120 protein-coding genes and 1 tRNA gene (1 of these 121 only partly in view) are annotated in these 110,336 nt (G+C 65.9%); 55 read left to right on the forward strand and 66 right to left on the reverse strand.

What is annotated here, in order from left to right; all coding sequences use genetic code 11:
- Positions 1–82 precede the first annotated feature (82 nt).
- The 3 genes from ppk1 to NO347_RS04830 form a co-directional block, all read right to left on the reverse strand.
- On the reverse strand, positions 83–2,281 hold the full coding sequence (ppk1, locus tag NO347_RS04820) for a polyphosphate kinase 1 (RefSeq protein ID WP_425492350.1): 2,199 nt from the start codon (positions 2,279–2,281) through the stop codon (positions 83–85).
- Positions 2,282–2,573: 292 nt separating this feature from the next.
- The gene (locus NO347_RS04825) at positions 2,574–3,275 is read right to left on the reverse strand and encodes a metallophosphoesterase family protein (RefSeq protein ID WP_256288527.1); all 702 of its coding nucleotides are present in this window, start codon (positions 3,273–3,275) and stop codon (positions 2,574–2,576) included.
- 141 nt (positions 3,276–3,416) lie between these two features.
- The gene (locus NO347_RS04830; protein WP_256288528.1) at positions 3,417–3,872 is read right to left on the reverse strand and encodes a DUF6789 family protein; all 456 of its coding nucleotides are present in this window, start codon (positions 3,870–3,872) and stop codon (positions 3,417–3,419) included.
- Between the two features lie 264 nt (positions 3,873–4,136).
- Between NO347_RS04830 and NO347_RS04835 the strand changes: the two genes are divergently transcribed.
- From NO347_RS04835 to NO347_RS04845, 3 genes are all read left to right on the forward strand, one after another.
- Positions 4,137–4,685, forward strand: a complete 549-nt coding sequence (locus NO347_RS04835; RefSeq protein WP_256288529.1) for an OsmC family protein — start codon at positions 4,137–4,139, stop codon at positions 4,683–4,685.
- 85 nt (positions 4,686–4,770) lie between these two features.
- Positions 4,771–6,948: an ATP-dependent DNA helicase gene (locus tag NO347_RS04840; protein WP_256288530.1), complete on the forward strand. Its 2,178-nt coding sequence runs from the start codon at positions 4,771–4,773 to the stop codon at positions 6,946–6,948.
- An 83-nt stretch (positions 6,949–7,031) separates the two neighbouring features.
- Positions 7,032–8,402: a cytochrome P450 gene (locus NO347_RS04845; RefSeq protein ID WP_256288531.1), complete on the forward strand. Its 1,371-nt coding sequence runs from the start codon at positions 7,032–7,034 to the stop codon at positions 8,400–8,402.
- Positions 8,403–8,426: 24 nt separating this feature from the next.
- Here the strand turns inward: NO347_RS04845 and NO347_RS04850 are convergent, their stop codons facing one another.
- Positions 8,427–8,954, reverse strand: a complete 528-nt coding sequence (locus tag NO347_RS04850) for a 2'-5' RNA ligase family protein (protein ID WP_256288532.1) — start codon at positions 8,952–8,954, stop codon at positions 8,427–8,429.
- Positions 8,955–9,042: 88 nt separating this feature from the next.
- Here NO347_RS04850 and NO347_RS04855 point away from each other — a divergent pair, with 88 nt between their 5' ends.
- Both NO347_RS04855 and NO347_RS04860 read left to right on the forward strand, forming a co-directional pair.
- Complete coding sequence (locus NO347_RS04855; RefSeq protein ID WP_256288533.1) at positions 9,043–9,510, forward strand: hypothetical protein; 468 nt, start codon at positions 9,043–9,045, stop codon at positions 9,508–9,510.
- Positions 9,507–9,650, forward strand: a complete 144-nt coding sequence (locus NO347_RS04860) for a hypothetical protein (protein WP_256288534.1) — start codon at positions 9,507–9,509, stop codon at positions 9,648–9,650. The genes NO347_RS04855 and NO347_RS04860 overlap by 4 nt, the downstream gene beginning before the upstream one ends.
- Before the next feature lie 20 nt (positions 9,651–9,670).
- Here NO347_RS04860 and NO347_RS04865 read toward each other — a convergent pair whose 3' ends face one another.
- On the reverse strand, positions 9,671–9,880 hold the full coding sequence (locus tag NO347_RS04865) for a DUF7554 family protein (RefSeq protein WP_256288535.1): 210 nt from the start codon (positions 9,878–9,880) through the stop codon (positions 9,671–9,673).
- A 143-nt stretch (positions 9,881–10,023) separates the two neighbouring features.
- Here NO347_RS04865 and NO347_RS04870 point away from each other — a divergent pair, with 143 nt between their 5' ends.
- The 3 genes from NO347_RS04870 (at position 10,024) to NO347_RS04880 (ending at position 11,676) form a co-directional block, all read left to right on the forward strand.
- Positions 10,024–11,199, forward strand: a complete 1,176-nt coding sequence (locus NO347_RS04870) for an SPFH domain-containing protein (protein ID WP_256288536.1) — start codon at positions 10,024–10,026, stop codon at positions 11,197–11,199.
- Positions 11,200–11,305: 106 nt separating this feature from the next.
- Positions 11,306–11,452, forward strand: coding sequence for a hypothetical protein (locus NO347_RS04875; protein WP_199723004.1), 147 nt, complete (start codon positions 11,306–11,308; stop codon positions 11,450–11,452).
- A gap of 71 nt (positions 11,453–11,523) precedes the next feature.
- Positions 11,524–11,676 (forward strand): hypothetical protein, encoded by a 153-nt coding sequence (locus tag NO347_RS04880; RefSeq protein ID WP_158547650.1) that lies wholly within the window; start codon positions 11,524–11,526, stop codon positions 11,674–11,676.
- 45 nt (positions 11,677–11,721) lie between these two features.
- On the opposite strand, the gene NO347_RS04885 is transcribed toward NO347_RS04880, so the two are convergent.
- The 8 genes from NO347_RS04885 to NO347_RS04920 all read right to left on the reverse strand — a co-directional run bounded on the left by NO347_RS04885 (position 11,722) and on the right by NO347_RS04920 (position 20,638).
- A complete protein-coding gene (locus tag NO347_RS04885) occupies positions 11,722–12,165 on the reverse strand; it encodes a universal stress protein (protein ID WP_256288537.1) in 444 nt (147 codons plus the stop codon).
- 1 nt (position 12,166) lies between these two features.
- On the reverse strand, positions 12,167–13,273 hold the full coding sequence (locus tag NO347_RS04890) for a sulfite exporter TauE/SafE family protein (RefSeq protein WP_256288538.1): 1,107 nt from the start codon (positions 13,271–13,273) through the stop codon (positions 12,167–12,169).
- A gap of 346 nt (positions 13,274–13,619) precedes the next feature.
- Entirely contained in the window at positions 13,620–15,794 is a 2,175-nt protein-coding gene (uvrB, locus tag NO347_RS04895; RefSeq protein WP_256288539.1) for an excinuclease ABC subunit UvrB, read from the reverse strand.
- 101 nt (positions 15,795–15,895) lie between these two features.
- The gene (locus NO347_RS04900; protein WP_256288540.1) at positions 15,896–16,600 is read right to left on the reverse strand and encodes an ABC transporter ATP-binding protein; all 705 of its coding nucleotides are present in this window, start codon (positions 16,598–16,600) and stop codon (positions 15,896–15,898) included.
- Complete coding sequence (locus NO347_RS04905) at positions 16,593–17,357, reverse strand: ABC transporter ATP-binding protein (RefSeq protein WP_256288541.1); 765 nt, start codon at positions 17,355–17,357, stop codon at positions 16,593–16,595. The genes NO347_RS04900 and NO347_RS04905 overlap by 8 nt, the downstream gene beginning before the upstream one ends.
- Positions 17,350–18,378: a branched-chain amino acid ABC transporter permease gene (locus NO347_RS04910; RefSeq protein WP_256288542.1), complete on the reverse strand. Its 1,029-nt coding sequence runs from the start codon at positions 18,376–18,378 to the stop codon at positions 17,350–17,352. Before NO347_RS04910 ends, NO347_RS04905 begins: the two co-directional genes overlap by 8 nt.
- A gap of 1 nt (position 18,379) precedes the next feature.
- Positions 18,380–19,276, reverse strand: a complete 897-nt coding sequence (locus tag NO347_RS04915) for a branched-chain amino acid ABC transporter permease (RefSeq protein ID WP_256288543.1) — start codon at positions 19,274–19,276, stop codon at positions 18,380–18,382.
- A gap of 24 nt (positions 19,277–19,300) precedes the next feature.
- A complete protein-coding gene (locus NO347_RS04920) occupies positions 19,301–20,638 on the reverse strand; it encodes a substrate-binding protein (RefSeq protein WP_256288544.1) in 1,338 nt (445 codons plus the stop codon).
- Positions 20,639–20,943: 305 nt separating this feature from the next.
- Here NO347_RS04920 and NO347_RS04925 point away from each other — a divergent pair, with 305 nt between their 5' ends.
- The 3 genes from NO347_RS04925 to NO347_RS04935 all read left to right on the forward strand — a co-directional run bounded on the left by NO347_RS04925 (position 20,944) and on the right by NO347_RS04935 (position 23,636).
- On the forward strand, positions 20,944–21,990 hold the full coding sequence (locus NO347_RS04925) for an aliphatic amidase (protein WP_256288545.1): 1,047 nt from the start codon (positions 20,944–20,946) through the stop codon (positions 21,988–21,990).
- A gap of 574 nt (positions 21,991–22,564) precedes the next feature.
- Complete coding sequence (locus NO347_RS04930) at positions 22,565–23,296, forward strand: fumarylacetoacetate hydrolase family protein (protein ID WP_256288546.1); 732 nt, start codon at positions 22,565–22,567, stop codon at positions 23,294–23,296.
- Between the two features lie 70 nt (positions 23,297–23,366).
- Positions 23,367–23,636, forward strand: coding sequence for a DUF7553 family protein (locus NO347_RS04935; protein ID WP_256288547.1), 270 nt, complete (start codon positions 23,367–23,369; stop codon positions 23,634–23,636).
- A gap of 174 nt (positions 23,637–23,810) precedes the next feature.
- Here the strand turns inward: NO347_RS04935 and NO347_RS04940 are convergent, their stop codons facing one another.
- Positions 23,811–24,431, reverse strand: a complete 621-nt coding sequence (locus tag NO347_RS04940) for a transcription antitermination protein (RefSeq protein ID WP_256288548.1) — start codon at positions 24,429–24,431, stop codon at positions 23,811–23,813.
- A gap of 116 nt (positions 24,432–24,547) precedes the next feature.
- Between NO347_RS04940 and NO347_RS04945 the strand changes: the two genes are divergently transcribed.
- A complete protein-coding gene (locus NO347_RS04945; RefSeq protein ID WP_256288549.1) occupies positions 24,548–26,155 on the forward strand; it encodes a stage II sporulation protein M in 1,608 nt (535 codons plus the stop codon).
- Between the two features lie 171 nt (positions 26,156–26,326).
- Here the strand turns inward: NO347_RS04945 and NO347_RS04950 are convergent, their stop codons facing one another.
- Positions 26,327–27,193, reverse strand: a complete 867-nt coding sequence (locus tag NO347_RS04950; RefSeq protein ID WP_256288550.1) for a sulfurtransferase — start codon at positions 27,191–27,193, stop codon at positions 26,327–26,329.
- Positions 27,194–27,446: 253 nt separating this feature from the next.
- Here NO347_RS04950 and NO347_RS04955 point away from each other — a divergent pair, with 253 nt between their 5' ends.
- Positions 27,447–28,229 carry a sulfurtransferase gene (locus NO347_RS04955; protein WP_256288551.1) on the forward strand — a complete coding sequence of 261 codons (783 nt, stop codon included), beginning with the start codon at positions 27,447–27,449 and terminating at the stop codon, positions 28,227–28,229.
- A gap of 39 nt (positions 28,230–28,268) precedes the next feature.
- Positions 28,269–29,114: an MSCRAMM family adhesin SdrC gene (locus NO347_RS04960; protein WP_256288552.1), complete on the forward strand. Its 846-nt coding sequence runs from the start codon at positions 28,269–28,271 to the stop codon at positions 29,112–29,114.
- 17 nt (positions 29,115–29,131) lie between these two features.
- On the opposite strand, the gene hisB is transcribed toward NO347_RS04960, so the two are convergent.
- A complete protein-coding gene (hisB, locus tag NO347_RS04965) occupies positions 29,132–29,734 on the reverse strand; it encodes an imidazoleglycerol-phosphate dehydratase HisB (RefSeq protein WP_256288553.1) in 603 nt (200 codons plus the stop codon).
- Between the two features lie 128 nt (positions 29,735–29,862).
- On the opposite strand from hisB, the gene hisG reads away from it, so the two are divergent.
- Positions 29,863–30,708, forward strand: a complete 846-nt coding sequence (gene hisG / locus NO347_RS04970; RefSeq protein ID WP_256288554.1) for an ATP phosphoribosyltransferase — start codon at positions 29,863–29,865, stop codon at positions 30,706–30,708.
- A 40-nt stretch (positions 30,709–30,748) separates the two neighbouring features.
- Here hisG and NO347_RS04975 read toward each other — a convergent pair whose 3' ends face one another.
- Together NO347_RS04975 and NO347_RS04980 are read right to left on the reverse strand one after the other, a co-directional pair.
- On the reverse strand, positions 30,749–31,123 hold the full coding sequence (locus NO347_RS04975) for a DUF7473 family protein (RefSeq protein WP_256288555.1): 375 nt from the start codon (positions 31,121–31,123) through the stop codon (positions 30,749–30,751).
- Positions 31,124–31,156: 33 nt separating this feature from the next.
- Positions 31,157–31,720: a TATA-box-binding protein gene (locus tag NO347_RS04980; RefSeq protein WP_121568755.1), complete on the reverse strand. Its 564-nt coding sequence runs from the start codon at positions 31,718–31,720 to the stop codon at positions 31,157–31,159.
- 175 nt (positions 31,721–31,895) lie between these two features.
- Between NO347_RS04980 and NO347_RS04985 the strand changes: the two genes are divergently transcribed.
- Complete coding sequence (locus NO347_RS04985; RefSeq protein ID WP_256288556.1) at positions 31,896–32,885, forward strand: methyltransferase domain-containing protein; 990 nt, start codon at positions 31,896–31,898, stop codon at positions 32,883–32,885.
- 26 nt (positions 32,886–32,911) lie between these two features.
- On the opposite strand, the gene NO347_RS04990 is transcribed toward NO347_RS04985, so the two are convergent.
- The 3 genes from NO347_RS04990 to NO347_RS05000 all read right to left on the reverse strand — a co-directional run bounded on the left by NO347_RS04990 (position 32,912) and on the right by NO347_RS05000 (position 35,228).
- The gene (locus NO347_RS04990) at positions 32,912–33,517 is read right to left on the reverse strand and encodes a protein sorting system archaetidylserine decarboxylase (protein WP_256288557.1); all 606 of its coding nucleotides are present in this window, start codon (positions 33,515–33,517) and stop codon (positions 32,912–32,914) included.
- A gap of 3 nt (positions 33,518–33,520) precedes the next feature.
- Entirely contained in the window at positions 33,521–34,615 is a 1,095-nt protein-coding gene (locus tag NO347_RS04995; RefSeq protein WP_256288558.1) for an AAA family ATPase, read from the reverse strand.
- Between the two features lie 67 nt (positions 34,616–34,682).
- Positions 34,683–35,228: an SHOCT domain-containing protein gene (locus NO347_RS05000; protein ID WP_256288559.1), complete on the reverse strand. Its 546-nt coding sequence runs from the start codon at positions 35,226–35,228 to the stop codon at positions 34,683–34,685.
- A gap of 94 nt (positions 35,229–35,322) precedes the next feature.
- On the opposite strand from NO347_RS05000, the gene rnz reads away from it, so the two are divergent.
- Entirely contained in the window at positions 35,323–36,252 is a 930-nt protein-coding gene (rnz, locus tag NO347_RS05005) for a ribonuclease Z (RefSeq protein WP_305148781.1), read from the forward strand.
- Positions 36,253–36,445: 193 nt separating this feature from the next.
- On the forward strand, positions 36,446–38,425 hold the full coding sequence (locus NO347_RS05010) for a DUF460 domain-containing protein (protein ID WP_256288560.1): 1,980 nt from the start codon (positions 36,446–36,448) through the stop codon (positions 38,423–38,425).
- Positions 38,426–38,439: 14 nt separating this feature from the next.
- Here the strand turns inward: NO347_RS05010 and NO347_RS05015 are convergent, their stop codons facing one another.
- Positions 38,440–38,757: a PLDc N-terminal domain-containing protein gene (locus tag NO347_RS05015; protein ID WP_256288561.1), complete on the reverse strand. Its 318-nt coding sequence runs from the start codon at positions 38,755–38,757 to the stop codon at positions 38,440–38,442.
- Positions 38,758–38,885: 128 nt separating this feature from the next.
- On the opposite strand from NO347_RS05015, the gene NO347_RS05020 reads away from it, so the two are divergent.
- The 3 genes from NO347_RS05020 to NO347_RS05030 all read left to right on the forward strand — a co-directional run bounded on the left by NO347_RS05020 (position 38,886) and on the right by NO347_RS05030 (position 41,141).
- A complete protein-coding gene (locus NO347_RS05020; protein WP_256288562.1) occupies positions 38,886–39,719 on the forward strand; it encodes an aldo/keto reductase in 834 nt (277 codons plus the stop codon).
- An 84-nt stretch (positions 39,720–39,803) separates the two neighbouring features.
- The gene (locus NO347_RS05025) at positions 39,804–40,799 is read left to right on the forward strand and encodes a tyrosine--tRNA ligase (protein WP_256288563.1); all 996 of its coding nucleotides are present in this window, start codon (positions 39,804–39,806) and stop codon (positions 40,797–40,799) included.
- Between the two features lie 189 nt (positions 40,800–40,988).
- Positions 40,989–41,141 (forward strand): hypothetical protein, encoded by a 153-nt coding sequence (locus NO347_RS05030; RefSeq protein ID WP_256288564.1) that lies wholly within the window; start codon positions 40,989–40,991, stop codon positions 41,139–41,141.
- A gap of 38 nt (positions 41,142–41,179) precedes the next feature.
- On the opposite strand, the gene hisA is transcribed toward NO347_RS05030, so the two are convergent.
- Together hisA and NO347_RS05040 are read right to left on the reverse strand one after the other, a co-directional pair.
- Positions 41,180–41,908, reverse strand: coding sequence for a 1-(5-phosphoribosyl)-5-[(5-phosphoribosylamino)methylideneamino]imidazole-4-carboxamide isomerase (gene hisA / locus NO347_RS05035; RefSeq protein WP_121568746.1), 729 nt, complete (start codon positions 41,906–41,908; stop codon positions 41,180–41,182).
- Positions 41,909–42,014: 106 nt separating this feature from the next.
- Positions 42,015–42,245, reverse strand: a complete 231-nt coding sequence (locus NO347_RS05040; protein ID WP_256288565.1) for a DUF7860 family protein — start codon at positions 42,243–42,245, stop codon at positions 42,015–42,017.
- Between the two features lie 83 nt (positions 42,246–42,328).
- On the opposite strand from NO347_RS05040, the gene NO347_RS05045 reads away from it, so the two are divergent.
- Positions 42,329–42,589, forward strand: coding sequence for a DUF8151 family protein (locus NO347_RS05045; RefSeq protein ID WP_256288566.1), 261 nt, complete (start codon positions 42,329–42,331; stop codon positions 42,587–42,589).
- A gap of 126 nt (positions 42,590–42,715) precedes the next feature.
- Positions 42,716–44,077 carry a phosphoglucosamine mutase gene (glmM, locus tag NO347_RS05050; protein WP_256288567.1) on the forward strand — a complete coding sequence of 454 codons (1,362 nt, stop codon included), beginning with the start codon at positions 42,716–42,718 and terminating at the stop codon, positions 44,075–44,077.
- A 108-nt stretch (positions 44,078–44,185) separates the two neighbouring features.
- Here glmM and NO347_RS05055 read toward each other — a convergent pair whose 3' ends face one another.
- Genes NO347_RS05055 through hisI form a run of 3 tightly spaced genes read right to left on the reverse strand, consistent with a single transcriptional unit; the run spans position 44,186 to position 46,062 of the window.
- Positions 44,186–44,503 carry a hypothetical protein gene (locus NO347_RS05055; protein ID WP_256288568.1) on the reverse strand — a complete coding sequence of 106 codons (318 nt, stop codon included), beginning with the start codon at positions 44,501–44,503 and terminating at the stop codon, positions 44,186–44,188.
- Positions 44,503–45,687 carry a DUF7118 family protein gene (locus NO347_RS05060; protein WP_256288569.1) on the reverse strand — a complete coding sequence of 395 codons (1,185 nt, stop codon included), beginning with the start codon at positions 45,685–45,687 and terminating at the stop codon, positions 44,503–44,505. Before NO347_RS05060 ends, NO347_RS05055 begins: the two co-directional genes overlap by 1 nt.
- A 6-nt stretch (positions 45,688–45,693) precedes the next feature.
- Positions 45,694–46,062, reverse strand: a complete 369-nt coding sequence (gene hisI, locus NO347_RS05065; RefSeq protein ID WP_256288570.1) for a phosphoribosyl-AMP cyclohydrolase — start codon at positions 46,060–46,062, stop codon at positions 45,694–45,696.
- Between the two features lie 134 nt (positions 46,063–46,196).
- Here hisI and NO347_RS05070 point away from each other — a divergent pair, with 134 nt between their 5' ends.
- Positions 46,197–46,466, forward strand: a complete 270-nt coding sequence (locus NO347_RS05070) for a HalOD1 output domain-containing protein (protein WP_256288571.1) — start codon at positions 46,197–46,199, stop codon at positions 46,464–46,466.
- 12 nt (positions 46,467–46,478) lie between these two features.
- Here NO347_RS05070 and NO347_RS05075 read toward each other — a convergent pair whose 3' ends face one another.
- The 5 genes from NO347_RS05075 to NO347_RS05095 all read right to left on the reverse strand — a co-directional run bounded on the left by NO347_RS05075 (position 46,479) and on the right by NO347_RS05095 (position 51,539).
- Positions 46,479–47,540, reverse strand: coding sequence for an A24 family peptidase (locus tag NO347_RS05075; protein ID WP_256288572.1), 1,062 nt, complete (start codon positions 47,538–47,540; stop codon positions 46,479–46,481).
- A gap of 122 nt (positions 47,541–47,662) precedes the next feature.
- Positions 47,663–48,085 (reverse strand): ester cyclase, encoded by a 423-nt coding sequence (locus NO347_RS05080; RefSeq protein ID WP_256288573.1) that lies wholly within the window; start codon positions 48,083–48,085, stop codon positions 47,663–47,665.
- Positions 48,086–48,359: 274 nt separating this feature from the next.
- Positions 48,360–48,749: a ferredoxin Fer gene (fer, locus tag NO347_RS05085; protein ID WP_256288574.1), complete on the reverse strand. Its 390-nt coding sequence runs from the start codon at positions 48,747–48,749 to the stop codon at positions 48,360–48,362.
- 138 nt (positions 48,750–48,887) lie between these two features.
- A complete protein-coding gene (locus NO347_RS05090) occupies positions 48,888–50,045 on the reverse strand; it encodes an inorganic phosphate transporter (RefSeq protein ID WP_256288575.1) in 1,158 nt (385 codons plus the stop codon).
- Between the two features lie 192 nt (positions 50,046–50,237).
- Entirely contained in the window at positions 50,238–51,539 is a 1,302-nt protein-coding gene (locus NO347_RS05095) for an O-acetylhomoserine aminocarboxypropyltransferase/cysteine synthase family protein (protein ID WP_256288576.1), read from the reverse strand.
- 367 nt (positions 51,540–51,906) lie between these two features.
- Here NO347_RS05095 and NO347_RS05100 point away from each other — a divergent pair, with 367 nt between their 5' ends.
- Positions 51,907–52,377 (forward strand): carboxymuconolactone decarboxylase family protein, encoded by a 471-nt coding sequence (locus NO347_RS05100; protein WP_256288577.1) that lies wholly within the window; start codon positions 51,907–51,909, stop codon positions 52,375–52,377.
- A 28-nt stretch (positions 52,378–52,405) separates the two neighbouring features.
- On the opposite strand, the gene NO347_RS05105 is transcribed toward NO347_RS05100, so the two are convergent.
- The 3 genes from NO347_RS05105 to NO347_RS05115 form a co-directional block, all read right to left on the reverse strand.
- A complete protein-coding gene (locus tag NO347_RS05105) occupies positions 52,406–52,777 on the reverse strand; it encodes a hypothetical protein (RefSeq protein ID WP_256288578.1) in 372 nt (123 codons plus the stop codon).
- 80 nt (positions 52,778–52,857) lie between these two features.
- Positions 52,858–54,063 carry a homoserine O-acetyltransferase MetX gene (gene metX / locus NO347_RS05110; RefSeq protein ID WP_121568734.1) on the reverse strand — a complete coding sequence of 402 codons (1,206 nt, stop codon included), beginning with the start codon at positions 54,061–54,063 and terminating at the stop codon, positions 52,858–52,860.
- The gene (locus NO347_RS05115) at positions 54,060–55,397 is read right to left on the reverse strand and encodes an O-acetylhomoserine aminocarboxypropyltransferase/cysteine synthase family protein (protein ID WP_256288579.1); all 1,338 of its coding nucleotides are present in this window, start codon (positions 55,395–55,397) and stop codon (positions 54,060–54,062) included. Before NO347_RS05115 ends, metX begins: the two co-directional genes overlap by 4 nt.
- A gap of 121 nt (positions 55,398–55,518) precedes the next feature.
- Here NO347_RS05115 and ligA point away from each other — a divergent pair, with 121 nt between their 5' ends.
- Positions 55,519–57,651, forward strand: a complete 2,133-nt coding sequence (gene ligA / locus NO347_RS05120) for an NAD-dependent DNA ligase LigA (RefSeq protein WP_256288580.1) — start codon at positions 55,519–55,521, stop codon at positions 57,649–57,651.
- Positions 57,652–57,688: 37 nt separating this feature from the next.
- Here ligA and NO347_RS05125 read toward each other — a convergent pair whose 3' ends face one another.
- From NO347_RS05125 to NO347_RS05135, 3 genes are all read right to left on the reverse strand, one after another.
- The gene (locus NO347_RS05125) at positions 57,689–58,606 is read right to left on the reverse strand and encodes an ABC transporter permease (RefSeq protein WP_256288581.1); all 918 of its coding nucleotides are present in this window, start codon (positions 58,604–58,606) and stop codon (positions 57,689–57,691) included.
- Positions 58,603–59,595, reverse strand: a complete 993-nt coding sequence (locus NO347_RS05130) for an ABC transporter ATP-binding protein (RefSeq protein WP_256288582.1) — start codon at positions 59,593–59,595, stop codon at positions 58,603–58,605. The genes NO347_RS05125 and NO347_RS05130 overlap by 4 nt, the downstream gene beginning before the upstream one ends.
- Positions 59,596–59,703: 108 nt before the next feature.
- Positions 59,704–59,994 (reverse strand): DUF7967 family protein, encoded by a 291-nt coding sequence (locus tag NO347_RS05135; RefSeq protein ID WP_256288583.1) that lies wholly within the window; start codon positions 59,992–59,994, stop codon positions 59,704–59,706.
- A gap of 98 nt (positions 59,995–60,092) precedes the next feature.
- Between NO347_RS05135 and NO347_RS05140 the strand changes: the two genes are divergently transcribed.
- The 4 genes from NO347_RS05140 to NO347_RS05155 all read left to right on the forward strand — a co-directional run bounded on the left by NO347_RS05140 (position 60,093) and on the right by NO347_RS05155 (position 64,285).
- Positions 60,093–60,488 carry a hypothetical protein gene (locus tag NO347_RS05140; protein ID WP_256288584.1) on the forward strand — a complete coding sequence of 132 codons (396 nt, stop codon included), beginning with the start codon at positions 60,093–60,095 and terminating at the stop codon, positions 60,486–60,488.
- A gap of 70 nt (positions 60,489–60,558) precedes the next feature.
- Entirely contained in the window at positions 60,559–62,292 is a 1,734-nt protein-coding gene (locus NO347_RS05145; RefSeq protein WP_256288585.1) for an excinuclease ABC subunit C, read from the forward strand.
- A gap of 262 nt (positions 62,293–62,554) precedes the next feature.
- Entirely contained in the window at positions 62,555–62,953 is a 399-nt protein-coding gene (locus tag NO347_RS05150; RefSeq protein ID WP_121568726.1) for a CBS domain-containing protein, read from the forward strand.
- Positions 62,954–63,016: 63 nt separating this feature from the next.
- Entirely contained in the window at positions 63,017–64,285 is a 1,269-nt protein-coding gene (locus NO347_RS05155) for a hypothetical protein (protein ID WP_256288586.1), read from the forward strand.
- 60 nt (positions 64,286–64,345) lie between these two features.
- Here the strand turns inward: NO347_RS05155 and mdh are convergent, their stop codons facing one another.
- From mdh to NO347_RS05170, 3 genes are all read right to left on the reverse strand, one after another.
- Positions 64,346–65,260 carry a malate dehydrogenase gene (gene mdh / locus NO347_RS05160; protein WP_256288587.1) on the reverse strand — a complete coding sequence of 305 codons (915 nt, stop codon included), beginning with the start codon at positions 65,258–65,260 and terminating at the stop codon, positions 64,346–64,348.
- Positions 65,261–65,348: 88 nt separating this feature from the next.
- On the reverse strand, positions 65,349–65,501 hold the full coding sequence (locus NO347_RS05165; protein WP_256288588.1) for a hypothetical protein: 153 nt from the start codon (positions 65,499–65,501) through the stop codon (positions 65,349–65,351).
- A 345-nt stretch (positions 65,502–65,846) separates the two neighbouring features.
- Positions 65,847–65,920, reverse strand: a tRNA-Arg gene (locus tag NO347_RS05170).
- A gap of 105 nt (positions 65,921–66,025) precedes the next feature.
- On the opposite strand from NO347_RS05170, the gene NO347_RS05175 reads away from it, so the two are divergent.
- Together NO347_RS05175 and NO347_RS05180 are read left to right on the forward strand one after the other, a co-directional pair.
- Positions 66,026–66,670 (forward strand): AAA family ATPase, encoded by a 645-nt coding sequence (locus tag NO347_RS05175; RefSeq protein WP_256288589.1) that lies wholly within the window; start codon positions 66,026–66,028, stop codon positions 66,668–66,670.
- On the forward strand, positions 66,667–67,086 hold the full coding sequence (locus tag NO347_RS05180) for an RNA-binding domain-containing protein (protein WP_256288590.1): 420 nt from the start codon (positions 66,667–66,669) through the stop codon (positions 67,084–67,086). The genes NO347_RS05175 and NO347_RS05180 overlap by 4 nt, the downstream gene beginning before the upstream one ends.
- Before the next feature lie 45 nt (positions 67,087–67,131).
- On the opposite strand, the gene NO347_RS05185 is transcribed toward NO347_RS05180, so the two are convergent.
- The 4 genes from NO347_RS05185 to NO347_RS05200 form a co-directional block, all read right to left on the reverse strand.
- Positions 67,132–68,175 carry a nucleoside recognition protein gene (locus NO347_RS05185; RefSeq protein ID WP_256288591.1) on the reverse strand — a complete coding sequence of 348 codons (1,044 nt, stop codon included), beginning with the start codon at positions 68,173–68,175 and terminating at the stop codon, positions 67,132–67,134.
- A gap of 76 nt (positions 68,176–68,251) precedes the next feature.
- On the reverse strand, positions 68,252–68,809 hold the full coding sequence (locus tag NO347_RS05190) for a magnesium transporter (RefSeq protein WP_256288592.1): 558 nt from the start codon (positions 68,807–68,809) through the stop codon (positions 68,252–68,254).
- On the reverse strand, positions 68,810–69,391 hold the full coding sequence (locus NO347_RS05195; protein ID WP_256288593.1) for a magnesium transporter: 582 nt from the start codon (positions 69,389–69,391) through the stop codon (positions 68,810–68,812).
- 83 nt (positions 69,392–69,474) lie between these two features.
- Positions 69,475–70,884: a signal recognition particle protein Srp54 gene (locus NO347_RS05200; RefSeq protein ID WP_256288594.1), complete on the reverse strand. Its 1,410-nt coding sequence runs from the start codon at positions 70,882–70,884 to the stop codon at positions 69,475–69,477.
- Between the two features lie 63 nt (positions 70,885–70,947).
- Here NO347_RS05200 and NO347_RS05205 point away from each other — a divergent pair, with 63 nt between their 5' ends.
- Both NO347_RS05205 and NO347_RS05210 read left to right on the forward strand, forming a co-directional pair.
- On the forward strand, positions 70,948–71,595 hold the full coding sequence (locus NO347_RS05205) for a LysE family translocator (protein WP_256288595.1): 648 nt from the start codon (positions 70,948–70,950) through the stop codon (positions 71,593–71,595).
- A 125-nt stretch (positions 71,596–71,720) separates the two neighbouring features.
- Positions 71,721–71,978, forward strand: a complete 258-nt coding sequence (locus NO347_RS05210; protein WP_256288596.1) for a DUF5789 family protein — start codon at positions 71,721–71,723, stop codon at positions 71,976–71,978.
- A gap of 50 nt (positions 71,979–72,028) precedes the next feature.
- Here the strand turns inward: NO347_RS05210 and ftsY are convergent, their stop codons facing one another.
- The 6 genes from ftsY to NO347_RS05240 form a co-directional block, all read right to left on the reverse strand.
- The gene (gene ftsY / locus NO347_RS05215; protein ID WP_256288597.1) at positions 72,029–73,366 is read right to left on the reverse strand and encodes a signal recognition particle-docking protein FtsY; all 1,338 of its coding nucleotides are present in this window, start codon (positions 73,364–73,366) and stop codon (positions 72,029–72,031) included.
- 85 nt (positions 73,367–73,451) lie between these two features.
- Complete coding sequence (pfdA, locus tag NO347_RS05220; protein WP_256288598.1) at positions 73,452–73,916, reverse strand: prefoldin subunit alpha; 465 nt, start codon at positions 73,914–73,916, stop codon at positions 73,452–73,454.
- Positions 73,913–74,098 carry a 50S ribosomal protein L18Ae gene (rpl18a, locus tag NO347_RS05225; RefSeq protein ID WP_256288599.1) on the reverse strand — a complete coding sequence of 62 codons (186 nt, stop codon included), beginning with the start codon at positions 74,096–74,098 and terminating at the stop codon, positions 73,913–73,915. The genes pfdA and rpl18a overlap by 4 nt, the downstream gene beginning before the upstream one ends.
- A 174-nt stretch (positions 74,099–74,272) precedes the next feature.
- The gene (locus NO347_RS05230; protein ID WP_256288600.1) at positions 74,273–74,938 is read right to left on the reverse strand and encodes a translation initiation factor IF-6; all 666 of its coding nucleotides are present in this window, start codon (positions 74,936–74,938) and stop codon (positions 74,273–74,275) included.
- Position 74,939: 1 nt separating this feature from the next.
- On the reverse strand, positions 74,940–75,218 hold the full coding sequence (locus NO347_RS05235; RefSeq protein ID WP_121568711.1) for a 50S ribosomal protein L31e: 279 nt from the start codon (positions 75,216–75,218) through the stop codon (positions 74,940–74,942).
- A gap of 2 nt (positions 75,219–75,220) precedes the next feature.
- Positions 75,221–75,373, reverse strand: coding sequence for a 50S ribosomal protein L39e (locus NO347_RS05240; protein ID WP_049985609.1), 153 nt, complete (start codon positions 75,371–75,373; stop codon positions 75,221–75,223).
- Positions 75,374–75,546: 173 nt separating this feature from the next.
- Here NO347_RS05240 and NO347_RS05245 point away from each other — a divergent pair, with 173 nt between their 5' ends.
- The gene (locus NO347_RS05245; RefSeq protein ID WP_256288601.1) at positions 75,547–76,482 is read left to right on the forward strand and encodes a DMT family transporter; all 936 of its coding nucleotides are present in this window, start codon (positions 75,547–75,549) and stop codon (positions 76,480–76,482) included.
- Between the two features lie 81 nt (positions 76,483–76,563).
- On the opposite strand, the gene thpR is transcribed toward NO347_RS05245, so the two are convergent.
- The gene (gene thpR, locus NO347_RS05250; protein ID WP_256288602.1) at positions 76,564–77,124 is read right to left on the reverse strand and encodes an RNA 2',3'-cyclic phosphodiesterase; all 561 of its coding nucleotides are present in this window, start codon (positions 77,122–77,124) and stop codon (positions 76,564–76,566) included.
- 163 nt (positions 77,125–77,287) lie between these two features.
- Between thpR and NO347_RS05255 the strand changes: the two genes are divergently transcribed.
- The 8 genes from NO347_RS05255 (at position 77,288) to NO347_RS05290 (ending at position 86,924) form a co-directional block, all read left to right on the forward strand.
- Positions 77,288–79,216, forward strand: coding sequence for an acetate--CoA ligase (locus NO347_RS05255; protein WP_256288603.1), 1,929 nt, complete (start codon positions 77,288–77,290; stop codon positions 79,214–79,216).
- A gap of 152 nt (positions 79,217–79,368) precedes the next feature.
- Entirely contained in the window at positions 79,369–81,036 is a 1,668-nt protein-coding gene (locus NO347_RS05260; RefSeq protein ID WP_256288604.1) for a bacterio-opsin activator domain-containing protein, read from the forward strand.
- A 99-nt stretch (positions 81,037–81,135) separates the two neighbouring features.
- Complete coding sequence (gene acs, locus NO347_RS05265) at positions 81,136–83,130, forward strand: acetate--CoA ligase (protein WP_256288605.1); 1,995 nt, start codon at positions 81,136–81,138, stop codon at positions 83,128–83,130.
- Between the two features lie 34 nt (positions 83,131–83,164).
- Entirely contained in the window at positions 83,165–83,623 is a 459-nt protein-coding gene (locus tag NO347_RS05270; protein WP_256288606.1) for a DUF4212 domain-containing protein, read from the forward strand.
- Entirely contained in the window at positions 83,620–85,272 is a 1,653-nt protein-coding gene (locus NO347_RS05275; protein WP_121568704.1) for a VC_2705 family sodium/solute symporter, read from the forward strand. Before NO347_RS05270 ends, NO347_RS05275 begins: the two co-directional genes overlap by 4 nt.
- Positions 85,272–85,733 carry a universal stress protein gene (locus tag NO347_RS05280; RefSeq protein WP_256288607.1) on the forward strand — a complete coding sequence of 154 codons (462 nt, stop codon included), beginning with the start codon at positions 85,272–85,274 and terminating at the stop codon, positions 85,731–85,733. The genes NO347_RS05275 and NO347_RS05280 overlap by 1 nt, the downstream gene beginning before the upstream one ends.
- A gap of 139 nt (positions 85,734–85,872) precedes the next feature.
- Positions 85,873–86,625, forward strand: coding sequence for a tetratricopeptide repeat protein (locus NO347_RS05285; RefSeq protein WP_256288608.1), 753 nt, complete (start codon positions 85,873–85,875; stop codon positions 86,623–86,625).
- Entirely contained in the window at positions 86,625–86,924 is a 300-nt protein-coding gene (locus NO347_RS05290; RefSeq protein WP_256288609.1) for a DUF424 domain-containing protein, read from the forward strand. Before NO347_RS05285 ends, NO347_RS05290 begins: the two co-directional genes overlap by 1 nt.
- A gap of 5 nt (positions 86,925–86,929) precedes the next feature.
- On the opposite strand, the gene NO347_RS05295 is transcribed toward NO347_RS05290, so the two are convergent.
- Positions 86,930–89,032, reverse strand: a complete 2,103-nt coding sequence (locus NO347_RS05295) for a PAS domain S-box protein (RefSeq protein WP_256288610.1) — start codon at positions 89,030–89,032, stop codon at positions 86,930–86,932.
- A gap of 216 nt (positions 89,033–89,248) precedes the next feature.
- Between NO347_RS05295 and NO347_RS05300 the strand changes: the two genes are divergently transcribed.
- Complete coding sequence (locus NO347_RS05300; protein WP_256288611.1) at positions 89,249–89,692, forward strand: universal stress protein; 444 nt, start codon at positions 89,249–89,251, stop codon at positions 89,690–89,692.
- Positions 89,693–89,859: 167 nt separating this feature from the next.
- On the opposite strand, the gene NO347_RS05305 is transcribed toward NO347_RS05300, so the two are convergent.
- Complete coding sequence (locus NO347_RS05305) at positions 89,860–90,063, reverse strand: hypothetical protein (protein ID WP_256288612.1); 204 nt, start codon at positions 90,061–90,063, stop codon at positions 89,860–89,862.
- A gap of 355 nt (positions 90,064–90,418) precedes the next feature.
- Here NO347_RS05305 and sufS point away from each other — a divergent pair, with 355 nt between their 5' ends.
- Entirely contained in the window at positions 90,419–91,696 is a 1,278-nt protein-coding gene (gene sufS, locus NO347_RS05310) for a bifunctional cysteine desulfurase/selenocysteine lyase SufS (RefSeq protein WP_256288613.1), read from the forward strand.
- A gap of 129 nt (positions 91,697–91,825) precedes the next feature.
- On the forward strand, positions 91,826–92,386 hold the full coding sequence (locus NO347_RS05315) for a mechanosensitive ion channel family protein (protein WP_256288614.1): 561 nt from the start codon (positions 91,826–91,828) through the stop codon (positions 92,384–92,386).
- Between the two features lie 36 nt (positions 92,387–92,422).
- On the opposite strand, the gene NO347_RS05320 is transcribed toward NO347_RS05315, so the two are convergent.
- The 3 genes from NO347_RS05320 to NO347_RS05330 form a co-directional block, all read right to left on the reverse strand.
- Positions 92,423–92,728: an AzlD family protein gene (locus tag NO347_RS05320; protein ID WP_256288615.1), complete on the reverse strand. Its 306-nt coding sequence runs from the start codon at positions 92,726–92,728 to the stop codon at positions 92,423–92,425.
- On the reverse strand, positions 92,721–93,446 hold the full coding sequence (locus NO347_RS05325; protein ID WP_256288616.1) for an AzlC family ABC transporter permease: 726 nt from the start codon (positions 93,444–93,446) through the stop codon (positions 92,721–92,723). Before NO347_RS05325 ends, NO347_RS05320 begins: the two co-directional genes overlap by 8 nt.
- 65 nt (positions 93,447–93,511) lie before the next feature.
- On the reverse strand, positions 93,512–93,841 hold the full coding sequence (locus tag NO347_RS05330; RefSeq protein WP_256288617.1) for a winged helix-turn-helix domain-containing protein: 330 nt from the start codon (positions 93,839–93,841) through the stop codon (positions 93,512–93,514).
- Between the two features lie 191 nt (positions 93,842–94,032).
- On the opposite strand from NO347_RS05330, the gene sufU reads away from it, so the two are divergent.
- Positions 94,033–94,455, forward strand: a complete 423-nt coding sequence (sufU, locus tag NO347_RS05335) for a Fe-S cluster assembly sulfur transfer protein SufU (RefSeq protein ID WP_256288618.1) — start codon at positions 94,033–94,035, stop codon at positions 94,453–94,455.
- A gap of 64 nt (positions 94,456–94,519) precedes the next feature.
- On the opposite strand, the gene radA is transcribed toward sufU, so the two are convergent.
- The 5 genes from radA to htpX form a co-directional block, all read right to left on the reverse strand.
- Positions 94,520–95,551 carry a DNA repair and recombination protein RadA gene (gene radA / locus NO347_RS05340; protein ID WP_256288619.1) on the reverse strand — a complete coding sequence of 344 codons (1,032 nt, stop codon included), beginning with the start codon at positions 95,549–95,551 and terminating at the stop codon, positions 94,520–94,522.
- Between the two features lie 174 nt (positions 95,552–95,725).
- The gene (locus NO347_RS05345) at positions 95,726–97,072 is read right to left on the reverse strand and encodes a hypothetical protein (protein WP_256288620.1); all 1,347 of its coding nucleotides are present in this window, start codon (positions 97,070–97,072) and stop codon (positions 95,726–95,728) included.
- Positions 97,069–97,716 (reverse strand): hypothetical protein, encoded by a 648-nt coding sequence (locus tag NO347_RS05350; protein WP_256288621.1) that lies wholly within the window; start codon positions 97,714–97,716, stop codon positions 97,069–97,071. The genes NO347_RS05345 and NO347_RS05350 overlap by 4 nt, the downstream gene beginning before the upstream one ends.
- Positions 97,717–97,779: 63 nt before the next feature.
- Positions 97,780–98,394 (reverse strand): PspA-associated protein PspAB, encoded by a 615-nt coding sequence (gene pspAB / locus NO347_RS05355; protein WP_256288622.1) that lies wholly within the window; start codon positions 98,392–98,394, stop codon positions 97,780–97,782.
- A gap of 51 nt (positions 98,395–98,445) precedes the next feature.
- On the reverse strand, positions 98,446–99,318 hold the full coding sequence (htpX, locus tag NO347_RS05360) for a zinc metalloprotease HtpX (RefSeq protein ID WP_256288623.1): 873 nt from the start codon (positions 99,316–99,318) through the stop codon (positions 98,446–98,448).
- Positions 99,319–99,458: 140 nt separating this feature from the next.
- Here htpX and NO347_RS05365 point away from each other — a divergent pair, with 140 nt between their 5' ends.
- Positions 99,459–100,583, forward strand: coding sequence for a 60S ribosomal export protein NMD3 (locus NO347_RS05365; protein WP_256288900.1), 1,125 nt, complete (start codon positions 99,459–99,461; stop codon positions 100,581–100,583).
- 300 nt (positions 100,584–100,883) lie between these two features.
- Here the strand turns inward: NO347_RS05365 and NO347_RS05370 are convergent, their stop codons facing one another.
- Entirely contained in the window at positions 100,884–101,072 is a 189-nt protein-coding gene (locus NO347_RS05370; protein ID WP_121568688.1) for a DUF7317 family protein, read from the reverse strand.
- 400 nt (positions 101,073–101,472) lie between these two features.
- A complete protein-coding gene (locus NO347_RS05375) occupies positions 101,473–103,323 on the reverse strand; it encodes a helicase C-terminal domain-containing protein (protein ID WP_256288624.1) in 1,851 nt (616 codons plus the stop codon).
- A gap of 218 nt (positions 103,324–103,541) precedes the next feature.
- On the opposite strand from NO347_RS05375, the gene NO347_RS05380 reads away from it, so the two are divergent.
- Entirely contained in the window at positions 103,542–103,964 is a 423-nt protein-coding gene (locus NO347_RS05380; RefSeq protein ID WP_256288625.1) for a CBS domain-containing protein, read from the forward strand.
- Positions 103,965–104,093: 129 nt separating this feature from the next.
- On the opposite strand, the gene NO347_RS05385 is transcribed toward NO347_RS05380, so the two are convergent.
- Positions 104,094–104,297: a DUF7561 family protein gene (locus tag NO347_RS05385; RefSeq protein ID WP_121568685.1), complete on the reverse strand. Its 204-nt coding sequence runs from the start codon at positions 104,295–104,297 to the stop codon at positions 104,094–104,096.
- A gap of 145 nt (positions 104,298–104,442) precedes the next feature.
- Here NO347_RS05385 and NO347_RS05390 point away from each other — a divergent pair, with 145 nt between their 5' ends.
- The 5 genes from NO347_RS05390 (at position 104,443) to NO347_RS05410 (ending at position 109,466) form a co-directional block, all read left to right on the forward strand.
- Positions 104,443–105,879, forward strand: a complete 1,437-nt coding sequence (locus NO347_RS05390) for an APC family permease (protein ID WP_256288626.1) — start codon at positions 104,443–104,445, stop codon at positions 105,877–105,879.
- Complete coding sequence (locus tag NO347_RS05395) at positions 105,880–106,773, forward strand: universal stress protein (protein ID WP_256288627.1); 894 nt, start codon at positions 105,880–105,882, stop codon at positions 106,771–106,773.
- A gap of 6 nt (positions 106,774–106,779) precedes the next feature.
- Entirely contained in the window at positions 106,780–107,661 is an 882-nt protein-coding gene (locus NO347_RS05400; RefSeq protein WP_256288628.1) for a YkgJ family cysteine cluster protein, read from the forward strand.
- A 72-nt stretch (positions 107,662–107,733) separates the two neighbouring features.
- Entirely contained in the window at positions 107,734–108,726 is a 993-nt protein-coding gene (locus NO347_RS05405) for an NAD(P)H-binding protein (protein WP_256288629.1), read from the forward strand.
- Complete coding sequence (locus tag NO347_RS05410) at positions 108,726–109,466, forward strand: DUF7530 family protein (RefSeq protein ID WP_256288630.1); 741 nt, start codon at positions 108,726–108,728, stop codon at positions 109,464–109,466. Before NO347_RS05405 ends, NO347_RS05410 begins: the two co-directional genes overlap by 1 nt.
- 64 nt (positions 109,467–109,530) lie before the next feature.
- On the opposite strand, the gene NO347_RS05415 is transcribed toward NO347_RS05410, so the two are convergent.
- Positions 109,531–109,704, reverse strand: a complete 174-nt coding sequence (locus NO347_RS05415) for a DUF5786 family protein (RefSeq protein WP_256288631.1) — start codon at positions 109,702–109,704, stop codon at positions 109,531–109,533.
- A 137-nt stretch (positions 109,705–109,841) separates the two neighbouring features.
- Between NO347_RS05415 and NO347_RS05420 the strand changes: the two genes are divergently transcribed.
- On the forward strand, positions 109,842–110,336 hold the beginning of the coding sequence (locus tag NO347_RS05420) for a DUF5784 family protein (RefSeq protein ID WP_256288632.1). The gene runs 495 nt beyond the window's last position; only the first 495 of its 990 coding nucleotides appear in the window; its start codon is at positions 109,842–109,844; its stop codon lies off the right edge, out of view.

A 110,336-nucleotide genomic window follows, 5' to 3' on the forward strand; every position in this document is an offset into this window, starting at 1 on the left:
CGCCGGACGGTACGGCGAGAATCTCCGAACAGTGACGATAATCCCTATCAGTTCCCCGTCTGTGAAGCGCTCGCGAAACCGATCAGAGTTCGCTCTCGTCGGTGTAGACCTCGTCGAGGTCGACGTTGGGTTCGCGACGCGGTTCGCGCTCGGGGTTGCGCGACTCTCCAGGGTCTCGCGCCCGTGCGCGCTCCATCAGGATCTCCTGTGTGTCGCGGACGGGTTCCTCACCGGGGTGCTGCTGTACGTAACTGCCATCCGATTGCATCACCCACCGCCGGCGGTTGTCCGAGAGCATCACCGAGAGAATCTCGTCGAGTTCGGCCTGTAGATCCGGATCTTCGACCGGCGCAACCGCTTCGATGCGGCGATCTAAGTTCCGCGTCATCCAGTCGGCCGAGCCGACGAAGTACGCGGGATCGCCGGCGTTCCCGAACTTGAAGATCCGCGAGTGTTCGAGGAACCGACCGACGATGCTGTGGACCTTGATCGACTCGGTCGCCCCGTCGACGCCCGGGCGGAGCCGACAGATGTCGCGGACGAACAGGTCGATGTCGACGCCCGCGTCGCCGGCCTCGTACAGTTTTTCGACGATGCCGGGGTCTTCCAGCGCGTTCATCTTCGCGATGATCCGGCCGCCGTCGCCCGCCTCGGCGTGTTCGATCTCGCGGTCGATGAGTTCACAGATGCGCGATCGAAGCGTCTCGGGGGCGACCAGCAGCTTTCGGTACTCCTGCTGTCGGGAGTGGCCAGTGAAGGAGTTGAACAGGCGGACGATGTCCTGTCCGACGTCCGGATCGGCCGTGAACAGGCCGAGATCGACGTATCCCTTCGCCGTCCCCGAGTGATAGTTCCCGGTCGCGACGTGGGAGTAGATGCGGACGTCGTCGCTCTCCTGTCTGACCGCCAGTGCGACCTTACTGTGGGTCTTCAGGTCGATCGAGCCGTAGGCGACGTGGATCCCCTCCTCCTCGAGGCGCTTGACCCAGCGGAGGTTGTTCTCCTCGTCGAAGCGGGCTTTCAGTTCGACCATCACGGCGACCTGCTTGCCGTTCTTCGCGGCGTCGATGAGGCTCCGGAGCACGCGCGAGTCGGGTGCGGTGCGGTAGATCGCGGCTTTGATCGCCAGCGTGTCCGAGTCGTGTGCGGCCGCGTCGAGGAACGCCTGGACGGTGTCGTCGAAGGTGTGATAGGGGTGATGCACGAGCGCGGGCTTCTCGCGGATCGCCTCGAACAGGTCGTCGGGGCGGTCCGGGTCCAATTTGGCGAACCGCGGGTGCTGCTGTGGCGTCCACGGCCGCAGCTTGAGCGAGGGTGCGTCGAGATCGACCAGACCGTCGAAGTCGCGCAACGCCAGCGGTGAGGAGACCTCGAACACCTCGTCCTCGGTGATATTGAGGTGTCTGACCAACAGCTCTCGGATGCGGTCGGCCGCACCGTCTGCGATCTCCAGGCGGACGATCGTCGCGAACCGCCGCTGTCGGAGGACGTCTTCGATCTGTTCGATCAGCCCCTCCGCGACGTCCTCGTTGCGCCGCACCTCCGCGTTCCGCGTCACGCGGAACGTCGTGTAGTGTGTGACCTCGACGTTCGGAAACAGGAGGTCGAGGTTCGCCGCGATGACCTCCTCGATCGGGATGTAGCGGCCACGCGGGTCGCCCTCGATCTCGTCGACGGGCGTCCCGACGTCGAAAAGGGGGATCAGCCGGGGCAGATTCGCGGGCACCTTGATCCGGGAGAAGCGCTCTTCGCCCTCGTCGTCGCGGGTGAGCACCGCGAGCGACAGCGACAGATTGGAGATGAACGGGAACGGATGCGCCGGATCGAACGTCAGCGGCGTCAGCGTCGGCAGGACCGAGGACTCGAAGTACGAGCGGAGTCGATCTGACTCCTCGTCGGTCAACCCCGCCGCTCCAATGATTTCGATGCCTGCGTCCTCGAGTTCGGGCTGAACTGCGTGCTGATAACACCGCGCCTGCGTCTCGACCAGGTCCGACGCCATTTCGAGAGACTCCCGCCACTGCTCTTTGGGCGAGCGGCCGTCGACCGTGGACGTGGTGACGCCGGCGTCGATCTGCTGTTTCAGCCCGCCGATCCGCTTCATAAAGAACTCGTCGAGGTTCCGCGTCAGAATCGAGAGGAATCGGAGTCGGTACAGCGGTGGCTGGCGCCCGTCTAACGCCTCGTAGAGCACCCGCCACTGGAAACTCAGCTCCGAGAGCTCCCGGTTGAGATACCAACTCTCGTCGTCGAAGGAGCCGGTCGGCTCCTCGTCGGCCAGCGGCGGCGTTCGTGCCGGCGCGTCGGTCGCCCACTCGGTCGGACCGAGCGTGACCGGATCGGGGATGTCCGACGCCGACGACGCCGCCTCGTCGTCGGTCGCGGTCGTCGTTGTGGCGTCCTCAGTCGCCGCTGTATCCCCGGTCCCTGCTGCGTCGTCCTCGATCCCTGAATCGATCCCGTCGTTCGCTTCGACGTCGCGAGCGGGGTCGGACTCGCTGTCGACGTCCGCGGCCGGGCTGGTTTCGTCTGCGCTTTTCGCCTTCGGATCGCCGTCTTCGGTGGAGTTGTGACTATCTGACATTCTTCTCGTGCGCCGTCGAGGCGACCTTCGAGTCGGATCGTTCGAGCCCTGTTTGTTGAGCCGGGACGCGGTGGATGGAGTCGTCGCCGAGGCGGTACGCCGTCAGCGACCCGCCGTAGACGCAGCCGGTATCGAGCCCGACGCTCCACGCCCTCACGAGCGGTTCCTCGAGTACGGTGTGACCGAAGAACACGCGCGGCGGTCCCTCGTAGGAGTCGTACCAGAACGGGCCGTCGTAGCCGCCGCCCGGGACGGTCGCTCGCGCGGTCTGGAGGTCACCGACCGTGTGTTCGGCCAGCGGCACGTCGGGATAGACGCCGCCGTGGACGACGAGTGCGCCGTCCCAACTGATCGCGACCGGGAGCGACCGGATCCACTCGCGCGCCGCTTCGTCGAGTTCCGGCAGCGTCGCCTCCCCGCGGAGGACCTGTTCCTCGTTGTTGCCGCGGACCGAGAGCATATTCTCGGCCGCCCGCACGCGCTCGACGACGCCGGCGCTGTCGGGGCCTTTCCGGACGAGGTCGCCGACGAAGACGAACAGGTCGTCCGCCGACAGACCAACCGCGCCGACGAGCTGATCGAGCGTCTCTCGGCACCCGTGGACGTCGCCGACGACGTAGACGTCGTCCCACTCCGTCGGATCTATCCGCCGGTGTTGATCGGCGACGTCGGGGGCGAATGATAGCGGCATCCCCTCGAATAGAGACGCTCGATCGACTTTAAGACGTGCTAAGATCGGTACGTACTGCTATTGAGAGATGGGTATTCGACGCTCTCGGAGCGCGGTCGACGCGTCCGAGCGGGGCCAACAGCGGTGACGGGGCGCGGCCGCTCACCGAAGCGCCGCGTAGACTCCGCCGAGCACGACGCCGTAGACCACGTGCCCGACGAGACTCATTACGCTCACGTTCGGGAGCGGCGGATTCGCGGGCGACCCGACCACGGAGAGCCAGATCGGCATCACGAGGACCGCGAGTACGATCCAGAGCACGACGCCGTACCCCACGCCGAGCGCGGTGCTCTTTGCGATCGTCAGATCTGCCTGCGTCGACGCGATCGCGGCGAAGGCGACGCCGAGGACCGCACCGTGGGCGACGTGGATCGTGAACCCCGCGAGCCCGCCCGTCAGGAAGTACATCGAGGGGATCGCGACTTCGAGCACGGGCCGCATCTGCATCGCCATCAGCCCGCCCATCACGATCGCGGCGACGACGCCGGCGACGACGCCGTACTGCCACTCGTTCGTTTCGGTCTGTGCTGTCGTCTGGGTGGCGGTGTCTGTCGCCATAGCAGAGACGACCGCATACTCCCGAATAATGGCATCCCGGCCGCGCGATCCGGACGCACTGGGCCGATAGAAATATGCGGTATGAAAACAAACAGCACAGAATTATCGAGCCTACAGATTTCTGTCGGTATCTGCGATCTTGTAGTACAACTACACTACAAGTGAGAAAAATCAATGTTTGCTACGAGTAATATCCGGCCACCGTTGAGAACCGTTTCCTTCCCGTTATAAGCTAGCCCGCAGATAGTATTGTGTAGAAAAAGAATGACTGTAGTAAATGGCTTAGACACCGACGAGCTCGAAAACCTGATTGAAGCGGCTGCGGAAGACCCTGATTCGGCGTCGTTCACGTTCCGGGCAGAAACGGAGTGGACTGGTGGATTTGCGAGTGAAACGCACATCAGCGACTTCGAGCAGGACGGGACGACGGTCGAGTCGCCGGAGTTCACGATTACTGGCGACGAACCCGAAGCGCTCCTCGGCGAGCGGGCCGGTCCCAACGCCGTCGAGCACCTCCTCGCCGCGATCGGTTCGTGTCTGGCCGTGACGTATGCGGGGCACGCGGCGGCGCACGGCATCCAGATCGAGGACCTCTCCTTCGAGTTCGAGGGCGACATCGACCTCCGTGGATTCCTCGGTCTGAGCGACGACGTCCGACCGGGCTACGACGAGATCCGCGCGACGACGCATATCGACGCCGACGCGTCGGAAGCGGAACTCCAGGAACTACACGACGAAGTCACGGCGACTTCCCCGCTGTACGACAACGTGACGAACGAGGTCGCACTCGACTTCGACCTCCAGTTCGAGTAAGCCGCCCGCGCCGCCACGCGAAGCACACGGACACGTCTCTTCCCCCGTCCGAGGCTTTTAATCTCAGGAAGGCGGAGAGACCCCTGTGTCGACGACCGGCGAGTACGAGCGGTTCTTCCCCTACGAGGAGCCGTATCCGAATCAGCGCTCTGCGATGGCCGAAATCGCCGAGGCGCTGGACGACGAACGCGACGTTCTGTTAGAGGGTGCTCCGGGGACGGGCAAGACGCTCTCGGCGCTCGTGCCGGCGCTTGAGTACGCCCGCCGGACGGACAAGACGGTGGTCATCACCACCAACGTCCACCAGCAGATGCGCCAGTTCGTCGAGGACGCCCGCGCAATCACGCGGGAGGAACCGCTCCGCGCGGTCGTGTTCAAGGGCAAATCGTCGATGTGTCACATCGACGTCGAGTACCAGGAGTGTCAGACGCTTCGCGACACTACGCGGACGCTCGTCGAGAAGGAAACCGAGCGCGCCGAACTGAACCAGCAGGCCGAGGCGCTCTTGGATCGGATCCGCGAGGGCGAAGACGGCGCTGGCGAGGCCAGAAACACGGTGACGGACGAACTCGACGCCGTCGAATCCGAACTCGAAGAGCTACGGGACGGCAACGTCTGTGAGCACTACTACAACAACCTCGTCGGCAACACCGACGAGTTCTTCGAGTGGCTCTTCGACGACGTTCGAACCCCAGAAGAGATCTACGAGTACGCGGACCAACGACAGCTCTGCGGCTACGAACTCCTCAAAGAGGGGATGGAGGCGGTCGATCTGGTGGTCTGCAACTACCACCACCTGCTGGACCCCGCGATCCGCGAGCAGTTCTTCCGGTGGCTCGGTCGCGAGCCAGAAGACGTCGTCACCGTCTTCGACGAGGCTCACAACATCGAGTCGGCCGCGCGCGACCACGCGAGTCGGACACTGACCGAAAACACGCTCGAAGAGGCGCTCTCGGAACTGGAAGACGCCGACGACTCGCGGGCGCAACCGGCCGAGAACGTCCTCTCGGCGTTCCTCGGCGCGCTCAGAGCGACCTACGACGACGCGCTCGGCTTCGGAGAGCGCGAGCAGGTCGGCGACGACTGGTACGATCTCACGATCGCCAACAGCGACCGCCGCGACGACCTGACGCTGGCGTTTCTCGACCGCTACGAGGGCCGCGGCATCGACGCAGAAGTGGATCTGGCGCTCCAACTCGGGCGAGCGCTCGACAGGGAGTACGAGGAAGCGTACAAGAACGGGCAGGCGACGACGCGCTCGGAATGTCAGACGCTGCAGGCCGCGGAGTTCATCGCGGCGTGGATGGCCGACGGCGGGAAACTCGGCCAGCACCCGATGTGTTCGGTGCGGCGCGACGCCGGGACCGAGGAGGTGTACGGGCGCGCGGAACTGTACACCTGCATCCCGCGGGAGGTGACCGAGACGCTGTTCGAGGAGGTCAACGCGAGCATCCTGATGTCGGCGACGCTGCGCCCCTTCGACGTGATCGAAGACGTGCTCGGCCTCTCGGATCCGGCGACGATGGCCTACGGCCTCGAATATCCCGAGGACCGCCGGCGGACGCTCGCGGTCGAAGCGCCGGCGCTTTTCAGTTCCGAGCGGAGCGACCCCAACACGCAGTCTGCGGTCGCGGACGTACTGGCCGACGCGACGCGCTTCACGCCGGGGAACGTGCTCCTGTTTTTCCCCTCCTACGCCGAGGCCGAGCGGTATCACGACCGCCTGCTGAACCGCGCCGACGTGACGAGTCGGCTCCTCCTCGACGAACCGGGCGTCGAGACCGAGTCGATGCGCCAATCGTTCGTCGGCGGGGACGACGCGATTCTCTGCACGTCGCTGTGGGGGACGCTCGCAGAGGGCGTGAGCTTCGACGGCGACGACGCCCGGACGGTCGCCGTCGTCGGCGTGCCGTATCCGCACCTCTCGGAACGAATGGAGGCGATACAGGACGCCTACGACCGCGCCTACGCCGACCGGCGCGAAGCGGGCTGGCGCTACGCGGTCGAGATCCCGACGATCCGGAAGACGAGACAGGCGCTCGGCCGGGTCATCCGCGCCCCCGACGACTACGGCGTCCGGCTGCTCGTCGACAAGCGCTACACCCGCGCGAGCGCCGATATGGGGAAGTACGGTGTCCGCGGGAGCTTTCCCCCAGAGGAGCGCGCCGAACTCGTCGACGTCGACCCCGAGAAGTTGAAATTCGCGATGTTGAACTTCTACGCCGACCTCGACGCCTACCCGGACGAACCACCGCGGCCGTAGCCCTAGCCTCACGCGAACCACCCACGCGCCCCGACGCCTGATCGGCCGAACGGCTGATATCGTTGGAGACCAACTAGACTCCGATGCGAACTCAGCCCCCTGGACCCGCGGGCGTACCGGTCTTCGGGAACAGCCGCCAGTACGCGCGGGACCCCTTCACGTTTCTCACGAGCGTCGCGGACGCCTACGGCGACGTGGCGCGCTTCGACCTCGGGCCGATCGAGACGTATATGGTCACGAATCCCGCGGACATCGAGCGGGTGCTGGTGACCGAGGACGCGAAGTACCACAAACCGGACTTCCAGGACGACGCCATCGGCACGCTGCTCGGCGATGGGCTGCTGCTCAGTGAGGGCGAGACGTGGCGCAAACAGCGCCAACTCGCCCAGCCCGCCTTCGGCCCGAAGCGCATTTCGGCACTCGGCGACGTGATCTCCCGTCACGCCCAGACGATGCTCGACGACTGGGAGGCGGGCGAGGTCCGCGACGTCCACCTCGAAATGGCCCGCGTGACCGTTCGGATCATCGTCGAGGCGATGTTCGGCTCGCAGCTGACCGACGAGCAGACCGAACTGGTCCAGGAGAACCTCGAACCGCTCGGGAAGCGCTTCGAGCCCGACCCGCTGCGATTCCTCGTCCCCGACTGGGTCCCGACACGAGAGAACCGCGAGTACCACGAGTCCGTCCGTATCTTAGAGGAGATTATCGACGACGTCGTCGCCGAGCGGCGCGGCACCGAACACGACCCCGACGTCGACCCCGCCTCCGACATCGTCGGCGACGCCGACGAGCCGATGGACCTGCTGTCGATCCTGCTGCGCGCGAAACAGCGCGGCGAGCAGTCCGACCAGCAACTCAGAGACGAACTGATGACGATGCTGCTCGCGGGCCACGACACGACGGCGCTGACGCTGACGTACACGTGGTATCTCCTCTCACAACACCCCGAGGCGGAGGCGCGGGTCCACGAGGAACTCGCCGCGGTCTGCGGCGACGCGCCGCCGACGGCCGCGGACGTGCGGCAACTCGACTACCTCGAACGCGTGTTACAGGAGGCGATGCGGCTCTATCCGCCGGTGTACGTCATTTTCCGAGAGCCGCAGGTCGACGTCGAACTCGGCGGGTATCGGATTCCGAGCGGCTCGGCTGTGATGCTGTCGCAGTGGGCGGTCCATCGATCCGAGCGGTGGTACGACGATCCCGAGACGTTCGATCCCGACCGCTGGCTGCCGGAGCGCCGGCGCGAGCGACCGCGATTCGCGTACTTCCCGTTCGGCGGCGGTCCGCGTCACTGCATCGGCAAGCACCTCTCGATGCTCGAGGCGAAACTCATTCTCGGCACCGTCGCCCAGGAGTACGAACTCGACTACGTCCGCGACCGGCCGTTCGAGCTCCGAGGGTCGCTGACGATGCACCCCGAGGAGCCGATGGGGATGCGGCTCACGCCCCGCTGAGGCGACCGCTGTAAGCCGACGCGGTCACCGTAACGGAATCCGCGCCGCGGGCTCCCGATAGCGCGAGTCCCAGATCTGGACCTCGTTCGCCGTCCACGCGACCGGCTCGATCTCCGTGCGATCGACGAGGTCGGCGGCGTCCGCGATGCGACCCCCGCGAGCGAGCGTCACGTGCGGGACGTACCCCTCGCCCTCCATCCCTTCGACGGTGCCGAACGACTCACAGAGTCGGCGATGCAGCGCGTGGAGGTCCGGGCTCTCGACGGTGAGATAGACGACCGGACCCGGACCTCGCGGCGGCGTCTCGAAGTAATCGAGCCCGGTCACTCGGAGGTCGATCCCGGAGCGCCCGCCCCTGCGTTCCCGAAGGATCGGCCGGAGTCGCTCGCGGAGCCGCGGGAGCGAGTCGGCGTCGTCGTCGAGTGCGGTGTCGAAGCGCTTCGCGAGCAGCGTGTGCCGCTCGCGGATCCGCTCGAACCGCGTGAGTTTCGGATGCAACTCCGAGGCGAGGCGGTCGACCTGCCCCGGGACCGGGACGTTCAGACTGAACACGGTCGAGCGTCGGCGCCAGCGGGCAAGAAGCCGTCGGGAGCGACCCGCCTACCGGAGCGTTTTGTTCCGGACCGATCAACAGAGTCGTATGAATCGCTGTCCAACGCTCGCCAGACGTCGCGTTCTCGCCGGGGCGGCGAGCGTGTTCGTCGGTGGAGTGCTGGCCGGATGTAGCGAGCAGTCGAACGGGGCCGACAGTGGCGACGGACCGACTAGCGTCACGGCCGGGGCGAACAGCACGACTGGGTCGACCACTGCCACCGACGGCCCGACCAGCGAGACTGGAACGACCGACGATGACGGCTCCGAGGCGACGGACGAGTCGCCCCTCGATCTCCGAGAGGCGAACGTCGTCGGTGTCAGTTTCGAGGGCCGGGCGGGGTCCTACACGTTCGACGTGACGCTCCATCACGACGACGCCGGCGAAGACGGCTACGCGAACTGGTGGCAGATCGAGCGTCTCGACGGGACCCGACTGGGCCCCGGGAACTGCTCCACGCACACTCCCAGCAACCGTTCACGCGCTCTGAAACCATCGAGATCCCCGAGGACGTGACCTGCGTCGTCGTCCGCGGCCACGACCAGACGCACGGCTACGGCGGGCGAGTGCTGCTCGTGAATCTCGATACAGCGGCGACACGAACCATCGACCAGGGTCCCGACCGCCAGGGCGTCGACGAGGCCGATTGCCCGTGAGAGTGCGGTTCTCGAGCGTATTAGATTCGATCGAGCAGCCACAGCACGATGAGCGCAACGACGGCGAGTCCCAGGAACGGTCGCAGCGGACCCAGAAGTTCAGCGAGAATCCCGAGGATGCCGCCGACGACTTCCAGCACGAGCCAGATCACGACGAGGACGAGCACGACCTTCAGCAGGTCTTCGACCTCCAGTTCCGCACGGTCGGGTCCGGGGCTCGGTAAGCGCATACTCTCCCTCTCTTGGCCATCCTGAAGTGCCTTCGGGCGCGGTGACGTCGCTCTCGACTTCCTCTCTCGACCGCGCTCTGTCGCTGCTGCTCCGTGCCCACTGGCCGGGACACCCTTAATGTGACTCCGTCACAATGTCTTCTATGGCGAACCTCTTCCGCGAACTCGGCCGGCTCTCCGCCCGCGGCCTTCCCGGCTGGGTGGTCCCCACTGTGGGCGTCGTCGCCGCCGTCCTCGTCGCCTTCGCCCTCTTCGGCGGGGATCCGGTGACGGTCGTCGGTCTCGTGGTCCTCGTACTCGCGATCGCGACGGTGTACAGCACGGTCGAGATCGTCAACGCCTACGAGCGCCGCGTGCTGACGGTGTTCGGAGAGTACCGACGACTGCTCGACCCCGGACTCAACGTGATCCCGCCGTTCATCTCGAAGACCTACCCCTTCGATCTCCGGACGCAGACGTTCGACGTCCCCAAGCAAGAGGCGATCACGCGCGACAACTCGCCGGTGACCGCCGACGCCGTCGTCTACATCCGCGTGATGGACGCGAAACGGGCCTTCCTGGAAGTCGACGACTACGAACGCGCGGTCTCGAACCTCGCGCAGACGACGTTGCGGGCGGTTCTGGGCGATATGGAACTCGACGAGACCCTCTCAGAAAGAGAGAAGATCAACCGTCGGATCAACGAGGAACTCGACGAACCGACCGACGAGTGGGGCATCCGCGTCGAGAGCGTCGAGGTGCGGACGGTCAAGCCGAGCGCGGACGTCGAGAACGCGATGGAACAGCAGACGTCCGCCGAGCGCCGCCGCCGCGCGATGATCCTGGAAGCGCAGGGTGAACGCCGCTCCGCCATCGAGACGGCGCAGGGTGCGAAGCAGGCGAACATCATCCGCGCCCAGGGTGAAAAACAGAGTCAGATCCTGGAAGCGCAGGGCGACGCGGTCGCGACGGTCCTCCGAGCGCGGGCCGCCGAGTCGATGGGCGAGCGCGCGATTATCGACCGCGGGCTGGAGACGCTCACGAACATCGGCACGTCGCCGTCGACGACGTACGTCATCCCGCAGGAACTCACGAGCCTCCTCGGCCGGTACGGGCGCGGGCTCACCGACTCCGATATGCAGGCGTCGGCCGCTCTGGAGAGCCTCGACTTCGACCCGGAGACTCGGGACCTCCTCGGCATCGACGACGTAGAAGAGATCGTCGCGGACGTCTCCGACATCGAAGCCGTCGAATCGGTCGGCGATCTCCCCGAGCGCGGCGACGGCGCGGCCGAGACCGAGGTCGACCTGAATCTCGACGGCGCGTACGAGAGCCAATAACGTAGAGCGAGGTTTCGTCGGCCCGCCGGGGTCGCGGTCGCGACTTCTTACCCAGGCAACACGAACAATCGTTATAATTATCCGGCGACCGAAAGTATGTGTTAGTATGAGCCACGAACGCGGTCCGGCAGTTCCCCGCGGCGAGGCAACGCCCCCGACGCCAGAGAACTCGCCTCTGAGTCGGCTGAAGCGGCATCTCCTCGAGTGGCCACGGCGCTATATCGAGATGCGCGTCGACGCCGTCGAACGATAGTTTCGCGCTCGCACTCGCGTGCTCTGCTCGAATAGAAGCAGTTAGGTGGCTTCTCCAGCCATATCTGTCCGATGGTAACTCCGCTACATCTGGGACTCGAACACCCCAGCGTACTGTGGCTGCTCGGCGCCGGCCTGCTCGCATTCGTAGCAGGGCTCGTCGTCAATCTGTACCGCTCACGCCGCGCCGACACGTCCGCGAACGCTGTCGGCGAGCAGAAATAGCGTCCGACAGTATCAGCACCGCATCGACTGAGAGCTGTTTTCCGCTTACGCGTCCGGGTCGTCGTCCCGAACGGTCAGCACCGGCACCGACGCGTGACGCATCACCCGCTCGGTGACGCTACCGATCAGGTAGCGGTCGATCCCCGACCGGCTGTGGGTCCCCATCACGACGACGTCGGCGTCCGCTCGCTGGATCTGATCGAGGATCTCGTCTTGCGGGATTCCCATCACGACCGACCGCTCGACGTCGACGTCGTCGGGGAGGTACTCGACGGTCTCGTCGATAGCTGCCTCGGCGCGGTCGCGCTCGGCTTCCTCCCACGCTTCGGGTGCGAGCCCGCTGCTCGGGCTCTCGAAGCGGTTTCGACTGTCGGCGACCGACACGACGCGGACAGTCGCCTCGTTGGTCTGTGCGAGCGATCCCGCGTGTGTCGCCGCCGCCAGCGACGCGTCGCTGCCGTCGGTCGGAAGCAGCACCGTCTCGTACATCTCAGGCCACCCCCGCCGCCATCAGGAACAGCGCAACCGAGATAATCGCGAACAGGCCGCCGACGAACGCCTTGATCGTCGACGTGCTGAGCGCGTTCGAGACGTAAGGCGCGATCTGGCCGCCGGTCACCGTCGCCGGGACGGTGAAGACGACCATATTCCACGGCGTCGAGGCGAGACTCAGGCTGTGCCCGCCGACGAGGCCGCCGCCGAACACGTGGACCAGCGAGGCCAGGATGGCCGTCAGCGCCACGACGATGTGGTTCGTCCCGATAGCGACGCGGACCGGGACCTTGGTGCCGAGCATCGAGATGATCCCGAGTTCGCCGACGCCGAAGCCGGCCAGCCCCTGGAACATACCCCCGATGCTGTAGTTGGCGAAGCGGCGGAGATAGCCGCCGCGCGTGTAGCGGTAGTCGTCGCCCTCGCGGTCGACGCGGGTCACGGTCCCTTCTTCGTCGGTGTGGACGCCGGCGGGGCCGAGCTTCCCGGCGTCGTCCGGCAGTTCAGCCTGGCCGCCGTCAGTCGCGGCGGCGTCGTTGTGGTCGGCGTCAGTGCCCTCGTGGTCGAGATCAGCCTTGAACAGCAGATACGACGCTGCGAGCAGCGCGAGTCCGAGCAGCCCGTGGAAGAGCGGTTCGGGGATGACGAACGACAGGAGCGCGCCGCCGACGACGAAGGGAACCGCGCCGCCGACGAGCGTAAGCGCCAGGCGTCGGTCGACGAGCCCGTACTGAATGAACGCGATCGCGGAACTCGACAGCCCGAACGCCTCGCTGATCAGTCCGACCTTCACGATCGTCTCCGGCTCCAGCGGGTTCGCGGCCAGCGGGAAGAGGAAGATGAGGAACGGGACGAAAAGCGCCGAACCGCTGATCCCGACCGTGTTCACGATAGTGGCCCCCAGCAGGAACGCCGGGAACAGCCACCAGTACTCGAGCCAGTAGTCCATCCACGGGCCCTCGAACATATTTCCGATGCCGGTCTCGGCCGGCGTCGGAGCGCTGAGCAGGACCCCGACGATGAACGCGAGGGGCGCGAGGAACACGAAGATGTGCTGATAGCGCAGGAACGACCGCTGGACACGACTGTAGGACACTGATGTCATTGGTTTCGTTTGGAGGTTAGTTGTCGACAGGAGATACGACCGGATCGACGGAAGAACGAGGGGCTATCGATCGGTGCGGTGCTGCGCTGACGGGGTCCGTGTGCTGACAGCGGTCGAACGTCGACTCGAGCGACGAACGGTCGAGCGCGCGGGACATCTACGTGATGCCCCCTCGCGTATCGCGGTGGAAGTTGTGATCGATTCGGGCAACCGCGTCGTCGAACATCATCGTAGCCGCCGGATAGCGACGACCGAGGAATAAATCTTGAGGTTCGAACTCGCCGTGGGGACGTGTGGCGTGCGGCGTTTCGCCCATCCTTGCCCCGTCGTCGCGACCCGCGTCAGGTCAGCGATCGTCAGTCGACGCGTCGTCCTGGCGGTCTCCGATCGCGTCCTCGCCGGGCGGCACGCCACCGAGTGCATCGTCGCCCACTGGCACTCCGTCGAGCGGGTCGTCGCCGGGGTCGACACCCTCTTCGCGACCGTCGCGTTCGTCGTCCTCGGCGATCCCGAACTCCTGTCTAAGTGTCCGGATCCGATCGCGGATGTCGGCTGCGAGCTCGAATTCGAGGTTGTCTGCGGCCTCCTGCATCCGGTCTTCCAGGTAGGCGATCCGTTCGCGCGCTTCCGACTCGTCGGCCGGCTCGTCGCTCGTCGATTCGCCGCTGCTCCCACCGCTCCCGGGGAGGCTCGTCTCGCCGATCGCTTTCTCGATCGTCTTCGGCTCGAAGCCGTGCTCCTCGTTGTACTCGCGCTGGATCTGCCGTCGGCGACGCGTCTCATCGATCGCAGACTGCATCGAGTCGGTCGTCTCGTCGGCGTAGAGGACGACCTCGCCCTCGACGTTTCGCGCGGCGCGGCCCATCGTCTGCACGAGCGTCGTCTCCGAGCGGAGGAATCCCTCCTGGTCGGCGTCGAGGATGGCGACGAGTGAGACCTCGGGGATGTCCAGGCCCTCCCGGAGGAGGTTGATCCCGACGAGTACGTCGATGTTCCCCAATCTGAGGTCCCGAACCAGCTCGTGGCGCTCCAGCGTGTCGGTCTCGTCGTGCATATACGCCACGTCGACGCCCGATTCTTCGAGGAACTCGGTGAGGTCTTCGGCCATCCGCTTCGTGAGCGTCGTGACCAGCACGCGCTCGTCGTTCTCGATGCGCTCGTCGACCCGATCCAAGAGGTCGTCGACTTGCCCGGTCGCGTCCGCGACCTCGATTTCGGGGTCGACCAGGTGCGTCGGGCGCACGATCTGTTCGACGATCTGCTCGGAGTGCTCCCGTTCGTAGTCGCCGGGCGTCGCCGACACGTAGAGCGTCCGGTCGGTCTTCTCCTCGAACTCCTCGAACGTCAGCGGCCGGTTGTCGTACGCCGTCGGGAGCCGGAAGCCGTTCTCGACGAGCGAGTCCTTTCGCGACTTGTCGCCGGCGAACTGCCCGCGGATCTGCGGGAGCGTCTGGTGGGACTCGTCGACGACGGTGAGAAAGTCGTCCGGGAAGTAATCGAGCAGCGTGTACGGCGGCTCCCCGGAGTCGCGGTCGGACATATGCACCGAGTAGTTCTCGATGCCCGAGCAGTAGCCCGTCTCCTGCAGCATCTCGATGTCGAAGGTGGTGCGCTCCTCGATCCGCTGGGCGGCGACGAGGTCGCCCTGTCGCTCGAAGTACCGGACGCGCTCGTCCATCAGCTCCTCGATCTCCGCGATCGCCTCCGCTAACTTCTCCTCGGGGATCGAGTAGTGCTCTGCGGGGTGCACGAGGACGGCCGGCTCCTCGGAGACGACCTCGCCGGTCAGGGGGTCCAGTTTCGTCAGGCGGTCGACCTCGTCGCCCCAGAACTCGATGCGGACGGCGTAGCGGCCGTACATCGGGTACACTTCGACGGTGTCGCCGCGGACGCGGAACGTCCCCTGCTGGAAGTCGACGTCGTTGCGCTCGTAGTTCAGGTCGACGAGGCGCGCCAGCAGGTCGTCGCGGTCGAGTCGGTCCCCGAGTTCGACCCGAAGCGCCATCTCGGTGTAGTTCGACGGGTCACCGAGGCCGTAGATCGCCGAGACGCTCGCGACGACGATGACGTCGTCGCGGGTGAGCAGCGACCGCGTCGCGGAGTGCCGGAGCCGGTCGATCTCCTCGTTGATCGACATATCCTTGTCGATGTAGGTGTCGGTCTGTTCGACGTAGGCCTCCGGCTGGTAGTAGTCGTAGTAGGAGACGAAGTACTCGACCGCGTTGTCCGGGAACAGATTGCGAAACTCCTCGTACAGTTGGGCGGCGAGCGTCTTGTTGTGGGCGATGACCAGCGTCGGCTGCTGGAGCTCCTCGATGGTCCACGAGACCGTGTTCGTCTTGCCCGAGCCAGTGACGCCGAGCAGCGTCTGTTTGTCCATTCCGGACTCGAAGCCCGACGCCAGTTGCTCGATGGCTTCGGGCTGGTCGCCTGCGGGATCGAACGGGGCGTCGACCCTGAACTCCCGATCCGCCGCCGGTCTGTCGGGCGAGAGCGGACTCGACCCGGAGGTATCGCTCATTGGGGCGCTATTAGGGGTTGAGTCACTTGAGACGGTCGGTCGGCGCAGTTCGTCGCGATCGCGATTACACAAGAAACGAGGGTGCGCCGTTTTGCCCCGGCCTATACGGAAAGGTACTCTTCGACGGCACCGGAGGCTTCGATCTCCTCGGGCGTCCCCTGCTCGACGACTCGTCCCGTTTCGAGGACGTAACAGTAATCGGCGACCGCCAACGCGAGGTTCAGGTTCTGTTCGACGATGAGCACCGAGATGCCGCGGTTGTCGCGGATCCGCTTGAGCTGTTCGCCGATCTCGTGGACGATCGAGGGCTGGATCCCCTCCGATGGCTCGTCGAGCAACAGATGACTCGGATCGGCGTTGAGCGCCCGGGCGATCGCCAGTTGCTGTTTCTGTCCACCGCTCAGCGTGCCCCCCTTGGCGTCGGCCTTCTCTTTGAGTGCCGGGAAGTACTCGTAGATGTACTCCGGAACCTCTCTCTTCAGGAGCAACTGATCGCCGCTGGCACTCCCGAGTCGGATGTTGTTCTCCACGGAAATCGCCCCGAAGATGTCTCGGGACTGCGGGACGTATCCGACGCCTTTCGCCGCCATCTCGAACGGCTTCAGCGTCGAGATGTTCTCGCCGTCGAGGAACACGTGGCCGCCCTGGAGATCGTTCAGTCCCATTATTCCCCGAAGCAACGTCGTCTTTCCGACCCCGTTGCGACCGAGGACGGCGACGATCTGGTCGGTCTCGACCTTGACATCGACGTTCCAGACCACCGTACTCTCGCCGTAGCCGATCTGCACGTCCGAGGTCCTAAGCATCGGCCGTCTCCCCGAGGTAGATCTGCTGGACGGTCTCGTTTCTCTCGATCTCGTCGATCGTGCCGCTGGCGATGATTTCGCCGCGATCGAGGACGGTGATGCTCTCGGAAACCTTTCTGATGAAATCCATATCGTGTTCGATGACGACGATCGCGACGTTCTCCGTCTCCCTGATCTCCTTGATGAGGTCGACGGTGTCGTTCGTCTCGCCGACGCTGATCCCGGACGTTGGCTCGTCGAGGAGCAGGAGTTCTGGCTCTGCGCCGACGGCCATAACGATCTCGAGCCACTGTTTCTCGCCGTGCGAGAGCGTTCCGACCATCGTGTCCTGTTTGTCGTTCAGGTTCGCGATCTCCAGCAGTTCCTCGATCCGCTCGCGGATGTCGCTGTCGTCGTGCGTCCGCAGCAGCTTCCACGGCGACGATGCCCGCGATCGGAACGCCAGTCGCATATTCTCGATTACGGTCTCGTCCTCGTAGACGCTCGTGATCTGGTACTTGCGAATAATTCCGCGCTGGGCGCGCTCGTGCGGCGGCACGGACGTGACGTCTTCCCCGTCGAACGTGATTGTCCCCTCGGTTGCCGAGAGCTTCCCGGTCAGAAGGTTCTGGAAGGTCGTCTTACCGGCTCCATTGGGTCCGATCAGTGCCTTCGTCTCGTTCGGCTGGACAGTGAAGTCGACGTCGTTGACCGCGGTGAACTCGCCGAAGCGCTTCGTCAGTCCCTCGGCCTGTAACAGCGGTTCGATCTCAGTCATCGACCTCACCTCCCGCGCCGATCTCGTTTCTGCTCGTGGACACGAGGGTCGCCTGGACTCCCTCGACAATATCGGAGAGGAGCCCGACGATTCCACGAGGCGCACCGATCACGACGGCGATGAACAGCAGTGCGAGGCCCATCTCCCAGTAGTTGATCAGCACGTCGCTCAGCGTGGAGTTGAGGTATTGGATCAACAGCGCCCCGAACACCGCCCCGATGAGGGTGCCACGGCCGCCGACAGCGATCCAGATGACCACCTGCGTCGAGAGCACGAAGCCCAAGAGCGGCGGCGAGACGAAGCCGTCGATGGTCGCGTACATACTGCCTGCGACGCCAGCCATAACACCGCTCAGAGTGAATATGATGAGCCGGTACTGCTGTGTGTCGTAGCCGAAGAACTCGGTCCGTTCCTGATTCCCACGAATCCCGCGCAGGACGCGGCCGAACGCCGAATCTACGAGGGTATTGAGAAACAGGTACGACCCCACGAGGACACCGAGTGCGAGGTAGTAACTCATCGTCGCGGTTAGCTCCACGCCGACGACCTGTATCGACGGAATCCCGTAGATCCCGTTGAAGCCGCCGAGGAAGCCCACGAACTCCCCGGCAATGCTTTCGAAGATTATCGAGACGATGAGCGTCGTGATCGCGAAGTACGACCCCTTCACGTCGGCGCTGAAGAGGAACCAGCCCAAAGCGAGCGTTAGCAGTGCCGCCACCACGGGGGCGACGATGAACACGACGGCGATGTCGGGGACCACGGGCACCTCTTTCAACAGTTTCGCGGTGACGTACGCGCCGACACCGAAGAACGCGGCGTGGCCGAGCGTCAACAGGCCGGTGTAGCCCCACACGAGGTCGATCGAGAGCGCAAGCAGGGCGAACGTGAGGTACGTCGACCACGTCGAAACCTGGTACTCCGAGACGAAAAGCGGGAGCGCGACGAGCGCGAGGAGTCCGACGATCTTCGCGACCGACGACGGCGTCTTCAGATTGACCGCAGCGTCTTTCGTCGCCATCTCACTCACCACCCCCCGTCGTGGGGACGAGCCCCTGCGGCCGGTAGCGGATGATGACCAGTGCGACCAACAGCACGGCAGCTTGCGCGATCGAAGTGTACCCGGAGATGACTGTCCGGAACAGGTTGTCGAGCCCGCCGAGGAGGACCCCGCCGGCGATGGTTCCTGTGAAGGTCCCGATCCCGCCGACGATAACGACGAGGAAGGAGTCGGCGAGCCAGGAAATTCCCATCGTCGAGTTGACACTCAGGAGTGGGGCCATAATCGCGCCGGACAGCCCCGCCAGCGCGGAGCCGAACGCGAACGTCGTCCGGTCAGAGACGCGCGTGTTGATGCCGACAGCCGCGGCCATCTCGCGGTCCTGAATCACGGCGAGCGCCATAATCCCGATGTCGGTGTAGGCGAACAGTCCGATCGTGATCGCCATCACCACGACGGCCACCACGATGATGAACGCCCAATGGATAGGGTAGGTCACGCCGAGCAGAGAGATCGAACCCTCCATCGGGGGCGCGACGCTCTTTTGTGACGTTCCGAACGCGATCGTCACGGCCTCCTGCAGCACGATCGCGACGCCCCACGTGGCCAAGAGGGTGTCGAGCGGCCGGTCGTAGAGCCGTCGGATGAGAGTGACCTCCATCGCGACGCCGACGAGCCCCACGACGAGGGGCGCGATCACGATGCTGAGCCACGGGGAGAAGCCGGCGCTCTGGACGGCGTATGCGGTGTACGCTCCAACCATCATCAGCGCGCCGTGTGCGAGGTTAAGCACCCCCATCAGGCCGAAGATGATCGTCAATCCGGAGGCGACGAGGATCAGCCCCGAGATCGACGTGAGCGATATCAGTACCCGATCGGCCAACTGTAACGGAATGGTTGTTGCTAATGTTGAGATCATGATGTGTCGAATGATGGGTGTGACTTAGACGTCTAGACAGCCCTCTGCGACGGTGATCCCGTACGGTTCGATCTGGCCGAACTCGGTCAGGACTTCGAACGCTCCGCTCTCGGCGTCGAACTCGCCGACGCGCGATTGCAGCGTCGCGTGGTGTGTTGCCGGATCCATCGAGACGGTTCCCTGCGGTGCGTCCATCGAAATAGGGTTCTCCAGCGCGGCTTTGACCTCCGCGCCGGACGAGGCGCTAGGTGCGTGTTCGGTCAACGCGTTGGCCATCAGGTGCGGCCCGAAGTACGACGCCTCCGCTACGAAATTCGGCGTCGTGTCAGTGCCGTACGCCTCCTCGTAGCTCGAAATGTATTCGTCGTTGGCTTCCCCGTCGAGGCTCGTGAAGTACGGTGCGGAGGTCAGGACACCGTCGGCGGCATCGCCGGCGGCGATAGCCTCCTGTTCGCTCATAATGTTGCCGGCCCAGACCATCTCGTCTATCAGTCCGACCGAGCCGGCCTGATTCAGCATCTCGACCATGCTCGTCCCGACCGTGGTGAAGTACACTGCGTCGGCGCCGGAGGACTGGATGTCGCTGAGTTTCGAGCCCCAGTCCGTGAAGCCGAGCGGTACGTAGTCCTCGGCGACAATCGAGCCGCCGTTCTCCTGAACAAAGTCGTCGACGACGGCGTTGGTTGTGTGCGGCCACACGTAATCGGAGCCGATCAGGTAGAACGAACTAATATCGTACTCCTCCATCAGCCACGGGATGTAGGGCTGAATCTGCTGCTTCGGTACGGCACCGTTGAAGAACACCCACTCGAGACTCTCTTCGGGGATGTTGATCTCGCCGCTGAAACCTTCCGCACCTTCGATCTCGCGACAGACACCGCCCTCATAGAGCGTCGGGTAGAAGAGCGGGACTTCGTTCTCCACGTAGATGTCGGTGATGGCGTTCCGCATCGCACTGGTGTACGCCCCGAACACGATGCTGCAACCGTCGCGGTTGATGAGCTGTCTCGACTTCTCGATCCCTGTCTGTGGCGCCGACGCCGTATCGGCCTTGACGAGTTCGATCTCGCGGCCGTTGATGCCGCCCGCGTCGTTGATCTGCTGGATCGCCAGTTCCGTGGAGTTCATCATCGGGCGGCCGATGACCTCCGTGCTCCCACTCAACGCGTACAGCGCGCCCACGGTCAGTGGTTCGTCGCTCGTGCCCGAGTCCTCGCTACTCTCACTATCGGAACTGCCACTCGAGGAGCTGCCACCGGAACACCCGGCGAGGCCGGTAATGCCGGCTCCCCCGGCCATCTTGAGTGCATTACGGCGACTGAGTTTGCGTCCGTGGTCTTCGATTGAACTTTCGTAGCCCATACCTAATCGAGTCCGGGTGATAAGTAAACAGATGTGTATTAGCGCAGTATTTGCAAACAAATGATTAAAATAAGTGAAAATTAGTATATAAACTTCCACTTAATATTGTTATAGGTGGTGGAATACGTGGCAAATGGGGCCTAAAGACAAACGGGACGTTGCTAGAGAGCTGCACAGCGGGGTCTGGATATTCTGGATTCCCAAACAGCACCTAAAGGAGTGAATATTAGTTCAATTGCTGGAACAATATGGCTGTGATTTAAGAAAGAGTTAATGAATAGTCTAATCTTTGGATGATTGTATCGATGAGACACGGTGACATTTCGTCGTCCGGAGACGCGGTCGGTGTAGCGGTCCATCAGACCTCGGCCCCGAGCCCGGAGTCGAAAGAAGAAGTGCTCGAACAGTGTGAAAATATCGCGAACAAGATTGAGGGGATCAAAACCGGCGCCCCGGGCGTCGATCTCGTCATCTTCCCGGAGTACTCGACGCAGGGGATCACCTACGACGAGGAGTTGATGAACGAGCTCGCGACGGAGGTCCCCGGCCCCGAGACGGAGATATTCTCGCGGGCGTGCAAGGAGAACGACGTCTGGGGCGTCTTCTCGATCACCGGCGAAAAACACGAGGACCACCCCGAGCGCAACCCGTACAACACGCTGCTGTTGATCGATAACGAAGGTGAGATTCAGCAGAAGTACCGCAAGGTCATCCCGTGGACCCCGATCGAGGGCTGGACGTGCGGCGATCAGACGTACGTGACCGAGGGCCCGAAGGGTCTGAAGATCAGCCTCATCATTTGCGACGACGGCAACTACCCCGAGATCTGGCGCGACTGCGCGTACAAGGGTGCAGAACTGATCGTCCGCTGCCAGGGGTACATGTACCCGGCCAACGATCAACAGGAGATCGTCGCGCGACACGCCGCGTGGGCGAACAACGCCTACGTAGCCGTCGCGAATCTTGCTGGCAGCGACGAGGTGTACTCGTTCTTCGGCAACTCGAATATCGTCGGATTCGATGGCCGCGTGCTCGGACAGTGCGGGGGCGAAGAGGACGTCTGGCAGTACGCCGAACTCTCCGTTCCGGAGATCCGCGACGCACGCGCGAACTGGCAGAGCCAGAATCACCTGTACAAACTGCTACACCGTGGTTACACCTCGACGGAGGCCGCCGGCCTCGGCGACGGCGAAGCAGCGAACCCGTTCCAGTTCTACGAGGACTGGGTGAACAACCCCGAAAAGGCCAAAGAACAGATGGAGAGCATCACGCGCTCGACCACAGGCACGCCCGATGCACCGATCGAAGGCCTGTCGATCCCCGAACCGGAGGACCTCCCCGCCGACGACTGATCGGTCCGTCCGTCGACGTCCGTTGTCCCGTGCAACGCGCGTCTGCGTCCCAGTATCGACGTCCGCCATTCCGCAGTTTTTCTATTCGAGTGAGGTCCTGCGGCAGGGTCGTTTCGTGGATGCGCCCCTTCCGGGGCCACCAGTCTGTCACTGCCCGCGAACGGCCGATCAACACCAGAGAGCGGAGCACCGACTCTACTCTCTCCTTGCGGTGGATCGGCCGAGTGAGAGCGGACGCCGTCCGAGAGGTCATACTGTCGGACAGAACTATGTGAAAATTATCGGCACCCCGTAGGTGCCAAAATGATTCACGAACTTCTGTCCGACAGTATCACTAGCTGCGGGTGTTCGACGGCGACCACACCCCTGTAGCAGGTTCCCGACCCGGCTGGAACCGGAGAACGAACTCACTGCCGATGAGCCGACGGTCGGCCCACTCGTGCTCGACAGACCGCACGTCTACGGGCGGCGCGAACGGCGACACCTCCCCGCGCTGCTGCTCCCAGGAGTCTCTGCTCGCAGTTCAACAGACCACAGACAGTAGACCTTTGCTCCCGGTCGTCGACGTCCGCGTATGCGACTCGCACGGCTGCAAACTCCGGACGGAATCGTTCGCGGACGGTACGACGACGGCGTCGTCGTCGCCGACGATGGCGAATACGTCGTCGGGCGCGACGGATCCCTCATCGCGCCCTGCACCCCGTCGGCGCTGTACTGCGTCGGCCGGAACTACGCGGAAACCCTCGATCAGATGGACTACGAACGGCCCGAGGAGCCGGATTTCTTCATCAAGCCGCCCGCGTCGCTGCTCGGTCACGAGACGTCGATCAGATACCCCGCGTGGACGGACGAACTCACCTACGCGGGCGAACTCGCCGCGGTCGTCGGCCGGCGGTGTCGCGACGTCGCGCCCGAGGACGTTTCGGACGTCGTTCGCGGATACACCATCCTGAACGACGTCGACGCGCTCGATCAGGCGGGCCGAACCGCGCGGAAGGCGTTCGACGGGTCGGGACCGCTCGGGCCGTGGATCGAGACTGACCTCGACCCGAGCGCGATCGAGATGGAGACGCAGATCAACGGCGAGGTCCGGCAGGACGCGAACACGGAGTTGATGCTGTTCGGCCCCGACGAGATCGTCTCGTTCCTCTCCGAACGGTTCACGCTCCGCCCCGGCGACGTCGTCGCGTTCGGCAGCCCGGCAAATCCCGGCCTCATCGAACCGGGCGACCGAATCGAGATCACCTACGAGGGCGTCGGAACGCTCCGAAACGACGTGATCGCGCCCGACGACGCATCGCGGTAGGCGTCGGTACGCCAACAGCTCTCGTGACAAGGGCTCAAAAGTAATGTGTCTGTGGCCGGAACCGTACGGTATGTCACGCGAACTCCTCCAGGAAGCGAGCGAGCGGCTCCGCGCCGCCGCCGAAGCCGCCGACAGCGACGTCCAGCGACGTATCTACGACCAGTCCGACGCGCTCGCGACGCTGGCCGCGCGCGAGGAGCAACCGGACCACGGCCGACTCGCTCGGCATATGAACGAACTCGCGGAACTGGCCGACGCGACCGACGGCGACGCCCACGACGCTGTCGTCGACGCTCGCTCGAAGGTCTCGACGTTCCGTGAGGGCGTCGAAGGCGTCTGACGCGCGGCAGACGAACGCGCTTATTATTGGCTGTCTCAGTCCCGAACCCCTCCGTTTCGGGTGGAGATTGACACCGAATCACAGGGTCAAGCTGGGACGTCGGCATCGGCGTTGGGACCAGCGGCTGCTGCGCGCTCCGCCACCGTGCGGTCGATCACAGACGCTTTGGTTGTCCTAGCAAACGTTCTTCGGCTTGATCCCCATCGATTCGAGCGTCTCGACGTAGTCGTCGTAGGCCGCGTCGATCACGGCGTCGCCAGCGTCGCGTGCGGCGTCCCAGTCGTCGTCGCTCTCACAGACGCCGTCGAGGGCGTCGGCGACACGGTCGCGTTCGGCTTCGAGATCCGAACGAAGGCCGCGGAAGTCGTCGGCGGCCATCGGATCCGCGTCGCCGACGAAGAAGCCGACCATCTGGCCGACGTGTTCGAGCGTGACGAGGTAGCGACCGAGGAGGCCGCCGAGGCGATCAGGCGTCGATTCCAGTCCCGAAAGCGTCTCGTAGCGCTCCGGTAGGTCGTCGAGTGACGGGTCACCGACCACCGACGCGGCGTGCTCGCGAGCCGCGTCCGCGAGTTCGGAGTAAAGTGCGCCGATGTCGCCGTTTTCGGCCGTACTCGCCGTCCATTCGTCGAGCACTGCCGCGAGTGCGAGCGCGTCGTCCGCGGCGGCCGCGCAGACCTGCTCGGCCGCCATCTCGCCGCCGGTGAGGGCGTACATCGCTTTCGAGGATCCCAGCCGGGAGAAGGCGGTCTCGTGGCCGTCGCGCAGTTCCGTCGCGAGGTCGCGTCCGTTCATACAGCACTGTTGGCCCGCAAATCGCTTGTAGCCATCGACACGTCGGGATAGCTGATACGCCTGCGCGCTGTCGGAGGCCCCGAACATCTATGTCTCGCGGCTGAGACGTTCGTGCCGTGAATCCCTCCTCAGCCCTCCGCACCGGCGGCCGGATGCTCTGGGAGCGTTCGGCGTCGGTCATCCCCGTGTACCTCCTGGTGAGCGGTCTGTACGGCGTCGCTCGCGTCCCGCTGCTCCTCGCTGCGCTTCTCGCTCTGTGGCTCGCCGCCAGCAGCGGACGGCTGCAGCCGTTCGTCGACGCGCTCCGCGACGCCGCCAGCGACTCGGCGCCGCCTGCGAGCGGTGACGGATCGGGGTCTGTCGACCTCGGTGCGGTCGATCCGGACCAACTCGGGCCGGGTCTCGACGACGCCGTCGCGAACCTCCTGACGCCCGATATCGTGGGGCTTGTCCTCCTCGGTGTGTTCCTCTCGGTGCTCCTTTCGGTCGTCGTTTCGGCCGTCGGCGGTGCGGCAGCGATTAGTACCGTCTTCGGCCTCCTGAAGGACGAGGACGGCGTCCTCGCCGCGGTCGAAGGCGCAGGGACGTACTGGCGCTCGTTCCTCGGCGTTCGCGTGCTCTTTTTGGCGGCGCTCGCGATCGTTCTCGTCCCGATCGGAGCCGCTATCGTGTGGGCCGTCGGCTCGGTCGTCGGCGCCTCGACGGGCGGTGTCGCGGCTTCCCCCTCTGCCTCGGCGGCCGCCGGTCCGTCTTCTGAGGCGTCAGTGCTCGCGCTCGCGGTCGTCGGGATCGGCTCGATCGTCGCGTTCGTCGCGGTTCTCGTCGTCTTCCTCCTCTTTGCGTTCGCCGAGCAAGCGGTCGTCGTCGACGACGTCGGCGCGGTCGCGGCCGTCCGACGCAGCGTTCGGTTCCCGTTCCGTCGCCCGGCGGCGTTCCTCGGCTACGTCGTCGTCGCGTTCGGCGCCCTCGTTGTCACTGGTTCGGTCGCGGGCGTCGCGTCGGTCGCCGGTGCGACCCGCGTCACCGGTCTCGTGAGCGCCATCGTCGTCCCGCCGGTCCTCGACGGCTTCAAGACGTCGCTGTACGCGGAACGGCCGCTCCCGCCGACGCTAGAGGTGGCTCCTCCCGGCGACCGACTCCGATCGGCGTTCGGCGGCGGGCTCAGAGCTGTCGGGGGGTTCGTCGCTGACCGCCCGCTCGCGAACGTCGCCTCGCTCGCTATCGTCCTCGCTGGCGGCGCAATCGGGTGGCGAGCGACGGCCTCCCTCGGCGTGTCGCTCCCCGTCGGCAGCGACGTGGGCAACGTCTTCGGCGCGTTCCCCGGCGGGACCTTCGTCAACCTGGCCGTGAACAACTGGCTGGTCGCCAGCGACGTGGCCTTCAGCGGCCTCGCAGCGGGCATTCCGGCGGTGGTGACGCTCGGGTTCAACGGGCTCATCGTCGGCGCTGTCGGCGGCGTTTTCGATCCGATCGCCTTCCTCGCGCTGGTCGCGCCGCACGGGGTCGTCGAGATCCCCGCACTCGTCGTCGGCGGCGGTCTCGGCCTGTGGCTCGGCGGCGTCGGCCTCGGTGCTGCTCGGGGGCGACTCGTCGCCGACGAGGTCGCATCGGCCATCCGTCGGACCTATCGGGTCCTCCTCGGCCTCGTGCCGCTTTTCGTCCTCGCGGCGTTCATCGAGGCGTTTCTCACGCCCGCGATCGCCAGCCTCGTGCTGACTGGGTGAACGCCGCCGCCCGCCGTCGCTCACGGGCGAGAAAGCGACGGGTGACTTTGGAGAGGCCAAATCGGAGGGCCGCAGTCAGCGGACGAGAAGAGAAGGTGTCAGAGGCACCGGGTCGCGTCGGTCTGTCGAGCGCAACGTGCTGCCGCCCATGACGCCCCGACCGCGACGCGATTATTGAGCGTCGCCGGTCTCGATCGGCGCGCCGACGAGGTTGCCCCACTCCGTCCAGGAGCCGTCGTAGTTGACGACGTCGTCGTAGCCGAGCAGTTCGTGGAGCGCGAACCACGCGATCGAGGAGCGCTCGCCGATCCGGCAGTAGGCGACGGTCGTCTTCGACCCGTCGATGCCTTCCTCGGCGTAGAGTTCACGGAGTTCCTCGGCGGACTTGAACGTCCCGTCGGAGTTGACGGTCGCCGCCCAGGAGATGTTGCTCGCGCCGGGGACGTGGCCGCCGCGCTGAGCCGTCTCCTGCAGTCCCGGCGGTGCGAGGATGTCGCCGCGGAACTCCTCGGGCGAGCGGACGTCGACCAGCGGAAGTCCCTCGTCGACGGCGTGCTGGACGTCGTCGCGGTACGCGCGGATGGACTCGAACGGTCCCTTCGCGGTGTACTCGACGGGGGAGAACTCGGGCACCTCGTCGGTGACCGGGTAGTCGTTGTCGATCCAGTAGTCGCGGCCACCGTTCAGGAGGCGAACGTCGTCGTGGCCGTAGTACTTGAACTGCCAGTAGGTGTAGGCGGCGAACCAATTGGAGTTGTCGCCGTACAGCACTACGGTGGAGTCCTCGGAGATGCCGTGGCTGCCGAGGAGGTCGGCGAAGTCTTCCTTGTCGAGGATGTCGCGCGTGGTCTGATCCTGCAGTTGGCTCTCCCAGTTGAAGCCGATCGCACCGGGGGCGTGGCTGTCGTCGTACGCTTCCGTGTCCACGTCGACTTCCACCAGTCGATACGCGGGGTCGTCGCTCTGGAACTCGTCGAGGTGCTCCTCTACCCACTCGGGGGAGACGAGCACGTCTTTGGCGTAACCGTCGTCTGTCATTGCGTCCTTCTATACACCCCCATCCGGTATAATCCTCACAGCTACGGCGTGTACTGCCCATCCTCGCATTATCCAGAGAATTTTGCCGCATTAATAGGGCGTGACAGGATTCGGGGGCGCGACGGCGTCCACACGACGACCTCCCTCGTCTCGACGCCCGAATTAATAGGTAATATAATCCCATTTCTCTGACAGCGGGCGAACCACGCCAACATCGGCCACGTTGAAGGGTGCTGCGCCGGTACTGGTAGCTATGTACGAGAACGTCGTCGTCTCGGCCGACTGGCTGGCGTCGCGACTCGACGAGGTGCGGGTGATAGACGTTCGGGACGCGTGGGAGTACGACGGCATCGGCCACGTTCCGGGCGCGGTGAGCGTGCCGTTCGAGACGTTCCGCAGCGAGGCGGGCGACGAGGGGATGCTTCCCGGCGCGGAGACGTGGGAGTCGCTGCTATCGGACGCCGGCGTCGGCCCGGACGACGACGTGGTCGCCTACGACGACACGCACGGCGTCTTCGCGGCGCGCTTTCTCGTGACTGCGGAACTGTACGGCCACCCGCCGGAGCGCCTCCACCTCCTCGACGGCGACTACAGCGCGTGGAACCGCGACCACGAGACGACCTCCGAGTCGCCGTCGCCGACGGCGACCTCGTATTCGGTTCGAGAACCCGAACACTCGCCGCTCGTCGACTACGAGACGGTTCGCGCGGCGCTCGACGAGCCGAATACCGTCGTCGTCGACACCCGCGACCCAGAGGAGTACGCCGAGGGCCACCTCCCCGGCGCGGTCAACCTCGACTGGCGCGAACTCGTCGACGACGAGACGCGCGGGCTCAAGCCCGGGTCGGAACTCACGGACTCCCTCGCGGACGTCGGCGTGACGCCCGACGCGCGCGTGATCCTCTACTGTAACACGGCCCGGCGAATCAGCCACACCTACGTCGTGTTGCGCTCGCTCGGCTACGCCGACGTGGGGTTCTACGAGGGCAGCCTGACCGAGTGGACCGAGCGCGGCGGTCCGCTGGAAACCGCGTAGGTCGAATGGTTTTATCAGCGCGCCCCGGGAGCATCAGGTATGCCGATGCGTCAGCTTCGCACCTGTGACTTCTGCGGCGACGACGCGGCGGGGGTCTACGAGGTCCTCCCGCCGGAACTGTCGCCGACCGAGGCCGAACAGCGACGGGTCGTCCTCTGTGCCGACTGTTTAGAGACGCTCGAAGGCGTGCTCGATCCGCTCCTCGCGCGTCTCGGCGTCGGCCGGAGCGACGAGGACGGCCCCGACCGCTCCGTGACTCCCGCGGCGTCGAGCGGCGCGCCCGACTCTCCGGAGTCGGCTCCGGCCCCGGATTCGCAGTCCCCTGCCGACGCCGCTGCTGCTGATACCGCCGCTGCCGATTCGAGTGAGTCGACCGATACCGACGCAGCGCCCGAGACGGAGGCGGGCACGGACACAGAGGCGGAGGCGGACACGGATATTGAGACGGATATGGACGAAGAGACGGACGCGGACGCGGACGCGGACACAGAATCAGCGACGGGGGCCGACCCCGATTCGGACGACGCTTCCTGGGAGGACGCCAGGTCGCCACCGCCGCTCGGCGAGAACGAGGAATCGGCGCCGTCGATGCCCGACGCCGCCAGCAACGGCACGGCAGAGGCTGACGCGTCATCCCCGCCGGAATCGTCGTCGGAGGCTCCCGAGCGCGCGTCGGAGTCGTCGACGACTGACGAGGAACCCGAGGAGTTCAGGACTGTGATGCGCCTGCTCGGCAATCGCGAGTTCCCGATCCCGCGGGCGGAGATCGTCGAACTGGCGGCGGGTGCGTACGATCTCGAGGAGTCGCACGTCGAACAGATTCTGGAGTACGCGGTCGACCGCGGCCTCCTCGTGGACGACAGCGGGACGCTCCGGAAGGCCTGAAGACGGGGCGCTACTGCCTAGAGTTCGCCTTTGGTGCTCGGGGTGTCGCTCCGGCGCGGGTCGACCCGCGTGGCGTCGTCGAGCGAGCGCGCGAGCGCCTTGAACAGCGCTTCGACCTCGTGGTGAGCGTTGACGCCCTCGACCTCGGTGTGCAGCGTCAGTCCGGCGTTCATCGCCAGCGAGTACGCGAAGTGCCGCGCCATATCGCTCGTGAAGTCGCCGATCTGTGCCTGGGAGAAGTCCCCGTCGAAAGCGAAGTGCGGCCGCCCGCTCACGTCGACGACGACGCCCGCGACTGCCTCGTCCAGCGGGACCTTCCGATCGGCGTAGCGGACGATGCCGCGCTTGTCGCCGAGCGCCTCCGCGAAGGCTTCGCCGAGGACGATCGCGACGTCCTCGACGGTGTGGTGGTCGTCGATGTCGAGATCGCCGTCGCAGTGGACGGTCAGATCGAACAAGCCGTGCTTCGCGAACGATTCGAGCATATGATCGAAGAAGCCGACGCCCGTGTCGACCGCGGCGTCGCCGTCGCCGTCGATCGTGAGCGTGAGGTCGATCGTCGTCTCCGAGGTCTCGCGGGAGACGGCCGCGGTGCGCTTCGTTCCGTCGTCGTCGCTCATACCGGCGAGTCGACGCGCGCGCCTATCACCGTTGTGCCTCGCTCGCTCCCGTGTCGCGCCCGCCGGGGTGCCGACTCGCCCCCGACAACGAGCGAAAGTGGTACGTCCCGGGCGCGCGACGCTCCGGTATGCGCATCGCCGTGCCCAACAAGGGCCGCCTGCACGAACCGAGCGTCGACCTCCTCGAACGCGCCGGCCTCCACATCGAGAGCGCCGCCGACCGGAAACTCTACGCCGACACCGTCGATCCCGACGTGAGCGTCCTGTTCGCCCGCGCGGCCGACATCCCGGAGTACGTCTCAGACGGGGCCGCCGCGGTCGGCATCACCGGCCGCGATCAGGCCGTCGAATCCGGGTGTGACCTCGTGGAACTCCTCGATCTCGAGTTCGGCCGCTGCCGACTCGTCCTCGCGGCGCCCGAGGACGGCGACATCTCCGATCCCGCCGACGTCGCGGGCAAGAGCGTCGCGACCGAGTTCCCGCGGATCACACAGCAGTACCTCGAGGAGGAGGGGATCGACGCCGACGTCGTCGAGGTGACGGGCGCGACGGAACTGACGCCGCACGTCGAGATGGCCGACGCCATCGTCGATATCACCTCGACGGGGACGACGCTGCGGATGAACCGCCTCGCGGTCGTCGACGAGGTGCTCGAATCGTCGGTGCGGCTGTACGCTCACCCGGACTACGCCGACGACTCGAAGGTCGAACAGCTCGTGACGGCCTTCGAATCCGTGCTCGCCGCGGAAGACAAGCGCTACGTGATGATGAACGCGCCGCGGGATCGCCTCGACGACGTCCGCGAGGTCATCCCGGGTCTCGGCGGTCCGACGGTGATGGACGTCGCGGGCGACGACACCGTCGCGGTCCACGTCGTCGTCGAGGAACACGACGTCTTCGAGGTCGTCAACGACCTGAAGGCCGTCGGGGCCTCGGGAATCCTCGTCACCGAGATTGAGCGACTCGTCGAGTGAGTTGAGAGCGGCGCGCGAGCGGACGGAAGGGGAGCCCAGCCTACCCCGGCGCGCTCGTCAGGAGCGCCAGCACGCCGAAGATGATGGTTCCGAGGATGACGCTGACGACGAAGTGGATGAGCGTGATGTACGCCGACAGCCGCCGCGTCTGCTCGTAGAGCAGCGCGATCGCGACCCCATCGAGGACGAGCGCAGCCGCGAGCCCCACGAAAGGATTCACCCCGAACGTCGTGACGAGGATGGCGACGACGGCGGGAACGGGACCGACGACGAACGCGTTGCGGACGGGGACGTCTCCGAGGACGTTGCGGGCGGCGATGTGTGCGGTGATCGACAGGAAGATCGCGAACGAGGCGAACGTTCCGGCGATCGCGATCGGACTCCCGGCAGCGGTGGATTGGATGGGCAGCAACATACAGAACGAATCGAGAGCGTCGAGAGCGCGACCTCAGTCCTCTAGCAGGCCGAGTTCGCTCAGCCGAGAGACGATGACGTCGACGGCCTCGCGGGCGTCGTCGGGCTCTTTGCCGCCGGTGATGACGAGCTTCCCCGATCCGAACAGCAGCGCGACTACCGCGGGCTCGTCGAGCCGGTAGACGAGCCCCGGGAACTGCTCGGGCTCGTATTCGATGTTCTCCAGCCCGAGCCCGATGGCGATGGCGTTGAGGTTGAGATTGCGACCGAGATCCGCGGAGGTGACGATGTTCTGAACGGTGATCTCGGGGTCGTCGTCGACGGGGATCTGCAGATCACGGAGCTTCTCGAAGACGATGTGGAGGCTCTCGTGAACGTCGTCGGTCGACTTCGCGCCGGTACAGACGATCTTGCCGGAACGGAAGATGAGCGCCGCAGACTTTGGCTCCTGGGTCCGGTACACGAGACCGGGAAACTGCTCGGGGTCGTAATCAGCACCTTCGAGGTCCATCGCCACGCTCTGGAGGTCGAGCTCCTGACCGATTCCGGTGGAGGCGACGACGTTCTCGATGTTGATGGTGTCCTTGGGGTCGCTCATTGACGACTTAAACGACGTATTTAAGGTTTAAAAAGGTTGGTGCGGGTGCCGACAGGCCGCAAGCACCGGACGGCGCGGCGTCTGGGGGGCGCGAACTGCCGGGACCGCGCTTTTGGAATTCCTGGATTCGACGTGCAATCGCTACTATCATTGGCGGGCAGAGCGAGGGACGAGCGTGTACTGTCTGGAACTCGCGGGCGAGGCGGACGACGAGGCGTTCGCCGCCCTGGAGGCCGACCGCGCCGCTGCGTCGGCCGTCACGCGCGTCGCCCCGGGACTCGCCACCGCCCGCGGCGTCCGTCTCGACCGCGTGCCGACGCTCGCGTACACGCGCCGCGTCTCCGAACTCCTCGGCCGGACCGACGCGTCGGTGTCGAGTGCGGTCGCGCTCCTCGAAGCGGCCTCGATCGAGCGGCGCGGCAGCGTCGCCGTGCGGGCGCGGAACGTCCGCGCGACGGCCGAGGTGAGCACCGCGACGGCCGAGCGCGAACTCGGTGGGGTGCTCGTCGACCGCGGCTTCTCGGTCGACCTCGACGACCCCGATCACGAGCTCCGCGTCTGTTTCGCCGACGACGTCTGTCTCGTCGGCTGGATCGCCGCCGAGCGCGACGCGGCCTTCGGTTCGCGCGCGCCGACGGATCGGCCGTTCTTCCAGCCCGGGAGTATGGCCCCGATGGACGCCCGCGCGTACGTCAACCTCGCGGCCGGCCCGGCGCTCCCGGATGCGACGGTGCTCGATCCGATGTGTGGCACTGGCGGCCTGCTCATCGAAGCGGGGCTCGTCGGCGCGCGCGCCGTCGGCTCGGACGCCCAGCCAAAGATGGCACACGGCGCGGCCGAGAACCTCGACTACTACCTCTCTGAGACCGACTGGGGCGTCGTCCGCGGCGACGCCACTGCACTCCCGTTCGCCGACGACGCGGTCGACGCCGTCGTCTTCGACGCGCCCTACGGTCGCCAGTCGAAGATCGCCGGGCACGAACTCGCGGACCTCGTCGGCGGCGCGCTCGCTGAAGCGGCTCGCGTGGCCCCCGCGTGCGTCCTCGTCGCCGACCGCTCCTGGGACGACGAGGCGCGCGAGGCTGGTTGGACCGTCGATGCGCACTTCGAGCGCCGCGTCCACCGGTCGCTGGTCCGACACGTCCACGTGTTACAGCGTGTGTGATCCGCCGCCGTCGGAGTCCGACCCGTCTACCGTTCTCGTGCTGCCAGAATAGACTCGCCGGCGCGGACGCTGTCGCCCTCCTCGATAAATAGATCTTCCCGGTCATAGGCGGGCGGGAGGAGAACGTCCGCGCGCGATCCGAAGTCGATGTGGCCGATCCGCTGTGCGCGCTCGAGGCCGTCGCCGGCGGCGACGTAGGGGTGGATGCGCCGCGCGAACGCACCGGCGATGAGCGAGAGTTCCGCAGGCCCCTCGTCGGTCGCGACGTCGACGTCGACGCGCTCGTTGCGCTCTGACTCCTTCGAGAACGCCGGTCGGTGTGCGCCCGGACGGTGGATGACGCGCTCGACGTGCCCGTCGAACGGCGCGCGGTTCACGTGCACGTCGGTGACGTTCATAAACACGCCCACGCGGAGCTGATCGCCCTCCTCGCGCACGACCGAGATGTAGCCATCGGCGGGCGAGACAACGCCCGGGCCCGTGGGCTGGCGATCGGGATCACGGAAGAACCACGCGACGAAGCCGCCGGCGGCGAGCGCGACGACGGCCAGCGGGAACGCGAACGGCGCGAGTACTGCGGCTGCGGCGAACGCGGGAACTGCAAATCGACGAGCGCCCGGAGCGAAGCGCATCGCTCAGGCCAGCGCCTCCTCGTCGAGTTCCGACTGGCCGCCGGCCCACGCCGCCAGGAGATGGGTGATGTGGAGGCGGCCGTCGTTGCCCTCTGCGAGGTCGAGGTCGACGCGTCCGGCGAGCCGGTGGAGTCGCACGAGGTTCGCCTCGCCGAACTCCTCGGGGTAGGTGTCGGCGACGCGAAGCAGTTCCGAGAGGAGTTCCTGGCCGCCGAAGCCCTCGTCGTCCAGCAGCGACGTCACTTGCTTGCGAGCGTCGGTGATCTCGCTCGTGGCTGCGGCGTCGAGGACGTCCTTCAGCGCGTCGTCGTGGCCGGCCTCCGAGAGCGCCGTCTGTGCCGCGTCGACGGTGATCTCGTCGTCGCCCTCGATCGCAGCGTGCTGGGCGGCGAGTACGGCGTAGCGGAGGTCGCCGTCGGCCTTCGAGGCGATGAGGTTCAGCGCCATCGGCTCGGCGTCGACCTCCTCGACGTCGGCGATATCGACGAGTACGGCTTCGATCTCGTCGGTGGTCGGCGCGCGTACGGGAACGGGGAAACACCGCGAGCGGATCGGCGGGATGAGCTTCGAGGGCTGCCGCGTCGTGATCACGAACTGGGTGCTCTCGTGGTACTGCTCCATCACGCGGCGTAAGGCCTGCTGGAAGTCCTCGCGGATGGTCTCGGCGTTGTCGAGGAGCACTGTCTTGTACGTTCCCGAGGCGGGCTTGTACGACGCGAGCTCCTGCATCACGTGCGAGATCATATCGCGCTTGGACCACTCGCGTTTGTACTTGTTCCCCTTGCCGCCGCGCCGGTACTGTTTCGAGAACGCCGTCTGTCCCTGCAGGAAGCGTTCGAAGCGCGGGTCCTCGCGGATCTCCTTTTTGCTTCGGCTGAAGAAGTCCGCGACGTTGATTTCGACGAGGTCGGCGTCGGGATCCTCGTGCGCCTCGCGGGCGAGCGCGCGGACGGCAGCGGTCTTCCCCACGCCCGGCGGGCCTTGCACGACGAGGTTCATCGGTTCGTCGACGGTGCGGGCGAGTCGCTCTCGGACCTCCTGCTGTGGCAGATCCGAGAGCGAGGGCGCGTGCTTCTCCGTCCACAGGGGCGCGTCCATCGACGGCGAGTAGTCGGCGGGGGGCTAAGAAACTCTCCCTCCGCGGCCGCGACACGCTCGGTAGCCGTTACGGGGCGCGCTCGGTTTCGGGGTCGTTGCGTTCCCGTTCGCGAGTGTCTCCGCGCTGGCCCTCATCGTACTCCTGTCCCCGCTCTTGCGCTCTCCCCTGCTCGATGCGTTCGCGGGCGTTCTCGGGGGTGTCCGTCTCCAAGAGGACTTCGAGCTTCCGCTCGAACTGATCCTCGGAGAGGTCACCACGCGCGTAGCGGTCACGAATCCGGTCGAGCGCGGCGTCGACGCCTCCGTCGGCGCCGTTCCACTGGTCACCACCCACTGTACCGTCTGACCGTTCGACCCGAGGAGTACGCGCCGTCGACGAATCGGTCTCTGCTTCGGCGCGTTGTCTCCTACGAGCGAGTGAGACCAGCGGAACGACGACCGCGTAGCCGACGACGAAGACGAGCCAGAAGTCGACCGCGGCGAGCAGCGGGACGCCGAAGAGCGATCCGAGCCCGGCTCCGAGGACCACGAGCGCGGTGGCGGCGACGACGGGGTCGTCCGAGTCGGCGGGACCGAAGCCCACTCGGTCCAGTCGGTCTCGGCGATCGTCCATACCCGTCGGTTCGGGAGGACGACCAAAAAGATACGCCGCACCGATATGATCCGACACGGGTTTACCCCGTCGCCTCCCAGAACCGGATATATCGATGCGCGTGACATTTCTCGGGACGGGTGGGGCCGTACCGACGACCGAGCGGGGGCCGAGTGCGTTCCTCCTCGAACGGGAGGGGGAACGGCTCCTGTTCGACTGCGGGGAGGGCACCCAGCGGCAGATGATGCGGTTCGGGACCGGATTCTCGGTCTCGCACGTGTTCGTCACGCACCTCCACGGCGATCACGTCCTCGGCATTCCGGGGCTGATCCAGACGCTCGACTTCAACGACCGCGAGGAGCCGATCGCAATCCACGGTCCACCGGGCTCGAAGGGCCACCTCGAACGCCTCGTCGAAGCCGGCGGCTATCGACCGAGTTTCCCCGTCACGGTCCACGAATCCCGTCCCGGCGGCGTCGCGCTCGACGCCGAGGACTACGAGGTTCGAACCTTCGCCACCGAACACCGGGGCGCGAGTTCGATCGGCTACGCGCTCGTCGAGGACGACCGCCGCGGTCGTTTCGACCGCGAGAAGGCCGAGGAACTGGGCGTTCCCGTCGGTCCGAAGTTCAGCCAACTCCACGACGGCGACTCCGTCGAACTCGACGACGGGACGGTCATCTCTCCCGAGCAGGTCGTCGGCGACCCCCGTCCTGGACGGAGCTTCGTCTACACGGGCGACACTCGCCCGGTCGACGCCACCGTCGAAGTCGTCGACGAGCCCGACCTGCTCGTCCACGACGCCACCTTCGCGACGGAGTGGGCCGACCGCGCGCGTCAGACGGGCCACTCGACCGCCCGCGAGGCCGCCGAGGTCGCCAACCGCACCGGTGCGAAGCGGCTCGCGCTCACGCACATCTCCTCGCGGTACGCCGGCGACGCCTCGCCGATCGAACGCGAGGCGAAACAGACGTTCTCCGGCGATCGAGCGTTCGTCCCCGACGACGGACAGAAAGTCGAGATTCCGTATCCAGACGACGAGTGAGCGACGGCTCGTCGTGATCGGATCTGGTTTGCGAACAGCCGGCCACGAGTGTTCCCGCGCGGGGAGGCCGGACAACCGCTGACCGGCGCGGGGTGAGCGTTACGTCACGGCGGCGATGGCCCCGGCCTCCGGTATAAACGCTCGTGATGCACTCCGGCGTGGCATATATATCCGCAGACGCCCAAACGACGGTGTGAACGACCGGACGAGCGCACTCGACACCCTCGTCTTCGGCGTGGACATCCAGAGTGGCGACGTCCGCGGGGACGCGCCCTCGTACGCCCTCGTCGCCTTCGATGGCGAGAACGTCGACCGCGACGTGGTCTCCCACCGAAAGCTCCGCCGCCTCCTCGACCGCGAGGAACCGGCGATGCTCGCGACCGACAATATGTACGAGCTGGCGGCCGACAAGGACGAACTCGTCCACTTTCTGCGGGCGCTTCCGGCGGAGACGAAACTCGTGCAGGTGACTGGCGCAGAGCGGCCGGAACCGCTCTCGCGCGTCGCCTCCAGACACGGCGTTCCCTACGGGAAGAAGCCGATGAAGGAGGCCGAAGCCGCGGCACGGCTCGCGGCGGCGAACGTCGGATACGAGGTGGCGGCGTTCGGCGACACCACGACGGTCAAGGTGTCTCGCGGGCGCTCGACCGGCAAGGGCGGGTGGAGCCAGGACCGCTACACGCGGCGGATTCACGGCTCCGTGAAGCGCCGCTCTCGTGAGGTCCAAGAGCGGCTCCGACAGGCCGACCTCGAATTCGAAAAAGAAGTCACAGAGAAGTACGGCGGCTACGCGAACGCCGTGTTCACGGTCGAAGCGCCGCCGGCCGACATTCCGGTCTCCCGCGGTCGCTCCGGCGACACGCGAATCGAGATCGAACGTGAGCGCCACGACGGCATCGAGTTCGAGCCGTTAGTCAAGCGGCGCGACCACGTCGTCGTCGGGATCGACCCCGGGACGACGACGGCCGCGGCGGTCGTCGGCCTCGACGGATCCGTCCTCGACGTCTACTCGACGCGGACCGCCGATACGGCCGACGTGATCGAGTGGCTCATCGAGCGCGGGCGACCGATCGTCGTCGCGGCCGACGTCACGCCGATGCCCGAGACCGTCGAGAAGTTCCGGCGGAGCTTCGACGCCGCCGCGTGGACGCCGCATTCGGACCTCCCGGTCGACGAGAAGCTCCATCGCACGCGCGAGGCCGCCTACGAGAACGACCACCAGCGGGATGCCCTTGCCGCGGCGCTGTTCGCCCTCGACGACCACGAGGACCAGTTCGAGCGCATCTCACAGAAGGTGCCGCCGGACGTCGAGCGCGGTACGGTAATCTCCCGCGTCGTCGCGGGCGAGGAGTCCGTCGAGGCCGTCCTCCGTGACCTCCGGGACGACGAAGACGACGAGGAGTCCGAACCCGAACACGAGGAGCGCGAACTCACCGACGACGAAAAGGAGATTCGGCGGCTTCGCAAGCGCGTCGAACGCCTCGAATCGCACGTCGACGACCTCAACGAGACGATCGACGAGCGCGAGGCGACGATCGAGGAGTACAAAGAGAAACTCTCGGAGGCAAAGCGCGAGGAGCGCCGGAAGGCCAGAGAGCGCCGCGAGGTAAAACGTCTCGAACGCGAGAACGACCGGCTCGAACGGCGCGTCGAGACCTTAGAGGAGGAAAACGAGGAACTCGACGGGAAGTTAGAGCGACTGAAACGTCTCTGGAAGCTCGATCACTCGAACTTCGCCGACGTCGACACCGACGGCGACCTCGTCTCTGTGAAGGTGATCGAGCAGTTCACGCGGGACGCCATCGAGACGACAGACGAGCAGTACGGCCTCGCGGCGGGCGACGTCGTCTACCTTCGTGACGCCTCCGGGGCCGGGCGATCGACCGCCGAACGGCTGGCGGACGTCGATCCACTCGTCGTCCTCCGCTCGGGCGGCAACCTCTCGGGGATGGCTGACCAGATTCTCTTCGAGCACGACATCCCCGTCGCGCCCGCCGACGACGTCGCGATCCAGGAAGTCGACGAACTCGCGGTCGCCAGCGAGGCCGACGTCGAGGCCGCGATCGACGACTGGGAGCGTCGCGCGGAGGAACGCCGGAAAGAACGGAAGGCGTCGATGGTCGATCAGATCATCTCCGAGCACCGCGCGGAGACGCGCAGCGAGAGCCGATAACGGATTTTATCCCCTCACCGAGCGCGAGCGGTGGCATCGACTTCGTAGGGCGCGTCAGGCTGACCGAGGAAGTAGTACACGACGAAGCCCACGAACGGGAGGAAAAAGCACAGCGCCGTCCACGCTAGCACGGCATCGCTCCCGCGCCCCGTCGCGTCGAGGTAGACCCACCCCGGCAGCGCGACGTGGGCGACGAGGAAGTACAGCGCGAAGCCCGCGAAGTACGCGAACGTCCCGACGTCGGTGACGACGATCCACATCACGAGCAGCGGCAGGAACGCCACGGCGACCAACCCCCCGAGGACGATGAGCGGCGAACGGGTCGTTGCCATCGCCGATCCGTTGGGACCGCGTGCGTATGACGCTTTCCAGTGGGGTCGGCAGTCGCCCCGGTAGTCTCTGCACGGACTGCGTCCGACCCACTTCTTTACAACGCCGCGCGAGGTATCTACGGCCGACTATGAGTTCGATGCCGAGCCGGACGCTTCCGAGTGGCGATGAACTCCCGATCGTTGGCTACGGGACGTGGGACAGTTCGGGCGAGGACCTCCGCGACGGCCTTCGAACCGCGCTCGATGCGGGCTACACCCACATCGACACCGCCGAGGGCTACCAGAACGAGGACACGATCGGTGAGGTCATCGCCGAGTACGACCGCGACGACCTCTTTTTGACGTCGAAGGTGCTCCCCTCGAACCTCCACTACGAGGACGTCCTGGAGTCGCTGTCGGCATCGCTCGACCGCCTCGGCACCGACTACCTCGACCTGTATCTGATCCACTGGCCGAACCCGACTATTTCGCTGCGCGAGACGTTCCAGGCGCTCGAACGCGCGTACGACGACGGCCTGATCCGCAACGTCGGCGTGAGCAACTTCACGCCCTATCAGCTCCGGTTCGCCCAGAAGGTCGCCGACGTACCGATCGCCGCGAACCAGATCGAGTTCCACCCCTGGTACTTCCAGGAGGACCACCTCGAATTCTGTGACGAACACGACATCGTCGTCGAAGCGTCGGCCCCGCTGGCCCGCGCGGAGTTCCTCGACGACCCGCTCGTGACCGAACCAGCCGACGCCTACGGCGTCTCGCCCGCCCAGATCGTCCTGAAGTGGGCGGTCGAGAAAGGCGTCGTCGTGCTCCCGAAGTCGTCGGACCCCGACCACATCGAGTCGAACATCGACCTCTTCGACTGGGACCTCGACGCGGACACGGTCGCCCGCCTCGACGGCGTCGACCGGATGGAGAACGTCTATATGATCGACCTCGACGACGAGATCTACGGGATTCCGTCGTAACCGCGTCGCGGTCGGCGGCGTCCCCGATCCTGTCCGCGAGGACATCCCAGAAGTCATATGCCGGAGTCGCGATTCTGCGCACGTATGGACGCCTACGAGCAGATCACCCGGAACGTCTCCGAGGTGGTCACAGAGGACGAAGTGCGCGCGCTAGCCGAATCCCCGGACGGAAAGCGGGCGTACGTCGGCTATGAGCCCTCCGGCGTCCTCCACATCGGTCACATGCTGACCGCGAACAAACTCATCGAACTCCAGGAGGCGGGCTTCGAGATCGTCGTGCTGTTGGCCGACGTCCACGCCTACCTCAACGACAAGGGGACGTTCGACGAGATTCGCGAGACGGCGACCCGAATGCAAGAGCAGTTCGTCGCCTACGGCCTCGAGGAGTCCCAGACCGAATTCGTCCTCGGCTCTGAGTTCCAACTCGACGAGGAGTACGTGCTCGACCTGCACGCGCTCGAACTCGAAACGTCGCTCTCGCGGGCCGAGCGCGCGATGGCGGAGATTCAGAGCGGCGACACCGCGACCGTCGCACAGGCGGTCTACCCGCTGATGCAGGCGCTCGACATCGTCTATCTCGACGTCGACCTCGCGATCGGCGGGATGGAACAGCGCAAGGTGCATATGCTCGCCCGCGACACGCTGCCGAGCATCGACGCCGACGCGCCGACGTGTCTTCACACGCCCTTGATCGCGGATCTGACGACCGGCATCGGCAAGATGTCGACTTCCTCGGGCGTCTCCATCTCGATGGAAGACTCCGCGTCGGACATCGAAGACAAGGTCAACAAGGCGTACTGCCCGCCGACCGCGGATCCAGAGCCGACAGACGAGGGACAAGAGCGGGAGAACCCCGTCCTCCAGATCTTCGAGTACCACATCTTCCCGCGCTTCGGCGAAGTCGTCGTCGAACGCCCCGAGCAGTACGGCGGCGATCTGACCTACGAGCGTTACCAGGACCTCGAAGACGACCTCGAATCCGGCGAACTCCACCCGGCGGACGCGAAGGGCGCGCTCACGACGTACCTGAACGACCTCATCGCGCCCGGTCGCGAGAAGATCCGCGAGCAGCGGGACTGATAGTGATTACTCTCACTGTGTACCGCCGAGCGCCACTCCCGGAGGCGATGGTCGGCGGTAAGAGACGAGAGTAATCATTATGAAGCTCCGCCGTCGGTCTCCCCCACCGACGTCGCCTCCTTGCCACTGCGGCCGTCTGACGCCCGTCTTGCTGAGATTGATATTCGCGAGCCGCTAATTTACCCGATTATGGGGATCAAGGGAGTAGTGCTCGGCACGTATGCGCTCTGTCTCGGGGGACTGCTGTTGTTCTCGGACTCGGGCGTCGCGACCGGGTTGGGGGTAACGCTCGTCGCGCTCACGGGCGTCGCAGTCGTCGCTCAGTACGGGACTATACAGTAGCGTTTGCAAGCGTTCGCACGCTGACCGAGTTGCAAACGCTACTGTACAGCCATCGCGTCCGCGAGAGTGAACGTCCCTTCGTAGAGCGCGGTCCCGACGACGACAGCCGCCGCGCCGGCGTCTTTCAGCGTTCGGACGTCGTCGAGCGACGCGACCCCGCCGGAGGCGACGACCGGGATGTCGACGGCGTCGACGACGCGGCGCGTCACGCCCGCCTGGACGCCCTCGTGTTGGCCTTCGACGTCGACGTCGGTGAACAGAATCGCGCCCGCGCCGAGGTCCGCATAGCGCGCCGCGGCGTCTGCGGGATCGAGTCCGGTGCCCTCGGTCCACCCGGAGACGACGACCTCGCCGTCTTTGGCGTCGAGGCTCACCATCACGCGTCCGGGGTACTCCGCGGAGATCTCTTCGACCAGTTCGGGCTCTTCGACGGCCGCTGTCCCGAGAATGACGCGCTCGACGCCGCGGTCGAGCAGGTCGATCGCGTCCGCCGCAGTGCGAATCCCGCCGCCGAGTTGCACCGGCACGTCGACGGCGTCGACGACGGCCTCGACCGCGTCGGCGTTCTGTCTCTCGCCCTCGAACGCCCCGTCGAGATCGACGAGGTGCAGGGTCTCGGCGCCGGCGTCGACCCAGCGCTCGGCGGCCGCGACCGGGTCGCCGTAGCGTTTCTCGGTGCCGCGTTCGCCCTGTACGAGCTGGACGACCTCGCCGTCCTGCATATCGACCGCGGGGACGACCTCGAAAGTGGGGAATGGATCGCTCACGCGCGAGTGTCGGCGGGGGAGCGGCCTAAAGTCTCCGGAGCGAGGGGCCGCTGCGCGGTCAGATCGGATGCGGCACCGCGAAGTCACGACTCGGTCGGGGCGGCGTTCACTCGGTCAGCGGCAGCAGGATGCCGAACACGAACGGGGACAGCAGTGCGAGCAACACGCCGAGGAACTCGGCGTCGACGAGCAGCGTGTGCTCCCACGCGGGCACAGCCGCGCCGGTCGTAGCGATCGCAAACTCACCGAGCGCACCGACTGCGAACAGCCCGATTCCGAGGAGGAAACTCCGTTTCGTGAGGGTCGGGTAGTCCAGGTTGCCGTATCGACCTGTCATATATGATGGACAATCGCAGATATTAATATACGTTCCTCTTGCGAACCAAAAGAGTCACACCAGTGACTCCTCGATAGGACGGTATGACTACCGCACCCCTCGAACTCGTTCCCGAACTGCTTGAGGTCCTGTTTTTCAGTCTGGGCTCCGTCGGCCTCTCGCTCGTCGGGGCGTCTCTCGAACGCTTCGCGCTCACGAGCGCCCAGGGCGGCGAGCTAACGCTCGGCCTGTGGGCCGCGATCATCGGCGCCGTCGCGCTGTATTTCGCGTACTACGTCGCCGTCGACAAGGCCCTGCCGACGATGACCGAGTTCAAGCGCGCTCTCGGCGGCGCTGCCGAGTGACGCGTTGAACCAATCGAGCCGGTGCCGGCGCGCGATTGCTCGTCCGGCTCACGGCAGGCGATCGGCGCTCTCTGACCGGCGATTCCTTCGCAACCGCTTTTACGGCGCGATGAGGAAGACGACGTAATGAAACTGTTCGGTTCGAGCGGCACTCGCGGCGTCGTCGGCGACGGCCTGACGCCCGAGTTCGTCCTCCGCGTCGCGAAGGCGGCGGGGACAGTGTGGGAGACGGACCGCGCCGTCGTCGCACGCGACACCCGAACCACCGGCGAGATGCTCGCGAATGCGGCCGTGAGCGGCTTAGAGAGCGTCGGCGTCGACGTCGACCGGCTCGGGACGACCCCGACGCCGAGCGCCGTCCGCTACGCCGGCGAGTACGAGCGTCCGGGGATCATCATCACGGCCTCGCACAACCCGCCGGAGTACAACGGCGTCAAACTCGTCGGCGCCGACGGCGTCGAACTCAGCGTTGCCGACCTCGAACGGATCGAAGAGCACGTTCTCAGTGAGGACTTCGGGACCGCCGCCTGGGACGAGGTCGGCGCCTCACGAACGATCGACGCAGTCAACCGCGAGTACGTCGAGGAGCTCCTCGCGTCGGTCGACCGCGAGACGATCGCCGACGCCGACCTCACCGTCGCGCTCGACCCGGGCCACGGCGCGGGCGCGCTCACGAGCCCCGAGTTCTACCGCGAACTCGGCTGTGAGGTCGTCACCGTTAACGCCAACCCCGACGGGCACTTCCCCGGCCGCGAGTCCGAGCCAGTCGAACCGAACCTCGCCGACCTCAAATCGCTCGTGAAGGCGGCCGACGCGGACGTCGGCATCGCCCACGACGGCGACGCCGATCGAGCCGTCTTCGTCGACGAGACCGGCGCGTTTGTCGCGGGCGAAGCGTCGCTCGCCGCGCTGGCCGCCGCCGAACTGGAGGCAGGCGACACGACTGTCGCTGCCGTCAACGTCTCGCAGCGGCTCGTCGACGTCTGTGAGGAGGTCGGCGCCGCGCTCGAACTGACCCCGATCGGCTCGACGAACATCATCACCCGGATTCGGGAACTCCGCACGATGGATGCGCACGTCCCGATCGCCGGCGAGGGCAACGGCGGGATCTTCTTCCCCGAATACCGACTCGTCCGCGACGGCGCATACGTCGGCGCGAAGTTCCTCGAACTCGTCGCCGAGCGCCCCGTGACCGAGATCATCGCCCCCTACACCGACTACGAGAACGTCCGCATCAACCTCGAATACGACACGGACGCGGAACTCGACGCGATGCTCGGCGCGGCCCGCGAGTTCGCCGAGTCCGCGGACGCCGACCCGAACACGATCGACGGGTACCGCCTCGATTACGGTGACGCCTGGGTGCTGGTCCGTCCCTCCGGCACCGAACCGAAAGTGCGCGTCTACGCCGAGGCGCGCTCGGAGTCACGTGCTCGTATTCTCGCCGAGGAGGCGGCCGACGCACTCCGCGCCGCGCTTGAGGAGTGAGGCTGTCGCCTGCGTCGTCCAGCGTGTTCGGGCGTTCAGAGTCCCCAGTTGTCCACAGCTCCCAGTCGTCCAGAGTTCTCAGTTGTCCTGACGTGAGGACGCCGCCGTTCACAGCGCGAAAAACCCGAATAGCAGACAGACCACGCCGAGCACCAGGAGGACGAAGCCGCGCTCGACGGAGACGTCGTCGCGGCGGTTCGTCGCCGACTCGGTCGTCGTCGGAGTCGAGTCGTCCGACGAGGACCGCTCGCCGGGTGGTTCGAGCCAATCTGTCGGGTGTGCGAGCCCCGTCTCGGTCCCCGCGTCGAGTCGCTCGTCGCCGTCGGCGTCGAGTCGTTCGAGCGCGCGCTTCGTCCGCAGCGACCGCGCCCCGTAGTAGAGGCTGAGTGCCCCGGCTGCGAACGCCACCGCCGAGACGGCGACCATCAGCCCTGTTGCCTGCCGGTCTCGTTCGCGTCCTCCAGCGCCGCCGACAGGCGCTCGCGGGCGTCGCGGAGGCGTTCCAGTTCGGCTGCTGCGACGCCGGACTGAACGCGCTCGCGTTCGTCGGCGTCGAGTTCTTCGTGCGCGCGAGCGGCGAGCCTGAGATCCGCGTAGTCGTCGCGACGGGTCAGATCCCGCACCTCTCGAAGCCGTGCGACAGTCTCCTCGGAGGCGAACCGTCCGAGTAGCGAGATCGCTTCGCCGGCGAAGCGGCGGAGCGTCCCCGCCGACGGCGGCGGGAGCGAGACGGTCAACGGCTCGGCCGAGAGCCGTTCGAGGTACGTTCGGTGGACGGCGACGCTCGTCTGGAGCGTTGCGGGGTCCTCGGCGTAGTGATCCAGTTTCGACCCGGAGTAATCGGCATACTCCAAGAGCGTCGGAATCGGTTCGTCGGCGTCGGGACTCTCCCGAACGAACTCGCGGAGGTCGCGCGGCGGCGACCGGAACGCGACGAGCGGGAACGACTCCGCCCGTTCGAGGAACTCGATCACGGCGGTCGCCGACGCCGACTCGTAGAACGACTGGAACTCGGCGCTGACGGCGTCGTTGTACGCCTCGATCGGGTCTCGGAGTTTCTCGACCGGCGCGCCGAGGTCGGCGTCGGCGAAGGCGAGCGTCTCCGCACGCGATTCGATCTCCTCGTCGAGGTCGCGGAGACAGAGCTTCGCGTCCCGGCGTGCCTCCGAGAGCGTCTCTTTCGTCTCTTCGCGCCGGTCGAGGAGGTCGACGTACTCCGCGGCGGGTTCGAGGTCCTCGCGCGCCGCGTCGAAGTGGTCCTCGCTGAGTCGCCGTCGGTCCATCCGCTCGGCGGCGGCCTCGAAGCCGTCGTGCGCCGGGACCGACTCCGGGAGGTCTTCGACGAGGCCGAGAAAGCGATCCTGGAACTCGACGTACGCCTGGAAATCCCCCGTCCCGGTGGCGGAGTCCTCGTAGTTCTCGAACAGTCGGATCGACTTCCGGTAGGCGTCCGCAGCGGCGACGACGGACTCCTCGCCCACGTCCTCGATCCGCGATTCCACCTTCTCGCGCCGCTCGCGCGCCGCCTGCAGGTCCTCGATCCGCGCGTCGACTTCGGCGAGCAGCGCATCCACGTCGGCGTCGTCAGCCGTCGATTCCGGTCCGGACATCGGTCCTTACTCGTACACCGCGTCGGGATCGAACACTTGCTCGCCGACGTTCTCGCCGTCGATCGTCCGGTAGAAACACGAGCGGTGGCCGGTGTGGCACGCACCGCCCGTCTGGTCGACGAGATACAGAAGCGTGTCGGCGTCGCAGTCGACGCGAATCTCCTGAACCTCCTGGGTGTGGCCGCTCGTCGCGCCCTTCTCCCAGAGTTCGTCGCGACTGCGGGAGTAGTAGTGTGCGCGCCCCGTCTCGCGCGTTCGTTCGAGCGCCGCCGGTGAGACGTACGCCAGCATCAACACCTCGCCGGAGTCGGCGTCCTGTGCGACGGCGGGGACGAGTCCGTCATCGCCGAAGTCCACCTCGACGTCGTCGGTCATTACCTCGACCGAGGAGTGTCCGTCCGATAGGTCTTTTGCCCCGTTCTGGACCCGAAATCGCGCTGTCATAAAAATAGTTTGACAAAATAGTGAAACTCCAGAAAACCCAAAACTACGACCGCAGACTGATCGCAATGACTGACCCTCCAGATGGAGAAATCGTCCATCGGACTCTCGAGACGGATCGAGAACAGCCGGTCGTCCAGATTGCAGAGGTCGTCGCCGAACTCGAAGGAAAGAGCCACGAACAACTGACGACGACGTACGAGCACCTCGATCACGTTCTCGAATACATATTCACCACGCCGCCGGTCCCGGAAGCACAGGTGGAAATTACGTTCAGCTACGAGGGATACCGAATCACCGTCGAGCAGGACGGGAGTGCGCAGTTCGTCAAAACGTGACTCGGCCGGCGCTCACAGCACGCCGAGCGCCCCGAGGACGCCGAACACGACGTCGCCGTACGTGAACGCCAGCAGTGTCCCGACGAACATCGGGACGATGAACGGGATGCCCGGCGAGATCCACACGTCGTTCTGATCGGCGACGATCTCTAGGCCGCCGCGGAGTTTCTCCGGTGTCGTGCCGTAGGCCGTCCCGTCGATGCTGTCGAGGAACGCCTCCGCACCCCACTGATCGTCGGCGCTGACGTCAGTGTCGCTCGCGGCGGCCGCTCTGCCGTTCGTATCGCTCGCGAGTGCCGTTCCCTCATCCGTTCCGCCGTCAGTGTCGATATCGGCCGCTCCCGTCTCGGGAACCGGTGAGTCGCTCTCGACGCCGACTGCGCCGTCTGTCGGCTCGTACGTCGCACCGATGCTCTCGGGGTCCCGGAACCCATCGGGGTCCGCCCGGAGGTCGGCGAGGTTCGCGCCGCGCCAGCGGAGGTACATCCGCAGTGCGTCGATGTCGAGGCCGTTCCGCGAGAAGCCGTCGGGCGTCTCGAACAGGCGGCCGTGCGCCGTCGAGAGCGCCGAGACGTCGATCCGCCGGCCGAGGAAGACGACCGGAAATCGGACGTCGCCGTCGAGCAGATTCCGTCCCGCGAGCGCGAGCGGATAGACGGCCGCGAGGACGACCGTGTTCGTCAGGACAGTCATCGAGAAGACGCCGAGCGTCGTCACAGTCGAGGGCAGCGTGAACCCCGCGAAGTAGTACGTCGGAAACGTCGGGAGGAGAATCGCGATCGTGATGAGCGCCTTCGCGTCTGCGCCCCCGAAGCCGCCGAGCAGCCAGAAGATGTAGGCGATCGGTGCGACGAGAAAGAGGCTGATCGCGACGCGCACGAAGAACAAGACGTCCGCAGACGTCGCCATCGAGACGTGTCCGAGGGCGTCCCACACGACCAAGAGGACGCCCAGCGCGACCAGCGGGTACCAGGTCCGACTCGGCACCCGTCGCGTCTCGACGTCCCGCCACGCCGCCCACCCGAGGACCGGGAGGACGGCCAACCGAAGCAGATCCGGTACGCTGGCGAACATACAGGGGAAGTGACCCCGGGGGAGTTGTAGTTTGCGTCTGCGTCGGCTCTACCTCGCACACCGCGTCGGCGCTCACACGTGACAACTACGACACTCGCTGGCCCGTCGTCTTCCATCCAAGCTTACTCGCCGGGCGACTCGACGACGCCCAGTTGTTGGAGGAAGCTGAGGTTGTCGGGCAGCACCCACCATTCAGCGACCTTTCCGTCCTCCAACCGGAGGAAAGCCATCGTCTGATGCTCGAACTCGTTGCCGGTCGGTTCGATCCCCATCAACTCCCCGTCGTGGACGCCGCGCTCTGTCAACCTGGCAGCGACGGTATCTCCCTCCGCGATCATATCCTCGACGGTCACCGTGTAGTCCGAAAACGCGTCGAGCGTCTCCGCGAAGCTCTCTTTGATCTCTTCGTGGCCACGGAAATCACGCATTGGGCTGTGTTCCACCGCGTCCGTCGCATACAGCTCCTCGACTGCGTCGAGGTTTCTCTGTTCCAGTACGTCTCGCAGGATCCGATGGGCGATTTCTTTGTTTTCCTCACTCGACATCGGCGTCCCCTGTATGCTGGAGCCACGACTATTGTTAGCGAGTGCTGTATCGAACTATGACCGACGTAAACGAGAGAAAGGCCCGCCTATTTTCCGGTCGATCAGATCCGGGACGGCGATTGATCTGCAGCGGCGATCGAGGACGGTTCTCCCCGGCGTTGGCCGTCTGCGCTGCCGACGAGGTCGCGGGCGCAAAAAGCGCGAATGTTGGGATTTCGGTTCTCGGTGCGACCGAGAACGGGTGTTAGAGGAACCGTTCGTCGTACAGCCTTCGTTAGATGACGCGGTTCTGGAGGTAGTCGAGGTGCTTCGCGTTGTAGACGATCTTGACCTCGTCGGCTGCCGGCGAGCCGATACAGGTCAGGCGGACGTTCTTTTCGGAGACTTCCTCGTCGGAGAGGATCTGCTGCATATCCATATCGATCTCGCCCTCCTTGAGGATGGACGCGCAGTTCGCGCAGGCACCCGCGCGGCACGAGAAGGGCCAGTCGTAGCCCTGCGCCTCGGCGGCTTCGAGGATGTATTCGCCCTGGTTGACTTCGAGAGAGCCGTAGTCTTCGTCGTCCAGACCCGCGTCAGCGGCCTTCTCGAAGAGGTCGTCGTCGTCCATGTCCCAGCCCTGGTCGTCCAGCACTTCGTAGTTGAGGTATTCTACGGTAGGCATCAGCAAGCGGTTTGTATGCCACCCCATTAGACTTTGCTGTTCGATTCGTCGATTACGAGCGATTGTTCGGGACGTATCACTGCTGTGTGCGGTGACAGTGGGGGTCACTCCGCCGGAGGCGCGGCCGACTGCGACGACTTACAGCGGGACGGCCGCGAAGAGCGCGTACGACGCCGCGGCCGAGAGACTCGGCGTGAGGAGCCAAAAGAAGATCACGCGACCGGTCGTCCCCGGGTCGAACAGATCGGTGCCGCCGAGATCGCGTGCGGACTCTTCGCCCACTGGCGGGACTTCGTCGCTCGTTTCGGTCGTCAGCGCGTCGACGGACATCTCCGGCGCGGTGCCCCCGAGCGCTTCGCCGAGGGTCACCGTCCGCGTGGCGCGACCCCAGCCGAGGCCGACGATGCACATCGTCGCCGAGACGGCGAGACTCGCCGGAATGCCGAGATACGACAGCATCGCGATCAGCGACGCCGACACCGTCTCGACGACGAGCGCGGCCAGGATCGGCAGTTCCGTGAGGTCGTTGCCGACGGTGTCGAGCGTCCGCCGTGCGATGGTGAACGCGCCGAGACCGATCGCGCCGGCCGCGAGGAAGATGCCCTGATTGATCGACACCGCGCCGTTGCCGACGAGCGGGGCGACGGCGTTGGCGGCGTTCGACGCGCCCGCCGAGTAGGCCATATAACAGGCGATGACGACGACGAGGCCGACGCTGCCGAGTTCTCGGGGCGTCGTGTTCGGCCCGAGTCGGGGCCGCGGAAACCCGTCCTCGCGGTCGAGGACGACGATCGGGCCGGGAGAGCGGTCGAGTTTCAGTTTCGCGTCGAGGTAGGGGTAGACGTACCGGCCGATGACCGCACAGACCCAGAAGGCGATCACCGGGGCGACGATCCACCACGAAATGATCTCGAGCATCACGGCTTCGTTCAGCGTTCCGGAGGCGACGCCGAGGCCGGCGATCGCGCCGACCGCCGTCATCGACGTCGACGCGGGGACGCCGAACGTGTTCGAGATGAGGAGCGCCAGGCCGACGAAAAAGAGGACGGCGACGCTGGCGGCGAGCGTGAACTCGCTTTGGGGGACGATGCGCCCGCCCATCGTCTCGATGACTTCGCGCCCGGCGGTCCACGCGCCGAGGAGCGCGAAGCCGGTCATCAGGATCGCCGCGCCCAGTTTCGAGACGAGGTCGCTCCCGACGGCGGGGCCGAACGCGACGCCCGTCGAGGAGCCGCCGATGTTGAAACCGACGAAGACAGCGACGAAGAGACCGACGGCGAGGAGTGTTTCGACCACGACGCGTGGTTTGCAGTACCGGCGGAAAAACGTCACCATCGACGCCGAGAACGCCCGGCACGCCGCAGTAAGATCGGTCAGGCCGCTCGAGTGCGTCCGGGCACGACGCTCATAATGATTACTCTCACTGTGTACCGGTGAGCGCCGGCAATCGAGGTGGCGCTCATCGGTAAGAGACGAGAGTAATCATTATCAGTTCGTCGCGGCGTCGATCGCCTGTTCGAGGTCGGCGATGATGTCGTCGACGTCCTCGATGCCGACCGAGAGGCGGACCATATCGGGCGTCACGCCCGCGGCGTTCTGTTCTTCTTCGGTGAGTTGTTGGTGCGTCGTCGAGGCGGGGTGGATCACGAGCGTCTTCGCGTCGCCGACGTTCGCGACCAGGGAAGCGAGTTCGACGTTGTCGACAGTGTCGCGGGCGGCCTCGTAGCCCGCTTCGAGGCCGAAGGTGATCATCCCGCCGTAGCCGCCCTCTAAGTACTCGGAGGCCTCCTCGTGCGTCTCGTGGCTCTCCAAGCCGGGGTAGTTGATCCACGAGACAGCGTCGTGGCCTTCTAAGAACTCCGCGACGGCCATCGCGTTCTCGCAGTGTCGCTCCATCCGCATCGGCAGCGACTCCAGTTTTTCGAGGGTGTTCCACGCGTCGAACGGCGACTGGGCGTTCCCGAGATCGCGCAGGCCGCGGGCGATGGCCGCGTACGTGAACGCGGCGTCGCCGAAGCGCTCGGCGAAGTTGACGCCGTGGTAGGCGGGGTTCGACGCGCCGATCTCGGGGTACTTCTCGGCGTGCTCGCTCCAGGGGAACGAGCCGCCGTCGACCAGAATCCCACCGATCGTCGTCCCTGCGCCGGTGAGCCACTTGGTCGTGGAGTTCCACACGAGGTCTGCGCCGTGTTCGATCGGGCGGCAGAGATACGGCGTCGCGAAGGTGTTGTCGACGAACAGCGGCACGTCGTGCTCGTGAGCGATGTCGGCGATGCGTTCGATGTCGGGCGTGACGAGCGCGGGGTTGCCGATCGTCTCTAAGTGGACGTACGCCGTGTCCTCGTCGATTGCCTCCTCGTACGCCTCGTAATCGAGCGTGTCGACGAACTTCGTCGTGATCCCGCGTCGCTCGACGGTATGCGTGAAGTAGGTGTAGGTGCCGCCGTACAGCGACGCCGCCGTGACGATGTTGTCGCCGGCGCTGGCGAGCAGGAAGGTCGCGAGGTCGAGTGCGGCCATCCCGGACGCCGTCGCTGCCGCACCGACGCCGCCTTCGAGCGAGGCGAGGCGCTCCTGCAACATTCCGACCGTCGGGTTCATCAGCCGGCTGTAAATGAAGCCCTCCTTCTCTAAGGCGAACTGGCCGGCAGCGTCTTCGGCGTCCTCGAAGACGTAGGAACTCGTCTGATAGATCGGCGGTGCGCGTGAGCCAGTCGTCGGGTCGGGTTCCTGTCCCGCGTGGAGGCTCCGCGTCCCGAATCCGAGTGGTGTGTCGTCGTCGTCAGCCATAGCGCACCCTTCTCGGAGCGGGGGCCTAACGGACGTGGCGCGTGCAATTTCCGCCGGTATCTGCGACGAGCGCTTCTGTCGCGCGGATTTATTTCGTCAGCTAACCGACTGACAATTGTGGAATATGAACCATTCTGGATGGCGACCTGTCGCTGGCCAAGTTACGGAATAGCGCCACCTCCGTGATCCGCCCCGTCATCCTATGGACGTCTACGGTCATCGAAACGGTATTGTAACGGTGCAGAATATGAGGTTAGAGATGACAGACGAGACCGAAGATACGCCGGGAAGATTCACGAAAAAGCGATTCACGCCGCGTTCTCTCCTGACTGGTACTGCAAAATCCGTGCACAACCTTCCGGATCTGGTGCGCGCAAAACGAGCAGACAGAGTCAGCGACCAGTTCGCAGAGAAGATTATGCTCGCGGTCACTGCCGTCAACGAGTGCCAGTACTGCACTCGCTACCACACCGACCTCGCTCAGGAGACGGGCGTCGATCAAGCGACCATCGACCGAATCCTCGAAAACGACGTCGACGGGGCTGTCGACGACGAGGAACGGACCGCGCTCCTGTTCGCACAGGCGTACGCCGAGGCCGACGAGGATCCGAATCCGGACGCAGTCGCCGAGCTACGCGAAACCTACGGACCCGAGACGGCCGCCGACGTGCTGGCGTTCGTTCGCGCGATCTACTTCGGCAATCTGCTCGGAAACTCCTACGACGCGCTCAAATTCGGCATCCGACGACGGACGCGTCGCGCTCGTCGCTGTCTCCGCCGCGGGGCCGAGAGCGCACAGCGAGCGGTCGAGCGCCTGCGAGAGCGCTGTCCGGTCTGAATCGCAGGGGCACCTGCTCCGGATGGCCTCACGCCGCTGCACCACTTCCGACCGACGACCCCACGAGCAGAAGTACCAGCGCCACGAGCCCGACGCCGAGCACGCTCTGTGTCGAATTCGTCCCGACGGCGAGTAGGGCGACGGCAGCGACGAGGACGACTCCGCCGACGCTGACCGCGAGCGCACGGCCGCGATCGACGAGCACAGCGAGTCCGGCGAGGACGAAGGCGACGCCGGCGACTCCCCCGGCGACGACGACGTTCAGGACCGCGCCGCGAGCGAGCAGCGCGATGCCGGGCGCGCCCGCGGTCGGCACGAAGAAGCCGCCCAGGACGAGGACGCCGCCGACAACGGCGACGGAGAGGCCAGCGAGGCGTGCGAGGAGATCTGCCGGAGACATACCGTCGGACACAGCGCGCAGCGAAAAGTGCGTTCGGGTTCAGCGGGACCGTCCGGTCGGCCCGCTGGGGCGGCGCGGACTCACCGACTGAACAGCGACGCGTGAACGGGCGCGAAGTCGCCGCCGGTGTTGGGTTCGGCTTCGACGGTGTCGTGGACGGAGCGCCCGTTGACGCCCTCCGCGAGGAAATCGCGGAGCGGTGGCCCGACCTTCTCGGGTTCGACGAGGAACGCGTCGTGGCCGTGGTCGGAGTCGATGACGTGGTGCGACACCGGCACGCCCGTCTCGCGGAACGCCTCGGCGACGGTCTCCGATTGCTCGGTGGTGAAGTGCCAATCGCCCGTGAACGAGAGCAACAGCGCCTCGCCCTCGAAGGCGGCAAGCGCGCGCGAGTCGTTCTCGTAGCCCTCCGAGAGGTCGTAGTCGTCCATCGCCCGCGTGAGATACAGATAGGAGTTGGCGTCGAAGCGGTCGACGAACTTCTCGGCCTGGTAGTCGAGGTAGGACTCCACGTCGCGGTAGGGGAAGAACGCCGCGGCGGGGTCGGCGGGGAAGGAGTCCCGGCGCGCGTCGCGGCCGGCGGCGCGCCGCCCGAACTTCTGCTCCATCGACGACTTCGAGAGGTACATCACGTGGCCGATCTGGCGGGCGAGCGCGAGGCCGTCGGTCGGCTGTTCGTCGTTTCCGTAGTAGTCGCCGCCGTTCCAGTGCGGATCGGTCGTGATCGCCCGGCGCGCGATGGCGTCGAGCGCGAGACACTGCGCGTCGAGGCGTGCCGCTGCGGCGACGGAAACGACGTACCGGGCGTCGTCGGGGTAGCGCTTCGCCCAGTCGAGGGCGTTCATCCCGCCGACGCTCCCGCCGACGACCGCGTGCAGGCGGCCGACGCCGAGCTCGTCGAGCAGTAGGCGCTGCGAGCGCGTCCAGTCGCCGATCGTGACCGGCGGGAAGTCGGTGCCGTACACCTCGCCCTCGGGATCGGTCGATGCGGGGCCGGAGGTGCCGTAGCACGAGCCGGGGATGTTCGCCGAGACGACGTAGTACTCGTTGGTGTCGATCGCCTTGCCGGGGCCGACGATGTCGTTCCACCACGCGCGAGCCTGGCCCGCGGTCTCGGAGCCGTAGCCGGCGACGTTCTGGCTGCCGGTGAGGGCGTGACAGACGAGCACCGCGTTGTCACCGTCGAACTCGCCGTAGGTCTCGTAGGCGACTTCGAGGTTCTCGATCTCGTCGCCGGAGGCGAAGTCGAACCGCCCGAGGTCGACGGTTCCGCTGTCTGTTTTCATCGTGTTTCCTCCCCCTCGGAGTCCGAGGCCGAAACGCCTTGCGTTGCGGCGCGGATCGCCCGGTCCAGGTCGGCGATGACGTCGGCGGCGTCTTCGATGCCGACCGAGAGGCGGACCATCTCGGGGCTGAGCCCCGCCGCGCGCTGTTCTTCCTCACTCAACTGTGCGTGCGTCGTCGAGGCGGGGTGAATCACGAGCGTCTTCGCGTCACCGATGTTCGCGAGGAACGACGCGAGGTCGACCTCCTCGCAGGTCCGCTTGGCCGCCTCGAAGCCACCTTCGAGGCCGAAGGTGACCATTCCGCCGTACTCGAACTCGCTGTCGCCGTTCTCCTCGGAGCCCAGATACCGGGTCGCGTTCTCGTGGGTCGGGTGTTCCTCGAACCCCGGATACGACACCCACGCGACGTCCGCGTGTTCGCGGAGGAAGGTCGCGACCTCGCGGGCGTTCTCACAGTGGCGCTGCATTCGCAGCGGGAGCGTCTCCAGCCCCTGGATCGTCTGCCAGGCGTCGAAGGGCGACTGCTGATTCCCGAGCGTCCGGAGCGCCCGCTGGCGGGTGGCGTTGGCGAACGCGGCCTCACCGTAGCGCTCGACGAAGTCGATTCCGAACGCCGGATTGGGTCCAGAAAGCTCGTCGTAATCGGCGTGTTCCCACGGGAAGGTGCCGCCGTCGACGAGGACGCCGCCGACGGTCGTCCCCGAGCCGTGGAGCCACTTCGTCGTCGACTCCCAGACGATGTCCGCGCCGTGTTCGAGCGGCCGACAGAGATACGGCGTCGCGAAGGTGTTGTCGACGACGAGCGGCGCGGCCGCTTCGTGGGCAATGTCTGCGAGGCGCTCGAAGTCGGGCGTCTTCAGCGAGGGGTTCGCGATGGTCTCGACGTGGACGAACGCGGTATCCTCGTCGATCCGGTCTGCGAAGGCGTCGTAGTCGAGGGTGTCCACGACCCGGATGTCGACGCCGCGGCGCGTCGCCATCTTCGTCAGATAGGTCGCCGTCCCGCCGTACATATCCGCGCTCGCGACGACGTTGTCGCCGGCGTTGGCGAGCATACTGGTGATCGAATCGAGCGCAGCCATTCCCGAAGCGGTCGCGACCGCGGCGACACCGCCTTCGAGGGCAGCGAGTCGCTCTTCGAGGATCCGCGTCGTCGGATTCGAGATCCGCGAGTAGACGTCGCCGTCGACCGAAAGCGCGTAGAGGTCGGCGGCGTGGTCGGCGTCCTCGAAGGCGTAGGAGGTCGTCTGATAGAGCGGCGGTGCGCGAGCGCCCGTCGCCTCGTCCGACTCCTGACCGGCGTGTAGACTCCGGGTGTGGAACCCATCGACCATACTATGTGTAGTATGCATATTCCCACACAAACTTATAACCAGCGGTTACGGGACACGGGTCCCAGTTGTGGGGCCGGTGCGACGAAGCACCTAACTCGGGGCCGTCCGATCCGTCGATACGATGAGCGACGAGGCGTCGTCGGAGGAGGCCAGCGGCGACAGTGCGGGAGAGGCGTTCGAGCCGGCGTACGCCGATCCGGACAATCCGCACCTTCGCGATCCGGACACGGACTTCGCGCCGGTCGAGGAACTGACCCGCGAGGAGGCACAGGCGCAGGCGGCTTTGCTGCGGGAGGCGATCCGCGAGCACGACCACCGCTACTACGTCGAGGCCGACCCACTCATCTCCGATCGCGCGTACGACGAGTTGTTCGCCCGGTTGCAGAGCCTCGAGGCCGAGTTCGACCTCGAACGCGAGACCAGTCCGACCCGCCGCGTCGGCGGCGAACCGTTGGAGGAACTCGAAACCGTCGCGCACGCCGCGCCGATGCTCTCGATCGAGCAGTCGACGGCGGCCGAGGAGGTCCGCGAGTTCGATCGCCGCGTCCGCGACGCCGTCGGCGACGTCGACTACGTCTGTGAACCCAAGTTCGACGGCCTCTCGGTCGAAGTCGTCTACGAGGACGGCGAGTATGTCCGCGCGGCGACGCGGGGCGACGGTCGGCGCGGCGACGACGTCACTCGGCAGGTGCGGACGATCCGATCGATCCCGCTCGAACTCGGCGGCGACGTGCCGGAGTTCCTCGCCGTTCGCGGCGAGGTGTTTATGCCGCGAGACGCGTTCCGCGAGCACAACCGCGAGCGCGTCGAGCGCGGCGACGACCCGTTCGCGAATCCCCGGAACGCCGCCGCCGGGACGCTCCGGCAACTCGACCCCGCGGTCGTCGCCGATCGGCCGCTCGATTGCTTCTTCTACGACGTGTTGGACGCGAGCGAGGTTCCGGACAGCCAGCGGGAGACGTTCGACGCCCTCCGTGAGTGGGGCTTCCACGTGAACGACCGCGTCGAGGCCGTCCCCTCGATCGACGAGGCGATCGACTACCGCGACGCCCTGCTCGACGCCCGCGAGGACCTGAACTACGAGATCGACGGCACCGTGATCAAGGTCGACGACCGCGAGGCCCGGGAAGCCTTGGGGGCGACGAGCCGAGCCGTCCGATGGGCCTTCGCCTACAAATTCCCGCCGCGCGCGGAGGTGACACACGTCACCGACATCGTCGTCCAGGTGGGCCGCACCGGTCGGCTCACGCCTGTTGCCCTTCTCGATCCAGTCGACGTCGGCGGCGTCACCGTCTCGCGCGCGTCACTCCACAACCCTGAGGAGATCGAACGCCTCGGCGTCGACGTCGGCGACGAGGTGCGCGTCCGCCGCGCGGGCGACGTCATCCCGGAAGTCGCAGAGGTGATCGAGAAGCGCGCTGCGGGCACCTACGACTTCCCCGAAACGTGCCCGGTCTGCGACAGCCCCGTCGAGCGCGACGGCCCGCTGGCGTTCTGTACCGGCGGTCTCACCTGCGACGCTCAGCTCGTGCGGACGATCGTCCACTACGGGAGCCGACAGGCGATCGACATCGACGGCCTCGGCGAGGAGCGCGTCGAACAGCTCGTCGATACAGGCGTGCTGTCGACGCTACCGGACCTCTATCGGCTCTCCGTCGACGACATCGCCGATCTGGAGGGCTGGGGCGAAACGAGCGCGCAGAACCTCGTCGACGCCGTCGCGGCGACGACGTCGCCGCCGCTCTCTGACTTTCTCGTCGCGCTCGGGATCCCCGAGGTCGGCGAGAGTACGGCGCGAAACCTCGCCGCGACGTTCGGCGACCTCGACGCCGTGATGGACGCCTCCGAGGCGGACCTGCGAGCGGTCGACGATGTCGGTTCGACCGTCGCAGCGCGCATCCACGACTTCTTCGCGAACGAGCAGAACCGCGCGGTCGTCACGGAACTGCGCGAACTGGGCGTCGAGCCCGAATCCGTCGAGTCGACAGGCGGCGACGAACTCGACGGGCTGACGTTCGTGTTCACGGGCTCGCTCTCGGTGACGCGCGCCGACGCTCAAGAGGTTGTCGAGCGTCACGGCGGCACGGCCACCGGGAGCGTCTCCGGGAATACGGATTACCTCGTCGTCGGCGAGAACCCGGGCCAGACGAAGCGCGACGACGCCGCGGACAACGACGTGCCGACGCTCGGCGAAGACGAATTCGCGGCGCTCCTCGAAGAGCACGGGATCGAGTATCCGCCGGAAACTGAGTGACCGGCCAATCTGGCTCGGCGTGACCGAGCAGCGGTCCTCAGAGGTCCTCGCGCTCGAACGCCCAGTAGCCGACGGCGGCCGGCACGGCGATCCACGCGAGCAAGAGCAGAAAGAGGAACCAATCTGTGAAGTAGAACGGCATCGACTCCTGCAGGGTCGATCCGAGGACCGCTCGCTCCCCGAGCGTGGTGCTGAGAAGCCGCGCTCGCGCCGGCTCGTAGTACAGCCCGGCCGCGAGCGTCTCGTAGACCTTCAGCGGGTTCACGTACTTCAGGAACACGCCAAGCTTGACGCGGGTGAGCTCTCCGACGCTCATCCCGACCTGCTCTGCAGTGTAGTTCAGGAGCTTCGGGATCCCCTCCGCGATCGATCCCCAGAGGACGGCGAAGACGAAGTACAGCCCCATCGTCGCGAGCGTCGCCTCGCGGTTCGAATCCGCGAGCGCGGAGAGACTCAGTCCGATCGAGACGAAGGCGACGCCGAGAATCGCCGTGAGAGCGACCTGCGGCGCGAACGCGCCGAGCTGCAGTCGCGTCCCGGTCGCGACGAGGGCTACGAACGTCGCGAGGAACCCGACGAGCAGCGCGGCCACGATGACTGTCGACCGGCCGAGAAGCTTCCCGACGACGACGTCGAGACGCGAGTTCGGCAGCGACAGCAGGAGCTTGATCGATCCTGTCTCGCGTTCCTCGGTGATCGAGCCGTACGACGTCGAGAGCGCGATGAAGCCGAGCACGAGCGCGAGTAGCGCCGGGAACGAGAAGCTGAACACGCCGAGGTTCGCGAAGAACCCGAAGAGGTTCGATACCTGTCGGTTCGCCGGCGGGAGCAGGACACCGAAGAACAGTGCGCTGGCTCCGCCGAGGAACAGCGCGAAAAACAGCGTCGAGCCGTGGAGCCACCGCGAGCGGATCGCGTCGCGGAACTCCTTGCGGGCGACGGCCTGCCAGCTCATTGTCGCACCTCCACGTCGTCGGCGGCCGACTCGGGCGATCCACTGTCAGTCGTCTCGACGGCGTCGGCCTCGGCAACGCCTCCACCCTCGGTGTACGCGAGGAACAGGTCTTCGAGGGACGCCTCCTCGGTCGTGAAGTCGGTGACGGCGACGCCGCGGTCTTCTAGCTCTGTGACGACTCGGGTCTTTGCGTCGCTGTCGCAGGCGACCCGAAGTGAACCGTCGCCGTCGCGGTCGACGCTCTGGACTCCGTCGAGGTTGCCGACGGCAGCCAGCACCTCGTCGCCGACCGGGTCGCCGACGGAGACAGAGAGCGTGGCGTCGGCGTCGGTCGCCTCCCGGAGGCCGTCGATGGAGTCGACGGCGACGAGTTCGCCGTCGCGGAGGATCCCGACCCGGTCACAGACGGCCTCGACCTGTTCGAGGATGTGGCTGGAGAAGAAGACGGTCGTGCCTCGGTCGGCCTCCTCGAGTACGATCTCGCGCATCTCCTTCGCGCCGGCCGGGTCGAGCCCCGAGGACGGTTCGTCGAGGACCAGGAGGTCGGGGTCGCCGACGAGCGCCATCGCGAGCGCGAGGCGCTGGCGCATCCCCTTCGAGTACCCTCCGGCCTGTCTGTCCGCGGCGTCGGCGAGCCCGACGCGCTCTAATACGGCGTCGGGGTCGTCGTCGACCTCCTTGGAGTCGATCGCGAATTCGACGTGGGCACGGCCGGTCAGCCGATCGTAGACGTCGAATCCCTCCGGGAGGACGCCGGTTCGCTCGCGGACGGCGACGCTCTCCGCACGGGCGTCGTGACCGAGTACGGTCACAGCCCCCGTGGTGGGGCGGACGAAATCGAGGAGGACGTTGATCGTCGTCGACTTCCCCGCGCCGTTCGGGCCGAGAAAGCCGAACACCTCCCCCTCTTCGACAGTCAACGAGAGGTCCGAGACGGCGGTGACGTCCTCGAACCGCTTTGTCAACCCGTCGAGTTCGATGGCGGCCATAGGCGAGGGTTGTCAGGTCCGTGCATAAAGCGTTTGGTGGCAGAATCAGCTCTGAGATTCGTTCAGGACGAGGCTCGCCGTGTCTGCGTCGCGTTCTCTTCGGATGGACTACACTTCGTCGTCGGGCTCGTGCTGTTCACGCATCCGTTCGACTTCCGCAGCGTAGCGCTCTCGGACTTCGTCGTCGACCGGTTCGAGGTCGTCACGGTCGACGTCCACGGCGGCCGTCGTCCCGACCCCGCGCTGTCGCATAATCGTCGTCGACACCTGCTTTCGACGGAGCTGTGACCCGTCCGGCGTCGCGTACACCATATCGACGAGTCCGCGGTCGGTGTACGTCCGTTCGACGAGCCAGCAGCGAACCGTGTTGTCGTCGGTGGAATCGTCGCCGTCGTCCATACTCCGAGGATCGGCGAGGAGCGGTTTGTAGCTACCGCCTCGGTGGCTCGACGGCTGCGCGGTCAACTTTCTTACTGTCGTTCGGCGTATCTCCCACTATGCCCTCCACACGACCCGCCGCCGTTTATCGGTGGCTCACCGCACAGCGACAGCTCACGATATTCACGGCGATCGCGATCGCGCTCCCCACGGCCTACGCGTTCCAGTCGCGCGTCGGAACGGATGCAGGCGGCTTCCTGCTCTTGCTGCTCCTCGGTGTCGGCGTGCCGACGGCGTACGACGAGTACTGGCCGCCCTACGATCGGGCGTGGCAGGCGGTCCTCTGGACCGTCCTCGTGGGAGCGGTGGCAGCAGCAGAGTTCACGGCGTTCTATCTCATCGGGACGGACATTCTGGAGCTTGCTCCCCGTTCGAGCACCGCCGGCGCGTTCCTCCTCACGAGTCTCCAAAACCTCGCGTTCCTCACTGTCCGCCGCCGAGCAGCGCAACCGTAACTGTCTCAGGTCACATCGCCACCCGCGGATCACGTCACTCTCAAGCCTATTCGCCCGCTACATCGACTCGATGGAGCGCAGCGAACTTCGCGACCGCGCCGCGGAGTTACCGACCGACCCCGGCGTCTATCAGTTTCTCGACGGCGAGGACGTCCTCTACGTCGGCAAGGCCGTCGACGTCCGAGATCGCGTCCGCTCGTACGCCGATCCGCGCGGCGAGCGCATCCGGCAGATGGTCGAGCGCGCTCGGTCTATCGACGTCGCCGTAACCGACACCGAGACGCAGGCGCTGCTTCTCGAAGCGAATCTGATAAAGCGGCATCAGCCGCGGTACAACGTCCGGTTGAAGGACGACAAGTCCTATCCATTGGTCCAGCTCACCGACCATCCAATCTCACGGATCGCGGTCACGAGAGATCCCGACCCCGGTGCGACCGTCTTCGGCCCGTTCACCGACAAGGGCCGAGTCGAGACCGTGGTGAAAGCGCTCAGAGAGACCTACGGCCTCCGTGGCTGCTCGGATCACAAGTACGCGAACCGCGACCGCCCGTGTCTGGACTACGAGATGGGCCTGTGTAGCGCGCCCTGTACCGACGAGATCGACGCCGACGCCTACCGGGAGGACGTCGCGTCGGTGGTCCGCTTCTTCGAGGGCGAAACCGGCGTCCTTGCCGACCCGCTCCGGCGTGCGATGGAGAACGCGGCGGAGGCCGAACAGTTCGAGCGCGCGGCGAACCTCCGCGACCGACTCGATGCGGTCGAATCGTTCCACGGCGCGGGCGAGGAGGCCGTCTCAGCGCAGTCCGACGAACGAGCGGTCGACGTTCTCGGTGTATCGGTCGAAGGGGACACCGCAACCGTCGCGCGACTCCACAGCGAACGCGGCCAGCTAGTCGACCGCTCGCGGCACCGTCTCGACGCGCCCGAGGGCGGCGAGCGGTCCGCCGCCGTCCTCACGGCGTTCCTCACGCAGTACTACGCCGAGCGCGACTTCCCCGATGCGATCCTCTGTTCGGAGCGTCCGGACGACGACGACGTGACGGCGTGGCTCAACGCCGAGGGCGTCGAGGTCCGCGTGCCTGGCGCGGGACGCGAGGCGAAGCTCGTCGACCTCGCGCTCAAGAACGCCCGGAGCGGGCCGGACCACGGCGACGAACTCGGGCCCCTCGCGAACGCGCTGGGGCTGTCGACCGTCGACCGGATCGAGGGGTTCGACGTGAGCCACGCCGGCGGAAAAGCCGTCGTCGGCAGCGACGTCTGTTTCGTCGACGGCTCCGCCGAGAAATCCGACTACCGGCGGAAGCGACTCCCCGACGGCAACGACGACTACGCGAGTATGCGCGCACTCGTCCGCTGGCGGGCCGAACGGGCGATCGAGGGACGAGACGATCGACCCGATCCCGACCTTCTGTTGATCGACGGTGGCGACGGCCAACTCGGGGCCGCGCAGGCCGCACTCTCCGAGACCGGCTGGGACGTGCCAGTCGTCGCGCTCGCGAAGGAAGACGAACTCGTCGTCACCCCTGATCGGGTTTACGACTGGGCGGACGACGACCCCGCGTTGCACGTCCTCCAGCGCGTCCGCGACGAGGCGCACCGCTTCGCGGTCCAGTACCACCAGACGCTCCGCGACGACGTCCGGACGGTGCTCGAAGACGTCCCGGGTGTCGGCGCCGAGACGCGGCGGGCGCTCCTCAGGCGGTTCGGGAGCGTCGAGAACGTCCGCGCGGCGTCGACTGCAGATCTGATCGACGTCCCGGGCGTCGGCGAGAAGACGGCGCAGTCGATACGCGAACGGCTGTGATGCGCCTTTGGGGTCCTGCGACCGCGCGAATATGGCCTGTTGGGGCGAACAGTCGACACACGTCCCTGCTCCCGCGCCGACGTGCCGAGCGACCGCTACCCGGCGCGGGACCTCGTTTAGGTCACGCCGGGCCTGGTCCCGGAATCGGATATAAACGCTCGGTCGGTGACCGACCGCGCCTCCGCTCTGCAATGCAGTTCGCAGTGTAGTTTGGTACCACTAGGCAGAATCCTTAATAGTCCTTCCTGCACCAGGTCGAGGTATGGACGACATCTTCGTCGCACGGGTAATGTCCTCGCCAGTACACACTGTCTCGCCGGACACGCTCGTCGAGGAGGCCGCACAGAAGATGCTGGACGCAGAGATCGGCTCGGTCGTCGTCGTCGACGACGGCCAACTCGTCGGGATCTTGACCAACACCGACTTCGTGAAGATCGTCGCCGAGCGGAAGCCGAAGGACCAGACGCCCGTCTCCGCGTACATGTCCGACGCCGACGTCACGACGACGGCGCAGGTCCCGATCGCCGACGTCGCCGACTCGATGATCGAACACGGCATCCACCACGTGCCCGTCGTCGACGCCGACGACGCGGTCATCGGGATGGTCACGACGACCGACCTGGCGTCGTACATCTCGCATCTCGAAGCCGCGAAGGCGTAGCCGGGCCGAACGACTGTCGCGCCGACGAAAAGACGTATTAGCGTCACTTTCGAAGCGCGTGGCGTGACTGGTCCCTCCCTCTCACGCCGTTCCCTCCTCCGCGGTGGCGCCGCCGCGGGCCTCGCCGCGCTCGCTGGCTGCGGCGCCGTGGCCGCCGCGGGGCCGTGGGCCGTCCCCGTGCCCGACGGGGTCTCACACCAGGACGTCGCCGTCGTGCGCCCGCCACACCGGGATGTCGCGATCGAGCACCTCCGCGACCTCCTCGAGCGTGCCGAACCGATCGTCGAACGCGCGCGCTCGGCTGGCGTCTTCGAGGGCGAACGGTTCCTCGGCTACGAAGGAAGCGTCGCGTCCGCGCGAGAGTTCCTCGACGGCTCGCACGCGGCCTCGTTCGATACGATCAGTGAAGCCCGGTACCACGTCCGGTACGTCGCCGAGACGTTCGGCGTTGCCGCCGCCGGCCTCGACGACGTGTCTATCGAGCTATCCGGTGCGGCACAGACTGGCCCGGCCGCGGGCATCGAAGACCTGCGCGGGACGCTCAGTTACGAGAGCGACGGGCCCGCGGAGACGATGGTCTGGATCGACCTCGTGGAGTCGTGGCTCCACGCGGCGGTGATCGCCGGCAAGAACGCCGAAGTCGACCGCGACGAACTCGCAGAGAAGCCCGAACGCGTCCGCAAGAAGGCGCTGGCTCGGGCCGTCCGAAACCACGAGCGCTCCGTCCGGTTTCTGAGCGACGCCCGCCAGTTCTATCGGACGTTCCGTGCTCGGCAGTCCGCTCCCGCGTCGATCGGACTCACGGCGGCCCGCGAGGCGTACCGCGAGCGTGCACAGGAGTCGTCGCACGACAACGAGTGGTACCACGAGCGTCACACCGACGAGGAGACGCCGCGCGACACCGCGTGGAACCGCCTCCTGACGCTCCATCCGGGTGAAAACAGCCTCGACGACGCCGAGTGGGCGCGTCGAGACGGGCTCTCCGGGCTCGAAACGGTCCAACTCGCGGAAGCGGCCGTCGAATTCCAGGGCTTTTCGACCGGCCGTGACGCCGTCGAGCGGTTGCGCGGTCGCCAGTCGGTCCCGAAGCGACTGCTATTTGACGCGAAACGGCGGGCCGTCGACGGCGCGTATCGGATTGCCGCCGCAGGCGACCCCTTCGAGAAATGGCTCCTGCGTCGGGCAGCGATGTACCTCTCGAAGGGGGACCGATTCCTCACCGACGGCGAGATCCTCGACAACTATCCGCGAGCGCACGCGCTGGCCTGCTACGGGGTTGCGGTCGGCGTCGTGGACGCGATTCCGTCGGTCGCGAGCGTCGTGACGGACTGAGGCCCGTTCGAGCGGCGAAAAAACCAGGTGCAGGGAAGGTTCCGGCTGCTCCGTTCGGGTCTACGCGATCTTCTCGTACTGCTCTGAGAGCTTCTCTGCGGCGTCGTCCATCAGGTCCGCCTCGTAGTCGTCGAGGTCCCACTCGACGACCTCCTCGACGCCGTCGGAGCCGAGTTTGACGGGGACGCCGAAGGCGGTGTCTTCGTAGCCGAATTCGCCGTCGAGCGCGATCGACCCCGGGAGGACCTCGCCGGTGTCGCGGAGGATGGCCTCGACCATGTGTGCGACGCCGGTCGCGGGCCCCCACTGGGTCGCGCCCTTCCGTTCGATAACGTCCATCGCGGACTCCTGAAGGTCGCCGAGGATCTCCTCGCGCTCGTCGGCGGAGAACTCGGGGTCCGTGCCGTCGACGCGGACCTTCGAGAAGACGGGGACCTGCGCGTCGCCGTGTTCGCCGAGGATCGTCGCCTCGACGTTCTTCACGGGCACGTCGAAGCGCTGGCTGAGCACGTAGCGGAAGCGCGCGGAGTCGAGGCGGCCGCCGAAGCCGATCACCTTGTGGCGGTCGCGGTCGCCGGACTCGTAGAGGTGGCGGTTCAGCAGGTCGACGGGATTCGAGGTCGTCACGGACACGAAGTCGTCGTTGTGCTCGGCGAGCGAGGAGCCGATATCGGCCATAATCGGCGCGTTGTCGCCCGCGAGGTCGATTCGCGTCTGTCCGGGCTGGCGGGGGATCCCGGCGGTGATGACGACGACGTCCGAACCGGCGGTGTCTTCGTAGGTGCCCTGTACGACTTCGGTGTTCGAGTCGTAGGCGATCCCGTGGTTCGTGTCCGCGGCCTGTCCGATCGTCTCGTCTTCCTTGTCGGGGATGTCGACGAAGACGAGTTCGTCTACGACGTCACGAAGCGCGAGGTTGTACCCGGCGGCGGCACCGACCGTACCGGCGGCACCGACTACACTGACTTTCGTCATATCAGCCGAAACAGGGTTCGGAATTCGATTAAACGCTTCGGCTTCGCGGGTCGTCGGATCGCAGTGAAACAGGTGGACGGAACGGAACTCAATTACAGTTCGGACAGGCCTTGATCTCCGCGCCGACGCCGCGGGAGATCCATTCTAGTTTGGTGCCGCAGTCCGAACAGTACCCCGAACACTCTTTCAGTTCGTCGTGCCCTTTGCCACACGCACAGCTCATTCCGGGTGCGTCTTGCATAGATGAAATACTCGACTCGGAGATGAAATAGCCCCGTCAGACGTCGAGTTTTGACCGACCGTGAGCGATCTTCGTCGAGTGAAAACGGACACCCGTACTCGGCAGAACGCGACGGGACTCCCGAGAGGGAACCGACCGGGAGTACGTCTCGCGAGTGAAATATCCGATTTCACGAGCGCGACGGGATTCGAACCACGGTCGCTCCTTGCAGTCGCTCCCTGATTCGAATCCCTTACGATACGGTTCGACACGCCTCGCTATTCTCGGCGGTCACAACGAGCGCGACGGGACTCCCGAGAGGGAACCGATCGGGAGTACGTCGCGCGAGTGAAATCTCTGATTTCACGAGCGCGACGGGATTCGAACCCGCGACCATCGGATTAGAAGTCCGACGCTCTGTCCAACTGAGCTACGCGCCCTCGTGGGTAGGCACTCGGTGGGCAGTAAAAAGGGATGTGGCTTTCGTCGCCGGCGCGCCCGCGCGAGCGGAACTCGTAAGGTCGGGTGCCGTGAATCGACGCGTAATGAAGGTCATCGGTACCGTCGGACTGCCCGGAAGCGGCAAGGGCGAGGCCGCCGCGGTCGCCCGCGAGGCTGACGTTCCGGTCGTCACGATGGGCGACGTCATCCGTGAGGCCTGCCGCGAGCGCGGCTTCGACCCCGCAGAACACCACGGCGAGATGGCGCGAACGCTCCGCGAGGAGGACGGCCCCGCGGCGATCGCCGAACGCTCGCTGCCACTGATCGAAGCCGAACTGGAAACCCACGACACCGTCCTCGTCGACGGCCTGCGCTCGGAGGTCGAACTCGACCGCTTCCGCGAGGCGTTCGGCGAGGAGTTCCTGCTCGTGAGCATCGAAGCGCCGTTCGAGACCCGCGCCGAGCGATTGCTCGACCGCGCTCGCGACGACTCCGACATCGACAGAGAGGCGCTCCGCGACCGCGAGGAGCGCGAACTCGGATTCGGGATGGGCGAGGTGATGGACCGCGCCGACGTCGTCGTCGAGAATACCGACACCCTCGACGCGTTCCGCGAGCGCATCCGCGCGATCCTCGACCGCGACCTCGCGAGCGTCGACGACGACGAGTCCGTCCAGGTCGCGTCCGACGTCCTCGACCCGTCGGCATCGGACCCGAAACCTGAAGCGAACGCGGGTGATCACCGATGATCTACCGCGTGAAGGCTCGGATCGTCGCACCGGTCTGCGATACAGAGGTGACCGCCCGCGTCGAAGACGCCGTCCGGAATCTCTTTCCGAACGTCGAGTTCGAGCACGAAACGGGCGAACTCGCCGGTGAGACGCACTCGCTGGAGCGATTCTCCGAACGACTCCACGAACAGGAGATCCTCGACACGGCCCGCCGAGAGTTCTTCAAGCGAGCGGACGAGGACGGCTTCTCCTTCGCGCTGAAGAAGCAGGCGGCGTTCAAAGGCGTCATCAACTTCGCCGTCGGCAACCCCGACGAACTCGGCGACATCCAGGTCCACGTCACCGTACACGAACCCGACGTCGAGGCGTACATCGACCACGTCGCGCCGCCGACCGAGGACGGCCGTCCGGTCGACGTCGACGACCGCGACTGAACTGCGGCCCCAAGTCGTCCGCCCGGACCGAGTCGGCTCCGACGGTCAGACCGGCGCGAGCAGTATCGCCAACGCGGCGGCGATGAAGACGATTTTCAGCGCCGTGTTGACGACGATGACTTTCGAGCCGAAGCGCGGTCCCCAGATCCCGTACTGGAACGGGATCGAGCGCTTGAACGTCGAAACCGCGAAGGAGATGATCCCGCCCAGGAGCATCGTCGCCACCGCGGTCCGCGGCGTGAACGTCGACCCCACCATCGGCGCGATCGTCGCGGCTCCGGTCGTCGTGTCGAACGCGAAGACGCCAACCACCAGCAGCGACGCCGCCGGCAGTCCGAGCAGCGACGTCAGTGGCTCTGCGACGCTCGTGATCGACTGGACGTCTTGCGTTCGCACGAGCAGCGTCACGAGGACGTAGACGACCGCGAGCCGCGGGACGATCCGCCGGATCTTCGGCCAGGTCTTCTCGGCCGCGGTGTGGAGTACGTCGGGGATCGACTCCGACTCGTCGTCGGTGGCGTGGTCCGCCGTCGCCGCACGCCCGCCGTCGCCGACTGCGCTCTCTGCGCCGCCGTCGGTCGTCACCGAGTCGTCCTGTCGATCCACCTCTGTCCCTCCCCGCGGGAGCAACACCGCGCCGGCGAGGACGCCGGCGATCGTAATCCCGAGCGCGATCGCGGCGCGCGAACCGACGTAGAGCAGTCCGACTTCGAGACCGAGAATCGGGATCAACACCGGCGCGTAGAAGGTGAAGATGTGCTGGACGAAGCCGAAGAACGTGTTCATCGTGACCGCGATGAGCGTCTCGGCGTCGTCGAGCCGTCCCGATTCGCGGAAGTCCGCGAGCATTCCGTACCCCGCCGTCGTCGAGGCGGCGGTGGTGACGATCGCAGTTCCGACCTCGTCTGGGAGGTTCGCGGGTCGCGTGAGGTACTTCGAGAACGTGGCGATCTTCTCGACGAGGCCGAAGCCGACGGCGACGTTGGCCAGAAAGACGCCGCCGGCGATGAAGACCGCGATGCGGGCGACTCTCGGCGCTACCTCGACGAGCACGGGCCAGACGGTGTCGACGGCCGCTCCCGGTTGCACGTCTCACCCTCGGAACCCGGCGGACTAATCGGCGTCGGTTCACGGAGACGGGATGGCGGAGCAGCGCCGGCCTCGATCACAGGAGCAGTTGCACGGTCGCAAAGAGGACCACTACCCCGAGGACGTCACAGGTGTTGGTCACGATCGGGATCACGACGTCGTCGGGATCCAGCCGGAAGCGGTAGGCCACGTAGGTTACGGCGACCGTCACCGCGATCGCGAGAATCGCCAGCGCGATGCCTGATGCGAGCGAGATTGCGACGACAGTCTGGGGTGCCAACTGCGCGCCGCTCACGAGCGCTGTGAGCCCCCACGCGCCGACGCCGACGACCGGGAAGATCGAGACCGCGAGCGCGAACGTCGCGAGCGCGTTGCCGGCGAGGTTCTCGTCGCGAGGGTCGAACGAAAGCGTCCCGAGGTGGAACGCCGTCGAGAGCCGAGCGGCGAGGATGCTTCCGAGGTTCCCGGCCGTCCCGATCGTCACGGGAACGAGCGCGAGCAGTGTCGGATACTGGAGCAACTGGGTCTCGAAGCGGCCGAGCACGAGGCCGCTCCCGACCTCGACGAGCGTCAGGACGAGCAGGATCGGCAGCATCGCCCGCGTGATCGCCCGAACGGTCCACTCGGTAGACACTTAGATCACCTCTGCGAGCGCGAGGACGATCCTGACCGCCGCGAGCAGGAAGAACACGCCGAAGACGTCGCCGGTCGTCGTCACGAGCGGTCCGACGAGCGTGTCGGGGTCGCGGCCGCGTCGGTAGCCGGCGAACACCGCGGTGACCACGACCGCAGAGAGCGCGACGCCGGAGAGCAGCCCCGCGAGCAGCGCGATCGCGACCAGTACGGGGAGCGGCGCGACCGAGCTTCCGAGCAGCGAGAGAATCGTGAAGACGGCGACGGCGGCGAACGCCGACGCCAGGAGACCGTTCGCGAGCGCGGCCGCCACCGCCGACTTGAGTCGTTCGTCGCCGCCGCGGACCCGCGGTTCGACGAGCCCCTGGTGGAGCGCGGTCGAGATCCGCGCCCCGAGCGAGCCGTAGACGTTGCCACGGGTCGCAAGTAGTGCAGGCACGAGCACGAGGAGTCCCGAGACGTCGCGCAGTTCCGCGCGCATCCCGCTGAGTACGACGCCGGCGATGAGGCCGCCGACGAGGCTCGCGGCGAGCGCCGGGAGCGCCTCGCGGTAAGCCTCGCGTGCGGCGTCCCGGACGGTCATACGGGAGTCGAGAACGCGGGGGGTAAAAAATCGGGCGTGTCCTGGATGCGGACGCCGCCACAGACGCTACGTTCGAGTCGAAGTTAGCCGAACGGTCCGAGACCGCCGCCACCGCCGCCGCCGAGGCCGCCCATTCCGCCGCCTCCGCCCTGATTCTGGAGCTTCTTCATCATCCGCTGCATATCGCCGTCGCCCATCCCCTGGAACTGCTGGATGGTCTGCTCCATCATCTTGTGCTGTTCGAGGAGTTCCTGGACCGTTTCCTCGTCCTTCCCGGAGCCGCGGGCGATCCGGCGGACGCGGGAGGCACCGATCGAACGCGGATTCTCCAGTTCGTTCTCGGTCATCGAGTCCATAATGACGTCGAACGAGTGCATCCGGTCCTGGGTGACGTCCATCGCGTCGTCGGGGAGTTGATCCTTGAAACCGCCGCCGAGGCCCGGGATCATATCGAGGACCTGATCGAGCGGGCCCATCCGGTTCATCGCCTCCATCTGCTTTTGCATATCCTTGAGGGTGAACGAGCCCTCCATGATGTCCTCGGGGTCCCAGTCGTCGTCTTCCTCCTGGGTCTCGGCCATCGCGCGCTCGACGCGCTCGGAGAGCTGTTTCAGGTCGCCCATCCCGAGCAGCCGGGAGATGAAGCCGTTGGGCTCGAAGCGCTCGATGTCTTGGACGGTCTCGCCCGTCCCGAGGAAGGCGATCGAGGAGCCGGTTTCGTTGACGGCCGTCAGCGCGCCGCCACCCTTCGCCGTCCCGTCGAGCTTGGTGACGACGACGCCGCCGATGCCGATGGCGTCGTCGAACTCGCGGGCCTGCTCTTTCGCGCCCTGCCCGATCGCAGCGTCCAGCACCAGGAGCGAGCGGTCCGGTTCGACGACGTCTTCGATCTCCTCGATCTCGGCGATGAGGTCGTCCTCGAGCGCGTGTCGCCCGGCGGTGTCGACGATGTGAACGTCGGCGTCTTCCGTCGCTTCGAGGCCCTCGCGGGCGATCTTGACGGGGTCGGACTCGTCGGGGTCGCCGTAGAACGACACCTCGGCGCGCTCGCACATCTGCTTGGCCTGGTCGTACGCGCCGGGGCGGAAGGTGTCCGTCTGGATGACGGCGGGACGGAGTCCCTTCTTCGAGAACCACCACGCCATCTTCGCGGCGCTCGTGGTCTTCCCCGACCCCTGGAGGCCAGCGAGGAGAATCGTCTGCGACTCCAGCGGTAGCTCGGTGGATTCGCCGACGAGGTCGACGAGTTCCTCGTAGACGATCTTGAGGACGTGATCCCGCGCGGAGGTGCCGGCGGGCGGTTCTTCTTCTGTCGCGCGTTCTTCGATGGACGAGGAGAGGTCCATCACGAGGCTGACGTCGACGTCTGCAGAGAGCAGCGAGCGCTGGATCTCCTTGACGATCTCCTCGACGTCCTCCTCGTCGAGGCGGGATTTCCCCTGCAGCTTATCCAGACTGCTGCGGAGGGAACTCCCGAGATTGTCGAGTACCATTACCACCTCCTACGCCGCCACGCGGGTAAAGGCTTTTTCTGCGCCGCGGACGACGCTGCGGTGATGGCGGTCCTTCCCGACCTCTCGACGTATCTCGCGTTCTGTGCGGCGGCAGTCGCGCTCATTCTCACGCCGGGACCGGACACGATGTACGTCCTCACGCGGGGGATCCAGAGCCGCGACGCCGGCGTGCGCTCCGCGCTCGGGATCGCGACGGGCGTGCTCTTTCACACCGCGGCGGCGTCGCTCGGCCTCGCCGCCCTCCTCCGCGCCGCGCCCGCGGCCTATCAGGTCGTGAAGTACGTCGGCGCGGCGTATCTGCTCTACCTCGGCGTGCAGGCGATCCGCAACGACGAGTTCGGGTCTTCGATGGGGTCCGACTCGGGGACGGAACCGGACGGAGACGCAGCGGCCGCAACCGCAGCCGGAAGTTTCCGCCGGGGTGTCCTCGTCAACGCGCTCAATCCGAAAGTCGCGCTGTTCTTTCTCGCCTTTCTCCCCGGATTCGCCGGGTCGGGGCCGGACGCCGCGCCGCGGATGCTCCTCCTCGGAGCGACGTACGCCGCCTTGACGGCGGTGTACCTCGGCGGTATCGGCGTCGCGTCCGGGCGGGTCGGGCGGGCGCTGTCCTCGTCGGCGACGACCTCCCGGCTGAGTTGGCTCGGCGGCGGTGCGATGATCTCGCTCGGACTGGCGCTGGCGGTCGAATAACTCTCCCGAGCGCGTCCCTGACCCGTTCGCACGGTGTTCGTCCCACGACGGCACACACTCCGATGAGGAGGGCCTCAGAAATATCATATACATTTATTATATTTCCGAACGTACTAGAGGTACGTATGACAGAATCGATCAGACTCAATAGAATCGGCACGGTCTTCTCCGGGCTCTCGTTCCCCGTGTCGCCGTCGCGCGTGACCAGCGAGTGCGGCGACCTGACAGTCCGACTGGCCGAGGGCTCGGTCACCGTGGGCGAGGTGATCCAGCAGTCTGACAGCTACCGCTTCACCTCGAGCGACGACCTCGAACTGGAGTTTCTGAACCTCCTGCCCAGATCGGCGGTCGGCGAGCCGTTCCAGTCCGACGGCGACGCGTAGGCGGCGGAGTTATCGAAAATCGAAAAGCGGCTACGGCTATCGAAGAACGGCTACGATTCCTCGCCCACCAGACGTTCGACCATCCGCTCGGGGTCGAATCGCTCGATGTCGTCGTAGCCCTGTCCGACGCCGAGGAACAGGATCGGCTTGCCCGTGACGTACGCGATGGAGATGGCCGCGCCGCCGTTGGAGTCGGCGTCGGCCTTCGTGAGGATCGCGCCGTCGATCTCGGCGGCGTCGTTGAACGTCTTCGCGCGCTCGACGGCATCTTGGCCCGCGACCGCCTCGTCGACGAACAGCGTCATATCGGGGTCGACGACGCGGTCGATCTTCTCCAGTTGGGACATCAGGTCGTTCGAGGTGTGGAGCCGACCTGCGGTGTCGCCGAGGACGACGTCGATGTCGTGTGCCTCGGCGTACTCGACGGCGTCGTAGAGCACGGCGGCGGGGTCGCCACCCTGCTCGTGGGCGATGAGTTTCGTGTCGAGGTTGTCCGCGTGCTTTTGGATCTGCTCGTTCGCGCCGGCGCGGTAGGTGTCGCCGTTCGCGAGGACGACCGAGAGCCCGCGGTTCTCGAAGTAGCGGGCCAACTTCGCGATGCTCGTCGTCTTCCCGACGCCGTTGACGCCGGTGAAGACGATCGTGACCGGCTTCTCCGCCGACTCGACGCGCGCGTCGAAGTCGAACTGCCCCACGCTGATGACTTCGTAGAGCGCGTCGTGGAGCGCGGTCTCGACGAGTTCGCCCGTGGTCTCGACCTGCGCGCGCGTCTCCCCGATCATCTTCTCGCGGACGGTGTCGAGGATCTCCTCGGCGACGTTCATCTCGACGTCGCTTTCGAGAAGCGCCATTTCGAGTTCCCAGAGGGGATCTTCGAGGTCTTCTTCCTCGATGATCACTTTCCCCGTGGCGAACGCTGCGGCGCGCTTGAGCCGACCGGGACCGGAGTCGTCCTCCTCGTCTTCGTCCTGCAGCGCGGCTGCGGCCTCCTCGGAGGCGAGCGAGGCGGGCTGTTCGTCCGCACCGTCTGCCTCGGTCGCTACGGTCTCACCACCGGTTTCTGCTGCGGCTTCATCGCCGGTTGCCGCTGTCGTCTCGGCCGCCGCGTGGTCTCTCTCAGCGGTCGCAGTTTCCGCGCTCTCGTCGCCGGGTTCGGCCGTTTCCGCGGTGACGGTGTCTGGTTCGGTGACCTCGCCACCCTCCGGTGTCGTTTCGGTCCCCTCCTCGGCGGATGCCGCCGTTTCGACTCCGCCGGCGGCGTCCTCGGTGTCCGCCGCCTCGGCCTCGGATTCGTCGAGTTCGGCCGCTGATTCCTCTGCTTTCTCTTCGGCCGTCTCCTCGACGTCTTCGCGGAAACTGTTGAGCTTCTTTTTCAGTCCGTCGAACATAGTTGTCTGCCGCTGTTACGTGGTCGTCTACTGCCTGGGTGCTGCTTCTACGGCGGCGCACCCGTAAATCGAGTCTGCGGTTGCGTTATTCGTCGTCGCCTTCCTGCATCTGCTGCATCTGCTGCATCTGCTGTTGCTGCATCTGCTGTTGCATCTGCTGGGCCTGCTGTTCGAGCTCGGAGCTCTCGTCTTCGAGTTCGTCGACGTCCTCGCGGACCTCGTCGATGCGGTCGTCGAGAGCGTCCTGCTTCGTCTGCAGCGCGCTGACGGCGTCGTCTGCGGGCTGTTCGGCCGCGAAGTCGCCGCCGAGGTCGACGATGACTTCGTCGATGTTCTGGATCTCCGCGCGGAGGTACGCGCCGCCGCCGAGGGGGACCTGCACGGTCGATCCCGTCTCGAGCGTCTCGATCGCTTCGATCGCTTCGTCGATCTCCGTCTGCTCGGACTGGAGGTCGTCGATCTCGGATTCCAGCGTCTCGATTTCCTCGTCGATCGCCTGCAGTTCCTGGGAGAGCTGCTGGAGTTGCTGCTGACCGCCGCCGCCCATCATGCTGCGGCCTCCGTTGCGATTTCGTCGATCTCGATCTGAGTCCGCTTCAGACCGTGCTGACTCCCGACGTTCGCGTAGACGCGCTCGCGAGCGACGTTCTCGTTCGGAGCCTCGACGACTGTGTTGAACTCGCTGAATCCGTCGCGGCTCTGGAACCGGCCGCTCACTGCGAACTTACTCATACCGTTCGATTCCCGAGCGAGCGGGAAGTATCTTCCTACTCGGGCTCCCGAAAACGGGCGCGAGTCACGCCGTGAGAGCGGCTCTCAGAAACGCCGTTCGGAGCAAAAGTCGGAGGCGGCGATCGTACTGGACGCTCCTCTGCAGACGGTGATACCGACGGGGAGAACGCGAGGTTACTCGAGGTAGCCGAGGGCGTCCTCGATCCGGCTCAGTTCCGGGCCGGTGGTGTCCTCGCCGGCGACGTAGCTCGTCTCGTTGGCGACGAGCCCGGAGCCGACGAGCGGTGCGCCGTAGTTGACGGTCCCGATGTCCGCGCGAACGTCGAGGTGCGCTTCGAGCGCTTCGAGTTCGGGCTCGCGGGATTTCGGGTGACACAGCGCGCCCTCGTTGGTCGCGACGGCGGCCGTCCCGACGGTCTGGACGTCCGCGAGGTCGCCGCGCTCGGCGGGGACGCCGAGCGCGGATTCGACGGCGTCGACGGCCTCCTCGGTGAGGTCGGGGTGGACGTACGCCCCGTAGTCGTTCGCGAGAACGACGTTCCCGGCGGCGTTGATGTGGCCGGGAAGTTCTGTGACGGGGACGCCCGCGGTGGATTCGATGGCCTCCTTCTCGCGCTCGGTCGCCTGGCTCGTCACCAGGATCCCGTTCTCGTTGCCGGTCGCGAGCGCGCCGACGGTTCCGGAGCCGCCGACGGTCGTCGTCACGGCCGGAACGTCGAGTTCGTCGGCCATCGCGTCGACGACGTCGTCTTCGGCGTCCGAGCGAACGATGAGTACGTCGTCCGTCGCACGGGCGAACACGCCGACGTAGGGCGACCCGGCGAAGGAGGCGCGGAGCACGTTATTCTGCCGGCTCCGCTTCGACGATGGACTCGCCGTCCTCGTCGAATCGGGCGGCGCGGACGCGGAGCTTGCTCGGGGGCTTCTGCTTGCCGCGTGCCCACACCGTCTCGTTGAGCGAGGGGTCCAGACGGACGTCGTCTTCCTCGACCGAGAAGTGCTTCGCGAGGTGCTCTCGGATCAGAGACATCGCTCGACCCGCGCGCTCGTGGGCGGGGACGACGCTGACGTCTCGGAGCGGTACCGTGATGACGCGCTCTTCGAAGTCGCTGGCGCTCATTCTTACTCGTCCGTGTCACTCCGCCGCCAGTTGCGACGCTTGGGGTTTCGCGTGACTTCCATGTCCGTCTTCATCATCACCCAGGCCGGAACGCGCGTGTTCTGGCGTTCCAGTTTGGCCAGACGCTTCTTCTTGGCCTTCGACTTCTTGCTCATAGTGCTCGTCTGTTTCCCCGGATCGCATAAAATCTTGTTCCTTCGACGCCGCTCGCGTGCGAGCGCCTCACTGCCCCGAACGATGCTGTTTCACTCTGATCTGCCCCGTGCCGAGCTGTCGCCGCCGCGCCGTTTCGAGATATTCAACACCGCCCGTGTCGTCTCTCACGTCAATGCGTAATCTGACTGCCTTCGTCTTTCTGCTCGCGGCCGCCATCTGGGGCACCGCGTTTATGGTGACGAAGGCCGGCCTCGCGTGGATCCCGCCCGCTCTCTTTGCTGCGCTTCGCTTCGACCTGGCTGCGATCGTGCTCTTCGCGCTCGCGACGTGGCGCGGCGATCGGATCCGTCCCCACGGTGCGGAGTGGCGGCCGATTCTGACCGGCGGCGTTCTCCTCATCGGAATCCACCACGCGTTCTTGTTCTCCGGACAGGTGTACGTCGCGAGCGCTGTCGCAGCCGTCCTGCTCGGTCTCATCCCCGTCATCACGCCGACGCTGACGCGGCTGTCGTCGACGCGAGAGCGACTCACGCCGATCGGCGTTGTCGGGGTCGCGCTCGGCTTCATCGGCGTCGTCACCATCGCGAATCCGGATCCGGCCAACCTCGTCGGTGCGGACCTCCTCGGAGTGGTACTCGTGCTCGGTTCGGCGGTCACCTTCGCCGTCGGCGCAGTGCTCACGCACGACGCCGCCGACACGATGCCGATGCTGGCCGAACAGGCGTGGATGATGTTCGTCGGCGCGGTCGTCCTCCACGTGACGAGCGTCGTGCTGCCGTGGGAGTCGGCGGCCGACGTCGTCTGGTCGCTCGAAGCGGTCGTCTCGCTCGGCTACCTCGCCGTCGTCGCGGGCGCGGGCGGATTCGGCCTGTACTTCTGGCTGCTTCGTCGCGTCGGCCCCGTGGAGGTCAGTCTCTTAGAGTACGTCATTCCGATCTTCGCCGCCATCTCGGGGTGGATCGCGCTCGAGGAGCGACTCGCGCCGACGACCGTGCTGGGCTTTGCGATCATCTTCGTCGGGTTCGTACTCGTCAAGCGGACGACGATCCGGAACGAACTCCGGCGGTGGCGAGACGGGACGACGCCGCAGGCGCAGCAGGCCGATTGAGCGCCGGTGATCGCCCAGCCCAGCAGCCGTGATTGTCCAGCCCAGCAGCCGGTGATCGCCCGGCTGCGCAACGCCTCTCCCTCACAACGGGAATGCTTCGACCGTCTCGTACACCGGACCGTCGGAGCGCAGCGTGCTCTCTTTCAATCTGATCTCGTCGACGCGGAACGAGCCGATGTCCGGGTCCGTCTCGCGGACGACCCGCTGCACGAGGTCTTTCCCGCGCGCGTCGTCCATCCGCGCGATGGTGATGTGCGGCGTGAAGTCGTGATCGTCCCCCTCGAACCCGAGCTCGGCCAGTTCGCGCTCGACGGCGCTCTGGAGTCGTCTCGTCTCCGCACCGCCGACACCCTCGCGGACGCCCGCCCAGACCACGCTGATGTAACTCTGTGACGGAAAGACGCCGAAGCCGCCGACCCGAAACTCGAAGGGGTCGACGTCGGCGTCGGCGACCGCGCGCTCCAGTGCTGCTTCGATCTCCTCGATGCGATCCGGGTCCGTCTCGCCGAGGAACTGGAGCGTCAGGTGGGCCTGCTCGGGGTCGACGAAGCGGAGCCCCTCGGCGTCTGCGAACCGCTCTTGTGCGTCCGCGACGGCCGCCGCGAGCCGATCGGGAAGGTCGATGCTGACGAAGAGGCGCATACCTCGGCGTACGCGCTCGGCGATGAAAACGCTCCGCCCGCGAGTGAGATCACAGTGCTCCCGTTCGATTTTTGTTCAGATCGCGGACCGGATCGCGAATTTCGCCCGCTTCGACCGCCGCGAGCGGGAAACTTATGCCCGTACCGCCATCGAGAGAGACACGATGACAGGCGAGGGCTCGGGACGGACCCGAACCGACCGGACGGCACTCGATCCACCGGCGTGGTTCCGCCAGCAGGCAGTCGTCTCTGATCCCGATATCTACGAGACCTTCGCCGACGAGTGGCCCGACTGCTGGCGTCGGGCGGGCGAGTTACTCGACTGGGACGATTTCCCCGAGACGGTCTTCCGCGGCGGGGAGACGCCTCCGTTCGAGTGGTTCCCCGGCGGGACGCTCAACGCTTCGGTCAACTGTGTCGACCGCCACCTTCCCGAGCGCAAGAATCAGCGCGCGCTCGTCTGGGAGGGCCACCTCGGCGACTCCCGGAGCTACACCTACCTCGAACTCCACCGCGAGGTCAACGCCGCGGCGGCGGCCCTGCGCGAACTGGGCGTCGAGGCCGGCGACGTCGTGACGCTGTATCTGCCGATGGTCCCCGAGCTTCCGGTGACAATGCTCGCGTGTGCGCGCCTCGGCGCGATTCACAACGTCGTCTTCGCCGGCTTCTCCGCCGACGCGCTCGCCGAGCGGATGGCCCGCTCTACGTCGGCGTACCTCGTCACCTGCGACGGCTACTACCGCCGCGGCGACGCCATCGCGCAGAAGAACAAAGCCGACAACGCCCGCCTCGCGCTCGATCACGACGTCGACGTCGTGGTCCTCGATCACCTCGGCCAGGGCGTCCATCTCGGTCCGGGCTATCACGACTACGGCGAACTGATCGACGCCCACCGCGGGGACGAGGTCGATCCCGTCTCGCGGGCGGCCTCGGACCCGCTCTTTCAGATCTACACGTCGGGGACGACCGGCGAACCGCGCGGCGTCACGCACACGACCGGCGGCTATCTCGCCCACGTCGCCTGGACCGCGCGCTCCGTGCTCGACATCCGGCCGGAGGATACTCACTGGTGTTCGGCCGACATCGGCTGGATCACGGGCCACTCCTACATCGTCTACGGGCCGCTCGCGCTCGGCACCACGACGATGCTGTACGGCGGCACCGCCGACCACCCGGAGAAGGACCGCCTCTGGGAACTGGTCGACCGCCACGCCGTCGACGTGTTCTACACCGCGCCGACGGCGATTCGCGCGTTTATGAAGTGGGGCGCGGAGTACCCCGGCCGCCACGACCTCTCCAGTCTCAGGCTTCTCGGCAGCGTGGGCGAACCCATCGACGAACCAACCTGGCGCTGGTACCACGAGCACATCGGCGGCGGCGAGTGCCCCGTCGTCGACACCTGGTGGCAGACCGAGACCGGCGCGATCCTCGTCTCGACGCTCCCTGGCGTCGACGCGATGAAACCCGGCGCGGCGGGCAAACCTCTCCCCGGCATCGACGCGGCGGTCGTCGACGGCCGCGGCGAACCAGTCGAACCCGACGAGTCGGGCGAACTCGCGATCACTCGCCCCTGGCCGGGGATGCCGCGCGCCCTCGCGACCGGCACTGACTGGGGGGCACACGACGGCGGCCCCTGGCGTTACTACCCGGAAGACGGCGCTCGCCAGGACGCGGACGGGTACATCACGTTCCTGGGACGCATCGACGAGGCGGTCAACGTCGCCGGCCGCCGGTTCAGCACGATGGAACTGGAGTCGACCATCGTCGGCGTCGCGGGCGTCGCCGAGGCTGCCGTCGTCGGGGCCGACCACGACACCACGGGGACGGCGATCTACGCCTACGTCGCGCCCGAACGCGACGCCGCCGAGTCCGACCTGCGCGGGCGGATCCGGGCGGCGGTCGAAGACGCCATCGGCGGCGTCGCCACCCCCGAGGAGATCGTCTTCACGCCGGATCTCCCCAAGACACGTTCCGGAAAGGTGATGCGCCGACTCCTGCGGGCGGTCGCTAACGACGAGACGCTCGGCGACACCTCCGCGCTTCGCAACCCCGAGATTCTCGGTGAGATCCGGTCTCGAACGCGGGACCGATGACGTTTCGATTACTCGAATAAAGACGAAAACAGATTTTTTCGACGCTATCTACCCAGTAGGGACAGATAGAACATTTAGATCCCGCGACGTCCGAGGTTCTGTCTCGAAAATCCACATCTTTATTTCGCTTTCTTTGAATACGTCGAAACAGAATGTCGCCCCTCGACGCCCGCGAGTACGAGCGCCTCCGTCGGGCCACCCGAACGCATCGCGAGGATCTCGTGCTTCGACTCGGTGGCGAGGTCGGTCTCCGTCCGACGGAGATGACCCAGGTCCGCCTGGGAGACGTCGAATCGCAGGACGGCCACCACTTTCTCGCGGTGCGAAACGGGGACGGAATCACACGCGAGGCGTACCTCCCGACGGACGTCGAGCACGACCTCCGCAAGTACGCTGGCAGCGTCGGCGTCGGCGACGACGACCCTCTGCTGACGGTCTCGCCGCGACGACTCCAGATGCTCGTCGGCGAAGTCTCCGCGCGCGTCGAAGGGGTCGACGTCTCCTCGCGGGACCTCCGCTGGCACTTCGCGGCCGACCTGCTCGACGCCGGCGTGCCACCGCACGTCGTCTGCGCAATCGGGGGCTGGGACCGCTTGGACAGCCTCGAACCGCTGCTCACAGACCCCGACCGCGAGGACGTCGCGGCCGCGTTGGTCGACGACGACGGGTCCGACGTCTCGGCGGAACTCCGCCAGGATGTCGAACTCGCGGCCGACCTCGGAACCGCACTGGTCGGCGCCGCGACGGGGAGAGAAGTCGCCCAGACGGCGTGTGAGCGTCTGGCGGCGGCCGAGGGCATCCGATTCGCGTGGCTCGCCGAACGGACGGGAAACGGGTTCACGTTTCGCGGAGCCGGCGGCATCGACGAGGCCGCTGTCGAGCACGCGCTCGACGAGCACGAAGCGGCCGCCATCGACGCCGTCGAGACGCCGACAGTCGGGGTCGAACAGACCGCGGACGGGCCGCTCGCACTCGTTCCAGTCGTGCGCGAGGGGGCCGCGGCGGGTGTGCTCGCGGTCGGGACCACCGACGCGGTGCGCGAGGACCGTCGGGACGCGCTGGCAGTCCTCGGAACCCAGGTCGGCCACGCCCTCGCGGCCGTCGAGCGAAAGCGCCTCCTGCTCGCAGACACCGTCGTCGAACTCGATTTCCGGTGTCCGACCGAGTCGTCGTTCGTCGCCGACCTCTCGGGGACACTCGAGTGCCACGTGGAACTCTCCGGGATGGTCCCCGTCGGCGGCGGGTCGCTCCTGTACTACCTCGTCGTCGAGGGCGCGGGCGCGGATCCGGTGCTCTCGCACGCTTCGGCGGCCGACGCCGTCGCCGACGCGCGCCTCATCGAGGACTACGGCGACGGAGCCTCCGTCGAGGTCGTCGTGGACGCCTCACCCGCTCTCGCGGCCGTCGAGAGCGGGGCCCGCGTTCGATCGTTGCGCGCCGACGGCGGCGATGCGACGGTTACGGTCGAACTGCCCGGTGAGGCCGACGTCCGCGCGGTCGTCGACGCTGTCACCGACGCGCACCCCTCGGTGTCGCTGGCGGCGAAACAGCAGGCCGACCGCTCTGTCGAGACCGACCAGGGATTCCGCGAGCGCCTGGCTGATCGGCTCTCGGATCGCCAGGCGACGGTTCTCCGGGCGGCGTACCACAGCGGCTACTTCGAGTGGCCTCGCGGCTCGACCGCCGAGGAACTGGCTGATTCGCTCGACGTCTCCTCACCGACGCTTCACAACCACCTCAGAAAGGCCCAGCAGAAGCTTTTGACGGCCTTCTTCGACGAGACGCCGGCCTCTCCGTCGACCGCCGACCGTCGCCGCTGAGTGACGTGTGTTCGTGGCAGCAGACTGACTCTAACAGTAATAATTGGTATAATTAGAGCCTCCGCTTATGTAGGGGTGACCGATTGTGAGTGATAGACTATGGGAAATGATGACGTAGAACTCGAAGCGCGGCTGGCCGAACAGGACGTCTTCGAGCCACCGGCGGAGTTCACCGGTCAGGCCAACGTCTCCGACGAGGGCATCTACGAGGAGTTCGAGGAGAACTGGCCCGAGTGCTGGGAAACTGCGGCGGATCTGCTCGAGTGGGAGACCGGGTACGACACCGTCTTAGACGATTCGACCCCGCCGTTCTACGAGTGGTTCACCGGCGGCGAACTCAACGCCTCGGCGAACTGTCTCGATCGGCACCTCGCAGACCGCGGTGACGAGGCCGCCATCGAGTGGGTGGGCGAACCCGTCGACGAGGAGAATCGCACCTACACCTACGAGGAACTCCACCGGGAGGTCAACGAGTTCGCGGCTTCCCTCCGCGACCTCGGCGTCGGCGAGGACGACGTCGTCACGATGTACATGCCGATGGTGCCGGAGCTGCCGATCGCGATGCTGGCGTGTGCGCGGATCGGCGCGCCGCACTCGGTCGTCTTCGCCGGTTTCTCGGCGGACGCGCTCGCGACCCGGATGAACGCCGCGGACTCGGAGTATCTGGTCACCTGCGACGGCTACTACCGCCGCGGCGACCCCCTCGACCACCTCCAGAAAGCCAATCAGGGCCTCGGTTCGGTCGAACATCCGGTCTCGGACGTCGTGGTCGTCGACCGTCTCGGCCCGAACGGCGACGACTTCGGTCACGACCTCGCAGACAACCAGCACGACTACGACGACCTCGTCGCCGCCCACGAGGGGGCAGCGGTCGATCCCGTCGCCCGCGACGCCGAGGATATGCTGTTCCTGATGTACACCTCGGGAACGACCGGCCAGCCGAAAGGCGTCAAGCACACGACCGGCGGCTACCTCGCGTGGTCGGCCTGGACCTCGCAGGCCGTCCTCGACATCGAACCGGATGACACCTACTTCTGCTCGGCCGACATCGGCTGGATCACGGGTCACTCCTACATCGTCTACGGGCCGCTCGCGCTCGGCACCACGACGATGATGTACGAGGGGACGCCGGACCACCCCGAGCGCGACCGCCTGTGGCAGATCATCGAGGACTACGAGGCGACGCAACTGTACACTGCGCCGACGGCGATTCGCGCGTTTATGAAGTGGGGCACGGAGTACCCCGACCGCCACGACCTGTCGAGTCTGCGTCTCCTGGGGACGGTCGGCGAGCCGATCAACCCCCGCGCCTGGAAGTGGTACTACCAACATATCGGCGACGGCGAGTGCCCCGTCGTCGACACGTGGTGGCAGACCGAAACCGGCGGGATGATGGTCACGACCCTACCCGGCATCAAGGATATGAAACCCGGTTCTGCGGGGCCGCCGCTGCCGGGACTCGACGTACAGATCGTCGATACCAACGGCGACGAGATCGACGCGGGCCGCGCGGGCTACCTGACGGTGCAGAAACCGTGGCCCGGGATGCTTCGGACCCTGTATAAGAACGACGAGCGATACATCGAGGAGTACTGGGCAGAGTACTCCGACACCGACAGCGACGACCCCGACGACTGGGTGTACTTCCCGGAGGACGGCGCGAAGATCGACGAGGACGGCTACATCACCGTTCTGGGCCGCGTCGACGACGTGATCAACGTCTCCGGCCATCGGCTCGGAACGATGGAGATCGAATCCGCCATCGTCGGCGTCGAGGGCGTCGCCGAGGCCGCGGTCGTCGGCGGCGACCACGAGGTGAAAGGCGAAGCCGTCTACGCCTACGTCATCACCGAGGAGAGCCACGAGGGCGATGCGGACCTGCGCGAGCGGATCATCGCTGGCGTCGAAGACGCAATCGGACCGATCGCGCGCCCCGAAGAAGTGATTTTCACGCCCGAACTCCCGAAGACTCGCTCGGGGAAGATTATGCGGCGACTGCTGGAAGACATCGCCAACGGTGCGGAACTCGGCGACACCTCGACCCTTCGGAACCCCGAGATCGTCGAGGAGATTCGCGCGAGCGTCCAGGACTGAGCACGATGAGCCACGATATATTTCGAAGCCAATTATGATAGATAATCCCGGACACGAACAGGACGAGACCCGATCCGACGACGCGGACGGACGCATCGCAACTGACGGCGGGGTCGACACCGACGCCGACGTCGACTATCTGGAGGCCGAAGTCAACCTCCTGAAGCCGAGCACGCCCTTTATGCGCGACCACCTCAAGCAGGTCTGGGCGGGCTTCATCGCCTGGGTGATCCTCACCTGGGGGCCGGTGACGGCGACGTATCTGGCGCCCGAAGTGATGACTCAGCCGATTCCGGTCCTCAACTTCCCGGCGCACTACTTCTCGGTGGCGTTCCTCGCGCCGACGAGTTCGCTGGTGCTCGCGTACCTCTACTCCCGGAGCCGGGACAAACTCGACGAGAAGTACGGTATCGACCACTCCACCGCGGCGGTCGAGTCACAGGACGACGTCGACGCCGACGCGGCGGCGACCGACGGAGGTGAACCCCGATGAGTTCGCTTCTGGGACTCGCGCTGCAGTCGGGCGATCTGCTTCCCGAGGCGCTCGACATCTCGTTCAAGCCGATTCCGGCCGTGATGGTCGTCGCGATGCTTGCGCTGTTCCTCGTGGTCGGCTACCTGTTCAAGGTCGCCGACACCGAGGGTATGTGGGTCGCCGGCCGCTCGATCGGGAACATCGAGAACGGGATGGCGATCGGCGCGAACTGGATGTCCGCGGCGTCGTTCCTCGGCTTAGCCGGGTTGGTGGCGCTGTCGGGCTTCTACGGCCTCGCGTTCATCATCGGCTGGACGGCGGGCTACTTCGTGCTCCTCATCTTCCTCGCGGCGCAGATGCGTCGCTTCGGGAAGTACACCGCGCCCGACTTCGTCGGCGACCGCTTCAACTCCGACACCGCACGCGCCCTCGGCGCGGCGACGACGATCCTCATCGGCTTCGTCTACTCGGTCGGTCAGGCGCGCGGGATGGGCCTCGTCGGCCTCTACGTCTTCGGGACCGACTACGTGACGATGGTCGTCGTGATGATGGGCATCACGGTCGCGTACCTGACCCTCTCGGGGATGATGGGCGCGACGAAGAATATGGCCGTCCAGTACGTCATCCTCATCGTCGCGTTCCTCGTGGCGGTCTACGTCGTCGGCATCGTCAACGGCTACTCGACGTTCCTGCCGCAGATCGAGTACGGGGCGCTCATCAACGACCTCAACACCGAGTTCTCCGAGCCCTTCGTGAACGCCTCGTTCTTCCTGTGGATCGCGACCGCGTTCTCGCTGGTCTTCGGGACCTGCGGCTTGCCACACGTCCTCGTTCGCTTCTACACGGTCGAAAACGAGCGGACCGCTCGCCACTCCACCGTCTGGGGACTGTTCTTCATTATGCTGCTGTACTGGGGCGCGCCGGCGCTTGCGGCCTTCGGCGTCGACCTCTACGACGCCTCCCAGTACGGCCCGACGTACGCCGCTTCGGGCGGAATGTCCGGCGGCGAGGGTGACCTCATCGTCGTGCTCGCGGCGCAGCTCTCGAACCTCCCGACCTGGTTCGTCGGCCTCGTCGCCGCCGGCGGCATCGCCGCCGCAATCGCGACGACCGCCGGACTGTTCATCACGGCGTCCTCTGCGGTTTCACACGACATCTACACCAACATCATCAACCCCGACGCGACCCAGCGCGAGCAGGTGCTGGTCGGCCGCGGCACGATCGTGCTCCTCGGTATCATCGTCACGATCACGGCGCTGGACCCGCCGGCGCTCATCGGCCAGCTCGTCGCGCTGGCGTTCTCGCTCGCGGCGATCGTTCTCTTCCCGATGTTCTTCCTCGGGCTCTGGTGGGAGAACACCAACCGCGCGGGCGCGCTCGCCGGGATGAGCTTCGGCCTGCTACTGTGGATCGCGGCCGTCGTCAACGACCTCATCCTCCCCTTCAGCCAGGCCTTCGGCGACGTCGTCCCCGCGATCGGCGCGGCGCTGGTCGGCACGCCGCTGGTCTTCGCGATCACGATCGTGGTCTCGCTCCTCACCGAGGAGCCGCCGGAGTCCACGAAGCGGCTGGTCCGGCAGTGTCACAGCCCGAAACCGATGTCTCGCACCGAGAGCGCAGAAGACGTTGCGGCGACCGACGGGGGCCAGACCCCCGCTGATGACTGATGTACGACAACATTCTCGTTCCGACCGACGGAAGCGACACCTCCGAGGTCGCGGTCGCCCACGCGATCGACCTCGCTGAGAAGTACGACGCCACGCTGCACGCGCTCTACGTCATCGACGTCGACGCCACGAGCTACTCGCTGGGGACCGAACAGGTCGACCGGCTCCGCCAGGGCCACCTCGACGAGATGCCGGAAGTGAAAGCGAGCGCCGACGCCGCGACCGGCCACGTCGCTGAGATGGCCGCCGAACGCGGGCTCACCGTCGAGGAACACGTCCGGGCCGGCCAGCCCGCTCGGGCGATCCGAAAGTTCGTCGACGAGAACGAGATCGGCCTCGTCGTGATGGGCTCGCACGGCCGCTCGGGCCTCTCGCGGGCGCTGCTCGGCAGCGTCGCCGAGAAGGTCCTGCGTGAGACGCAGGTCCCCGTGTTAGTCGTCGACGAGCACGGCGAGGACTGAGCGGCAGCCTCACGCGCGACGCCGTTCTTCCTCGTCCGTCCACCTACTGTTCGTCCTCTCACTGACTCCGGGTGCGCATCGCTCCCCACCGCAACCCCGTGACGCAGTCCTTAACCGTCCTGACCGCAAATTAGGCGGTATGACAAACGGCGAGCGAGACGACCACGAGTTCTCCTCGGGCCAGGGGTTCGACGAGGACTACGAGGAGTTCACCCTCGACCCGCCGGAGCTGAAGGTCGATCCGACGAAGGTCGATCCCGTGGACAGCCGCGTCGTCACGGACGAACTCGACCGGCGAAACATCGCCTCAGATCAGGTCGACGTCGAACAGCTCGTCGACGTCGGGCTCTCGTATATGCAGATCAACCGCTTCGAGGAGGCGACCGAGACGTTCGAGCGCGCGGCGCGCTTCGCCGACGAGGACTCCCTCGAAGCCCAGGAGGCGTGGGTTAACAAGGGCGCAGCGCACGCCGAATTGGAGGAGTGGGACGAAGCCATCGGCTCCTACCGCGAGGCGCTCCGCATCGACGACGACTCCGAACACGCGGCCTCCGCCGAGACGAACCTCGCGTACGCGCTCTGGAACGCCGGCGAGATCGAAGAGGCACTGCGCCACGCCGAGCGCGCGGTCGAGATCGACCCGCGCTTCCCGCAGGCGTGGTACAACCGCGGCTTCTTCCTCCGCGAACGCGGCCTGAACGAGGAGGCCGTCAACGCCTTCGACAACGCGATCCGACTGGGAATGCGCACTGCCGACGTGCTCGAAGAGAAGGCGGCCGCGCTCGAAGAACTCGGGCAGGACGAAGAGGCCGAACAGGCCCAACAGCAGGCCGACGAACTGCGGCAGGAACGCGAACAAGAGATGCTGCAACAGCAACAACAGAACCGGTGATGCTCCTTCGCGAACGACAGACACCGGAAGGACTGCTCGTCTCCGTTTGCGACCCGGAGTGTCTGGGCGAGACCTACACCGAAGGCGACATCTCTCTGGAGGTAACGGAGGCGTTCTACGGCGGCGACGAGGCCGCCGAGGCCGACGAAGCCACTGTCGTCGATAGTCTCACGCGGGCCAGCGTGGCCAACATCGTCGGCGAGCGCGCGGTCTCCGTCGCTGTCGACGCCGGTATCGTCGACGAGGAGCGCGTACTCGACGTCGACGGGACGCTTCACGCGCAACTCCTCTGGATGTGACGCGGCTAGCCCGCCGTTCCTGGCCGGGGGAACGCTATCGTGACGACGCTGCCTCTCGGCTCGTTCTCCTCGAAGCGGAGCGTTCCGTCGGCGCGCCCGACGATGAGTTTCACGAGCCACAGCCCGAGGCCGCTGCCGTGGAGTAGTGGTTCGATCTCCGACTCGCCGGTCAGGACCGCGCGCTCCATCTCCGGAATACCCGGGCCGTCGTCGGCCACTTGCACCTGAACCGTGTCCGGGAGGTTCCGGACCCGGACCTCGATAGCCGGCCTCTCCCGGTCGGAGTGGGTCACTGCGTTCTGTAATAGCTCTTTGAGCGCACGCCCCACCGCACCGACGACGACCTCCACGCGCTGTTCTGGTAACTCGGTCGTGATAGTTGCCGCCGGATGCGACTTCCGCACCGACGACGTGATCTGCTGTGCAACTGTGGCGAGGTCGACCGCTTCCATCGCGGGCGGGTCCGAAAGCACCTTGGTGATCGCCCGTTCTTTCGACGCCATCTGCGTCAACTGATCGCTGTTCGCGCGGATCTTGGCCGCCGACTCCTGGATAAAGGGATCTGTCGTCCGATCCTGGATCGACTCGGCGTACCCGCTGACAATGTTCATTTTGTTGTTGAGGTTGTGTCTGAGGACCCGATCGAGCACCTGTAACTGCTGTTCTCGATCTTTCAGCTCGCTTATGTCCCGGATCAACGCGACAACGCCGATGACCGTTCCGTCGTCGTCTTCGAGCGGGAAGACGACGCTCCGAACCGGGCGTCGTTCCCCGTCGGAAGTCGTCTGATGCTCGAATTCGACTCGCTCGCCGGCGAGCGCTCGCTCCATCTGCGGGGCGATTTCCGTCGCCACGGACTCCTCGAGCGCCTCCGAGAGCGGCGCTCCGCGTGCGTCGCCGTCGAGGCCGTGAAACGATCGAAACCCGCTGTTCGCGAAGAGGACTCGGTGGTCCGTGTCGACGGCGACGATCCAGTCCGTCGAACTCTCGACCGCGTATTCGTACTGCTTGAGCTTCCGGCGCCGCTCCTTGCGCTCGGTGATGTCGCGCATCGTCGCCACGATACCGACGACCTCGCCGTAGTCGGACCTGAGTGGATAATACCGGATGTCGAAGTGGTGGTCGTCGCCATCGGGATCCTGGCGGACCATCTCGTACTGGTGCGTCTCGCCCTCGAATACGGCGTCGAGTCGCGGGTCGATCTCCGCGAACTGTTCGGGTCCGAGAACTTCTTCCAGCGTGGTGGTGCCGATATCGTCGTCGCTGAGGCCGTGAAACTCGCGGTAGCGCTTGTTCGCGAAGAGGAGTCGGTGTTCTGTGTCCGCCGCGGCCAGGAGGTCCGTCGCCTGTTCGACGGCGCGCTCGTACTGTTTGAGCGTCCGCTCTCGCTCCTTGCGTTCGGTGATGTCACGCTGATTGACAATGACCCCCTCGACGTTGGGGTCGGCGAGGCGGTTCGTCCCGTAGCTTTCGATCCATACCCACTCCCCGTCGGCGTCCCGTATCCGGAACTCGGCGCGTGGCCCTCTCCCCGTCGTCGTCAGTACCGTCTGGAGTTGATCGGCAACGCGTTCGCGGTCCCGCGGATGAATGTACTCGAGTGGATTTTCACCGATCAGTTCGTCCTGACTGTATCCGAGAATGTCTTCCACTGCCGGGCTGTTGTACTGGATCCGCCCGTTTTCGTCGAGGAGGGTGATGAGGTCGGAGGACTGCTCGGTGAACGCTTTGAACCGTTCGAGCTCCCGTTCGTACCGCTTCTTCTCGCTGACGTCTTGGACGTACGCGACGAACCGGTCGTCGCCGAGCGACATCGTATCGAGGAGGACGTCGATCCTCCGCCCGTCCGCGTGCACCAACTGATGCTCGCCCCGGGCGTGCCCCGTTTCTTTGACCTTCGCGAACGACGAGGGGATCGCGGCCCCTTCGGGAAGGTCAGTAACGTCTTCGATCGATAGCGAGAGCAGTTCTTCCCGTTCGCGTCCCACCATCTCGCAGGCCACTGGGTTGGCGTCGACGAACTCACCGGCGGCGTCGGTCACGAACACTCCGATCGGGGACTCCTCGAAGTAGGCTCGGTACGGCTCTCCCTCCCCGTCGGTGTTCATATCCCGTCTTTCATCTGTGCGTATAAATTAAATTGGCCCTGTTCCCCAGAAAATTACCGGTTCGCCCGGTGGTGTGGCCGAATGCAACCCCTCCCGAAATCGCGTTCGATGTATCGACACGTCTTGTCGAGGGTACCGTCCTTGTCGTGGGAGATTGGTCCCAGATCGTGATAGCCGAAGTATCAATTAATTAACCGTGATACCGTATCGGTTCGTATGAGCGAAACAACAGAAACCGAGGTTCACGACATTCTCGTCCCGACCGACGGGAGCAAGGCGGCGATGGAGGCCGCGAGGCAAGCGATCGACCTGGCGAAAAAGAACGACGCAGCGGTCCACGCGATGTACGTGATGGATATGGGCGACGCCGCCTTCGTGGCGGTCCCGAGCGACATCGCGCAAACGCGGAAGCGACTGGAAAAGAAGGGACGAGGCTTCACGGACGACATCTCGGAGCTGGCCGCCGAGGCGGGCGTCGACTGCGTCACCGTCGTGAAGTCGGGCATTCCGGAGGAAGAGATCATCGAGTACGCCGAAGACGAGGGCGTCGACCTCATCGTCATCGGAAAGCGCGGTCGCTCGGACCCGGACAAGCCCCTCATCGGGTCGACGACGAACCGCGTTCTGGGCCGGACGGAGGTCCCCGTCCGCGTCGTCTAACCGAGCCGCGGGCAGCGAGCCGTCGACTCATTTATTTAAACACACAGAACCGCTACTTGCGTTCTCAACAAGGCCATTAGATTGGTTCTTCGCCCACTTGCGACGGTTGTAACCCGGCTTACGACCCCGGCGGGCGGACATTCACGCTAGGTGGCACCGACTCGGAGTCACTGGAGATAGCCGAGGTCGCTGAGCCGCTCTTCGAGGTCGTCGTCGCCCTCGGCGGCGTCTTGCAGCTGATCGATGTCGTTCTTGTACACGTCGAGCAACTGTAGCGCCGTTCGGAGCTTGTAGTGCACTTCGGTGTCGTCAGTGTTCTCCAACGCTCCGCGGAGAAGCGTCCGGACGGTCTCGATCGTTTCGTCGGTCATCGTGCAGAACCGACGAACACACGATAATAAGTATTATCTTTTTGAGCTATTCGCCCGATGTCTAGACGCCCACGCACCGCAGTTTCTGAATATCCCACAGAGCAGAACGCAAACACCTATTTTGTGGTCGAACGTTTATTCTAGTACACGTCCGAAAACGAATCTTCTGCCGCATCGCCCGCAACTATATAGCGTTTGCACGTCTTCACGCACCTAATCGCACGCAGTCGTGCGATTGGCTGTGTAGTCAGTTGCAAACGCTACTATAGTGGAGCGAATCGTCTCCGAACGCATCTCGTGGCAGCGACCGCCCGGACCGAAGCCGTGTTAGTGCTGGGACGCTAACGGGTCTTCAATGGGAACGCAGGAAACGTATCCAGTCGACGTCGCGTTGATTCGCGAGGACTTCCCCATCCTCGATCGGAAGGTCGGCGGCGACATCGAGACGCCGGGTGAGGGCCCGGACGACACCCGTCCGCTCGTCTACCTCGACAACGCGGCGACGAGTCAGACGCCGAAATCCGTCGTCGAGAGCATCGTCGATTACTACTACGGCTACAACTCGAACGTCCATCGCGGGATTCACCACCTGAGTCAGGAGGCCTCGGTGGCCTACGAGAACGCTCACGACCGCGTCGCGGAGTTCATCGGCGCCGCGGGACGAGAAGAGATCGTTTTCACGAAGAACACCACCGAATCGATGAACCTCGTCGCCTACGCGTGGGGACTCGCCGAACTCGGGCCGGGCGACACGGTCGTCCTGACCGAGATGGAACATCACGCCTCGCTCGTCACCTGGCAACAGATCGCCAAGAAGACGGGCGCGAGCGTCGAGTACATCCGCGTCGACGACGCCGGTCGATTGGATATGGACCACGCGGCCGAACTGATCGACGACTCGACCGCGATGGTCTCCGTCGTGCACGTCTCGAACACGCTCGGGACGGTCACGCCGGTCGCCGAACTGGCCGATCTGGCCCACGACCACGGCGCGTACATCTTCGTCGACGGCGCGCAGTCCGTCCCGACGCGACCAGTCGACGTCGGAGATATCGACGCCGACTTCTTCGCCTTCTCGGGGCACAAGATGCTCGGGCCGACAGGGATCGGCGTCCTATACGGGAAAGAACACATCCTCGAAGAGATGCAGCCGTACCTCTACGGCGGCGAGATGATCCGAAGCGTCACCTACGAGGACTCGACGTGGGAGGACCTCCCCTGGAAGTTCGAGGCGGGCACACCCGTCATCGCACAGGGCATCGGCCTCCACGCCGCGATCGACTACCTCGACGACATCGGAATGGAACGCGTCCAGGCCCACGAGGAACTGCTCGCGGAGTACGCCTACGACGAACTGTCGGCGTTCGACGACGTCGAGATATACGGCCCGCCGGGCGACGAGCGCGGTGGTCTCGTCGCGTTCAACCTCGAGAACGTCCACGCACACGACCTCTCTAGCATCCTCAACGACCACGGCGTCGCGATCCGCGCCGGCGACCACTGTACCCAGCCGCTGCACGACAAACTCGGCGTTCCGGCCTCGACCCGCGCGTCTTTCTACATCTACAACACGAAAGAAGAGATCGACGCGCTCGTCGACGCCGTCGACGACGCCCGACAGCTCTTCGCCTGACCTCGCGTTACGTCTGCTCTCTCCCCGCTCGCTTCTCCCGTGCTCCGTATTCCGCTCGAACTCGCTGTCTCAGCTCGAATCTACCTCTCCAGAAGCACTTTGTGACTGAGTGTCAATTCACCGGCACCGATGTCCACAGTCGCCCGATTCCTCGTCGACACGATCCGGCAGACGCTCTTCGAGTTCGCCGACGGACTTCGGCAGGCCGCGCCGACGATCCTGACGGGGCTCGTCTTCCTCGCGATCGCGTACGTCGGGATCCGGGTTCTCACCGGCGTCCTCCGCCGCACGCTCGACGCCGTCTATCCGGACGACCAGCGCCTCGTCGTCGACCTCGGCGTGACCATCGTGAGCGTGTTCCTGTGGTTCGGAGCGGCGCTGACGCTGCTGAAGATCTTCGGGATGGGCGAGATCGCCGCGAGTCTCGGCACTGCCGCCGGCTTCGTCGCACTTGGCGTCTCCTACGCGCTCTCGAATATGATCGCCGACACCGTCGCCGGCGTCTATCTCCTCAGAGATCCGGACTTCAACCCCGGTGACGAAGTGAAGTCAGATCCCGTTACGGGGACGGTGGAAGCCATCGAACTGCGGAAGACCCGGTTCCGGAACGGCGACGGCGACACCATCGTCGTGGCGAACCGGGACGTCGAAAAGAAGTGGACGCGCCTCATCGCTTCTGCGGACGAGTGATGCGCTCGCGACCGACTGCGGCTGCACGTCCTCGCGCTACAACAGCGCCCGCAACGCGACTACGGTGACCATTCCCACCCCGAGGGCCGCGAGCGCGCCGTCGTTTCGCCAGGCGACCACGAGGACTGCAGTGGCCGCGATCCAGCCTGCCGGACCGAGCTTCGTCAGCTCCGGCGCGAGGAGTGAGACGACGATCGCGCCCGGAAGCGCGTCGAGGCCCCGTTCGATGCGTGGCGACAGCTCGATTCGGCTGAGGAGCCAGAATCCGCCTGCCTTCGTCGCGTACGTCGTGAGGCTCATCGCCAGGATGGTGACGACGACGACGGGATCGAACTCAGCCATCGTACTGCCACACCTCCACGAGGCTCCCCGCGACGCCGCCACACACGAGATACCAGTATCCGGGCAGATAGCCGGCGGCGAGCACTGCCACGACCGCGGCGCTTACCCACGTACGGAGCCGCGAGTCCTCGTCCCACAGGTCGACTGCGAGCGTCAGGAAGACCGCCGTCAGGACGAAGTCTAATCCGACCTGCGCTGGCTCTTCGATCACGTCGCCGACGGTGACGCCGACGACCGTCGCGAGGACCCAGAACGTCCAGATGGCGAGTCCGCTCCCGAGGAGGAACGCGCCGCGTCGACTCCCCGAGCGCAGTTCGCCGATCGTGAGCGCCCAGTTCTCGTCGGCGGTGAAAAAGAGGCTCGCGTACGTCTGTCTCGGGGAGAGCTGCTCGAACCAGGGTCGGAGCGCCGCACCCATCAGGAGGTAGCGCAGATTCACCACGAGCGTCGTCGCGATTACCGCGGCGATCGGAACCGGCTCTCGCCAGAGTTCCATCACGATCAGCTGTGCGGCACCTGCGAGCACCGTCCCGCTCATCAGCGCGGCCTCCCCCACGCTCAACCCCGCCTGACCAGCGAGGACGCCGAACACGACGCCGTAGCCGCCGACACCGGCCGCGACCGGCATACACTGGAGGAAGCCCGCGCGAATTCCTTCTCGAGAGAACGAAATTGTCTCCGGCTGCACTGCGGCGTGCTCTTCGTGGTTCCGACGCATCGACACACGTCTTCGACGTGTTCCCCCCTAAGTTCTCGGAGAAGCGCGTTTCTCCTCGCAGCTGTCTAGGGGGACTCCCGAATTGCCTCGTCGGTCACCTGCTTGAGGAGGCGCTCGCCTCGCACGCTGAGCGCGTACTGCTCGTCCTCTCGTTCGATGAGGCCCTCGAGCTGCCGGAGGTGATAGTTGAGCTTCCCGTTGTCGCGAACCGAGATCGCGGCCCGCAGATCGGTGTACGACATCGGCGCCTCACCGCGACCGAGTGTCACGAGGATTTCGAGCCGAAGTGGGTTCGATACGACCCCGAGTGTCTCCGAGACGTCCTGTATCTCCTCGTTCGTCAACGACGATCTGCCGAACGCTTCGCGATCGCTCACCCAAGTCGGAATCGCCATTGATCGCTCTTGAGGCCTCCAGATTTGTAGATGTATCCAAAAACGGCTGACATATCCTCGTCGGCAACGCGATCGAATCGACGTCCCTCTTCCGAACGTGGGACACGAATATTGCGACGGCAGCGACGGGCGGCGAGACATTCGTCCCCGGCGGAACCCTTTTGCGCTGCACCACCTTACAGCCGCCAACAATGGGAATGGGCTCGGATATGTATCGGCAGCAGATTCTGGATCACTACAAGAACCCCCGGAACAAGGGCGAGATGTCCGATCCGGACTTCTCTCACACCGGAGAAAATCCCTCCTGCGGCGATACGATCACGATGAACGTCAGACTCGAAGACGACGGCGAGACCATCGAGTACGTGTCGTTCACCGGGAACGGCTGTGCGATCAGCCAGGCCTCCGCGAGTATGCTCTCGGAGAAGCTCCGCGGGATGACGCTCGAGGAACTCGAAGCGATGGGCACCGACGACGTCACCGATATGCTCGGCGTCGACATCTCGCCGATGCGGATCAAGTGCGCTGTCCTCGCGCGACAGGTGGCCCAAGACGGGGCTGCCATCCACGAAGGCGACGTCGACATCGAGGAGACGACAACCGAGGACGACTAACCACCTTTTTGCTGACTCGGGTGCGCGAATCGCACCGCTTCGTTGTTAAAAGAGCTGGGTCGTTTTATTCGGGCTTGAGACCGCCGTCTTGGACGCGCATCACGGCCTCGCCGTCGGCGAGGTTCGGCGCGTCGACGAGGCGGACGATACGCTTGTCGCCCTTCGATTTCCGGAGGTAGATACGGAACGTCGAGGTGTGGCCGAGGATGTTGCCCCCGATCGGCTGGGTCGGGTCGCCGAAGTACGAGTCGGGGTTCGAGGCGACCTGGTTCGTCACCAGCACGGACGTGTTGTAGAGGTCGCCGATGCGCATCAGGTCGTGCAGGTGCTTGTTGAGTTTCTGCTGTCGCTCGGCGAGTTCGCCACGACCGACGTACTCCGCGCGGAAGTGCGCAGTGAGCGAGTCGACACAGAGCAGGCGGACGGGGAACTCCGCTTCCTCGTTGTCGCGGGCGAGCTCCTTGGCTTTCTCCGCCAGGAGGATCTGGTGGTTGGAGTTGAACGCCTTCGCGACGTGGATGTGATCGAGGAAGCTATCGAGCAGGTCCGCCATCGTCTCGTCGTCGCCGGGCGAGCCCTCGATCTCGCGCCGTTCGAGGAGGTCGGCGATGATCTCGTCGTCGAGGCCGCGAACCATATCGTCGATCCGCTCGGGACGGAACGTGTCCTCGGAGTCGATGAATATGCACGACCCGCCGAGGCCGCCGTGCTCGGGCGGCAGTTGGACGTTGACGGCCATCTGGTGGGTCACCTGCGACTTCCCGGCCCCGAACTCGCCGTACACTTCTGTAATGGACTGCGTTTCGATCCCGCCGCCGAGGAGCTCGTCGACCTCGGGGATCCCCCACGAGAGCTTCCCGATCTGCTCGCGCCGTTCGAGCACAGCCGCTCCCGTCTCGAAGCCACCGATGTCGGCGGCCTCGCGGGCCGCGTTGATGATGTCGGCCGCGGTCGATTCGCCAACGTCGGCCGTGTTAGACATCTCGCCCGGACTCGCGACGGCGATCGCCTGATAGCTCTCGAATCCCGCTTCAGTCAGTTTGTCTGCCGTCGCCGGCCCCACTCCAGGAAGGCTCTCGAGATCGTCTTCTGGCATCGTATCCGGTTCTGGGTCCCACTTGCACATAAACCCTCGTTAACACCAAAGTGAAAGTAAAAACGCCGCACTGAAGCGACTCCCGGTGCTCGCGTGGGAGCGGATTCATACCGGATGAACGGGATTCGTGACGATTTGGGGCTCGTAACGAGTTCGGCTGTGTCGTCGCCCCGCCTACGACTCCCGAAGCACAGCCGCCACGTCAGCGCTCGCCGACGGCAGCGCGCGGCAGAGTTCGGCGACGACGACGTAGTCGACGGCGTCGTACGTCACCGACTCCGCAGAGACCGATCCAGAGAGGTCCGCAAACCGCTCGTCGGCCCAGCGGATCTCGTTGGCGAACCGCGGCAGTGTGGCGCGCACGAGCAACTGTCCGTGTTCGGCCTCGCGTGCCCCCTCGATGGCCGCGACGGCGTCCGAGCGAAGCGCCCTCACGTCTTCTGCGTCGTCGATCGCGACGTCGTCGCCGTTCTCGATCCGCTCGCGGAGGGACTGGTATGCCTCCAGGTGCGCGAGCGCACGCGACGCGAGCAGGAGTTCGATCGCGAGCCGTGGGCCGTCGTCACTGCCGTCCGTATCGTCGACACGTCTTCGCGCGTCCCGAGCGAGTTCCGCGAGCGCCCGGATGCCGGCCGTCTCGTCGACGTCGCGGTCGACGAACTCGGTCGGGTCGTCGATGTCTTCGCGCGGGAGCGACCCGGCCTCCTGCTGGAGACGTTCTCGAAGTTTCCGTCGTGCACGCTCGAAGCGGGACTCCTGATCCACCTGCTCTCCGAGATCTCCCCGGAAACGATCGAAGAAGTACGACGCCACCGCGACGCTGACACGTGCCTGTTCCAGGTCGGACGCCACTTGGCCGAGTTCGAGCGGCCGCCCCTCGATACGCGCGAACTCTTCCGGCCGGATCGTCAGCCAATTCCGCGCGCCGCGGATCTCGCCTTCGATTTCGGCGTGGACGACCGCAGCGCGAACCGGATCGTTGCCGACGTAGGACCATCCGGAGACGAACGCGTCAAGGTCGTCTTCGATCTGCGGTACCTCCGCTTCGAGATCTGACCGGGTCAGATCGGACTCGATGGCGCCCCAGGCGGCCTGGAGTTGACGGCTGGTCGCTCGCGCGCGAGTCGTGTGCTCGAGTCGGGAGTACGGCGTCTGCGCGGCGTCGGCTTGCTGGAGCGACTCTCTCGCGTAGTCGTAGTCGTCGTTGAGGCGCTCTCGGATCACGCCGTTCGGAATCTCCTCCTCGTCGAACGGCGCGGGAATCGCGTCGAGCTTCGACTGCGCCGCTGTGCGATGCTGTTCGATGAAGGACGCCTCGATGTCGACGGGGAACGTCTCGGGAACTGTCGGCGGCTCCTCGTCGGCAATCGCGCTGAGGGCGTCGCCGTCGAGCATCTGTCGGCTGTCGCCGATGACCGGAATCCGATCCGTACACCCGGCGAGCAGCGCGAGACCAGTGGCACTCGAGGCCACGAGAAAGCGCCGCCGGTCGAGGCGGCGTCCGCGTGAGGAACGGGTCATCGTTTCACCTCCCCGTCCGTGGGCGTCCGACAGGGGCCGCTCCCGCTTCCCGAACTGTAGCTGTTCACCTGCTCTGGGTCCAATGCGACTGGAATCCGGATCAGGTAGGTCACGACGTCTCGGGCGTCGGCTTCGCAGGCCACGTCGGCGTCGCGGAGGATCCGTGCGTAGTCGGTTTCGATTTCGTGCTCGGTCCAGCGGACCCAACAGAGCCGCCGCTCGTAACACTCGCCGATCGCGTGTCGTTCGACGTACACCGACTGCGACTCGAAATCTGTCTCTTCGAGGAGCGCTTTCGCTTCGTCGGCGCCGTCGACGTCGGCGAACGAGAGCGACGCTGCGGTTTCGGCGTCGCCGACGAGGGTGTGCCGCCAGTCGTCGATGGGCGTCTCGGTCTGGTCGTCAGACTTCGTCGTTGTTTCCGTCCCGGTCGACACGACCGGTTTCAGCTCCGGGTTCCGGAGTTTCACGGCGGTCGGATCGACAAGCGCATCTGCGGGCGGTTCGGCACCGGGACCACTGACGCTGCTGGACCCCGACGCACCGGAGTGACCCCCGCATCCGGCGAGGGCACCCGCTCCGAGGAGGGCGGCCGTCGATCGAAGGAGGCGTCGCCTGGTCGGCGAACTCGTACTGGAGGGCATCAGAGTAGTGTTACAGGAGACGGTGTCAAATAGCCCCGGGGAACCCCGCGGGCGGGGGCATCGTCACTCCCAGGGGTGGCCGCCGTCGCGGTCGGGCCACATCGGATACCAGTAGGACTCGTCGTCTTCGATCTCCAATTCGCCGTCGAGGACCGAGTCCAGTTTGAACTCCAGGCGTTGCTCGCGTTCTTTCCCGCGCCGAGGGGCGAAGGGGTAGTACGACCCCCGCCGGAACGAGTAGATCCAGTAGGCGCGCTCGCCGTTCCCGCCGCCGCGTTCGAACCCGAAGACGGCGGCGAGAAGCCGCGAGCCGTAGCCGCGTTCGACGAACTCGTCGGCGGCGAAGTGGACGCTCGTTACGAGATCCTCGGGGTCGTCGTCGCGGAGGACGACCCACTCCCAGCCGTGGCTGTCCTCGCGGACATCGAAGGTCGTCCCGGTCTCTTCCTCGCCCGCGCGAAGGATCGCCTCGACCTCGTCGACCGCCGCCTCGAAGTCCGTGCTATCGACGCCGGAGAAACAGAGAGCGGCGGCACCGACCGAGCGGAAGCCGAGGTCGGCCTCCATCGTCACGTAGGCGGTGCTCATCCCGAAGAGGTCCTCGGGATCGGCGTCGCGGGTCGCGTCCGCCTCGGCGTTCGTCCCGAGCACCGTGCGGATCGTATCGAACAGGCCCATCAGCTGATCCCTCCGTTCTCCGCCCCACCGAGCCTCTCTGTCCGGGTCATCTTACCGCGTCTCCAGTTCGCGTTCGAGGTCGCGGAGGCGGTCGACGCGCTTCTCCGTCGCGGGGTGGGTGCTGAACAGTTTGCCGATGACGTCGCTCTTCAGCGGGACGATGAAGAACGCGTTCATCTCCGATTGCTCGCGGAGGTCCTCCTTCGGGACCTTGTCCATCCGACCGTCGATCTTCAGCAGCGCCGACGCGAGCGCCGAGGGCTTCCCGGTGATGAGCGCCCCGCCGCGGTCGGCGGCGAACTCGCGGTAGCGCGAGAGCGCGCGGATCAGGACGAACGAGACGATCCAGACGACGAGCGATGCGACGATCGCGACGAGGAAGCCGCCACCCCCGCCCTGGCGGTCCCGGCCGCCGCCGAACCAAAAGCCCATCCGGACGATCATGAACGCGACCGTCGAGAGGAACGACGCGATGGTCATCACCATCACGTCGCGGTTCTTCACGTGCGCGAGCTCGTGCGCGATCACGCCCTCCAGTTCGTCGCGGTCGAGCGTCCGGAGGAGCCCGGTCGTCACGCACACCGTCGATTTCTTCTGCGAGCGACCGGCGGCGAAGGCGTTCGGGACGCGCGAGTCGGCGACGGCGACTGCGGGTTTTGGGAGGTCAGCCTGCTGGCTGAGGCGTGAGACCGTCGCGTGCAGTTCGGGGTACTCCTCCTCTGAGACTTTCTTTGCGCCCATACTGTAGAGTGCGAGCTTGTCGCTGAAGAAGAACTGCGCGAGGACGAACGCGCCCATCAACGGGAGATAGAAGAACGAGTCCGTCCACCACAGCGCACCCACGAAGACGAGATAGAGGGCGAAGAGCAGGAACATCGTCAGGACCATACGGCCCCGGAGTCCCCAGTCGGGTTTCCAGTCCATACCCCGACTATGCCTTCAGCGTAATAAACGGTGTTGGGGGCTGGGTGGGTCCGACGCCCAGTGCGGTCGCCTCTCGCGCTCTCGCATCTTCGAACGCTCGCCTATTCGTCGCGCTTAACCGCCTCCGTCGTCTACGGTGGCTGATGAGTTCGGGAGACTTCTGCCCGCGGTGTGGGGACCCGGTATCGGAGCGATCAGAACCCCTCCCCGGGGAACCCCGAGAGCGCGACGCCGTCCTCTGTGACGACTGTTACTTCGAGGACTTCGACCTCGTCGACGCCCCCGAGCGGATCGAGGTCCGCGTCTGCTCGCAGTGCGGCGCAGTCTACGAGGGGAACCGCTGGGTCGACGTCGGCGCGCGCGATTACACCGACGTGGCCGTCGAACAGGTCTCGGAGGCGCTCGGCGTCCACCTGAAGGCCGGAGACGTCCGCTGGGGCGTCGAACCCGAGCAGGTCGACGAGAACACGATCCGGATGCACTGCACCTTCAGCGGCATCGTCCGCGGCACCTACCGCGAGGAGAGCGTAACCGTGCCGGTCCTCATCTCGCGACAGACGTGTGACCGCTGCGGGCGGATCGCCGGCGGCTACTACGCCAGCATCGTACAGGTCAGAGCCGACGATCGGACGCCCACTGCCGAGGAGGAGGCACGGGCGGTCGAGATCGCCGAGTCGTACGTCCAAGAGCGCGAAGACACTGGCGACCGAAACGCGTTCATCTCGGAGACGAAAGAGACCGACGACGGCACCGACATCAAGATCTCGACGAATCAGTTGGGCGGCGGCGTCGCAAAGCGGATCGTCAGAGAACTCGGCGGGCACGTCAAGGAGTACCCGACGCTCGTGACCGAGGACAGCGACGGCAACGAGGTCTATCGGGTGACCTACGCCGTCCGCCTCCCGAAGTTCACGCCCGGCGACGTCCTCGACCCAAAAGACGACGACGGGCCGGTGCTGGTCCGGAGCGTCCGCGGGAATCTCAAGGGCGTTCGACTCACGACCGGCGACCAGTACGAGGCCTCCTTCGAGGAGGGCGAGACGCCCGACGCGCGACAACTCGGGACCGTCGACGACGCGGACGAGACGACCGTCGTCGCCGTCGAGGACGAGTACGCGATTCAGGTGCTCGATCCCGACACCTACGAGTCGAAGACGATTGCCCGCCCGTCGTACGTCGACGCCGACGCGGATGCCGTGCCGGTACTGAAAAGTCGCGCCGGACTGCACGTGCTCCCCGAGGACGCGGTCGACAGCGACGAATAACGTCGGTAGCGGCGACGCGGACGGTGGCGACGACAAATTCTGATACTGTCGGACAGAAGTTCGTGAATCATGTTGGCACCTACGGGGTGCCGATGATTTTCACATAGCCCTGTCCGACAGTATGAACGGCGACGATACCGAGCGCCGGCGAAAATACCGACACTTCCGAGCGACTACGGAACGAGGAATCACGGGGACTTCTGAGTGACTACGACCCGGTCGACGGACCACGAGCAGGCCGACGTGCTGGAGACGGCGCTGCGGCTCTCACCCTCGCTAGATCAGTAGAAACTCTTTATGCTAGTCTGCGCTCGCAGACGCGTCCGCTGCTCCGGGCCGCGCCTGATTCTCTCGCACCGAGATGCCGTGCCGCACGAGTGCCGTCTCGAACGCGTCCTTCGAGCGGCCCGCCCGCGACGCCGCCTGCGACAGTGTCAGTGTTCCGTTCCGGTACAGGGTCATCGCCGTGTTCAGCCCGTGGGTATACATTGCCGGACAATTATCACCACGCTACTGAGGATGTTAAGTATTCTGTGAGATACTGTCTCAAACAATCACAGAAACGTGTTAATACAAAACAAATGTATTCTTCGTCTCTGTATCGGGGCTCTATCTTAAACCCAAATTAACGTTCATTACGTATTCGTTTCGGTATCGCGTGGATTCTCTGTGTAGTCACACAATGTGTCGCGTCGATCTCCACTCTCTATGTATCCTGCCGCCGAGGCGAGCGACCGGACAGCGAAAGAATTGAATTAGATGCGAGCGTACTCCCACTATGGATCGACAGCAGGTGCTCGCGCTCATTCTCGTTCTCTTGATGGTCGGCTCGTCGTTCGCCTACGGGGCGTCCTTACTCCTCTAACGACCGTCAGATCTACGCTGCCGACTACGTATCGCCCCACACGTCCGACAGCGGGTGGTCCGACTGTTCGTCGTCAGACTCGGACGTGCCCCGGTTACTCCCCGAGCGCGTGGTTCCGCTCGACTGATTCGACCCACCCGACGAGGAGCGACTCTCAGTGCGGGTCGCCGTCCGATCGCGCGCCGACGATCGACGTCCGCCCGAGGTTCGTCGGGATCCTGACTGTCCGCCCGCCGCCACCTGATCGAACTCGGGGAGATCCGGCGTCGACAACCGGTCCACCTGGTCGCGGAACCACGAGGGCATATCGCTTCGCGTACGCTCGAACAGGTCCAGTAGCGACGAATCCGCGAGATACGTCGCGCCGTAGTCGTCGGGGGCGCGAACGACCCGCCCACAGGCCTGAATGACCGTTCGGAGTGCCGCCCGGCGGTACCACGACCACTGGCCGTCGTCGAGGCGGCGGGCGACGCGGGAGTCGTTCGTGTTGAGATACGGGGCCTTACAGACGACTTGCCAGCGGCACAGATCCCCGGAGAGATCGAGCGCCTCCTCCATCTTCACCGAGAGGAAGACGTCGGGATCGTCGGTCGCCTTCCACGACTCTAAGGCGGCGTCGCGGTCCTCCCGGTCGTGCGCCCGAACGCGACTCCCGAGCCCGAGCTGTGCGAGTCGTCGTCGGAGCTCCGACTGGATCGCATACGAGTGACAGTGCACGAGTCCCTTCTCGTCCCGGTGCTTCGCCATAATCCGCACGAGCGTCCGCGCCACTTTCGGGAGCGTCTCGTCACGCCGGTCGTAGGTCATCTTCCCCTGCGTGACGTCGTACAGCGGCCGGTTCTCCACCGGGAACGTGTGCTCGACGTCGACGAGCGCGACGTTCGAGGGATCGAGGCCGACCCCCCGACAGAACGCCGCCTTGTTCAGGATCGTCGCCGAGAGGAGCGCGAACTTGTTGCCGCGGTCCCAGACCGTGTGGTGCAGATACCTGGCGGGATCGAGCGGTTTGATCGTGACCGGACTCCCCTCGCCGTCGGGCTGGTCGACGACCCACGTCGTCGGGCTCTCGGGATTTCGGTAGTCGTCGACGAACCAGGTGAGCTCCGACCGGAGCTCCTGGAGGCGGTCGCGCCGCGCCGCTTCCTCCGGCGTCAAATCGGGCTTCCGCAGCAACTCGTCTTTCGCGCGCTCGCAGACGCCCGCGAGCGTCTCAGCGAACCGCACGGTCCGCTCGACGGGGTCGCCGGCGGCCGTGACGTCGGGAATCCCGACGTCGTCCCAGACGGGGACCGTCCGGGGGTTCAGATCGACTGTCGCGTACATCTCCGCCCACTCGGCGAGTCCGTGCGCCTCGTCGATCACGACGACGTCGCGCTTGCGGAACACGTCCGAGCCCGCGGTCTGCATAAAGTACGCCAGCGTCATCGCCGCGATGCGACGGTTCGAGGCGATCGCCCGATCGGAGAAGTACGGACAGCGGTGTCGGACCGAGCAGTCGAAGCCCGCCTGTCGGACGCAGGGCGCGCGGTCGACCGGCGTGTCGGTTTCGCCGTTCAGAATACAGGTGTAGTTCGACTTGCCTCTGATTACGTTCAGGTCGTCCAACAGCGGATCCTCTGCGACGTCGTCGAGTTGGGACACCTGCGGCGTCGTGTAGTAGGCGTCAGTCGCCTTCGCGGGCGCGACTTCGTCGGTGGTCGCCGCCGCGCCCGCGATCGACCGCGCGAGGAGGGACTTGCCGCTGCCGGTCGGCGCGCGGACGAGGACGACGTCGTTGCCGGCCGCGAACGCGTCTCGGATGTCCGAGAGCGCCTGCTCTTGTGCGCCGCGGAAGCTCGGGGCCGGAAACGACGGGGGGATCCGATCGGGGTCCACACCCGACCCTGTGCCGCTCTCGGATAAAAACCTTCAGACGGGACCCGACACAGCACCACCTGTACTGGAGACGCCGTCCCGCATCGCGTCTGCTGTTCTGCACTCCCACTCTTCACTCCAACAGTATTGTACAAAAAAACACAATAGTTTTCATTATTTGAGAATGATATGTCCTTCTTTTCTGCTTCCCGAGTCGTGTATACGATGGTGTTCGACCGATGACCGTCTCCGACATAATGCGCCACGAAGTCGTAACCGCCTCCCCTGAAACACCCGTCCACGAAGTGGCGACCACGATGCGCGATGAGAACGTCGGCAGCGTCGTCGTCGTCGAGGGTGACGAGCCCGTCGGTCTCATTACCGACCGCGACATCGCGATCCGAATTGCAGCCGACCAGCTCGATGCCGAGGAGATGGACGCCGAGCGGATGATGAGCACGGACCCGGTGACCGTTGAAGCCGACACCGGCCTGTTCGAGCTTTCGACGCAACTGTGCAACGAGGGCGTCCGGCGGATGCCGGTCGTCGACGAGGACGGTGACCTCGCCGGTATCGTCACTCTCGACGACCTCGCGGTCCTCCTGACCGGCGAACTCGGGAATCTCGCCGGCGTCATCGACGCGGAATCGCCGCCGTACTGATCGAGGTGATCGTACCTGTTCCGAGATTCTCGCCGGCCGATACGGCGAGATCTCTATGAGGACGTACGATACCCCTATGAACCGACGAACTCCTCCGTTCTGCCGATCTGGTCCGCAAGGAGCCGTTTTTCAGAGGGATTCGACGTCCTCGCTCGTCACGACCCGGTCGTCAGGCAGGCGCGCGATGCAGTCGTGACACAGGAAGTACTCGCCGCCGTCGTCGAGTTCGAGGGTCATCCCGCCCGTGGACTCGGTCTCGAACGACCAGAAGTCGCCGATTCCACCGGCGATCCGCACCGACCGACCGCACGCGTCGCAAGGCTCGCTCGTCATAGGGGAGCGACGTGGCCGACGGCTATACGTCCTGCGGCGAGCGTGGCGTCGGGTTGACGCTCGCCGCGTGCCGTCTCCGGATTACAGTCACTAATGTGATATATCCGAGGCTTCTACTGTTCATCCGTCGAACAGTTGGTGTGAAATGAGCGATTACGACGGCGCGTCGGCCACCGCCAGCGACACGCACGCCGGCGAGACGCCACCGGTGATAACGCCGCCTGCTGACGACGAGGAGGCGACTGTCACCGAAGCGGGGACGGAACTGGAGCGCACGATCGGGCTCTCGGGAGGGATCTCGATCGGGGTGGGAACGATGATCGGCGCGGGCATCTTCGTCTTCCCCGGACTCGCCGCCGGCGGTGCCGGTCCGGCCGCAGCGGCCTCCTTCGGCATCGGCGCGGTCATCGCGCTGCTCGTGGCGCTCCCGACTTCCGAACTGGCGACGGCGATGCCGAAATCCGGTGGCGGCTACTACTTCATCTCCCGGGCGCTCGGCGCGCTCCCCGGCGCTGTCGTCGGTCTCAGCATCTGGCTCGGACTCGTCTTCGCGACGGCGTTCTACCTCGTCGGTTTCGGGAGTTACGTCGCGGCGGTCCTCGCGGAGGCCGGCGTCGCCGTCGGCAACGTCCCGATCGTCATCCCGTTCGCGCTCCTGTTCGGCGTATTCCTGACCGCGCTGAACCTCTTTGGCACGGAGAACGCCGCTGCGCTGCAGAACTACGTCGTCGGGCTGCTGTTGACGATTCTGGTGTTCTTTCTGGGATACGGTGGGCTGGACGCCCTCGGCGTGTTCGGGCGCGCGAGCACGCCGGAGACGTTCGCGCCGTTCGGCCCGCTGCCGGTGTTCACGACCGCGGCGCTCGTGTTCACCTCGTATCTCGGGTTCGCGCAGGTGGCCACTGTCGCTGGCGACATCAAGCGCCCGGGACGGAATCTCCCGCTGGCGATGGTCGCGTCGGTGGTGATCGTCGGCATCCTCTACGTCGCGACGATCTTCGTCGCCACCAGCGCTTTCGGGAGCGAGACGCTCGCCTCGTTCGGCGAGACCGCCATCGTCGAGGTCGCGCGCAGTTTCGTCGGCTCGACCGGTGCGATCGCGATCCTCATCGCGGGGCTGCTCGCGACGATTTCGAGTGCGAACGCCTCGATCCTCTCGACGTCGCGGGCGGTGTTCGCGGTGAGCAAAGACGAGATCATCCCCCGGTTCGCGAGTCGGATGAATCTCCGCTACGGGACGCCACACGTCGCGCTGACGATGGCCGGCGGACCAGTGCTGGTATTGGTCGCATTCGGCGAGGTGGAGGTGCTCGCCGAGGTCGCCTCGTTCCTCCACCTCGTGATGTACTGCCTGATGTGCGTCGCGCTCATCGTGATGCGTCGCGACGAGCCCGAGTGGTACGATCCGGCGTTCCGCGTGCCCGCTCACCGCGTCGTCGCGGGACTCGGCGCCGTCGCGAGCGCGGGGTTGATCCTGTTTATGCAGCCGACCTCACAGATCGTCGGCGTCGCGATTATGCTCGTATCCGCCGGATGGTACAAGTACTACGCCAGCGACGTCCAACTCAAGGGGGTGCTGTAGATGTGGGGTGATCTTCCGGGTGAGGACCTGATTGACGCCGACCTCGTGATCCGTGAACCGCCGGTGATCCTCCTCCCGGTCGAGGTGTTGGAGGGACAGACGATCCCGGATACGGTCGTCGAGTTCCTCGCGCCGGCGGACGTGATCGTCCTCGGCTACCACGTCCTGCCGGAGCAGACGCCGACAGAGCAGGCGAGTATGCAGTTCGAAGACCGGGCGCAGGAGGCCGTCGACGACATCGCGCAGTCGTTCATCGACGCCGGCGGCGACCCGGAGACGCGCGTCGTGTTCACCCACGACCGCGAGCAGACGATCGACCGCGTCGCGGCCGAACTGGGCGCGACAGCGATCCTCCTGTCGAATCCGACCGGCGAAATCTCGGAGGTGCTCGTGCCGATCCGCGGCGCGATCGACGTCGGCCGGCTCGCAGATCTCGTCGCGACGCTGCTCGCCGGCGGTGCGGGCCACGTGACGCTCTGGGGAATCGCGGCAGGCGAGGGCTCGGAGTTCGACGCCGAGAGTGCCGTCGACACCGCAGCCGAGCGACTCCGCGGACGGGGTCTTCCCGCCGAGCAGATCACCACGGAGACGACGACCGCGATGCTGCAAATTCACGACATCGTCGATCGCTCGGACGAGGCCGATATCATCGTGATGGGTGAGGGCCGCGAGTCGCTGCTCGCCGTGCTGCTCGGTGAGGACGCCGAGCGCGTCGCCGAGGGGGCGGTTGCGCCCGTGCTCGTCGTCCGCGACCGCGACCCGGACGCGGCGGCCGCGGATTCGGACGGCGAAACTGCAGACGCGAAATCGGCGACGACCGAAGACGAGACCGCCGGGGGATCGGCCCCGGAGCCACAGCCCGATCAGGACCTCGACGCTGACGACCCGGAGTGATGGACGATGGAACTGAACTGTGAGAACTGCGCCGGCTGCTGTCTCGACTGGCGACCGATCGCCGACTCGCCGTCCGATCACGAGCGGCGCGGTCCCGGCGAACCGCTCGACGACGCGTACAACCTCGTACCCCTGACGCGCGACGAGGTCGCACGGTTCGTCGAGCGGGGACTCGGCGACGTTCTGACACCGCGGCTCTGGCGCGTCGACGGGGAGACGCCCGGCGTCGTCGTCGACGGCGTTCGGCTCGCCGCCATCGACGGACGTCCGGCGTTCTTCGTCGGCCTGCGAAAACCACCGAAGCCCGTCGCCCCGTTCGGGACCGAACCGCGGTGGCTGTCCGCCTGTGCGTTCTTAGACCCCGAAACGCTCCAGTGTCGAATCCACGATGGCGACCTCTACCCCGAGGAGTGTTCGGCGTATCCGAGTCACAACCTCGACCTCGGCGTCGAAACCGAGTGCGAACGCGTCGAAGCCGAGCACGACGGGAAACGGCTGCTCGACGACGCCCCTGGCGAGTACAGCGGCCTGCTGCTCGGGCCGCAGGCGATTGGCGCGAAGGTGTTCGGCTACCCCGACCCCGACGACCTCGACGGCGTCGTCGACCGGATGCAGCGGGGCGAACTCACCGACACGGACCGCGCGGCGTTCGTCGGGGCCGCCGCGGGGTCCCATCCCGGGTCGCTCTCCGTCGACGACGGGCGCGCCGCGGCCGCGACCGCGGACGTACTCGACGCCGACTCGTGGGCCGGACAAGCGATTCGTGAGTGGACGGAGGCCGCCGGAGCCCCCGGTGAACGGGTGAGTGACCCGCCGTCCGGCGACGACGTCGAGGCGTCACGCGGCGCGCCGCAGACGCCGGGCTGGGACGCAATCGACGACGCGTAGCCGTCTCTTGTTTTCCGCAGTCGTCCGACGAGCGGCGAGAACTGTTAACAAGCTACGGATCCATTCATCGGTATGAGAGTTCTCGTAACGGGTGCGACCGGGTTCGTCGGTGGTCGTCTCGTTCCCGCCCTTCTCGACGCCGGTCACGACGTGACGGTGCTCGTTCGGGACGCACCGCGGTACGACGCGCCGCCGGAGGTCCGCGTCGTCGAGGGCGACCTCCTCGAGCCCGGAAGCTTCGAGTCGGCGCTCGACGTCGACGCCGCCTACTACCTCGTCCACTCGATGCGCTCGGGCGCCGACTTCGAGGAACGCGACCGGCGGGCCGCGCGGAGTTTCGCCGACGCCGCCTCCGAACACGGCGTCGAGCGCGTCGTCTACCTCGGCGGCCTCGGCGAGGAACGGGACCGACTCTCCGAGCACCTCCGCTCGCGCCGGGAAGTCGAGAACATCCTCGGCGAGGGCGAGTACGCGCTCACGACGCTGCGGGCCGCGATCCTGATCGGCGCGGGCTCTGCGAGCTTCGATATGATCAAACAGTTGGCCTCGCGCCTCCCGGTGATGGTGACGCCGCGCTGGGTCGAGACGAAGTGTCAACCAATCTTCGTCGACGACGCCATCGCGTACCTCGTGGGCGTTCTCGACGTGCCCGAGACAGCGGGTGAAACCTACGAGATCGGCGGCCCGGACGTGTTGACCTACCGGGAGATCCTGATCCGGGTCGGTCGTCAGCGCGGGCGCGCTCCCACGATCGTTCCGGTGCCGATCCTCTCCCCGAAACTCTCTTCGCTGTGGATCGGGCTGGTCACGGACGTTCCGGCACCGGTCGCCCGTCCTCTGATCGAGGGGCTGAAGAACCCCGTCGTCGTGCGCGATCACCGGATCGAGTCGCTCGTCGACGTCGATCTGACACCGTTCGACGAAGCCATCAGAAAAGCGCTTCAGGCCGAAGCGACGACCCGTGAGGGACGTGGCGGCGCGGCGGCCGCCGGAGACGAGGGCGAAACGCCGACGGCCGACGGCGGGACCGTCTCCGAACCGACCGTTCGGCCGCTCGATCGGTGATGGCCCGGCCGAATCCGCGCTACGAGAGCGGCGTCGAGCGGTACGGCGACACCTGGGTCTACGAGAGCATCGTCGGTGCCGTCCCCGGGATCGACCTCTCGGACCTGCAGGCCATCGCGATCCAGTTGGCGATCTTTCAGACCGGCGTGCTCGTCCTCGCGTGGTACTACGACCTCTGGACGGCCGTCCTGCCGGGAACGGTCGCCGTCGCCGTCGCCGCGGTCGGCAGCGGCGTGATGCGGCAGTTCGGGCGACGGACGCGCCGCCTCGACCTCCCGGAACCGTATCGTCGTCTGCTGTTCGGGTCGAGTATCGAGGTCGTACTCGGGATTCTCGCGTTCGTCGCACTCGTGACGCATCTGTTCGTTTTCGACCCGCGGACCGCCGATCCGACGCTCTTCGAGTGGCTGTTCGGTCCCGACCCGCCGATCCCGGTCGTGTATCTCACGCTCTTGATCCTCTGGGACCTCTGTTACCGCATCGGCACCTCGTGGTGGGCCGCCGTCGTCGCGCTGTGGCGCTCGTGGCGCTACTCGTTCGACGCCGAGACGGCGCACCGACTCCGTCGTCTCGACGCGCTCAACGTCGTCTTCGGCCTGACGCAACTCGCGATGGTCCCGTTCGTCCTCGATAGGCCAGTGTTGCTACTGGCCGTCGGCGGCCACATCGTCGCAGTCACCGTCGTCTCTCTGGCGGCGATGGCGACGCTTCGCGTGACGGCCGCTCCGCTCGAAGGGTAATGTCAACTCCTCTCGGCAGAACGGAGGAGTGGCGTCGGCGACGCTCACCCCGCGTCGCCCGGCCTCACTCGCCCTGCAACTGTTTGAACTGGTCGAGGAGCGCTTCCGTCGAGTCGCCGGAGACGTACTCTACGGACCCTCGATACACTGTCCGGTCGTCGGAGAAGTCCGTATCGACTGCACCGTTCTTCCGCTCACGACGCTCGTGTTCGTCGTCGTCGTATGCGCCCATCGACATGGTACATCATACCGTGAGAGTGTCACCCACATATATGTATCGCCGTCTGGGGGTTTCTCTTCGTGGTTTCGACGCCGTGACAACTCTCGGCCGCTCCGAGGCGACAGTATAAACCGATTGAACCGCTACTGTACAGTGTGGCACGCCCACTACGCTTTCGACACGCCCCCAGCCGCTGGACGGAGGGCCGGGTGGTCGGACAAATTTATCGCGATCTAGATCGGAATCTCGGTGCGACCCGTCGCAGTCCGTGGTTCAAACAGCCCGCCCGATATTCGGGCGAGCGATTCGAGATGGACAACGGCGACATCGCGCTGTTTCTGTGGAACGACGACGAGGCCTACTGGCTCGGGAACACCGAGACGCCGGAGGCGCTCTGGCGCACGGAGAAGTACAGTTTCGAGGCGATCCCCGACGACGTCTCACGGTGGGCCACGCGAGAGCTCACCGCACAACTGCACGAGGAGAGCCCGTGGCTCGAACCGTACCCGCACCTCTCGTGGTTCTTCCTGCCGGTCTTCCTCTCGAAAGACGGCCGCGAGACGACCCGCGAGTTCTTCGACGAACACGCCGCTGGCTTCCCCGACGTCACTCGTGAGGAGGCCCTCGAATTCTACGAGTCGTTCCTCCGT

The organism is Halobellus inordinatus, assembly GCF_024464655.1.
Taxonomy (GTDB): domain Archaea; phylum Halobacteriota; class Halobacteria; order Halobacteriales; family Haloferacaceae; genus Haloquadratum; species Haloquadratum inordinatus.

Coding starts and splice junctions, on each gene's coding strand:
- radA (WP_256288619.1), bottom strand. CDS start 95,551: ATGCCAGAAGACGATCTCGAGAGCCTTCCTGGAGTGGGGCCGGCGACG.
- NO347_RS05400 (WP_256288628.1), top strand. CDS start 106,780: ATGGAACTGAACTGTGAGAACTGCGCCGGCTGCTGTCTCGACTGGCGA.
- NO347_RS05200 (WP_256288594.1), bottom strand. CDS start 70,884: ATGGTACTCGACAATCTCGGGAGTTCCCTCCGCAGCAGTCTGGATAAG.
- NO347_RS05380 (WP_256288625.1), top strand. CDS start 103,542: ATGACCGTCTCCGACATAATGCGCCACGAAGTCGTAACCGCCTCCCCT.
- ligA (WP_256288580.1), top strand. CDS start 55,519: ATGAGCGACGAGGCGTCGTCGGAGGAGGCCAGCGGCGACAGTGCGGGA.
- NO347_RS05320 (WP_256288615.1), bottom strand. CDS start 92,728: ATGGCTGAGTTCGATCCCGTCGTCGTCGTCACCATCCTGGCGATGAGC.
- NO347_RS05285 (WP_256288608.1), top strand. CDS start 85,873: ATGACAAACGGCGAGCGAGACGACCACGAGTTCTCCTCGGGCCAGGGG.
- NO347_RS05260 (WP_256288604.1), top strand. CDS start 79,369: ATGTCGCCCCTCGACGCCCGCGAGTACGAGCGCCTCCGTCGGGCCACC.
- NO347_RS05385 (WP_121568685.1), bottom strand. CDS start 104,297: ATGACGAGCGAGCCTTGCGACGCGTGCGGTCGGTCGGTGCGGATCGCC.
- NO347_RS05095 (WP_256288576.1), bottom strand. CDS start 51,539: ATGGCTGACGACGACGACACACCACTCGGATTCGGGACGCGGAGCCTC.
- NO347_RS04990 (WP_256288557.1), bottom strand. CDS start 33,517: ATGCGCTTCGCTCCGGGCGCTCGTCGATTTGCAGTTCCCGCGTTCGCC.
- NO347_RS04925 (WP_256288545.1), top strand. CDS start 20,944: ATGAGACACGGTGACATTTCGTCGTCCGGAGACGCGGTCGGTGTAGCG.
- NO347_RS05000 (WP_256288559.1), bottom strand. CDS start 35,228: ATGGACGATCGCCGAGACCGACTGGACCGAGTGGGCTTCGGTCCCGCC.
- NO347_RS05030 (WP_256288564.1), top strand. CDS start 40,989: ATGGGGATCAAGGGAGTAGTGCTCGGCACGTATGCGCTCTGTCTCGGG.
- sufS (WP_256288613.1), top strand. CDS start 90,419: ATGGGAACGCAGGAAACGTATCCAGTCGACGTCGCGTTGATTCGCGAG.
- NO347_RS04830 (WP_256288528.1), bottom strand. CDS start 3,872: ATGGCGACAGACACCGCCACCCAGACGACAGCACAGACCGAAACGAAC.
- rnz (WP_305148781.1), top strand. CDS start 35,323: ATGCGCGTGACATTTCTCGGGACGGGTGGGGCCGTACCGACGACCGAG.
- NO347_RS05235 (WP_121568711.1), bottom strand. CDS start 75,218: ATGAGCGCCAGCGACTTCGAAGAGCGCGTCATCACGGTACCGCTCCGA.
- NO347_RS05045 (WP_256288566.1), top strand. CDS start 42,329: ATGACTACCGCACCCCTCGAACTCGTTCCCGAACTGCTTGAGGTCCTG.
- NO347_RS04870 (WP_256288536.1), top strand. CDS start 10,024: ATGGCGAACCTCTTCCGCGAACTCGGCCGGCTCTCCGCCCGCGGCCTT.
- NO347_RS05075 (WP_256288572.1), bottom strand. CDS start 47,540: ATGTTCGCCAGCGTACCGGATCTGCTTCGGTTGGCCGTCCTCCCGGTC.
- pspAB (WP_256288622.1), bottom strand. CDS start 98,394: ATGGGCCTGTTCGATACGATCCGCACGGTGCTCGGGACGAACGCCGAG.
- NO347_RS05305 (WP_256288612.1), bottom strand. CDS start 90,063: ATGACCGACGAAACGATCGAGACCGTCCGGACGCTTCTCCGCGGAGCG.
- NO347_RS05060 (WP_256288569.1), bottom strand. CDS start 45,687: ATGTCCGGACCGGAATCGACGGCTGACGACGCCGACGTGGATGCGCTG.
- NO347_RS05415 (WP_256288631.1), bottom strand. CDS start 109,704: ATGTCGATGGGCGCATACGACGACGACGAACACGAGCGTCGTGAGCGG.
- NO347_RS04920 (WP_256288544.1), bottom strand. CDS start 20,638: ATGGGCTACGAAAGTTCAATCGAAGACCACGGACGCAAACTCAGTCGC.
- NO347_RS04825 (WP_256288527.1), bottom strand. CDS start 3,275: ATGCCGCTATCATTCGCCCCCGACGTCGCCGATCAACACCGGCGGATA.
- NO347_RS05275 (WP_121568704.1), top strand. CDS start 83,620: ATGAGTTCGCTTCTGGGACTCGCGCTGCAGTCGGGCGATCTGCTTCCC.
- NO347_RS05130 (WP_256288582.1), bottom strand. CDS start 59,595: ATGGCCGCCATCGAACTCGACGGGTTGACAAAGCGGTTCGAGGACGTC.
- NO347_RS04980 (WP_121568755.1), bottom strand. CDS start 31,720: ATGAGCGACCCCAAGGACACCATCAACATCGAGAACGTCGTCGCCTCC.
- NO347_RS04865 (WP_256288535.1), bottom strand. CDS start 9,880: ATGCGCTTACCGAGCCCCGGACCCGACCGTGCGGAACTGGAGGTCGAA.
- NO347_RS04950 (WP_256288550.1), bottom strand. CDS start 27,193: ATGACAGACGACGGTTACGCCAAAGACGTGCTCGTCTCCCCCGAGTGG.
- htpX (WP_256288623.1), bottom strand. CDS start 99,318: ATGGACTGGAAACCCGACTGGGGACTCCGGGGCCGTATGGTCCTGACG.
- NO347_RS05270 (WP_256288606.1), top strand. CDS start 83,165: ATGATAGATAATCCCGGACACGAACAGGACGAGACCCGATCCGACGAC.
- NO347_RS04915 (WP_256288543.1), bottom strand. CDS start 19,276: ATGATCTCAACATTAGCAACAACCATTCCGTTACAGTTGGCCGATCGG.
- NO347_RS05210 (WP_256288596.1), top strand. CDS start 71,721: ATGACAGAATCGATCAGACTCAATAGAATCGGCACGGTCTTCTCCGGG.
- NO347_RS05345 (WP_256288620.1), bottom strand. CDS start 97,072: ATGACCCGTTCCTCACGCGGACGCCGCCTCGACCGGCGGCGCTTTCTC.
- NO347_RS05015 (WP_256288561.1), bottom strand. CDS start 38,757: ATGGCAACGACCCGTTCGCCGCTCATCGTCCTCGGGGGGTTGGTCGCC.
- hisB (WP_256288553.1), bottom strand. CDS start 29,734: ATGAGCGACGACGACGGAACGAAGCGCACCGCGGCCGTCTCCCGCGAG.
- NO347_RS05105 (WP_256288578.1), bottom strand. CDS start 52,777: ATGTCTCCGGCAGATCTCCTCGCACGCCTCGCTGGCCTCTCCGTCGCC.
- NO347_RS05325 (WP_256288616.1), bottom strand. CDS start 93,446: ATGCGTCGGAACCACGAAGAGCACGCCGCAGTGCAGCCGGAGACAATT.
- hisI (WP_256288570.1), bottom strand. CDS start 46,062: ATGACCGACGACGTCGAGGTGGACTTCGGCGATGACGGACTCGTCCCC.
- NO347_RS04960 (WP_256288552.1), top strand. CDS start 28,269: ATGCCGATGCGTCAGCTTCGCACCTGTGACTTCTGCGGCGACGACGCG.
- NO347_RS05280 (WP_256288607.1), top strand. CDS start 85,272: ATGTACGACAACATTCTCGTTCCGACCGACGGAAGCGACACCTCCGAG.
- NO347_RS04835 (WP_256288529.1), top strand. CDS start 4,137: ATGACTGTAGTAAATGGCTTAGACACCGACGAGCTCGAAAACCTGATT.
- NO347_RS05410 (WP_256288630.1), top strand. CDS start 108,726: ATGGCCCGGCCGAATCCGCGCTACGAGAGCGGCGTCGAGCGGTACGGC.
- NO347_RS05255 (WP_256288603.1), top strand. CDS start 77,288: ATGACAGGCGAGGGCTCGGGACGGACCCGAACCGACCGGACGGCACTC.
- NO347_RS04845 (WP_256288531.1), top strand. CDS start 7,032: ATGCGAACTCAGCCCCCTGGACCCGCGGGCGTACCGGTCTTCGGGAAC.
- NO347_RS04955 (WP_256288551.1), top strand. CDS start 27,447: ATGTACGAGAACGTCGTCGTCTCGGCCGACTGGCTGGCGTCGCGACTC.
- metX (WP_121568734.1), bottom strand. CDS start 54,063: ATGAAAACAGACAGCGGAACCGTCGACCTCGGGCGGTTCGACTTCGCC.
- NO347_RS05040 (WP_256288565.1), bottom strand. CDS start 42,245: ATGACAGGTCGATACGGCAACCTGGACTACCCGACCCTCACGAAACGG.
- NO347_RS04975 (WP_256288555.1), bottom strand. CDS start 31,123: ATGTTGCTGCCCATCCAATCCACCGCTGCCGGGAGTCCGATCGCGATC.
- NO347_RS05370 (WP_121568688.1), bottom strand. CDS start 101,072: ATGTATACCCACGGGCTGAACACGGCGATGACCCTGTACCGGAACGGA.
- NO347_RS05245 (WP_256288601.1), top strand. CDS start 75,547: ATGCGTAATCTGACTGCCTTCGTCTTTCTGCTCGCGGCCGCCATCTGG.
- NO347_RS05135 (WP_256288583.1), bottom strand. CDS start 59,994: ATGGACGACGGCGACGATTCCACCGACGACAACACGGTTCGCTGCTGG.
- NO347_RS05025 (WP_256288563.1), top strand. CDS start 39,804: ATGGACGCCTACGAGCAGATCACCCGGAACGTCTCCGAGGTGGTCACA.
- NO347_RS05145 (WP_256288585.1), top strand. CDS start 60,559: ATGGAGCGCAGCGAACTTCGCGACCGCGCCGCGGAGTTACCGACCGAC.
- NO347_RS05300 (WP_256288611.1), top strand. CDS start 89,249: ATGAGCGAAACAACAGAAACCGAGGTTCACGACATTCTCGTCCCGACC.
- NO347_RS05205 (WP_256288595.1), top strand. CDS start 70,948: ATGGCGGTCCTTCCCGACCTCTCGACGTATCTCGCGTTCTGTGCGGCG.
- NO347_RS04875 (WP_199723004.1), top strand. CDS start 11,306: ATGAGCCACGAACGCGGTCCGGCAGTTCCCCGCGGCGAGGCAACGCCC.
- sufU (WP_256288618.1), top strand. CDS start 94,033: ATGGGAATGGGCTCGGATATGTATCGGCAGCAGATTCTGGATCACTAC.
- NO347_RS05405 (WP_256288629.1), top strand. CDS start 107,734: ATGAGAGTTCTCGTAACGGGTGCGACCGGGTTCGTCGGTGGTCGTCTC.
- NO347_RS05055 (WP_256288568.1), bottom strand. CDS start 44,503: ATGGTCGCCGTCTCGGCGGTGGCGTTCGCAGCCGGGGCACTCAGCCTC.
- NO347_RS04880 (WP_158547650.1), top strand. CDS start 11,524: ATGGTAACTCCGCTACATCTGGGACTCGAACACCCCAGCGTACTGTGG.
- fer (WP_256288574.1), bottom strand. CDS start 48,749: ATGCCTACCGTAGAATACCTCAACTACGAAGTGCTGGACGACCAGGGC.
- rpl18a (WP_256288599.1), bottom strand. CDS start 74,098: ATGAGTAAGTTCGCAGTGAGCGGCCGGTTCCAGAGCCGCGACGGATTC.
- NO347_RS04855 (WP_256288533.1), top strand. CDS start 9,043: ATGAATCGCTGTCCAACGCTCGCCAGACGTCGCGTTCTCGCCGGGGCG.
- hisG (WP_256288554.1), top strand. CDS start 29,863: ATGCGCATCGCCGTGCCCAACAAGGGCCGCCTGCACGAACCGAGCGTC.
- NO347_RS05395 (WP_256288627.1), top strand. CDS start 105,880: ATGTGGGGTGATCTTCCGGGTGAGGACCTGATTGACGCCGACCTCGTG.
- NO347_RS05295 (WP_256288610.1), bottom strand. CDS start 89,032: ATGAACACCGACGGGGAGGGAGAGCCGTACCGAGCCTACTTCGAGGAG.
- NO347_RS05175 (WP_256288589.1), top strand. CDS start 66,026: ATGAAGGTCATCGGTACCGTCGGACTGCCCGGAAGCGGCAAGGGCGAG.
- NO347_RS05070 (WP_256288571.1), top strand. CDS start 46,197: ATGACTGACCCTCCAGATGGAGAAATCGTCCATCGGACTCTCGAGACG.
- NO347_RS04890 (WP_256288538.1), bottom strand. CDS start 13,273: ATGACATCAGTGTCCTACAGTCGTGTCCAGCGGTCGTTCCTGCGCTAT.
- NO347_RS05020 (WP_256288562.1), top strand. CDS start 38,886: ATGAGTTCGATGCCGAGCCGGACGCTTCCGAGTGGCGATGAACTCCCG.
- NO347_RS05125 (WP_256288581.1), bottom strand. CDS start 58,606: ATGAGCTGGCAGGCCGTCGCCCGCAAGGAGTTCCGCGACGCGATCCGC.
- NO347_RS05165 (WP_256288588.1), bottom strand. CDS start 65,501: ATGCAAGACGCACCCGGAATGAGCTGTGCGTGTGGCAAAGGGCACGAC.
- NO347_RS05195 (WP_256288593.1), bottom strand. CDS start 69,391: ATGACCGTCCGGGACGCCGCACGCGAGGCTTACCGCGAGGCGCTCCCG.
- NO347_RS05240 (WP_049985609.1), bottom strand. CDS start 75,373: ATGAGCAAGAAGTCGAAGGCCAAGAAGAAGCGTCTGGCCAAACTGGAA.
- NO347_RS05390 (WP_256288626.1), top strand. CDS start 104,443: ATGAGCGATTACGACGGCGCGTCGGCCACCGCCAGCGACACGCACGCC.
- NO347_RS04940 (WP_256288548.1), bottom strand. CDS start 24,431: ATGAACGGACGCGACCTCGCGACGGAACTGCGCGACGGCCACGAGACC.
- NO347_RS04885 (WP_256288537.1), bottom strand. CDS start 12,165: ATGTACGAGACGGTGCTGCTTCCGACCGACGGCAGCGACGCGTCGCTG.
- NO347_RS04905 (WP_256288541.1), bottom strand. CDS start 17,357: ATGACTGAGATCGAACCGCTGTTACAGGCCGAGGGACTGACGAAGCGC.
- NO347_RS04910 (WP_256288542.1), bottom strand. CDS start 18,378: ATGGCGACGAAAGACGCTGCGGTCAATCTGAAGACGCCGTCGTCGGTC.
- NO347_RS04930 (WP_256288546.1), top strand. CDS start 22,565: ATGCGACTCGCACGGCTGCAAACTCCGGACGGAATCGTTCGCGGACGG.
- thpR (WP_256288602.1), bottom strand. CDS start 77,124: ATGCGCCTCTTCGTCAGCATCGACCTTCCCGATCGGCTCGCGGCGGCC.
- NO347_RS04900 (WP_256288540.1), bottom strand. CDS start 16,600: ATGCTTAGGACCTCGGACGTGCAGATCGGCTACGGCGAGAGTACGGTG.
- NO347_RS05290 (WP_256288609.1), top strand. CDS start 86,625: ATGCTCCTTCGCGAACGACAGACACCGGAAGGACTGCTCGTCTCCGTT.
- NO347_RS05115 (WP_256288579.1), bottom strand. CDS start 55,397: ATGGTCGATGGGTTCCACACCCGGAGTCTACACGCCGGTCAGGAGTCG.
- NO347_RS05140 (WP_256288584.1), top strand. CDS start 60,093: ATGCCCTCCACACGACCCGCCGCCGTTTATCGGTGGCTCACCGCACAG.
- ftsY (WP_256288597.1), bottom strand. CDS start 73,366: ATGTTCGACGGACTGAAAAAGAAGCTCAACAGTTTCCGCGAAGACGTC.
- NO347_RS05080 (WP_256288573.1), bottom strand. CDS start 48,085: ATGTCGAGTGAGGAAAACAAAGAAATCGCCCATCGGATCCTGCGAGAC.
- NO347_RS04935 (WP_256288547.1), top strand. CDS start 23,367: ATGTCACGCGAACTCCTCCAGGAAGCGAGCGAGCGGCTCCGCGCCGCC.
- NO347_RS05150 (WP_121568726.1), top strand. CDS start 62,555: ATGGACGACATCTTCGTCGCACGGGTAATGTCCTCGCCAGTACACACT.
- uvrB (WP_256288539.1), bottom strand. CDS start 15,794: ATGAGCGATACCTCCGGGTCGAGTCCGCTCTCGCCCGACAGACCGGCG.
- NO347_RS05350 (WP_256288621.1), bottom strand. CDS start 97,716: ATGCCCTCCAGTACGAGTTCGCCGACCAGGCGACGCCTCCTTCGATCG.
- glmM (WP_256288567.1), top strand. CDS start 42,716: ATGAAACTGTTCGGTTCGAGCGGCACTCGCGGCGTCGTCGGCGACGGC.
- NO347_RS05180 (WP_256288590.1), top strand. CDS start 66,667: ATGATCTACCGCGTGAAGGCTCGGATCGTCGCACCGGTCTGCGATACA.
- NO347_RS04995 (WP_256288558.1), bottom strand. CDS start 34,615: ATGGACGCGCCCCTGTGGACGGAGAAGCACGCGCCCTCGCTCTCGGAT.
- pfdA (WP_256288598.1), bottom strand. CDS start 73,916: ATGATGGGCGGCGGCGGTCAGCAGCAACTCCAGCAGCTCTCCCAGGAA.
- mdh (WP_256288587.1), bottom strand. CDS start 65,260: ATGACGAAAGTCAGTGTAGTCGGTGCCGCCGGTACGGTCGGTGCCGCC.
- acs (WP_256288605.1), top strand. CDS start 81,136: ATGGGAAATGATGACGTAGAACTCGAAGCGCGGCTGGCCGAACAGGAC.
- NO347_RS05330 (WP_256288617.1), bottom strand. CDS start 93,841: ATGGCGATTCCGACTTGGGTGAGCGATCGCGAAGCGTTCGGCAGATCG.
- NO347_RS05315 (WP_256288614.1), top strand. CDS start 91,826: ATGTCCACAGTCGCCCGATTCCTCGTCGACACGATCCGGCAGACGCTC.